General features: G+C 67.6%; 106 protein-coding genes and 1 riboswitch (1 of these 107 only partly in view). Of the genes, 79 read left to right on the forward strand and 27 right to left on the reverse strand.

Annotation, left to right across the window (positions count from 1 at the left end; translation table 11 throughout):
• Positions 1-316: 316 nt before the first annotated feature.
• Complete coding sequence (locus tag T336_RS0114630) at positions 317-1,201, forward strand: CorC family transporter (protein ID WP_026433116.1); 885 nt, start codon at positions 317-319, stop codon at positions 1,199-1,201.
• Between the two features lie 2 nt (positions 1,202-1,203).
• On the forward strand, positions 1,204-2,808 hold the full coding sequence (lnt, locus tag T336_RS0114635) for an apolipoprotein N-acyltransferase (RefSeq protein ID WP_035226137.1): 1,605 nt from the start codon (positions 1,204-1,206) through the stop codon (positions 2,806-2,808).
• 15 nt (positions 2,809-2,823) lie between these two features.
• Here lnt and T336_RS0114640 read toward each other — a convergent pair whose 3' ends face one another.
• Positions 2,824-3,762 (reverse strand): LysR family transcriptional regulator, encoded by a 939-nt coding sequence (locus T336_RS0114640; protein WP_035226168.1) that lies wholly within the window; start codon positions 3,760-3,762, stop codon positions 2,824-2,826.
• A gap of 143 nt (positions 3,763-3,905) precedes the next feature.
• On the opposite strand from T336_RS0114640, the gene T336_RS0114645 reads away from it, so the two are divergent.
• From T336_RS0114645 to fabB, 3 genes are all read left to right on the forward strand, one after another.
• Entirely contained in the window at positions 3,906-5,003 is a 1,098-nt protein-coding gene (locus T336_RS0114645; protein WP_026433119.1) for a type II asparaginase, read from the forward strand.
• Between the two features lie 246 nt (positions 5,004-5,249).
• A complete protein-coding gene (gene fabA, locus T336_RS0114650) occupies positions 5,250-5,792 on the forward strand; it encodes a 3-hydroxyacyl-[acyl-carrier-protein] dehydratase FabA (RefSeq protein ID WP_026433120.1) in 543 nt (180 codons plus the stop codon).
• Positions 5,789-7,015, forward strand: a complete 1,227-nt coding sequence (gene fabB, locus T336_RS0114655; protein ID WP_026433121.1) for a beta-ketoacyl-ACP synthase I — start codon at positions 5,789-5,791, stop codon at positions 7,013-7,015. Before fabA ends, fabB begins: the two co-directional genes overlap by 4 nt.
• Here the strand turns inward: fabB and T336_RS0114660 are convergent.
• Positions 7,009-8,052: a c-type cytochrome gene (locus T336_RS0114660; protein WP_026433122.1), complete on the reverse strand. Its 1,044-nt coding sequence runs from the start codon at positions 8,050-8,052 to the stop codon at positions 7,009-7,011. The two genes, fabB and T336_RS0114660, sit on opposite strands and share 7 nt — an antisense overlap.
• A 353-nt stretch (positions 8,053-8,405) precedes the next feature.
• On the opposite strand from T336_RS0114660, the gene glyQ reads away from it, so the two are divergent.
• The 7 genes from glyQ to T336_RS0114695 all read left to right on the forward strand — a co-directional run bounded on the left by glyQ (position 8,406) and on the right by T336_RS0114695 (position 14,974).
• On the forward strand, positions 8,406-9,350 hold the full coding sequence (glyQ, locus tag T336_RS0114665; RefSeq protein ID WP_011797193.1) for a glycine--tRNA ligase subunit alpha: 945 nt from the start codon (positions 8,406-8,408) through the stop codon (positions 9,348-9,350).
• Between the two features lie 33 nt (positions 9,351-9,383).
• The gene (glyS, locus tag T336_RS0114670) at positions 9,384-11,510 is read left to right on the forward strand and encodes a glycine--tRNA ligase subunit beta (RefSeq protein WP_026433123.1); all 2,127 of its coding nucleotides are present in this window, start codon (positions 9,384-9,386) and stop codon (positions 11,508-11,510) included.
• 21 nt (positions 11,511-11,531) lie between these two features.
• Positions 11,532-12,173 carry a hypothetical protein gene (locus T336_RS0114675; protein WP_026433124.1) on the forward strand — a complete coding sequence of 214 codons (642 nt, stop codon included), beginning with the start codon at positions 11,532-11,534 and terminating at the stop codon, positions 12,171-12,173.
• A gap of 8 nt (positions 12,174-12,181) precedes the next feature.
• Positions 12,182-12,733, forward strand: coding sequence for a D-glycero-alpha-D-manno-heptose-1,7-bisphosphate 7-phosphatase (locus T336_RS0114680; RefSeq protein WP_026433125.1), 552 nt, complete (start codon positions 12,182-12,184; stop codon positions 12,731-12,733).
• Positions 12,734-12,817: 84 nt separating this feature from the next.
• On the forward strand, positions 12,818-13,573 hold the full coding sequence (locus T336_RS0114685; protein ID WP_026433126.1) for a lysophospholipid acyltransferase family protein: 756 nt from the start codon (positions 12,818-12,820) through the stop codon (positions 13,571-13,573).
• A complete protein-coding gene (locus T336_RS0114690) occupies positions 13,573-14,484 on the forward strand; it encodes a M48 family metallopeptidase (protein ID WP_026433127.1) in 912 nt (303 codons plus the stop codon). Before T336_RS0114685 ends, T336_RS0114690 begins: the two co-directional genes overlap by 1 nt.
• Positions 14,485-14,530: 46 nt before the next feature.
• Positions 14,531-14,974, forward strand: a complete 444-nt coding sequence (locus T336_RS0114695) for a rhodanese-like domain-containing protein (protein WP_051647227.1) — start codon at positions 14,531-14,533, stop codon at positions 14,972-14,974.
• 6 nt (positions 14,975-14,980) lie between these two features.
• On the opposite strand, the gene T336_RS0114700 is transcribed toward T336_RS0114695, so the two are convergent.
• Positions 14,981-15,622 carry an FMN-binding negative transcriptional regulator gene (locus T336_RS0114700; protein WP_026433129.1) on the reverse strand — a complete coding sequence of 214 codons (642 nt, stop codon included), beginning with the start codon at positions 15,620-15,622 and terminating at the stop codon, positions 14,981-14,983.
• A 171-nt stretch (positions 15,623-15,793) separates the two neighbouring features.
• Positions 15,794-16,285, reverse strand: a complete 492-nt coding sequence (lysM, locus tag T336_RS0114705) for a peptidoglycan-binding protein LysM (protein ID WP_026433130.1) — start codon at positions 16,283-16,285, stop codon at positions 15,794-15,796.
• 185 nt (positions 16,286-16,470) lie between these two features.
• On the opposite strand from lysM, the gene T336_RS0114710 reads away from it, so the two are divergent.
• Entirely contained in the window at positions 16,471-17,235 is a 765-nt protein-coding gene (locus T336_RS0114710; RefSeq protein WP_019702879.1) for a type III pantothenate kinase, read from the forward strand.
• On the opposite strand, the gene T336_RS0114715 is transcribed toward T336_RS0114710, so the two are convergent.
• Together T336_RS0114715 and T336_RS0114720 are read right to left on the reverse strand one after the other, a co-directional pair.
• Positions 17,232-18,008, reverse strand: a complete 777-nt coding sequence (locus T336_RS0114715) for a hypothetical protein (RefSeq protein WP_026433131.1) — start codon at positions 18,006-18,008, stop codon at positions 17,232-17,234. The genes T336_RS0114710 and T336_RS0114715 overlap by 4 nt on opposite strands.
• Before the next feature lie 36 nt (positions 18,009-18,044).
• Entirely contained in the window at positions 18,045-18,710 is a 666-nt protein-coding gene (locus T336_RS0114720) for a TetR/AcrR family transcriptional regulator (protein WP_019702877.1), read from the reverse strand.
• A gap of 266 nt (positions 18,711-18,976) precedes the next feature.
• Here T336_RS0114720 and rfbB point away from each other — a divergent pair, with 266 nt between their 5' ends.
• From rfbB to rfbC, 4 genes are read left to right on the forward strand one after another with little or no spacing between them, the layout of a single operon-like run.
• The gene (rfbB, locus tag T336_RS0114725) at positions 18,977-20,062 is read left to right on the forward strand and encodes a dTDP-glucose 4,6-dehydratase (protein WP_026433132.1); all 1,086 of its coding nucleotides are present in this window, start codon (positions 18,977-18,979) and stop codon (positions 20,060-20,062) included.
• Complete coding sequence (gene rfbD, locus T336_RS0114730) at positions 20,059-20,949, forward strand: dTDP-4-dehydrorhamnose reductase (RefSeq protein WP_026433133.1); 891 nt, start codon at positions 20,059-20,061, stop codon at positions 20,947-20,949. The genes rfbB and rfbD overlap by 4 nt, the downstream gene beginning before the upstream one ends.
• Before the next feature lie 31 nt (positions 20,950-20,980).
• Complete coding sequence (gene rfbA / locus T336_RS0114735) at positions 20,981-21,856, forward strand: glucose-1-phosphate thymidylyltransferase RfbA (RefSeq protein WP_019702874.1); 876 nt, start codon at positions 20,981-20,983, stop codon at positions 21,854-21,856.
• Positions 21,857-21,906: 50 nt separating this feature from the next.
• Positions 21,907-22,452 carry a dTDP-4-dehydrorhamnose 3,5-epimerase gene (gene rfbC / locus T336_RS0114740; protein WP_019702873.1) on the forward strand — a complete coding sequence of 182 codons (546 nt, stop codon included), beginning with the start codon at positions 21,907-21,909 and terminating at the stop codon, positions 22,450-22,452.
• A gap of 19 nt (positions 22,453-22,471) precedes the next feature.
• Here rfbC and T336_RS0114745 read toward each other — a convergent pair whose 3' ends face one another.
• Positions 22,472-24,382, reverse strand: a complete 1,911-nt coding sequence (locus T336_RS0114745) for a hypothetical protein (RefSeq protein ID WP_244883954.1) — start codon at positions 24,380-24,382, stop codon at positions 22,472-22,474.
• 155 nt (positions 24,383-24,537) lie between these two features.
• On the opposite strand from T336_RS0114745, the gene gspE reads away from it, so the two are divergent.
• The 18 genes from gspE to T336_RS0114835 all read left to right on the forward strand — a co-directional run bounded on the left by gspE (position 24,538) and on the right by T336_RS0114835 (position 42,999).
• Entirely contained in the window at positions 24,538-26,274 is a 1,737-nt protein-coding gene (gene gspE, locus T336_RS0114750) for a type II secretion system ATPase GspE (RefSeq protein WP_026433135.1), read from the forward strand.
• A complete protein-coding gene (locus T336_RS0114755; RefSeq protein ID WP_026433136.1) occupies positions 26,267-27,550 on the forward strand; it encodes a type II secretion system F family protein in 1,284 nt (427 codons plus the stop codon). The genes gspE and T336_RS0114755 overlap by 8 nt, the downstream gene beginning before the upstream one ends.
• 28 nt (positions 27,551-27,578) lie before the next feature.
• Positions 27,579-28,034: a type II secretion system major pseudopilin GspG gene (gene gspG / locus T336_RS0114760; protein WP_013596392.1), complete on the forward strand. Its 456-nt coding sequence runs from the start codon at positions 27,579-27,581 to the stop codon at positions 28,032-28,034.
• A gap of 26 nt (positions 28,035-28,060) precedes the next feature.
• The gene (locus T336_RS0114765) at positions 28,061-28,507 is read left to right on the forward strand and encodes a GspH/FimT family pseudopilin (RefSeq protein WP_026433137.1); all 447 of its coding nucleotides are present in this window, start codon (positions 28,061-28,063) and stop codon (positions 28,505-28,507) included.
• Positions 28,504-28,911: a PulJ/GspJ family protein gene (locus T336_RS0114770; RefSeq protein ID WP_019702868.1), complete on the forward strand. Its 408-nt coding sequence runs from the start codon at positions 28,504-28,506 to the stop codon at positions 28,909-28,911. The genes T336_RS0114765 and T336_RS0114770 overlap by 4 nt, the downstream gene beginning before the upstream one ends.
• Entirely contained in the window at positions 28,911-29,582 is a 672-nt protein-coding gene (locus T336_RS0114775; protein WP_026433138.1) for a prepilin-type N-terminal cleavage/methylation domain-containing protein, read from the forward strand. Before T336_RS0114770 ends, T336_RS0114775 begins: the two co-directional genes overlap by 1 nt.
• 44 nt (positions 29,583-29,626) lie before the next feature.
• On the forward strand, positions 29,627-30,442 hold the full coding sequence (locus T336_RS0114780) for a type II secretion system protein GspK (protein WP_244883955.1): 816 nt from the start codon (positions 29,627-29,629) through the stop codon (positions 30,440-30,442).
• 6 nt (positions 30,443-30,448) lie between these two features.
• Entirely contained in the window at positions 30,449-31,768 is a 1,320-nt protein-coding gene (locus tag T336_RS0114785; protein ID WP_244883956.1) for a PilN domain-containing protein, read from the forward strand.
• Positions 31,765-32,325, forward strand: coding sequence for a type II secretion system protein GspM (gene gspM, locus T336_RS0114790; protein WP_026433141.1), 561 nt, complete (start codon positions 31,765-31,767; stop codon positions 32,323-32,325). Before T336_RS0114785 ends, gspM begins: the two co-directional genes overlap by 4 nt.
• A 29-nt stretch (positions 32,326-32,354) precedes the next feature.
• Positions 32,355-32,933 (forward strand): hypothetical protein, encoded by a 579-nt coding sequence (locus T336_RS0114795; protein ID WP_244883957.1) that lies wholly within the window; start codon positions 32,355-32,357, stop codon positions 32,931-32,933.
• Between the two features lie 44 nt (positions 32,934-32,977).
• On the forward strand, positions 32,978-35,446 hold the full coding sequence (gene gspD / locus T336_RS0114800; protein WP_026433143.1) for a type II secretion system secretin GspD: 2,469 nt from the start codon (positions 32,978-32,980) through the stop codon (positions 35,444-35,446).
• Between the two features lie 24 nt (positions 35,447-35,470).
• Positions 35,471-35,890 carry a hypothetical protein gene (locus T336_RS0114805; protein ID WP_026433144.1) on the forward strand — a complete coding sequence of 140 codons (420 nt, stop codon included), beginning with the start codon at positions 35,471-35,473 and terminating at the stop codon, positions 35,888-35,890.
• A gap of 525 nt (positions 35,891-36,415) precedes the next feature.
• Positions 36,416-38,020: a hypothetical protein gene (locus T336_RS0114810; RefSeq protein WP_026433145.1), complete on the forward strand. Its 1,605-nt coding sequence runs from the start codon at positions 36,416-36,418 to the stop codon at positions 38,018-38,020.
• Between the two features lie 97 nt (positions 38,021-38,117).
• Positions 38,118-39,017 carry a peptidylprolyl isomerase gene (locus T336_RS0114815; protein WP_026433146.1) on the forward strand — a complete coding sequence of 300 codons (900 nt, stop codon included), beginning with the start codon at positions 38,118-38,120 and terminating at the stop codon, positions 39,015-39,017.
• A 92-nt stretch (positions 39,018-39,109) separates the two neighbouring features.
• Positions 39,110-39,910 (forward strand): ABC transporter permease, encoded by an 801-nt coding sequence (locus tag T336_RS0114820; protein ID WP_013596380.1) that lies wholly within the window; start codon positions 39,110-39,112, stop codon positions 39,908-39,910.
• Complete coding sequence (locus T336_RS0114825) at positions 39,907-41,187, forward strand: ABC transporter ATP-binding protein (RefSeq protein ID WP_026433147.1); 1,281 nt, start codon at positions 39,907-39,909, stop codon at positions 41,185-41,187. The genes T336_RS0114820 and T336_RS0114825 overlap by 4 nt, the downstream gene beginning before the upstream one ends.
• Positions 41,188-41,194: 7 nt before the next feature.
• Positions 41,195-42,145 (forward strand): hypothetical protein, encoded by a 951-nt coding sequence (locus T336_RS0114830; RefSeq protein ID WP_026433148.1) that lies wholly within the window; start codon positions 41,195-41,197, stop codon positions 42,143-42,145.
• The gene (locus T336_RS0114835; RefSeq protein ID WP_026433149.1) at positions 42,142-42,999 is read left to right on the forward strand and encodes a class I SAM-dependent methyltransferase; all 858 of its coding nucleotides are present in this window, start codon (positions 42,142-42,144) and stop codon (positions 42,997-42,999) included. The genes T336_RS0114830 and T336_RS0114835 overlap by 4 nt, the downstream gene beginning before the upstream one ends.
• Before the next feature lie 71 nt (positions 43,000-43,070).
• Here the strand turns inward: T336_RS0114835 and T336_RS0114840 are convergent, their stop codons facing one another.
• Positions 43,071-46,934, reverse strand: a complete 3,864-nt coding sequence (locus tag T336_RS0114840) for a methyltransferase domain-containing protein (protein WP_026433150.1) — start codon at positions 46,932-46,934, stop codon at positions 43,071-43,073.
• A gap of 173 nt (positions 46,935-47,107) precedes the next feature.
• Here T336_RS0114840 and T336_RS0114845 point away from each other — a divergent pair, with 173 nt between their 5' ends.
• The 16 genes from T336_RS0114845 (at position 47,108) to T336_RS0114920 (ending at position 63,875) form a co-directional block, all read left to right on the forward strand.
• Positions 47,108-47,821, forward strand: a complete 714-nt coding sequence (locus T336_RS0114845; RefSeq protein WP_019702854.1) for a glycosyltransferase family protein — start codon at positions 47,108-47,110, stop codon at positions 47,819-47,821.
• Entirely contained in the window at positions 47,818-48,921 is a 1,104-nt protein-coding gene (locus tag T336_RS0114850) for an MraY family glycosyltransferase (RefSeq protein WP_019702853.1), read from the forward strand. The genes T336_RS0114845 and T336_RS0114850 overlap by 4 nt, the downstream gene beginning before the upstream one ends.
• 109 nt (positions 48,922-49,030) lie before the next feature.
• A complete protein-coding gene (gene argB, locus T336_RS0114855) occupies positions 49,031-49,921 on the forward strand; it encodes an acetylglutamate kinase (protein ID WP_019702852.1) in 891 nt (296 codons plus the stop codon).
• A gap of 23 nt (positions 49,922-49,944) precedes the next feature.
• Positions 49,945-50,664, forward strand: a complete 720-nt coding sequence (locus T336_RS0114860; protein ID WP_026433152.1) for a response regulator transcription factor — start codon at positions 49,945-49,947, stop codon at positions 50,662-50,664.
• Positions 50,665-50,681: 17 nt separating this feature from the next.
• Complete coding sequence (locus T336_RS0114865; RefSeq protein WP_026433153.1) at positions 50,682-52,109, forward strand: sensor histidine kinase; 1,428 nt, start codon at positions 50,682-50,684, stop codon at positions 52,107-52,109.
• A 55-nt stretch (positions 52,110-52,164) separates the two neighbouring features.
• Positions 52,165-52,836 carry a nucleoid occlusion factor SlmA gene (gene slmA / locus T336_RS0114870; RefSeq protein WP_019702850.1) on the forward strand — a complete coding sequence of 224 codons (672 nt, stop codon included), beginning with the start codon at positions 52,165-52,167 and terminating at the stop codon, positions 52,834-52,836.
• Positions 52,837-53,022: 186 nt separating this feature from the next.
• Positions 53,023-53,622: a TetR/AcrR family transcriptional regulator gene (locus T336_RS0114875; protein WP_404821589.1), complete on the forward strand. Its 600-nt coding sequence runs from the start codon at positions 53,023-53,025 to the stop codon at positions 53,620-53,622.
• A gap of 66 nt (positions 53,623-53,688) precedes the next feature.
• Positions 53,689-55,494 carry an acyl-CoA dehydrogenase C-terminal domain-containing protein gene (locus T336_RS0114880; RefSeq protein ID WP_026433155.1) on the forward strand — a complete coding sequence of 602 codons (1,806 nt, stop codon included), beginning with the start codon at positions 53,689-53,691 and terminating at the stop codon, positions 55,492-55,494.
• A gap of 42 nt (positions 55,495-55,536) precedes the next feature.
• Entirely contained in the window at positions 55,537-55,971 is a 435-nt protein-coding gene (locus tag T336_RS0114885; RefSeq protein ID WP_019702847.1) for a DUF2147 domain-containing protein, read from the forward strand.
• A 21-nt stretch (positions 55,972-55,992) separates the two neighbouring features.
• Positions 55,993-58,416, forward strand: a complete 2,424-nt coding sequence (locus T336_RS0114890) for a 3-hydroxyacyl-CoA dehydrogenase/enoyl-CoA hydratase family protein (protein WP_026433156.1) — start codon at positions 55,993-55,995, stop codon at positions 58,414-58,416.
• A gap of 8 nt (positions 58,417-58,424) precedes the next feature.
• Positions 58,425-58,955 carry a DUF4442 domain-containing protein gene (locus T336_RS0114895; RefSeq protein WP_026433157.1) on the forward strand — a complete coding sequence of 177 codons (531 nt, stop codon included), beginning with the start codon at positions 58,425-58,427 and terminating at the stop codon, positions 58,953-58,955.
• 45 nt (positions 58,956-59,000) lie between these two features.
• The gene (locus T336_RS0114900) at positions 59,001-60,200 is read left to right on the forward strand and encodes an acetyl-CoA C-acyltransferase (RefSeq protein WP_026433158.1); all 1,200 of its coding nucleotides are present in this window, start codon (positions 59,001-59,003) and stop codon (positions 60,198-60,200) included.
• A gap of 148 nt (positions 60,201-60,348) precedes the next feature.
• Complete coding sequence (locus tag T336_RS0114905; RefSeq protein WP_019702843.1) at positions 60,349-61,176, forward strand: acyl-CoA thioesterase; 828 nt, start codon at positions 60,349-60,351, stop codon at positions 61,174-61,176.
• A 16-nt stretch (positions 61,177-61,192) separates the two neighbouring features.
• Positions 61,193-61,966 carry an enoyl-CoA hydratase gene (locus tag T336_RS0114910; protein ID WP_026433159.1) on the forward strand — a complete coding sequence of 258 codons (774 nt, stop codon included), beginning with the start codon at positions 61,193-61,195 and terminating at the stop codon, positions 61,964-61,966.
• A gap of 210 nt (positions 61,967-62,176) precedes the next feature.
• Positions 62,177-63,112 carry a tripartite tricarboxylate transporter substrate-binding protein gene (locus T336_RS0114915; protein ID WP_084151435.1) on the forward strand — a complete coding sequence of 312 codons (936 nt, stop codon included), beginning with the start codon at positions 62,177-62,179 and terminating at the stop codon, positions 63,110-63,112.
• Between the two features lie 202 nt (positions 63,113-63,314).
• Positions 63,315-63,875, forward strand: a complete 561-nt coding sequence (locus T336_RS0114920) for a bactofilin family protein (RefSeq protein WP_019702840.1) — start codon at positions 63,315-63,317, stop codon at positions 63,873-63,875.
• A gap of 96 nt (positions 63,876-63,971) precedes the next feature.
• Here T336_RS0114920 and T336_RS0114925 read toward each other — a convergent pair whose 3' ends face one another.
• Entirely contained in the window at positions 63,972-64,436 is a 465-nt protein-coding gene (locus tag T336_RS0114925; protein WP_019702839.1) for an acyl-CoA thioesterase, read from the reverse strand.
• Between the two features lie 45 nt (positions 64,437-64,481).
• Here T336_RS0114925 and T336_RS0114930 point away from each other — a divergent pair, with 45 nt between their 5' ends.
• Positions 64,482-66,299 carry an ABCB family ABC transporter ATP-binding protein/permease gene (locus T336_RS0114930; protein ID WP_019702838.1) on the forward strand — a complete coding sequence of 606 codons (1,818 nt, stop codon included), beginning with the start codon at positions 64,482-64,484 and terminating at the stop codon, positions 66,297-66,299.
• A gap of 36 nt (positions 66,300-66,335) precedes the next feature.
• Here the strand turns inward: T336_RS0114930 and T336_RS0114935 are convergent, their stop codons facing one another.
• The 3 genes from T336_RS0114935 to T336_RS0114945 are packed head-to-tail and all read right to left on the reverse strand — an operon-like array spanning position 66,336 to position 69,261.
• Entirely contained in the window at positions 66,336-67,364 is a 1,029-nt protein-coding gene (locus T336_RS0114935; RefSeq protein ID WP_026433161.1) for a DctP family TRAP transporter solute-binding subunit, read from the reverse strand.
• A 50-nt stretch (positions 67,365-67,414) separates the two neighbouring features.
• On the reverse strand, positions 67,415-68,713 hold the full coding sequence (locus T336_RS0114940; RefSeq protein ID WP_026433162.1) for a TRAP transporter large permease: 1,299 nt from the start codon (positions 68,711-68,713) through the stop codon (positions 67,415-67,417).
• Entirely contained in the window at positions 68,710-69,261 is a 552-nt protein-coding gene (locus T336_RS0114945) for a TRAP transporter small permease (RefSeq protein ID WP_026433163.1), read from the reverse strand. Before T336_RS0114945 ends, T336_RS0114940 begins: the two co-directional genes overlap by 4 nt.
• 190 nt (positions 69,262-69,451) lie before the next feature.
• On the opposite strand from T336_RS0114945, the gene T336_RS0114950 reads away from it, so the two are divergent.
• The 8 genes from T336_RS0114950 (at position 69,452) to T336_RS0114985 (ending at position 76,579) form a co-directional block, all read left to right on the forward strand.
• Positions 69,452-70,390, forward strand: a complete 939-nt coding sequence (locus T336_RS0114950; RefSeq protein WP_019702834.1) for a LysR substrate-binding domain-containing protein — start codon at positions 69,452-69,454, stop codon at positions 70,388-70,390.
• Between the two features lie 182 nt (positions 70,391-70,572).
• Positions 70,573-71,463, forward strand: coding sequence for an amino acid ABC transporter substrate-binding protein (locus tag T336_RS0114955; RefSeq protein ID WP_019702833.1), 891 nt, complete (start codon positions 70,573-70,575; stop codon positions 71,461-71,463).
• A gap of 120 nt (positions 71,464-71,583) precedes the next feature.
• The gene (locus T336_RS0114960) at positions 71,584-72,486 is read left to right on the forward strand and encodes an amino acid ABC transporter substrate-binding protein (protein ID WP_026433165.1); all 903 of its coding nucleotides are present in this window, start codon (positions 71,584-71,586) and stop codon (positions 72,484-72,486) included.
• 125 nt (positions 72,487-72,611) lie between these two features.
• Positions 72,612-73,343, forward strand: coding sequence for an amino acid ABC transporter permease (locus T336_RS0114965; RefSeq protein ID WP_019702831.1), 732 nt, complete (start codon positions 72,612-72,614; stop codon positions 73,341-73,343).
• Between the two features lies 1 nt (position 73,344).
• Complete coding sequence (locus T336_RS0114970; RefSeq protein WP_013596350.1) at positions 73,345-74,013, forward strand: amino acid ABC transporter permease; 669 nt, start codon at positions 73,345-73,347, stop codon at positions 74,011-74,013.
• A gap of 33 nt (positions 74,014-74,046) precedes the next feature.
• A complete protein-coding gene (locus T336_RS0114975) occupies positions 74,047-74,784 on the forward strand; it encodes an amino acid ABC transporter ATP-binding protein (protein WP_013596349.1) in 738 nt (245 codons plus the stop codon).
• A 239-nt stretch (positions 74,785-75,023) separates the two neighbouring features.
• On the forward strand, positions 75,024-75,461 hold the full coding sequence (locus T336_RS25230; RefSeq protein WP_317135410.1) for a hypothetical protein: 438 nt from the start codon (positions 75,024-75,026) through the stop codon (positions 75,459-75,461).
• A gap of 155 nt (positions 75,462-75,616) precedes the next feature.
• Entirely contained in the window at positions 75,617-76,579 is a 963-nt protein-coding gene (locus T336_RS0114985) for a tripartite tricarboxylate transporter substrate binding protein (protein WP_019702830.1), read from the forward strand.
• Between the two features lie 37 nt (positions 76,580-76,616).
• Here the strand turns inward: T336_RS0114985 and T336_RS0114990 are convergent, their stop codons facing one another.
• From T336_RS0114990 to T336_RS0115015, 6 genes are all read right to left on the reverse strand, one after another.
• Complete coding sequence (locus tag T336_RS0114990) at positions 76,617-77,459, reverse strand: HAD-IIB family hydrolase (protein WP_051647234.1); 843 nt, start codon at positions 77,457-77,459, stop codon at positions 76,617-76,619.
• Positions 77,460-77,506: 47 nt separating this feature from the next.
• A complete protein-coding gene (locus T336_RS0114995; RefSeq protein WP_019702828.1) occupies positions 77,507-78,520 on the reverse strand; it encodes a glycosyltransferase family 2 protein in 1,014 nt (337 codons plus the stop codon).
• Positions 78,517-78,870: a DMT family transporter gene (locus T336_RS0115000; protein ID WP_013596344.1), complete on the reverse strand. Its 354-nt coding sequence runs from the start codon at positions 78,868-78,870 to the stop codon at positions 78,517-78,519. Before T336_RS0115000 ends, T336_RS0114995 begins: the two co-directional genes overlap by 4 nt.
• Positions 78,871-78,922: 52 nt before the next feature.
• Positions 78,923-80,314 carry a hypothetical protein gene (locus T336_RS0115005; protein ID WP_026433167.1) on the reverse strand — a complete coding sequence of 464 codons (1,392 nt, stop codon included), beginning with the start codon at positions 80,312-80,314 and terminating at the stop codon, positions 78,923-78,925.
• 10 nt (positions 80,315-80,324) lie between these two features.
• The gene (locus T336_RS0115010; RefSeq protein WP_026433168.1) at positions 80,325-81,953 is read right to left on the reverse strand and encodes a peptide chain release factor 3; all 1,629 of its coding nucleotides are present in this window, start codon (positions 81,951-81,953) and stop codon (positions 80,325-80,327) included.
• A 173-nt stretch (positions 81,954-82,126) separates the two neighbouring features.
• Complete coding sequence (locus T336_RS0115015; RefSeq protein ID WP_244883958.1) at positions 82,127-83,200, reverse strand: acyltransferase family protein; 1,074 nt, start codon at positions 83,198-83,200, stop codon at positions 82,127-82,129.
• A 57-nt stretch (positions 83,201-83,257) separates the two neighbouring features.
• Positions 83,258-83,353, forward strand: a riboswitch (S-adenosyl-L-homocysteine riboswitch).
• Between the two features lie 68 nt (positions 83,354-83,421).
• On the opposite strand from T336_RS0115015, the gene ahcY reads away from it, so the two are divergent.
• The 5 genes from ahcY to T336_RS27395 all read left to right on the forward strand — a co-directional run bounded on the left by ahcY (position 83,422) and on the right by T336_RS27395 (position 88,417).
• A complete protein-coding gene (gene ahcY / locus T336_RS0115020) occupies positions 83,422-84,852 on the forward strand; it encodes an adenosylhomocysteinase (RefSeq protein WP_026433170.1) in 1,431 nt (476 codons plus the stop codon).
• 350 nt (positions 84,853-85,202) lie between these two features.
• Positions 85,203-86,204 carry a TlyA family RNA methyltransferase gene (locus T336_RS0115025; protein WP_026433171.1) on the forward strand — a complete coding sequence of 334 codons (1,002 nt, stop codon included), beginning with the start codon at positions 85,203-85,205 and terminating at the stop codon, positions 86,202-86,204.
• Positions 86,201-87,049: a methylenetetrahydrofolate reductase [NAD(P)H] gene (metF, locus tag T336_RS0115030; RefSeq protein ID WP_026433172.1), complete on the forward strand. Its 849-nt coding sequence runs from the start codon at positions 86,201-86,203 to the stop codon at positions 87,047-87,049. Before T336_RS0115025 ends, metF begins: the two co-directional genes overlap by 4 nt.
• Before the next feature lie 71 nt (positions 87,050-87,120).
• On the forward strand, positions 87,121-87,750 hold the full coding sequence (locus T336_RS0115035) for a hypothetical protein (RefSeq protein ID WP_026433173.1): 630 nt from the start codon (positions 87,121-87,123) through the stop codon (positions 87,748-87,750).
• On the forward strand, positions 87,728-88,417 hold the full coding sequence (locus tag T336_RS27395) for a septal ring lytic transglycosylase RlpA family protein (protein ID WP_244883960.1): 690 nt from the start codon (positions 87,728-87,730) through the stop codon (positions 88,415-88,417). Before T336_RS0115035 ends, T336_RS27395 begins: the two co-directional genes overlap by 23 nt.
• A gap of 6 nt (positions 88,418-88,423) precedes the next feature.
• Here the strand turns inward: T336_RS27395 and T336_RS0115045 are convergent, their stop codons facing one another.
• A complete protein-coding gene (locus T336_RS0115045; protein ID WP_026433175.1) occupies positions 88,424-89,323 on the reverse strand; it encodes a 23S rRNA (adenine(2030)-N(6))-methyltransferase RlmJ in 900 nt (299 codons plus the stop codon).
• Between the two features lie 188 nt (positions 89,324-89,511).
• Between T336_RS0115045 and T336_RS0115050 the strand changes: the two genes are divergently transcribed.
• From T336_RS0115050 to mdtD, 7 genes are all read left to right on the forward strand, one after another.
• On the forward strand, positions 89,512-91,464 hold the full coding sequence (locus T336_RS0115050; protein WP_026433176.1) for a serine/threonine protein kinase: 1,953 nt from the start codon (positions 89,512-89,514) through the stop codon (positions 91,462-91,464).
• 210 nt (positions 91,465-91,674) lie between these two features.
• Entirely contained in the window at positions 91,675-92,103 is a 429-nt protein-coding gene (rplM, locus tag T336_RS0115055) for a 50S ribosomal protein L13 (RefSeq protein WP_011797080.1), read from the forward strand.
• 9 nt (positions 92,104-92,112) lie between these two features.
• On the forward strand, positions 92,113-92,505 hold the full coding sequence (rpsI, locus tag T336_RS0115060) for a 30S ribosomal protein S9 (protein ID WP_011797079.1): 393 nt from the start codon (positions 92,113-92,115) through the stop codon (positions 92,503-92,505).
• 119 nt (positions 92,506-92,624) lie between these two features.
• The gene (locus tag T336_RS0115065; protein WP_026433177.1) at positions 92,625-93,335 is read left to right on the forward strand and encodes a DUF6776 family protein; all 711 of its coding nucleotides are present in this window, start codon (positions 92,625-92,627) and stop codon (positions 93,333-93,335) included.
• 38 nt (positions 93,336-93,373) lie between these two features.
• Entirely contained in the window at positions 93,374-93,775 is a 402-nt protein-coding gene (locus T336_RS0115070) for a bactofilin family protein (protein ID WP_019702815.1), read from the forward strand.
• Positions 93,776-93,840: 65 nt separating this feature from the next.
• Positions 93,841-94,206: an iron-sulfur cluster insertion protein ErpA gene (gene erpA, locus T336_RS0115075; protein WP_011797076.1), complete on the forward strand. Its 366-nt coding sequence runs from the start codon at positions 93,841-93,843 to the stop codon at positions 94,204-94,206.
• 79 nt (positions 94,207-94,285) lie between these two features.
• Entirely contained in the window at positions 94,286-95,734 is a 1,449-nt protein-coding gene (mdtD, locus tag T336_RS0115080) for a multidrug transporter subunit MdtD (protein WP_035226155.1), read from the forward strand.
• Between the two features lie 21 nt (positions 95,735-95,755).
• Here the strand turns inward: mdtD and T336_RS0115085 are convergent, their stop codons facing one another.
• Positions 95,756-96,883, reverse strand: coding sequence for an anhydro-N-acetylmuramic acid kinase (locus tag T336_RS0115085; protein ID WP_026433179.1), 1,128 nt, complete (start codon positions 96,881-96,883; stop codon positions 95,756-95,758).
• A 199-nt stretch (positions 96,884-97,082) separates the two neighbouring features.
• The gene (locus T336_RS0115090; protein ID WP_026433180.1) at positions 97,083-98,444 is read right to left on the reverse strand and encodes a M23 family metallopeptidase; all 1,362 of its coding nucleotides are present in this window, start codon (positions 98,442-98,444) and stop codon (positions 97,083-97,085) included.
• A gap of 181 nt (positions 98,445-98,625) precedes the next feature.
• Here T336_RS0115090 and tyrS point away from each other — a divergent pair, with 181 nt between their 5' ends.
• On the forward strand, positions 98,626-99,858 hold the full coding sequence (tyrS, locus tag T336_RS0115095) for a tyrosine--tRNA ligase (RefSeq protein WP_019702811.1): 1,233 nt from the start codon (positions 98,626-98,628) through the stop codon (positions 99,856-99,858).
• 34 nt (positions 99,859-99,892) lie between these two features.
• On the opposite strand, the gene T336_RS0115100 is transcribed toward tyrS, so the two are convergent.
• Positions 99,893-100,885, reverse strand: coding sequence for a LysR substrate-binding domain-containing protein (locus T336_RS0115100; protein ID WP_019702810.1), 993 nt, complete (start codon positions 100,883-100,885; stop codon positions 99,893-99,895).
• Positions 100,886-101,026: 141 nt separating this feature from the next.
• Here T336_RS0115100 and T336_RS0115105 point away from each other — a divergent pair, with 141 nt between their 5' ends.
• Together T336_RS0115105 and T336_RS0115110 are read left to right on the forward strand one after the other, a co-directional pair.
• Positions 101,027-101,512, forward strand: a complete 486-nt coding sequence (locus T336_RS0115105; protein ID WP_026433181.1) for a DUF2917 domain-containing protein — start codon at positions 101,027-101,029, stop codon at positions 101,510-101,512.
• 138 nt (positions 101,513-101,650) lie between these two features.
• Entirely contained in the window at positions 101,651-102,022 is a 372-nt protein-coding gene (locus tag T336_RS0115110; RefSeq protein WP_026433182.1) for a DUF2917 domain-containing protein, read from the forward strand.
• A 57-nt stretch (positions 102,023-102,079) separates the two neighbouring features.
• On the opposite strand, the gene T336_RS0115115 is transcribed toward T336_RS0115110, so the two are convergent.
• Positions 102,080-102,493 (reverse strand): BLUF domain-containing protein, encoded by a 414-nt coding sequence (locus T336_RS0115115; RefSeq protein WP_019702807.1) that lies wholly within the window; start codon positions 102,491-102,493, stop codon positions 102,080-102,082.
• A gap of 136 nt (positions 102,494-102,629) precedes the next feature.
• Here T336_RS0115115 and T336_RS0115120 point away from each other — a divergent pair, with 136 nt between their 5' ends.
• The 3 genes from T336_RS0115120 to T336_RS0115130 all read left to right on the forward strand — a co-directional run bounded on the left by T336_RS0115120 (position 102,630) and on the right by T336_RS0115130 (position 105,756).
• A complete protein-coding gene (locus tag T336_RS0115120) occupies positions 102,630-103,400 on the forward strand; it encodes a Crp/Fnr family transcriptional regulator (RefSeq protein WP_019702806.1) in 771 nt (256 codons plus the stop codon).
• Positions 103,401-103,489: 89 nt separating this feature from the next.
• A complete protein-coding gene (glmU, locus tag T336_RS0115125) occupies positions 103,490-104,920 on the forward strand; it encodes a bifunctional UDP-N-acetylglucosamine diphosphorylase/glucosamine-1-phosphate N-acetyltransferase GlmU (protein WP_026433183.1) in 1,431 nt (476 codons plus the stop codon).
• A gap of 14 nt (positions 104,921-104,934) precedes the next feature.
• Positions 104,935-105,756, forward strand: a complete 822-nt coding sequence (locus T336_RS0115130; RefSeq protein ID WP_026433184.1) for a sensor histidine kinase — start codon at positions 104,935-104,937, stop codon at positions 105,754-105,756.
• A gap of 11 nt (positions 105,757-105,767) precedes the next feature.
• Here T336_RS0115130 and T336_RS0115135 read toward each other — a convergent pair whose 3' ends face one another.
• Positions 105,768-106,676: an EamA family transporter gene (locus tag T336_RS0115135; protein WP_244883961.1), complete on the reverse strand. Its 909-nt coding sequence runs from the start codon at positions 106,674-106,676 to the stop codon at positions 105,768-105,770.
• Between the two features lie 19 nt (positions 106,677-106,695).
• Entirely contained in the window at positions 106,696-107,226 is a 531-nt protein-coding gene (locus T336_RS0115140; protein WP_026433186.1) for an Lrp/AsnC family transcriptional regulator, read from the reverse strand.
• A gap of 179 nt (positions 107,227-107,405) precedes the next feature.
• Here T336_RS0115140 and glmS point away from each other — a divergent pair, with 179 nt between their 5' ends.
• Positions 107,406-109,295: a glutamine--fructose-6-phosphate transaminase (isomerizing) gene (gene glmS / locus T336_RS0115145; RefSeq protein ID WP_019702801.1), complete on the forward strand. Its 1,890-nt coding sequence runs from the start codon at positions 107,406-107,408 to the stop codon at positions 109,293-109,295.
• A gap of 111 nt (positions 109,296-109,406) precedes the next feature.
• On the opposite strand, the gene T336_RS0115150 is transcribed toward glmS, so the two are convergent.
• Both T336_RS0115150 and T336_RS0115155 read right to left on the reverse strand, forming a co-directional pair.
• Complete coding sequence (locus T336_RS0115150) at positions 109,407-110,945, reverse strand: PepSY domain-containing protein (RefSeq protein WP_026433187.1); 1,539 nt, start codon at positions 110,943-110,945, stop codon at positions 109,407-109,409.
• A gap of 12 nt (positions 110,946-110,957) precedes the next feature.
• A protein-coding gene (locus T336_RS0115155; RefSeq protein WP_026433188.1) for a TonB-dependent receptor crosses the window boundary here: on the reverse strand, positions 110,958-112,027 show its 3' end. Its footprint extends 1,144 nt past the window's final position; only the last 1,070 of its 2,214 coding nucleotides appear in the window; its start codon lies off the right edge, out of view — the gene reads right to left on this strand; the stop codon is at positions 110,958-110,960.

A 112,027-nucleotide genomic window follows, 5' to 3' on the forward strand; every position in this document is an offset into this window, starting at 1 on the left:
CCACACGCGCCAGCCTCGCCCACACCGACACGTGACCTATCTCGTCCGCCTGCCGTGCCGCCGCCATGCCTCCCATGCTGCTGTTCTCCTGTCGTATTGCCTGTGCACAGGGGCCGCCGGCTGCCGCCGCACATGGCGCCGGCGCCGCCCCGGAAGGCGGCATGATAGGAAGCGGCAGCCCGCAGCGGCCGGGCTGCGCCGGGCGAATTTGTGTCAGGGTGTGAGGGCCGGCCGGCGGCACGCCGGCAGGGGGTGTCGCGTGCATCCGCTATCCTTGCAGGCCTGATAACCACCGCACGTCCTGCACACCGAGACCGTGTCCGACCCCCACCCTGCGCGCCCCTCCGACCGCGAAGACAAGCGCACGCTCCTGCAGCGCCTCCTGGAATTCATCCATCCCGGCCCGGATTCCAAGGATGAATTGATCGCCACCCTGGCCGAGGCGGAGGACAACGACGTCATCAATGCCGATGCGCGCGTGATGCTCGAACGCGTCCTGCGCATGGCCGAGATGACGGCCAGCGACGTGATGGTGCCCGCGCCGCGCATGGACCTGATCGACATCGAACAGCCCTTCGAGGCACTGCTGCACCAGGTGATCGACACCGCTCATTCGCGGTTCCCGGTGTACCAGGGGGAGCGCGACAACATCATCGGCATCCTCATGGCGAAGGACCTGCTCAAGCTGCAGCGGGCGCCCGAGCTGAACCTCCGGGCGCTGCTGCGCTCGGTGGTGTACGTGCCCGAGAGCAAGGGCCTGAACGACCTGCTGCGCGAGTTCCGCGCCAACCGCATCCACATGGCAGTGGTGATCGACGAGTTCGGCCGGGTGGCCGGGCTGGTCACCATCGAGGACGTGCTCGAGCAGATCGTGGGCGAGATCGAGGACGAATTCGACATTCCCGAGGACGAGGGCGACATCTTCGCCCTGGCGGACCGGACCTACCGCGTGAGCGGCGACACTCCCGTGGAGCGCGTGGCCGAGGCGTTCGACCTGCCCGCCCTCGAGGGCTCCGACCGGAACGAGGAGTTCGAGACCATCGGCGGCCTGATCGCGCACGAACTGGGCCATGCGCCGCGCCGCGGCGAATCGCTGGACCTCGGCGGACTGCGCTTCGTGGTGCTGCACACCAAGGGCGGCGCGGTGCGCTGGTTCAAGGTATCGCCCCAGCCCCCGGCCGCCGAACCGGACGCCGGCTGACCATGCTCCTGCAAGCCCATGGCAGCGGGCGCCTGCGCGCGCCCGCGGCTCTCCTGTGGACGGCCTCCGTGCTCGCCGGGCTGGCGCAGGCGGCCTCCATCGCCTGGCCCTGGGGCGGCGAGCCGCTCTGGTGGCTGCAGATCGCCTCGCTGGCGGCTTTCGCGCGCCTCCTGCTGTCGGCACGCGGGGCAGGGCAGGGGGCGGGCCTCGGCGCTGCCTTCGCCACGGCCTGGCTCGCGGGCACCTTCTGGTGGCTGTTCATTTCCATGCACACCTACGGCGGATTGGCCGCGCCGCTGGCGGCGCTGGCGGTGCTGGCGCTGGCGGCCTTCCTGGGCAGCTACTACGCGGCCGCTTCGGCGGTGTTCGTGCACCTGCGCGACCGCCTCCCGCGCCGCAGGGGCTGGCAGGCCGCCGCCTTCGCCGCGCTCTGGCTGCTGGCCGAACTGGCGCGCGGCGTGTGGTGGACCGGCTTCCCCTGGGGCGCCGGCGGCTATGCCCACGTCGAGGGCCCGTTGCGGGTGCTTGCGCGCTGGGTGGGGGTGTACGGCATCGGCGCCGCGGCCGCCCTGCTGGCGATGCTGGCCGTGCAACTGCGGGTGGCGGACCTGCGCCGTCCCCGGTGCTGGGCCGTGGCCGTGGCGCTGGCATGCGCCTGGGCAGGGTTGGCCGCGCAGCGCCATTGCGCGGTGGACCGCTGCGGCACGCCGGTGGCCGCAGCCCCTTCCCTGCTCTCCGTCGCGCTGCTGCAAGGCAATATCCCGCAGGACGAGAAATTCCAGGCCGGCAGCGGCGTGCCCATGGCGCTGCGCTGGTACGGCGACGCGTTGCGCGAAGCGGATGCCGCTCTGGTCGTGGCGCCGGAGACCGCCATCCCGCTGCTGCCCCAGCAGCTGGTGCCGGGCTACCTGGAGTCCATCGCGGAGCGTTTCACCCGCAGCGGGCCGCAGGGCGGCCGGGCCGCGCTGATCGGCATCCCGCTGGGCGATCCGGAGCGGGGCTATACGAATTCCGTCATCGGTTACGCGCCGGGCCAGGCGGCAACCTACCAGTACGACAAGCACCACCTCGTGCCGTTCGGGGAGTTCGTCCCGCCGTTCTTCCGGTGGTTCACCGAACTGATGAACATCCCGCTGGGCGATTTCAACCGGGGCGGCATGGTCCAGGCACCCTTCGCCTGGGCCGGGCAGCGCCTGGCGCCGAACATCTGCTATGAGGATCTGTTCGGCGAGGAACTGGCTGCGCGCTTCGCCGACCGCGCCGCCGCCCCGACGGTGTTTGTCAACGTAAGCAACATCGCATGGTTCGGCGATTCCGTGGCCATCGACCAGCACCTGGCGATCAGTCGCATGCGGGCGCTGGAATTCGAGCGGCCGATGGTGCGCGCCACCAACACTGGTGCCACCGCGCTGATAGACCACCGCGGCGTGGTGGCGGCGCGGCTGCCCTCGGTGCAGCGCGGCATCCTGCGCGGCGAGGTGGAGGGGCGGGACGGGCCGCCCACGCCCTTCGCCTGGTGGGCGGCGCGGGCCGGATTGTGGCCGCTGTGGCTGCTGGGCGCACTGGTGGTGGCCGCGGCCTTCGCGGCGCGCTCCCGCGGACGCTGATACCGCCGCCCCGGGTCAGCTGCCGGATGGCAGCGGCTGCTCCGCCAGGGGCGCGCGTCCCAGCACCGCGTGCAGCAGCCCAGGCAGCCGCGCCAGCATCCGGGCCGCGTGCCGGTCCGGCGGGCGGTGCTCGGCATGGTATGCATGCAGGGGAATGGGCTGGAGGTGGCGCAGTGGTACCGCCACCACCGTGGCCGGGTCCAGGTTGCCGGCCGTGAGGAAATCCACCACCGTCCAGCCCAGTCCGCGCCGCACCAGCTCCACCGCCAGCTGCGAGGTCTGCACCTGGATGCCCAGCTCGGTATGCACACCCAGGTCCCGGGCCAGTTCGGCCATGGGCCCGCGCATGGGATCGTCGCCCAGCAACTGGATCATCGGGGTGTTGGACAGGAAAGAGATCGGGTCGTTGCGGCTCACGCGCACGGCCCGCTGCCATATGTCGCGGCCTACCGCGATCGAGAGCGGGCCGCTGACCAGGATGGCGCTGCACACCTGCGGGTGCGGGTGCGGATAGAAGCCCAGGGCGAAATCCACCGCCCGGGTCAGCAGCGCCTGGGCCATCTGGTCGGGATGCAGGGTGCGCACTTCCACCTTCACGCGGGGGGATTCGCGCACGTGCAGCTCCAACACCGTGGGCAGGAAGGTGTGCGTGATCGAGGGAATCGCACCCAGGCGCACCTGGCCGCCCTCGGGCTGGCGCAGGTTGACGGCGGTACGGCGCAGTTCGTCGAGCTGGCGGTGGATCTGGACCGATGCCGCGAACAAGGCCTGCGCCTCGGGCGTGGGCACCAGGGCCCCGCGGACGCGGTTGAACAGCGGATAGCCGAGCTGCAGCTCGGCATGGGCGATGGTCTTGCTCACGGCCGACGGGGTGATGCTGACGAGCCGGGCTGCGGCGCTCATGTTGCCCGTCTGCATGACGGCCTGGAAGACTTCGAGTTGCCGGAGATTCATGGGCATGGGAGCGGATCGGAGGGGGTATGAATTTCATTCATACCAGGCCTTGGATTATTCCCCACTGCCGTGTTGTGTCCTTCCTACCATACGGCACCCGTACAACGGGCTTGTAACAATTACTCAAAGGAGATGAGCGAGTCATGTTCCCGCAAATGAATATCAAGCGCCTGCTGGCTGGCGCAGCCTTCGCCGCCTGGGGCCTCGTGGCCGGTGCGCAGACGCAGTCCGCAGCGCCCATGCAGCCGGCTGCCAAGCCCAACGTCGTGGTGCTGGCCACCGGCGGCACCATCGCCGGCGCAGGCGCCACGGCCGCCAATAGCGCTTCCTATGCCGCGGCCAAGGTGCCGGTGGACAAGCTGCTGGCAGGCCTGCCTGAGCTGTCGAATGTGGCCGCCGTGAAGGGCGAGCAGGTCTTCCAGATCGCTTCCGAGAGCTTCACCAACGACCAGCTGCTGCAGCTGGGCAAGCGCGTCTCCGCGCTGTCCAAGCAGTCCGACGTGGACGGAATCGTCATCACCCACGGCACCGACACGCTGGAAGAGACCGCCTACTTCCTGAACCTGGTCGTCCACACCAACAAGCCCATCGTCGTCGTCGGCTCCATGCGCCCGGGCACCGCCCTGTCCGCGGACGGCGCGCTGAACCTGCTGGAGGCCGTCACGGTGGCCGCCAGCAAGGAGTCGGCCGGCAAGGGCGTGCTCGTCACCATGAGCGACGAGATCCAGAGCGGCCGCGACGTGACCAAGGGCGTCAACATCAAGACCCAGGCGTTCCGCAGCCAGTGGGGCCCGCTGGGCATGGTGGTGGAAGGCAAGACCTACTGGTTCCGCGCCCCCGTCAAGCGCCACACGATGCAGTCGGAGTTCAACATCGACGACATTACCGCCCTGGCGCCCGTGGACATCGTCTATGGCTATGGCAACGTGCCGCGCTCGACCATCGATGCCGTGGGCAATACGGGCGTGAAGGCCCTGATCCATGCCGGTACGGGCAACGGTTCCGTGGCCGACCGCGTGGTGCCTGCCCTGCAGGAACTGCGCGGCAAGGGCGTGCAGATCGTGCGCTCCTCGCGCGTGGCCGACGGTTTCGTGCTGCGCAACGCCGAGCAGCCCGACGACAAGTACGACTGGGTCGTCGCGCACGACCTGAATCCCCAGAAGGCCCGCATCCTGGCGGCCGTGGCCCTGACCAAGCCCCAGACCAGCCAGGAACTGCAGCGCATCTTCTGGCAATACTGAGCGGCTCGGCCGCACGGTCCGATGGCACGCCTGCCACCCGGGCCGGATCTCCCGAAGGGCCGCCGCGTGCGGCCCTTTTTATTGCGCGTCGTCAAGCGGCTGCGGCATTCCCGCATGGGGTCTGTCGCCCCCGCGCGGTAGGCGCGCCCGCCGCAGACTGGATAATGCGCATCCGCGGCCCTCGGCGATGCCAGGGCCGCGCACACGAAACGCGGCGCTGCGCGCCGACCTGGAGCACGACTGACAATGGCTGAATCCTTTTCCTATGAACAACTGATCGCCTCGGGCGAAGGCAGGCTGTTCACCCCTGACAGCGGACGACTCCCGCTGCCGCCCATGCTGATGTTCGACCGCATCACGCACATCGACGCCGACGGCGGCGCGCACGGGCTGGGGAGGATTCGCGCCGAACTGGACGTGCGGCCGGATCTCTGGTTCTTCGACTGCCACTTCCAGGGCGATCCGGTCATGCCGGGCTGCCTGGGCCTGGACGCGATGTGGCAGCTCATCGGTTTCTACCTGACCTGGCTGCAACTGCCGGGCCGGGGGCGCGCACTGGGTGCCGGCGAGGTCAAGTTCACCGGCGAGGTGGGCCCCAACGTCAAGCTCGTCACCTACGAGATCGACATCAAGCGCGTCATCAAGCGCAAGCTGGTCATGGCGATCGGCGATGCGCGCCTCCTGGCCGACGGCCAGGAAATCTACGTGGCCTCCGACCTGCGCGTGGGCCTGTTCAAGAAGGAAGACGCCGCGGCGGCTGCGCCGACGCGGGAGGAGGCGGGGGCATGAGCATGAGAAAGCGTGTCGTCATCACCGGCGCGGGCATCGTTTCCTGCATCGGCAACGACCTCGCCACCGTGGAGGCCTCGCTGCGCGAGAGCCGCCCGGGCATCCGTGCCATGCCGAAGTTCACCGAGCTGGGCATGCGCAGCCAGGTGGCCGGCGTGCCCGACATCGACCTGGAAGCGCGCATCGACCGCAAGCAACTGCGCTTCATGGGCGATGCTGCGGCCTATGCCCATATCGCCCTGGAGGACGCCATCGCCCAGGCGGGCCTGGCGCCGGACCAGGTCTCGCACCCGCGCACCGGCCTCATCATGGGTTCGGGCGGCGGTTCGCCCGAGAACCAGATCGAGTCCGCGGACATCCTGCGCTCCAAGGGCATCCGCCGCGTGGGGCCCTACCAGGTCACGCGCTGCATGAGCTCGACCGTCTCGGCCTGCCTTTCGACGAATTTCGGCATCAAGGGCATCAACTATTCGATCACCTCCGCCTGCAGCACGTCCGCGCACTGCATCGGCGCGGCGGCCCAGCAGATCGCCTGGGGCATGCAGGACGTGATGTTCGCCGGCGGCGGCGAAGAGGTCACCTGGGGCATGGGACTGCTGTTCGACGCCATGGGCGCGATGTCCAGCAAGTACAACGACACGCCCGAGAAAGCCTCCCGCGCCTACGACGCGAACCGCGACGGCTTCGTGCTGTCGGGCGGCGGCGGCGCCGTGGTGCTCGAAAGCCTGGAGCATGCCCAGGCGCGCGGCGCCACCATCCTCGGCGAGGTGATCGGCTTCGGTGCTACGTCCGACGGTGCAGACATGGTCGCACCTTCGGGCGACGGTGCCATCGCGTGCATGCAGCAGGCCATCGAGGGCCTGGACGTGTCCATCGATTACATCAATACCCACGGCACCTCCACCCCCGTGGGCGACGTGCCGGAACTGCGCGCCATCCGCGCGGTTTTCGGCGATGCGGTGCCGCCGTTTTCCTCCACCAAGTCGCTCACCGGCCACTCGCTGGGAGCCACCGGTGTGCAGGAGGCGATCTACTGCCTGATCATGCTGCAGAAGGGCTTCATCGCCGGCTCCGCCAATGTCGAGACGCCCGACCCCGCCGTGGAAGGCATGCCCCTGGTGACCGCCACGCGCGAGGCGCAACTGCGCACCGCGCTGTCCAACAGCTTCGGCTTCGGCGGCACCAATGCCAGCCTGGTGCTGCGGCGCTGGGATGGTCAGTAGTTCTCGTTGACGTCGCGGAACGGGCCGAACTTCGCCCGGCGGTAGGCCTGGGGCCGGCCGGCGAAATGCTCCGGGATCGCGAAGCCCTGAGGCCGCAGTGCCGGATCCGGATAGAGGCGCAGCCGGTTCGGGTTCTGCAGGCGGGGCGTGGCGTCGTCGTTCAGGAAGGCCGCGATGTCGAGCGCCTGCCCGGGGGTGAGCCGCGGTCGCTCGTAGGAGGTGCCTGAGGGCATGGACGCGCGGATGTAGCGCGCGAGCAGCGGCACCGCGAACATGTGGCCCGCGTTGTCGTAGGTGTCTGTGCCGGCGATCGGCGGAAACAGGTAGCCGCCGCCCTGGGCGAAGTCCGGTCGCCGCTGGCCGGCGGCGTCCACGCCGTGGCAGGCGCTGCACAGCGAGGCGAACAGCCGCGCACCACGCTGTGGGTCGGCCGCCCGCGCGACGGCCGGCATGGGCAGCAGCCCCGTTCGCTCCATGGCGGAATGTGGCACCGTCCCCTGCGCCAGCCATTGCAGGTAGGCCATGATGGACCGCAGTTCGGGCGTGTCCGGCCCGATGGGCACGTTGCCCGGGCCGAACATGCCGATGACGCGCTGCTCCAGCGAGATGATCTTCCCGGACTTGATGTCGAACTTCGGGTAGTCGTTCACCGCATTCACGAGTGGCAGCGCGTAGGGCTTGGTGCCCGGCAGGCCCGACGGGCCGGCCTGGTGGCAATGCACGCAGTTCAGGCTGTTCCAGGACATGCGCTTCGAGGCGTCCGGCGCCAGCCGGCCGACGCGCGAGGACGTGTTGCGCAGGAGATCGATGCCCTCGCGGACCGCGTCGCCCTCCGGCCCCGGGGGAAGCCGGTTGGCGTCCGGCTCGCGCCAGGGCTGCGGCGGCCGGGCGGCATGGCGTGCCAGCATGGCCCGGGCCTGTTCTGTGGAAAGGGTGTCGCCCACGTGGTGCGGAGCGATATCGAAGGCGCCGGCGGCCAATGGAATGGCAGCCAGGGCAAGGGCCAGTGCCTGCAGGCCTGTGCGTTTCACGGTCATCGTCTGGGCTGCCCCGGGTGACCGCACCTCGGGGTGGGAGTCGTTGTGAATGGGTGGAAGGGGCGCGCAGGCACCGCAGCTTGCGCAGGAATCCAGATGGAACCCAGGCAATGGCGTGCATTGAATTCCGTTGCGCGGAATATATCCGCATGGCGTTCAGCTGTAAATGCCAGGCCGCCGGCATCCCGCGGCGCGCACTGCCGTCCATGCTTGCGAATGCGGCGCCATCCGGGATGGGGGCGCGGCAGCCCGGCCCCGTAGAATCCCCGGTTCCGCGCGCTGCGCGACCATCCTCCAAGACCGCGCGCCCGGGCAGACGGCTTGCAGCCGCCCGGCCGCCAGGACACACACGCATGTTGACCTTCCAGCAAATCATCCTGAAGCTGCAGTCGTACTGGGACGCCCAGGGCTGCGCGCTCCTGCAGCCCTACGACATGGAAGTGGGCGCGGGTACCTCGCACACCGCGACCTTCCTGCGCGCTCTGGGGCCGGAGCCCTGGAAGGCCGCCTACGTGCAGCCCAGCCGCCGGCCCAAGGACGGCCGCTACGGAGAGAACCCGAACCGCCTGCAGCACTACTACCAGTACCAGGTGGTGCTCAAGCCCGCGCCGGACAACATCCTGGAGCTGTACCTGGGCTCGCTCGAGGCGCTGGGCTTCGACCTGAAGAAGAACGACATCCGCTTCGTGGAAGACGACTGGGAGAACCCCACGCTCGGCGCCTGGGGCCTGGGCTGGGAGGTATGGCTCAACGGCATGGAAGTGACGCAGTTCACCTACTTCCAGCAGGTCGGCGGCATCGACTGCAAGCCCGCCACGGGCGAGATCACCTACGGCCTGGAGCGCCTGGCCATGTACCTGCAGGGCGTGGACAACGTCTACAACCTCGCCTGGACCGATACCCTCAAGTACGGCGACGTCTATCACCAGAACGAGGTGGAGCAGTCCACCTACAACTTCGAGCATTCCGACGCCGACTTCCTCTTCACCGCATTCGCGGCGCACGAGAAGCAGGCGCAGTACCTCATGGGCCAGCAGCTCGCGCTGCCCGCCTACGAACAGGTGCTCAAGGCCGCGCACAGCTTCAACCTGCTGGACGCGCGCGGCGCCATTTCCGTGACCGAGCGCGCCGCCTACATCGGCCGCATCCGCAACCTCGCGCGCGCCGTGGCCCGCAGCTACCTGGACAGCCGCGCGCGCCTGGGCTTCCCCATGGCGCCCCGTGCCTGGGCCGACGAAGTGCTGGCCGACATCGCCAAGGCCGAGCAGCAGCAATCGCAGAAGAAGGACGCCGCCTGAGGGCGCCGGCACCGCGGACCGAGAGACACCACCATGACCCATCCGAATCTTCTCGTTGAATTGTTCGTCGAAGAGCTGCCTCCGAAGGCCCTGCAGAAGCTCGGCGACGCCTTCGCCGGCGTGCTGCTCGCGCAACTGCAGGCCCAGGGCCTCGCCTCCGCCGCATCGCGCGTGACGGCCTATGCCTCGCCCCGGCGCCTGGCCGCCCACATCACCGAAGTCGCGCCCCAGGCGGGCGACAAGGCCGTCTCGCAGAAGCTCATGCCCGTCACGGTGGGCCTGGATGCGTCCGGCAATGCCACGCCTGCGCTGCTCAAGAAGCTCGCCGCCCTGGGCGCAGACGCTTCCGCCGTGCCCGGCCTGCGCCGCGCGCCCGACGGCAAGGCCGAGGCCCTGTTCCTGGACAGCACCCTGCGCGGCGCGACCCTGTCCGAAGGGCTGCAGAAGGCCCTGCAGGAATCCGTGGCGAAACTGCCCATTCCCAAGGTGATGCGCTACCAGCTCTCCTCGGGCTGCGAACAGCCGGGCTGGACCAGCGTGAGTTTCGTGCGCCCCGCGCACGGCCTCGTGGCGCTGCACGGCACCGAGGTGCTGTTGTCCGTCTCGGTGCTGGGCCTCACGGCCGGCAACGCCACCCACGGCCACCGCTTCGAGGCGGCCGTGGACCCGGTGGTCATCCGCAGCGCCGACAGCTACGCACGGCAACTGGCCGAAGAGGGCGCCGTCATCGCCGCCTTCGCCGATCGCCGTGCCGAGATCGCCCGCCAGCTGCAGGCGGCCGCCGAGCGCGTGGGCGGCGGCGTGCGGCCCATCGAAGACGATGCCTTGCTCGACGAAGTCACGGCGCTGGTCGAACGGCCCAACGTGCTGGTGTGCGAGTTCGAGAAGCAGTTCCTCGACGTGCCGCAGGAATGCCTCATCCTCACGATGAAGGCCAACCAGAAGTACTTCCCGCTGCTCGACGCCGAAGGCCGTCTCACGCACCGTTTCCTGGTGGTGAGCAACATCCGCCCCGATGACGCGAGCGCCGTGGTGGGCGGCAACGAGCGCGTGGTGCGCCCGCGCCTGGCCGATGCCAAGTTCTTCTTCGACCAGGACCGCAAGAAGACGCTCGAATCCCGCGTGGCCTCGCTGGCCAGGGTGGTCTATCACAATCAGCTGGGCACGCAGGGCGAGCGCGTGGAGCGCGTGCGCGCCATCGCCCGGGCCATCGCCCAGCAGATCGGCGACGTGGAGCTGGCCCGCCATGCCGACCAGGCCGCGCAGCTCGCCAAGGCCGACCTCGTCACCGACATGGTGGGCGAGTTCCCCGAACTGCAGGGCACCATGGGCCGCTACTACGCCCAGGCCGACGGCCTGCCCGCCGAAGTGGCCGATGCCATAGAAGACCACTACAAGCCCCGCTTCGCGGGCGACACGCTGCCGCGCGGCGATGCGGGCGTGGTGGTGGCGCTGGCCGACAAGCTCGAGACCCTGGTGGGCATGTTCGGCATCGGCAACCTGCCCACGGGCGACCGCGACCCGTTCGCGCTGCGCCGCCACGCGCTGGGCGTGATCCGCATGCTGGTCGAGAAGGAACTCCCGCTCGACCTGGAAACCCTGCTGCACAGCGCGCTGCCCGCTTTCGGCGAAAAGATCCAGGACCCCACCGGGCCGCTGGCCGATTTCATCTACGACCGCCTCGCCGGCAGCCTGCGCGAGCAGGGCTACAGCGCCCAGGAAGTCGATGCCGTGCTGGCCCTGCGCCCGCAGCGCCTGGCCCTCGTCGGCAAGCAACTGGCCGCCGTGCGCGCCTTCGCCGCGCTGCCCGAGGCCCCGGCGCTCGCCGCGGCCAACAAGCGCGTCACCAACATCCTGAAGAAGGCCGGCGACGTGGATGCGCACGTCAATCCCGACCTGCTGCGGGAGCAGGCCGAGAAGGACCTGTATGCGGCCCTGCAGCGTTTCGTGCCCGAGGCCGATGCGCTCTTCGCCGCGGGCGACTACACGGGCAGCCTGCAGACCCTGGCCGTGCTGCGTGCCCCCGTGGATGCGTTCTTCGACGACGTGATGGTCAATGCCGAGGAACTGGACCTGCGCCTGAACCGCCAGGGCCTGCTGCAGAGCCTGCACGTGGCGATGAACCGCGTGGCCGATCTTTCCCGCCTGGCCGTGGCCTGAACCTGCATGGGCGAGCCGGCCATGCCTGTGCGCGGCGCTGCCGACGGCGCGACCCGCACCGCGTGGTGGCTGTTCGCACCGCCCGCGGCGCTCGTCGGGCTGCGCTGGCTGCTGCAATGGCACGATGACCGCTGGCCCGGGCCGGCCGTCTGGGCGCTGGCACCATTCGACGGCACGCGGGCGCCCGGCGCTGGCCTGGCCTTCCTCTGCATGGGGGCCACGGCCGTGGCCGTCGCCGGGGTGCTGCTGCGCTGGATGGCCCGGCGGTGGGGCCGGCAGGCCGCACGGCACGCCGCCATCGGCGCATGGGTGCTGGCCTGCGCCGGAGGGGCCGTGGCCCTGGTGCTGCGGCACTGGGACGCCCGGCTGCTGCAGCCCCTGCCGGATGCCAGCGTGGTCGTGGCGGGCAGCCGGCCGCAGCCGGCCAGCCTGCGCGGCCCGGGCGGAACGCAGGTCGTGCTGCGCTGGCAGCCGGATACCGCTGGTGCGGCTGGCCCGCTGCTGCGGCAGGCCACCTTGCCCGATGACCCCGCCGCTGCCTGGAAACCGGGGCAGGCGGTACGCCTGCGCTGGGCGCGGGGGCGGTTCGGCGGCCTCTACGCCACCGGCTGGGATGTGCCGCCGACCGGCGGCGCAGTGCCCGGCGCGCCGCATCTTCCATAATCGCGCGCATGAAACTCGCCATTCTCGACCGCGACGGCACGCTCAATGCGTCCGGCGAGGAATTCATTTCCGTGCCAGAAGAATGGGTGCCCGTGCCGGGCGTGCCCGAGGCCGTGGCGCGCCTCACCCACGCGGGATGGCGCCTGGCCGTGGCCACCAACCAGCCCGGGCTGGGGCGCGGCCTCTTCGACGTGCTGGCGCTCAACGCCATCCATGCGCGCATGCACCGGGTGCTGGCCGCCGCCGGCGGCCGCATCGAGGCGGTGTTCTACTGCCCCCATGCGCCCGACGAGGGGTGTGCCTGCCGCAAGCCGGCGCCGGGGCTGATGGAGCAGATCCGCGAGCGGTACGGCGTGGAGGGCGGCGAGATCCTCGTGGTGGGCAACTGCCCGGAGCACCTGTGGGCCGGGGCCGCGATCGGCGCACGGCTCCATGCGGTGGGCGCGCCGCGGGAAGGCAGCCGCCCCTGGCCACCCGGCGTGCAACACCATGCCAGCCTGGCGGATTTCGCGGACCAGCTCCTGGCCGCGGGCGAGCGGCCTCCGCCAGCCGGCGACTGACAAGCCCCCCGCGGCGTTGCGCACCGGACCGTCCCCAGCCGCCTCTCCCTCTGAATTTTTCCTTTCCTTCTTCCCATCCATCGCATGGCCTTCATCCGCTCCGTTCTCCATCTGCTCTGGATGGCCCTCACCGTGGTGCCCTACACCCTCGCCATCCTCGTGGCCCGGCTGTTCGGCGCGCCCACCCGGGTGCGCTATGGCATCGCGCGTGCCTGGCTCAAGCTCACCACCGACGCGGCCCGCGTGATCATGGGCATCCGCACCCGCATCACCGGCATGGAGCACCTGCCGAAGGATCCGGGGCAGGGCGTGGTGCTGCTGGTCAAGCACCAGTCCACCTACGAAACCTTCCTGATGCCGGCGATCATGCCGCGCCCCCTTGCCTACGTGTTCAAGAAGGAACTGCTGCAGATCCCGTTCTTCGGCTGGTCCATCGGCAGCCTGGACATGATCCACATCGACCGCAACCAGCGTGCGCGCGCCTTCGTCAAGGTGCTGCAGCAGGGCCGTGCCCTGCTGGCCCGCGGCACCTGGGTCATCATGTTTCCGGAAGGCACGCGCATCGACCGCGGCCAGAAGGGCGACTACAAGAGCGGCGGCACGCGCCTCGCCATCGAGGCCGGCGTGCCCGTGGTGCCGGTGGCCGTGACCTCGGCCAAGGTCTGGCCCCGCAAGGCCTTCGTCAAGCGGCCCGGCACGGTGGATGTCTCCATCGGCCACCCCATACCCTCCACCGGGCGCAAGCCCGACGAACTGATGGCCGAGGTCGAAGCATGGATCGAAGGCGAGATGCGGCGCCTGGATCCGGACGCCTACGGGGCCTCCGGCACGGACCGGTGATGCAGCGCCTGGTGCAGCTCGCACTGGATTTCTTCGGCGGGGACGGCGGTGCCGCTCCGCCGGCTCCTTCGCGCGGCGTCCTTCCCGATGCCGCGCCGCGGAGCGTAGCCGGTCCGGCCGCGGCAGGCGGAGACGGCAACGTGCTGCGCGGGCCCATGGAGTTCCGCCATCCCCGGGCAAACCGTGAACTGCTGCTGGGCGACGTGCTGGTCGCCTACGCGCTGCAGCGCTCCCGCAGGCGCACCATCGGCTTCACCGTGGGCGCGGACGGGCTCTCCGTGCGGTCGCCCGGATGGGTCTCGCTCGCCAACGTGGATGCGGCCGTGCGGGAGAAGGCCGCCTGGATCCTGCGCAAGCTCGGCGAGGCGCAGGAACGCCAGCGGCGCCAGGCAGATGCGCGCATCGCCTGGGGCGACGGGGCCGTGCTGCCCTACATGGGCGAGCCGATCGCCATCGTGCTGGACCCGGCGCACGGCTTCCGGGAGCAGGGTGGAGCGCTGGTGCCCGGCCCGGACGGTGCCCTGGCCCTCCATGTCGGCCTGCCACGCGCGGCCACCCCGGAGCAGGTGCGCGACGCTGTCCAGGCCTGGCTCATGCGCGACGCGCGCCGCCATTTCACGGCCCGGCTGGACCATTTCGCTCCGCTCCTGGGCGTGCAATGGCGCACGCTGCGGCTGTCGAGCGCCCACACCCGATGGGGCAGCGCGCGCGCCGACGGCTCCATCCGGCTGAACTGGCGCCTGCTGCACTACCGGCCGGCCATCATCGACTATGTGGTCGCCCACGAACTCTCGCACCTGCGCCACATGGACCACAGCCCCCGCTTCTGGGACACGGTGGCGACCGTGGTGCCCGACTACGCGGCGCTGCGAGACCGGCTGCGCGACGATCCCGCGCCGCAATGGGACTGAGGGCGCCGCGTTGCCTCGGCCCGGCCGGCTGGCACAGAATGCGGGCATGACCACTTCCTCTCCTTCCTCTTCTTCCCCCGCCGCCGAGGTCCTCCCTGCCGAAGGCTACGCGGGTGATGTCTCTCCCCAGACCGCATGGCAGTGGGTACAGGGCGGCCGGGCCGTGCTGGTGGACGTGCGCACCGATGCGGAGCGCGACTGGGTGGGATTCGTGCCGGGGGCCGTCGCCATTTCCTGGAAGGTCTATCCCGGCATGGCGCCCAATCCCGACTTCGACGAGGCCCTGCGTGCTGCCGTGCCCCCGGACGGGCAGGCCGTGCTGCTGTGCCGCAGCGGGGTGCGCTCCGTGGCAGCGGCCCGCCGTGCGACCGAGCTGGGGCTCGCGGCCTACAACATCCTGGAAGGCTTCGAAGGCGATGCGGATGCCGAGGGGCACCGCAACCGCACGGGAGGCTGGCGCTTCCGCGGCCTGCCCTGGCGGCAGGGCTGATTCCTCTCAGAGCGGCTTGCGCGCAGGCGATGCCTCCAGCATGGCATCCGCCAGCGCCTCCTGTCCGCTTTCGCGCAGTGACCGCACCGCACCGGCGAAGTCGCGGTCGTCGCGGTTCTGGCTGAGCTTGCGCTTGCCTTCCATGCGGGTGATGGCGATCTCTATCCCCACGATCTGCTGCACCATCGCATCCAGGTAGTCCGCGGGCGCATCACCCATCTTCCAGGGCCGCTCCATGGCGGCTTCGTGCCGGCGCGTGAGCCGTGCGACCACGCCGCGCACGAATGCACCGTCGTCGCGCACGGCCATGCGGCCATGGACATGGACGGCTTCGTAGTTCCACGTGGGCACGTGGCGGTGGTGCTCGGCCGTGCCGGGATACCACTGGGGCGAGATATATCCCTCGGCGCCGCGGAACACCACCAGCACCTCGGTTTCGTCCGCCACCTCCGTCCACACGGGATTGGCGCGCGCCACATGGCCCGCCAGCGTGCCGAGCGGCCCCTTGCCGGCATCCAGCAGGAACGGGAGATGGTTGGCATCCAGGCCCCGTGCCCCCTGGGTGACCAGCATCCCCAGCGGATGGCTTTCGATGAGGCGGTGCTGTTCGGACGTCCGGGATTCGGTGAAGGCGGCGGGCAGGTACATGGTCGGAGCGAGGGCGGTGGGGGGGCTGGCGGTGCCCGCCAGCCTGCCTCAAATGTGCCCCCGTCGGGGGCAATGGTGGGAGCGGCCGACGAGGGCCGTCACCGCCGGGCATTCCGGCCGACAAAGGCCGGTGCGGTACCTGGCGCCCGGCCTGCCGGCCGGGGCCACGTGTCACAGGGGCGGAATGCGCAGCTTCTGGCCCGGATAGATCTTGTCCGGGTGCGTCAGCATGGGCTGGTTGGCTTCGAAGATGCGCGGGTACTTGTTGGCATCGCCGTAGTACTTCTTGGCAATCGCCGACAGTGTGTCGCCTCGCACCACGTCATGGTATTGCGCTTCGGGCTCGGACGCCTGCACGGCCATCTTGTTGTCCACGCTCGTCACGCCGGACACATTGCCGCAGCACAGCGTGACCTTCTCCTTCGCGGCCTGGTTCGGCGCCTCGCCCTGCACGGTCACCTTGCCCTCCGGGCCCGCGAACGTCACCCGCACATCGCGCACGCCGAGGTTCTGGGAAGCGATGTAGGTCTCGATCGCCTTGCCGGCGGTGGCGTTGAGTTCCTCCTGGCTTGGTGCGGCGGGCGCAGCGGCCGGCGCGGCATGCGCATCCTTGCCCCCGAACAGCTTTTCCCCGGCTTCCTTGACGAAGCTGAAAAGTCCCATGGCATTGCTCCTTTTTTCTGGATGAAAGAACGGTCGGCTGGTTGCCGACCCGGAACACTTTAGCGCCTGGGAGCGCACCTGCCCTGTCGGACATCGGCCCGAGCCCGGCCGTGGGTCAGGGTGGGCCGGACCAGGGTGTGCCGCACGGAACAGTCGCCTTTGTAAAACTCGTGATAATCCGCCGCATGACTTTTCTGGCCATCGATGTCGGCAACACCCGCCTGAAATGGGCGATGTACGACGCCCCCGAGCCGGGCGCCGCCGTGCTGGCCCATGGCGCCGAATTCCTCGACCACATCGAGCGCCTCGCGGACAGCGCCTGGGCCGGGTTGCCCGCGCCCACGCGCATGCTCGGCTGCGTCGTGGCCGGCGACGCCGTGCGCCGGCGCGTCATGGAGCAGATGGAGTGGTGGGACGTGCCCGCCCACTGGGTTGTTCCCTCCGCGCAGGAAGCGGGGCTCGTCAACGGCTACGACCATCCCACGCGCCTGGGGTCGGACCGCTGGGTGGCCATGATCGGCGCACGCCACCGGCTGCTGCGGCAGGGCGCCGCACGGCCCCTGGTGGTGGTGATGGTCGGAACGGCGGTGACCGTGGAAGCCATCGATGCCGAAGGCCGCTTCCTGGGAGGCCTCATCCTCCCGGGGCACGGCATCATGCTGCGGGCCCTGGAATCCGGCACCGCGGGGCTGCACGTTCCCACCGGCGAAGTGAAGCTGTTTCCCACCAACACCAGCGATGCGCTCACCAGCGGCGGTACCTACGCCATCGCCGGCGCCGTCGAGCGCATGGTGCAGCACGTCATCCAGCACTGCGGCGAAGAGCCCGCGTGCATGATGACCGGGGGAGCGGGCTGGAAAATGGCGCCCAGCATGACGCGGCCGTTCGATCTGATCGAGAACCTGATTTTCGAGGGGTTGCTCGCCATCGCGGCGGAGCGGTTTCGCTAGCCTTCGGCCAGCTCCAGCCGCGCCAGCTCCACGGCCAGCCGTTCCGCCGCGTCGGCGGCCTCGGTGCCTGCCGCTTCCTCGTAGAGCTTCGTGGCCAGGTCTTCCTGTTTCGCTCCGTCCAGCATCAGGAGCGCATTGGCGTGCTCGATGCGCCCGATCACGGAGTGGGGGTTCAGTGCGAAGGATTCCGCGAAGAGGCGCAGGCTCTCCTCGCGGCGCGCGCCGTGGGTGATGCTGCCCACCATCTCCCCGACCTTGTCGATCACCTCGGCATGGAAAACGGCCAGGGCCAGCCGCGCATCGGCATGGCGTTCGCTCAGTGCGATCGTGCGGTCCAGCGCCGTCCGAACCTGGCGCGTGAGGCCGAGTGCCAGCGCCTTGGCCACGCTGATGCCCTGGCTGTACCGACCGAGGGCGTAGGCGTGCCAGAACCAGGCGTTCGGATTGCCAGGTTCCGCGTCCGCCTGGGCCCGTGCACGCTGCGCTGCCGCACCGAGCAGCTCGAGCCGGCGGCTTTCGCTGGGCTCCAGGTAGATCGCATGGACGATCGTGGCCTTGTTCGCGGCGGTGATACCCGAGCCGCCGGCCGCCAGCCCCGCCCGGGCGGCTTCCTCGAAGTTTCCGCAGTGGAACAGTGTCCAGGCCTCGAGCGCCGCGGGGTCCCGGGGGACGGGCTCCGCATCGCCCCGGTGCAGCCGCTCCCATTCGCGCAGCACGTCGCCGGTCGTGAAAGCGTACTCTCCGGCGTGGGGGAAGGGGGTCCAGGATGGCATGAAGGGTCCTGCGTTCGTGCGGAAAAGGGGGCCGTGTCAGGCGGCGTCGGCCGGCTCGTGGTTGTCGTCCAGGGCCTGCAGGTGCTGGCGCTGGTCGTCGGCGAGGTAGGGCCCCAGCAGTCCGAGTACATGCTGGGCCCCGCGCAGCAGCATGGTCTGCGCATTGGAGGGCTCCAGCGCGTGGCGCGGATCGCGGACGTATTCGAAGCTCAGCCAGTACGTGACGGCGACCATCAGATTGTCGGCCACCGTGTCGAGTTCCCTCGGGCCGAGCCGCAGCGATCCCGCCTGCTCCATGCCCCGCAGCATGGCGCGCACGGCGCCAGCCTTGCGCGCCAGCAGCTCCCGGAAATGCGTCTCCACATGCCGGTTGCGCGACATCAGGTCGTTGAGGTCCCGGTAAAGGAAACGGTACTGCCAGATACGCTCTAGCACCGCATGCAGCAACAGCCGGGCATCCTCCACATCGCGCACCCGGGCGGCCGACTCCAGCAGTTCGGATAACTCCGCTTCATAGCGTGCATAGAGCGCCGTGACCAGTTCGTCCTTGGCCGGATAGTGGTAGTAGAGGTTGCCCGGGCTGATACGCAGCTCCGCCGAAATGGCCGTGGTGGACACATTGGGTTCACCGAAGCGGTTGAACAGCTCCAGCGTTGTCTCCAGGATGCGCTCCGCGGTACGCCGCGGCGCTTTCTTTGCCATCGGTGCCTCCCTTGTGCCTTCGGCGGGGGATAGTTGTTGACGTGCTCTTGCTGGCCGCATGTGCCGGCCCGGCCCATGTTCCCGCTCCTTGCCGGTCCACTCTACCCTGCCGCAGCCTCCGCGTCCTGTTGCAGTGCATCATGCGGGGTCGTGATGAAGCCCGTCCTCCGGTCCCGCTGTGCTCCTCGTGCGCTTGGTTACGGCGGTTTGTAACGCGATGGGATAATCCCGCATTCGGCCGCAAGGCGTCTTTGCTCAAACGATCCATGATTCTGGTCACCGGCGGCGCGGGTTTCATCGGCGCCAACTTCGTCCTCGAATGGCTGGCCTGCGGCGATGAGCCCCTCGTCAACCTTGACAAGCTCACCTACGCAGGCAACCTGCAGAACCTCGCGTCGCTGCAGGGCGATGCGCGCCACCTGTTCGTCCAGGGGGACATCGGCGACCGGGAGCTTCTTTCCCGGCTGCTGGCCGAGCACCGGCCTCGCGCCATCGTGAATTTCGCGGCCGAATCGCATGTGGACCGCTCCATCCATGGCCCGGAAGACTTCATCCAGACCAACGTGGTCGGCACCTTCCGCCTGCTCGAAGCCGTCCGCGAGTACTGGCAGTCCCTGCCCGGGGATGAGCGCGCCGCGTTCCGGTTCCTGCACGTCTCCACGGACGAGGTCTACGGCACCCTGGCGCCCGAGGCACCGGCCTTCGCCGAAACCCATTCCTACGAGCCCAACAGTCCGTACTCCGCCAGCAAGGCCGCCAGCGACCACCTCGTCCGGGCCTGGCACCATACCTACGGCCTGCCGGTGCTGACCACCAACTGCAGCAACAACTACGGCCCCTTCCACTTCCCCGAGAAGCTGATCCCGCTGATGATCGTCAACGCACTGGCCTGCAAGCCGCTGCCCGTGTATGGCGATGGCATGCAGATCCGCGACTGGCTCTATGTGCGCGACCACTGCAGCGCCATCCGCCGCGTGCTGCAGGCCGGCCGGCCCGGCGAGACCTACAACGTGGGCGGCTGGAACGAAAAGCCCAACATCGAGATCGTGAAGACCATCTGCGCCCTGCTCGACGAGCTGCGTCCGCGCGCCGATGGCGAGCGCTATGAAAGCCAGATCGCCTACGTGAAGGACCGCCCGGGCCACGACCGCCGCTATGCCATCGACGCCCGCAAGATCGAGCGCGAACTCGGATGGAAGCCTGCCGAGACCTTCGAGACCGGGATCCGCAAGACCGTGGAGTGGTACCTCGCGCATGGCGAGTGGGTGGATGCCGTGACCAGCGGCGCCTACCGCGAGTGGATCGACCGCCAGTACCGCAAGCCCGCCGTGCAGGACGCCGCCACCGCATGAACATCCTTCTCTTCGGCAAGGGCGGGCAGGTCGGCTGGGAACTGCAGCGCAGCCTGTCCGTCCTGGGCACGGTCACGGCCCTCGATTTCGACAGCAGCTCGCATTGCGGGGATTTCTCCCGGCCCCAGGACATCGCCGGCACCGTGCGCGCCCTGCGGCCCGACGTCATCGTCAATGCCGCGGCCCACACCGCGGTGGACAAGGCCGAAAGCGAGCCGGACCTGGCCCGCACCCTCAACGCGACCACGCCAGGCGTGCTGGCCGAGGAAGCCGCCCGCCTGGGGGCATGGCTGGTGCACTACAGCACCGACTACGTGTTCGACGGCAGCGGTTCCCGTCCATGGACGGAGGACGACGTTCCTGCGCCACTGTCGGTCTATGGCCGCACCAAGCTCGAAGGCGAGCAACGGATCCAGGCGAGCGGTGCGCGGCACCTCATCCTGCGCACGAGCTGGGTCTATGGCGCCCGCGGCGGCAATTTCGCCAAGACCATGCTGCGGCTGGCACAGGAGCGCGAGCGGTTGACTGTCATCGACGACCAGTGGGGCGCCCCCACGGGCGCCGACCTGCTGGCCGACGCCACGGCCCATGCGATCCGCCACCTGCAGCAGCGGCCCTCCGACGCGGGTCTCTACCACCTGGTGGCCACAGGGGAAACCCACTGGCATGCCTATGCCTGCTACGTGCTCGAGCAGGCGCAGCGCATCCAGCCTGCGCTGAAGATCGCCGCGCGCGACGTGGCCGCCGTGCCCACCAGCGCATTTCCCACGCCCGCCGTCCGGCCGCACAACTCGCGGCTCGATACGCGCAGGTTCCAGGCCACCTTCGGCCTGGCCCTGCCGCACTGGCAGGCAGGCATCGCGCGGATGCTCGCGGAAATCCTCTGAGACCCCCAAGAAAAAACTTCCCGTACACACCATGACCGCACGCAAGGGCATCATCCTGGCCGGAGGCTCGGGCACCCGCCTGCATCCCGCCACGCTCGCCATCAGCAAGCAACTGCTTCCGGTGTACGACAAGCCGATGATCTATTACCCGCTGAGCACCCTGATGCTGGCGGGCATCCGCGACATCCTCGTCATCAGCACGCCGCAGGACACTCCACGGTTCGAGCAACTGCTGGGCGATGGAAGCCAGTGGGGCATCCGCCTGAGCTATGCCGTGCAGCCCAGCCCCGACGGCCTGGCGCAGGCCTTCCTGATCGGGGAGAAGTTCCTGGATGGCCAGCCCAGCGCGCTCGTGCTGGGCGACAACATCTTCCACGGCCACGATTTCGAGGATCTGCTGCGCAGCGCCACGGGGCGCGAGGAGGGCGCCAGCGTGTTCGCCTACCACGTGCAGGATCCCGAACGCTACGGCGTGGCCGAGTTCGACGCCACGGGCAAGGTGCTTTCCATCGAGGAAAAGCCCAAGGCCCCGAAGTCCAGCTATGCCGTCACCGGGCTCTACTTCTACGACCGGCACGTGGTTGAGCGCGCCGCCAGCCTGAAGCCCTCCGCGCGCGGCGAACTGGAAATCACCGACCTCAACCGCCTCTACCTCGAGCGCGAAGCCCTGCACGTCGAGATCATGGGCCGCGGATACGCCTGGCTCGATACCGGAACGCACGAAAGCCTGCTCGAGGCCGGGCAGTTCATCGCGACCCTGGAGCATCGGCAGGGGCTCAAGATCGCCTGTCCGGAGGAGATCGCCTGGCGGCATCGCCTCATCGACGACGACCAGCTCGAGCGCCTCGCCAGGCCGCTCGCCAAGAGCGGCTACGGCGCCTACCTCATCAGGCTGCTGGCCGGCTGATCGTCACCCATAACGCTTCCTGACCGCGCCATCGATCCAACGCTTTTCCCATGAACGTCCTTCCCACGCGCATTCCCGACGTCGTCGTCCTCGAGCCCAAGGTGTTCGGCGACGCCCGCGGATTCTTCTTCGAGAGTTTCAACCAGCGCGCCTTCGACGAAGCCACCGGCAGCCGCCACGCCTTCGTGCAGGACAACCACAGCCGCAGTGCGCGCGGCGTCCTGCGCGGCCTGCATTACCAGATCCGCCAGCCCCAGGGCAAACTGGTGCGTGTCGTGCGCGGCACCGTCTTCGACGTCGCAGTGGACCTGCGCAGGAGTTCGCCCACCTTCGGGCAATGGGTCGGCGAGGAACTGAGCGAAGAGAACCAGCGCCAGATGTGGGTGCCCCCGGGCTTCGCCCACGGATTCGTCGTGCTCAGCGAGAGCGCGGACTTCCTCTACAAGACCACCGACTACTACGCGCCCGAACACGAGCGCTGCATCGCCTGGAACGATCCAGAGATTGGCATCGACTGGCGTTTTGCCGGAGAGCCCAGCCTGTCCGCCAAGGACGCCAAAGGCGCGGCCCTGCGCGAGGCGGAAGTCTTTCCCTGAAGCTCCCCCGGCGGCCCGCTCACGGCAGGGCAGCGGGCGCGAGGGCCCCGCGCACGGCCTCGTAAAGCCGGTCCGAGGCAAACTGCCGGTTGTCCGGGTCGAAGGAAAAGATGTTGTGCCCGCGCGGCACCAGTTCGCCATTCCAGCGCGGCTCCAGGAAGAATGACAGGAACTCCGCCCCGTGCGCTGCATGGGCCTGCAGGACGCGCCGCATCTCCGCGGCATCCATGGCCTTGAGCGGATGGAATTCGGTGACGCCGTAATGGGCCGTGCCGCTGGCGGCGAGCCAGTCGAAATACGGCCGGCCGTACGTCGGCTCCCCGTACAGGCTCACCCCCAGGCGGATGCCGGTCCGCGCAGGATGCAGCGAGTCCTGGATCGCGAACTTGTTGGCATCCCAGCCGGGATTGGTGAACGGGATGATCTGGTGGGTATAGCGCGGCACGTCCGACAGGCATGACTGCTTCACGATTCCGTCGAAGTAGCGCAGGTAGTCCACGACCTGGCGGGCGCGGAATGCATGCCAGAGCGGGACCAGCGGGTTGTAGTAGTACGACGATGCCTGCGCGGGGAAGTCGATGCTTGCCTGCACCCGTGCGTCCGGCGGCGGGACCGTGGGCGGCAGGGCGTGCTGCGGCATCGGCTTCGGCGTGGACTGCGAGCGGTCCATGATGGCGATCTCGCGCGTTCCCAGGTGCGTCAGCTGGCCAGGGCGGGCTTCCAGGAAAATGTCCAGCCGGTGCATGCCGGGCGGGATCCGCCGGAAATCCAGGTCCAGGCGCCAGCCGGTGTTCGCGTCGCCGAATTCCGGCTTGGCCGCGAGCACGTCCTGCCGTCCCCAGTGCACGGTGGTCTGTCCCACCAGTTCGCCATTGCGGTACACATGCACGCGTGCGGGATGCTCCGGCGTGCTGCCCGGCACATAGGCCCAGCCGGCCACCGGCAGCGTGCCCTGGGCGAATCCGTCGATGTGTTCGGTGAAGCGGCGCAGGGGCTCCGACCGGATGTCGCGCGACGGGGGAACCACCTCGTCGAACGAGGCGTAGTCGGCGCCGACCACCCGGTTGAATTGCGCGATGCTCCTGAATTCGGCGCGCAGGTAGCGGCGGAAGCCCTCGACGGAAGCCGGGCTGTAATCGGTGATCCGGTAGCTGCCACCGAATCCCATCCCGGCCTGAAAATTCGGAAACAAATGGTGCAGCTCGCCCAGGAGCGTGATGCCGCGGATTTTTGCGCGGTCTTTCTCGGGGAGCCGGCACGCCGCGTCCACCACGGCCCGGACCGCCTCGACCCTGCGCTCGGTCAGCGCATTGCGCGTGGTGGCGAAGGACCAGTTGAAGACCTTCGAATCGTAGTAATCGTCCATGCCCAGCGGTCCGTCGCGCGTCTGACCCATGTTCGAAGGATCGGCCGCCAGGACCGGCTCGATGGGGGCTTCGGAAGAGAAGTGCGTCGAGAACAGGTACAGAATGGCCGGACGGGGGGTGTCCCGGAGGGTCCGCACCAGGCGGTCCACGATCGCCTGGTCGATCTGCCAGCCACCACCCTGCGCTGGCTGGAACAGCTTGAGCAGGGGTACCGGCAGCGTATAGCCCAGGTCCACGGGAACGGCCGCTTGCGGCGCGGACTGCAATGTCCGCAAAGTGGATTCCACCAGCGCAGCCGCCGAACCCTCCGCGCTGCGGCACTGGCGCTGCATGTCGGCGAACCGGCCGGACAGGGGCGGGGAGCCCCAGATGCATGGCTCCAGCACGCCGATCATCGGTGCCAGCAGCATGCGCGCCGCATGCGGCGATGGTGCCTCGGGTTGCATGCGGTGCAGGAGGCGGACCCCCGCTGCCCCGGCCAGGAGCACGGCGGCGGCGGATGCGGCCATCGCGGCGCGCGGCAGGATCGATCGGGACGGTCGGGGCGGGTGCTGGGGCTGCATGCGTTCGGGGTGTGGGCGCGTGGTCTGCGACTGTAAGCCACCGCGGCGGGGCCGCGCGGCATGCCCGAGGCGGCCGGCTACACTTGAGGGCTTAGATCCCGGTTGCCCTGCCTTGCCGGGATCTGCCCCGCATCCAGGGCGTCTTCCTCACGTTCATGACCACCACCATCCTTCCCGACCGTACAGAGCCGACCGTCGATGCCGTCGCCGTGCAGCGCCCCCTGCTGGGCGAGTTGCTGGTGCAGTCGGGCAAGCTGAGTGCGCGGGATCTCGAACGCGCCCTTTCGGCGCAACAGGAAATGGGTGGGCTGCTGGGCCGCGTGCTCGTGCGGCTCGGCCTGGTGTCCGAAATCGACGTGATCCAGGCGCTGTCGCGCCAGCTGGACATTCCACTCATCGCCGCCAGCGACTTCCCGTCCATGATGCCGGAAGTGGGAGGCCTGCTGCCGGAGTTCCTGCACGCCAACAGCGTGTATCCGCTGTCGGCCGAAGATGGTCGCCTGCACGTGGCCATGGCCGTGCCGCAGGATGCCTTCGTCGTGAAGGCGCTGCACCTGGCGACCGGCCTGGCCGTGGTGCCGCGCCTGGCGCTCGAAAGCGATATCGAGAAGGCGCTGGCCGAACCGGTGGAGCAGGCGGACGAAGAGGTGGGCGACGACGGGTTCGGCGATGGCGCCGATGGCGGCGATTTCGTCGAGCACCTCAAGGATCTCGCCAGCGAGGCTCCCGTCATCCGCCTGGTCAATGCCATCATCGGCCGCGTCATCGACCTGCGCGCTTCGGACATCCACCTGGAGCCCTTCGACGACGGCCTGCACGTGCGCTACCGGGTGGATGGCGTCATCCAGCTGGGCGAACTGGTGCCCCCGCGCCTGAGCGCCGCCGTCAGTTCGCGCGTCAAGCTGCTGGCCCACCTCGACATCGCCGAGCGGCGCCTGCCCCAGGACGGTCGCATCAAGACGCGCGTCAAGGGCCGGGAGCTCGACCTGCGTGTTTCCACCGTGCCCACCGTGCACGGGGAAAGCGTGGTCATGCGGGTGCTGGACCGTGCAAGCGTGCGCCTGCAACTGGAGACCATGGGGTTCGAGAAGGACACGCTCGAGCGCTTCAACATGCTGCTGGCCAAGCCGCACGGCATCCTGCTGGTGACCGGCCCCACGGGCTCCGGCAAGACCACCACGCTGTATGCGGCCCTGTCCAAGATCGATGCGGAATCCAACAAGATCATCACCGTGGAAGACCCGGTGGAATACCAGCTGGAAGGCATCAACCAGATCCAGGTCCATCCGCAGATCAACCTGACCTTCGCCAACGCGCTGCGTTCCATCCTGCGCCAGGATCCGGACATCATCATGATCGGCGAAATGCGGGACGGCGAGACTGCGCAGATCGCCGTGCAGTCCGCCCTCACGGGCCACCTGGTGCTCTCCACCCTGCATACGAACACGGCAGCGGGCGCGGTCATCCGGATGAAGGACATGGGCGTGGAGGGGTACCTGATCACCTCCTCCGTCAATGGGGTGCTGGCCCAGCGGCTGGTGCGCTCGCTCTGCAGCCACTGCAAGGAGCCCTATGAGCCCGGCGACGAGGTGCGGCGCAGCACCGGCCTGGGGCGTTTCAGCAGCTTCGGCCAGGCGATCTACCGCGCCGTCGGCTGCGAGCACTGCCGCGGCTCGGGCTACCGCGGGCGTACGGGCATCCACGAACTCTTCGTGCTCGACGAGCCCATGCGCCGCGCGATCATCGACGGCAAGGACGCCAACGCCCTCAACGCGCTCGCGGCGCAGGGCGGCATGCTCAACCTCTACGAGGACGGCCTGCGCAAGGTCGCTGCCGGCGTGACCTCGCTGGACGAGCTGAGCCGCGTGACGCAGGACCAGGGCGATGCCTGATTACGCCTGGCGCGCCGTCGCCGCATCCGGCAAGGTCGTCGAGGGCCGGCAGACCGCGCCGAGCGAGGCGCAGGTGCTCAAGCAATTGCGCGAGCAGGGTCTCACGCCCCTGGGCATCAGCGATGCAGCGGGGGCGCCTCCGGTCGCTGCGGCCTCCGCGCGCGGCGCGGGCAAAGGCGTTGCCGCAACCGCTGCTGCCGCGGGCGTGGTCCCTGCGCCCCGCGGGCGCGGCAGCAAGGGCCCCGTCAAGCAGGCGGACGTGCTCGCGCTCACGTCGGAACTCTCCATCATGCTGCGCGCCGGCCTGGCGCTCGACAACGCCCTGCGCGTGCTCATCGACATGAGCCACAAGCCCAGCATGGCCGTCCTGCTGCAGGGCGTGCTCGATGCGGTCAAGGGCGGCACGCCCCTCAGCCGCGCACTCGCGCAGCACCGGGACCTGTTCGGCGACTTCTACATCAACATGATCCGCTCGGGCGAGGCGAGCGGCCAGATGTCCGCCGTGCTCGAGCGGCTCGTCGCCCACATGGAGCGCCAGCGCGCCCTGCGGGACAGCGTCATCTCGGCCACCATCTACCCGGCCATCCTGCTGGGCGTGGCCGTGCTGTCGCTGATCGCCATGCTGGGCTTCGTCGTGCCGCAGTTCGAGAAGCTCTTCACCGACATGGGCGACGCGCTTCCCTTGCCGACCCAGCTGGTGATGGCCCTGGGCCATGCCTTCACCCGCTACGGCCTCCTGATCGGCATCGCGGCGCTGGGGCTCGGGCTGCTCGTGCGCCGCTGGGTCACTTCCCCGGCCGGCCGGATGTGGTGGCAGTCTCGCCTGCTGAAGATGCCCCTCATGGGCCCGCTCGCCCTCAAATACCAGCTGACGCTGTTCTCCCGCTCCCTGGGCACGCTGCTCGGCAACGGGGTGCCGATGCTCACGGCCCTGCACATCGCCACCGAGACGGTGAACAACGCCGTGCTCCAGCAGGCGCTCTCCAAGGTGGCGCCCATCGTGAAGGAGGGAGGCAAGGTGGTGCAGGCCATCACCGCCACCGGCATCTTCGAGCCCATCGCGATCAATTTGATACGGGTGGGGGAAGAGACGGGACGCATCGGCCAGATGATGCTCGAGCTGTCCAACATATTGAACCGCGAGGTCGAAACCGGTATCAAACGCCTTCTCACCCTGGTCGAGCCCGTGCTCATCCTCGTCCTGGGCGTGCTGATCGCCGCCATCATCGTGTCCATCCTTCTCGGGATCCTGTCCATCAATGACCTCGCCGTATAATTTTCGTTTGTCCAAGGAGTCCTCTTCCATGGCGCACATCCTTGACCGCCGCTCCTGTGGCTCGCCCATGCAACGCAAATCCTCCCGCGGCTTCACCCTGATCGAACTGCTGGTCGTGCTGGCCATCCTGACGCTGCTCGCCGGCCTGGTCGGCCCGCGCGTGCTGGGCCAGCTCGGCGGCGCCAAGGCCAAGACGGCCGCCGTGCAGATCGCCGACCTGGACAAGTCGCTGGAACTCTTCAAGCTCGACGTCGGCCGCTATCCCACCACGGAAGAAGGCCTGAATGCCCTGGTCACGCGTCCTGGTTCCGTGAACGGGTGGGCCGGCCCCTACCTCAAGGGCGGCGTACCCACGGACCCGTGGGGCCACCCGTACCGCTACGCCAGTCCCGGTCCCAACGGCGGCATCGAGATCCTCTCGCTGGGCGCGGACGGCGCCCCGGGCGGAGAAGGCGAAGCGGCCGACATCCGCAACAAGCCCTGACGTTTCCGGCTTCCTGCCGTTTGGCCATGCGGCGCGAGCGCGGCTTCACGCTGGTTGAGTTGCTGGTCGTGTTCGCCATCATGGCGCTCGTGGTGGGCCTCACGCCGCTCGCCTTCGAGCGCCTGCGCGAAGCCTCAGCCTACCGTGACGCGGTCCGCACCATGTCCAGCCAGATGCGTTCCGCCCGCTTCCAAGCCATGGCCGAGGGCCGCGAGGTGCGCTTTTCGGTCGATCTCCGCAACCGCCTCTACGGGGTGGGCGCCGCCATGAAGCCGTTGCCCGAGCCTCTGCAACTGCGGGCCATCGTGGCCAACTCCGAACTGGATCCGCAAAGCCGGGCATCCATCCGCTTCCTGCCCAGCGGAGGCGCCACGGGCGGCAGCATCGAGATCCTCCGGGCGCCTGGTGTGGGCACGCGCCTGCGGGTGGACTGGCTTTCCGGCCGGGTGACGCAAGAGGCGCTGACCCGATGACCGGGCCCAGGCGTCGTGGCCAGCAGGGGCTCACCCTGCTGGAATTGCTGGTGGCGTTCGCCATCATGGCGCTTGCCATGGGCATGCTCTATCGCGCCATGGGCGGCTCGGCCCGCAGCGTCGCGGACGTGGACCGCTACCAGCGTGCCGTGGTCCTGGCCCAGTCGCTCCTGGCCCTGCGCGATGCCGTGCCGGAGCAGGGCTGGAACCAGTCCGGCGAATCGGCCGGATACCAGTGGCGCATCGCCAGCGCTCCCTATCCCACCGACGTCAAGGGGCCGACCATCCCTCCTTTGCACGAGGTGAGCATCCTCATCTCCTGGTCGGACGGCACCCGCACCCGTACGTTTGAACTCAGCACCCTGCGTCCGCAGCGCAGGCTGCCGGAACCGGGGCGTGGCTGATGGAACGGATCTACCGAAGCCGCGAGCGGGGCCGGGGGTTCACCCTCGTGGAACTGCTCGTCGTGATCTCCCTGCTGTCGCTGGTCATGCTGGCCATGGCCTCCGCCCTGCGCACCACGGCGCAGACGGAAGAGCGCGTGGATGCCCGCCTGCGCAAGGTGGACGACCTGCGGACCACCGATGGTTTCCTGCGGTCGGTGCTCGGGCGGGTGTCCCTGCGCAAACGACCAGGGATCACCAACTTCAATGAAAGCCCCTACTATTTCTTCGGCGGGCCGCAGGAAATGGCGTGGGTCGGTGTCATGCCCGCCCGCTACGGCGTGGGAGGGCGTTTCTTCTTGCGATTGGGGTTGGAGGATGGACCTGCCGGCCAATCGCTGGTGCTCCGATACCTTCCCTTCGTGGATTCGCCCGCCTTGCCCGATTGGGGGCAGGCCGAGAGCTATGTGCTGGTGCCTGCCATCTCCGGATTCGAACTCCGCTATGAGGATGCGTCGCCGGAGCCGCCGCAGTGGGGAGCTCCCTGGACGATCGCCGACCGCCTTCCCCAGCGTGTGTCGGTACTTATCCGCACCGCCACCGACGCATGGCCTGAAATCGTGGTACCCATGCGGACGCTGCCCAGCAGCGATCCTTCCATTGGTGGCGCCACGTTCGGGGGGAGCCGATGAGCCCGCCGCTGCATTGCCGTCGTTCCCGTCGATCTTCCGGAGGCATGGCGCTCATCGCTGTGCTGTGGATCGTGGCGTCGCTCAGCATTATTGTTACTGGAGTTACGCGGACCATTCGCGAAGAGGCCCGCATGATGGCGCTGGCTCGGCAGAACGTCCAGGCGCAGGCCTTGGGCGATGCGGCCATCCAGTTGGCCCTGCAGGCCATCGTCGCCAACAATGTGCCCATCAATCGCATGCTGCAGTCGGAAGTCCGGTACGGAGGCGTCGCCATGCAGGTGCGAGCCATGCCGCTGAACGGACTCATCGACATCAACAGTGCTCCGGTGCCTCTGCTGGCCAGGATGTACGCCATCGCGGGCAGGGTACCTGCCGGGCAGGCGGATGCCCTGGCGCAGGCCACCGTGCAGGTCCGCGAGCAGCGCGCCCCGTCGGGGCTGCAGGAGCGTTTCGAGGCCGAGGAAGACCTGCTTAAGGTCCCCGGGATCGACTATGGCCTCTATGCTAGACTTTTTCCCCTCGTCACTGCTGACCTGCGAGGCCGAGGGCTGGTGAACCCCTTGGCTGCTCCCGTCGAAGTCCTGACGGTGCTGGCTGGCGGAAATGCAGCCGCGGCCAATGCCATTGCCGCCAAGCGCGACGCGGGCGAACCGGGCGTGGACACGAGTGCGCTCGACGGCGCTTTTCTCGATAGTTCCTCGGTTCGGCGAATCCGCATGGAGGCCCGGGTTCCCATGCCGGACGGCACTTGGCTGCGCGTATCGCGCAGCGTCGATCTGACTGCACGCGCCCGTGATGGAGCTCCGTGGTATTCCTTCCGCACCGGCTCCAGCGTGGAGCCGGTAGTACGCAATCCCTGAAAAGCGATGCCCTCTTTTTCTTCTGAAGCCCGTTTTCTGGGAGTCGATCTGCGCGTGCTGTGGCGTGACATTCGCCAGCCCTGGTCACACATGCACGACTGGCCCGTTTTCGCATGGCTCACCCCCGAGGCGCCGGTGCGTGTCATCCATCCCGATGGCCGGCAATCCGTCTGGACGGCGCAGGGAAGCCAAGGCGATCGCCCAGGTGCCGCCAGGCCGCCCTTCACGGCACTGGAGTTGCCTGAGGATCTGGTGCTGCGCCGCTCGCTGGCCCTGCCGCCGATGACGGCCATCGACGCGGCCCATGCATCTTCGCTGGAAGCCCGCTCCATCAGTCCTTTCCCGGCAGGCGATCTGGCCTGGGGCCATCGCATCCACTGGCTACCTGCCGGAAACGTGCGTGTGGACCTGGTGCTCGTGTCTCGCAGGCAGATTGCGCAGTACATGGCGGACCGGACCGATGCGCTGGCCGGCGCGGAGCCGGAGGTCTGGGTGCGTGCCGGGGATGGCGAGCCCATCGTGCTGGAGGGCTACGGCGAGGGGTTGCGCAAGGCCCACGCGATGCGTTGGCGGCGCACCGGCCTTGCGCTGCTGGGCACGATCGGATTGCTGCTGCTGCTCATCGCCGTCACGCCCAGCCTGCAACTGAGGGAGCGTGCACTCGAGGCTGCCCAATCGTATGGTGAAGTCGCGCAGCGGGTGGCGCCTGTCGTTCAGCAGCGTGAAGCGCTCATGCAGTCCGCCGAGAAGCTGAACCAGTTGTCCGAACTGGTTTCCAGCCGGATCGAACCCTTGAAGGTGCTCGATCGGTTGACCCAGCTCCTGCCGGACGATACTGCTCTCCAGAGCTTCCGGCTGCAGGGCGCCAAAGTCACGATCGTCGGCATGACGGCCAATGCTTCTGCCCTCATGCAGATTCTGGGCAATGAGGCAGGTTTCAAGGAAGTCCGTGCGCCGTCCGCGGCGACCCGGATGGGCAACTCGGGCAAGGAGTCCTTCGCGATCGAATTCATGCTCGATCCGCAGGTGTTCGGCGCGCCGACCAGCACACCCGCCAGAGCCGCGGCGCCTTCCCCGGTGACTGCCCTGCCAGCAGCGGTGCCAGCGTCCGCTCCCGGTTCTGCCGCTTCGATGCCTTTGCAGGCCACCCCGGCGGCCAGTGTCTCCGGCACCGCGCCGGCGGCAGCTCCGCCGATGGGTGCGCCAGCGCCCCAGGCCAGTTTTGGCGGCGTGGCGACCTTCGGCGGTACCGTGCCCCGTCCGGCAGCGGCGCCTGCGCCGAGCGCCTCTTCTCCTACCGCTGCAGTGACGCGCAACAAACCATGAAACGCATGCCTTCCCGAGAGCGGCTGATGCTGGCCGCCACCCTGCTGCTTGCCCTCTTACCCCTGGTATTGATCGGCTGGTATGTCGCGCAGCGCCACATGGATGCGCAGGAGCGGCTGGATGCGCTGGAGCCTCGCCACGCACGCCTGCTGGGCCTGGAGGCCCAGAGGTCCGAAATTGCCGCCGCTCTCCAGAAGGCGGGCGAGGCGCGTGCGCAATACATCTATCCCGCGGGCCAGGACGCGAGCCTGACCGGCAATGCAGCCCAGCAGAAGGTGCGGGACATCTTCGGGGCCGCAGGGCTCCAGGTAAGCAGCAGCCAGGTCCTTCCAGCGAAGGAAGACAAAGGCTTCGATCGCATTCCCTTGAACGTGCGAGCCGAGGGAGACCTGCTTGCCGTTCAGAGTGCCCTGGCGGTGCTCAACAGCCAGTTGCCCCTGGTTCTCATCGACGACCTCGAAGTCCAGGTGAATGCGGGGTTCGGCAATGTGGATCCGAAGAACGCGCCACGGTTGTCCGTTGCGTTCGGCCTGAGCGTACTGAGGGAGCGGTCATGAAGCGCTACTCCCTGCACCTGCTGCTCTGCGTGAATGCGATCCTGGCGCTGGTGCTCCTGTGGATGTGGATCTCTGCGGACGGAACGTTGCGCAATGTCCGCTGGCAGCCCCCGGAACCGCGCAAATCGGATGTTAGTGGCCTGCTGCCCGTGCTGCCTGCCGTCGGCACGGCCGATACCCGCGCCTTCATTGCCATGCTGGAACGGCCGCTCTTTTCTGCCACCCGTCGTCCACCACCGCCGCCACCTCCTCCGTCGGCCAGCGAGCCTCCTCAAGACAACCTTTCCTCGGCACGCCTGTCTGGCGTTTATTCCGGGGGCGGGGAGGGTGGTGTCATCATCCTGGTGGCGGGCAAGCAGCGGCGCCTGCGCATGAACGACAACATCGACGGCTGGGTGCTGAAATCCATCCAAGATCGTGTGGTTTCCTTCAGCCGTGGCGGCGAGACGCGCACGCTGCTGTTGCCCAGGGCTGCCGTGACGGTGTATTCCGGTGCGCCGCTTCCTTCCCCGGCCTCCAACGCCGGCCAACCGCCAGCGATACCGCCTTCGGCGGGCGCGGTCAGCCCGCCCCGCCGCGCCGTCTTCGGCGGAATGCGGACCCCTTGAATTCCAGCGCAGGTGCGCTTTCCCATCTTCTGGGTACGTAAGTCATGATTTCTTATCGATATGCTCTGACCTCCATCGCCATGGCCGTATGCCAGCTGGCGGCTGCACAGACCTCCGTGCCCGGTGGCGCGCCTGCCACCAACGTCGTGACCGATTCGGCCGGTGTGCCGGCGACCGTCGGATCGGGTGTCTCCGCCGATGGTGCAGCCTCCGGCAAGCCGGGCGGTGCCTCTGCCACAAGCGAGGACCAGGGCAGCCAGCCCCGCATCATGAAGGGCACCGACAAGGTGCTGGCCGATCCCAAGCCCGTTCCTGCCTTGACCGGGGCGCCCATGACCTTCAGCTTCGAGGAAGCCCCGGTGGCGGAGGTGGTCCGCACGATGCTGGGTGACATCGCGAAGGCGAATTACGTCCTGCATCCACCGCTGAACGGCACGGTCACGCTGTCCACCCGCAATCCCATTCCTCCCGACCAGGCCATGTTCCTGCTGGAAAGCGCATTGCAGGCCAACGGCCTGGCGATGATCAGGGACGCCCGTGGTACCTACCACGTCGGCCGGCCGGATGCGCTGCGCGCCATTGGCGGAACGCTGCGCCAGTTCCGTAGCGGCGAGCCCCTGCCGCCCGGCAATGGCGCCGTCATCATCCCGCTGCAGTACATCGGCGCGGCCGAGATGGCCGCCATCCTGCGGCCTATGGTGACGCCCGATGCGATCATCCGGGTGGACAACCTGCGCAACCTGCTGGTGATGTCGGGGACTCGGACCCAGGCGGAAGCCTGGCTGGACCTGGTGAATACTTTCGACGTGGACCTGCTCAAGGGCATGTCCGTGGGAGTCTTCCCGCTCAAGTACGCCTCGGTGAAGGAGGTCGAGGCCGCTCTGCGCGTAGTGAGTGGCGGTGCAGGCAGCGCGCCCGGCGCCGTGCCGGGCACACCCGCGGGTGCTGCAGCGGCTGCGGCTGCAGGCTCGAACCAGGCCAATGCCGCGCCCGTGACGCTCGGCGAGGGCAATCCATTGTTCGGCGCGCTGCGCATCATGCCGATCGAGCGCATCAACAGCATCCTCGTGGTCACGCCCCGCGCAGCCTACCTGGAAGAGGCTCGCCGCTGGATCGAGAAGCTCGACCAGCCCAGCGACAACGGTGCGGAGCCGCAGCTGTTCATCTACCACGTGCAGAACGGCAATGCGAAGCACCTGGCAGGCGTGCTGAGCGGCATCTTCGGAGGCCAGTCTGTAGGCAGCGTAGCGAACAGCGGGGTGGCGCCCGGTCTCGGGGGAGCGTCGTCCAGTTCGTCGGCCTTCGGCAACTCGTCCTTCAACAATGGCTTCGGCTCGTCAGGGTTCGGCAACTCGTCCCTTGGCGGCGGTTTTGGAAGCAGTGGCGGCTTCGGCAGCAGCGGCGGCTTTGGCGGCAGCGGTGGTTTCGGCGGTGGCTTCAGCAGCGGTAGCGGCTTCGGGTCGTTCCAGGGCAATCGCGGAAACCAGAACCAGATGGGCGCCCAGCAGGGCGCAGTCAGCGCCAACCTCGGCGGGGTCCGCCTGATGGCCGACGAGCTCAACAATTCGGTCCTGGTCTGGGGAACGAAGTCCAACTACATGAAGATCGAAGCCACCCTGAAGCGGCTCGACCTGCCTCCGACGCAAGTGCTGATCGAGGCATCCATCGTGGAGGTCACCCTGGATGACACGCTCCAGTACGGCTTGCAATGGGCATTCAACAATAGCGGGCCGTCGGGTTACAACGGTACCGGGCAGTTGCTGTCCAACGACAATAACAGCGGCATCATCGGGAACATTCCCACCGCAGCGACATCGGGTTTCTCTTATGCCCTTGCCAACTCGGTCGGAACAGTCCGTGTGGTTCTCAATGCCCTGGCCACCAAGCGGCTGCTCAAGGTGATCTCTAGTCCCTCGCTGATGGTGCTGGACAACCACACGGCCATGATGAGCGTCGGCAACCAGCAGCCTGTGCAGACGGCATCCACGAGGTTTGACAACGTGTCTTCCGTCACGAGCACGATCCAGTACAGGGACACCGGCGTGAGTTTGGCGGTAACGCCTTCCGTGAACGCTGGCAACTTGGTGACCATGCAGATCGACCAAGCGGTGACCGATGCGGTGGCGGACAGTTCGGGCAGCGTTTCTTTGCAGCCAGTGTTCCAGCAGCGCCAGATCACCAGCAAGGTTGCGGTGCGCTCGGGCGAGGCCATCGTGCTGGGTGGGCTCATCCGCGATACCAGTAATACAACGAAATCCGGCATTCCACTGCTTCAGGACATTCCCGTTGTCGGAAGCCTCTTCAGCAACAACGGCAAGACGGGCAATCGAACGGAACTGCTGGTGGTGATCACGCCCAAAGTGGTGCGGACCGACATCGACATCCGCGAGGTCAGCGATGAACTGCGCGACCGCCTGAAGGGATTGCAGATCATCGAGTTGAAGGAGAACGGACGCACCCCTGCTGTGCCGTCGGGTACGTCGACAACGATCCAGCCACTCCCTCCTCAATGACGTATTCGCTTATCATTTTTTCCTATGAACTTTAAAACTCTCATTCTCAAGTCGGGTTCGGCATGCATGGTCGCGGGTGCGATGGTCTTGGGGGGGTGTGCTGCCCTGGCGCCTGCCAGCCCCGAGCAGACGGTGAAGGAGCGGGCTGAAGCGTATTGGAAGGCTCGCATGGCAGGGCAGTACGAGAAAAGCTATGCCCTGACACCTCCTTCCTACCGAAAGGTCTTCACGAAGGAGCAATTCGCGCAGCAATTCGGCACTGCCGCGTCCGTCACCGCAGCCGAGGTGACGAAGGTGGAGTGCCAGCCGGAAAAGTGTGTCGCGAAGCTCAAGTTGACCGCCAAGCCCATGATCATCGGCGTCAAGCTCAACAGCATCGATACCTACATCGATGAAACCTGGGTGAAGGAAGATGGGCAGTGGTGGAGGTTCCAGGACCTTTGACGCGACAGGACCCCTGGATGCTCCTTGTCTGATACTTGCATTGTTCTCATCTAAGAGCTGAGCATCCAGGCAGCAGCGCCCGGCCGCGATTGCGCGCCGGGCGCTGCTGTTTCCGGCCAACTGCTTCAGCCAGCGTGGGAGCCCGGTTGCTCCTCGCTCGTCTGGTCGCTCCCAGGCGAAATGTGTGTGAATTTGGGTTTTTTTGCTTGGGGATGCTGACTTCTTTTGGTATTGTTCGCCCCCAAGGTTTGTAGAGTCGAAGAGGCAGACCCGTTGAGCTTCCGTCAGGACGCTCTGCAGGCTCTTCCACGTCTGCAAGCCCTACCCCAAAGAATGGTCGGGCTCACCCCCGCCGTGCTCGGGTGGCCTCATGCGGGGCCTTTCCAGACACTGTTGCATTTCATCAACAGGCGAAGGTTTGGCAGAGGTTCCGCAGTACAGGCCGTGAATGCGCTGTGCTACTATTCTTTGGCGTAATCAATCGTGGTAGTTGCGCTTACCAACTTTTTAACTGGAGTTCTCGATATGAAGAAAAATGTTCTGGCCCTGAGCATTGCTGCCATGATTGGTGGCCTGGGCTTCGCTGGCGCCGCATCCGCTGATGTGGTCGTCGGCGCCGCTCCGCTGACGGCGACGACCGCTACGACGCTGTCGTTCTCCGAAGGTGGCGTGGGCCATGCACTGCTGGTGCCTTACTTCAACGCGCAAAACGGCAACATGACCGTTCTGCACGTGGTGAACACCGACACCTCCCGCGGCAAGGCCGTGAAGGTCCGTTTCCGTGGCGCCCTGAACTCCGACGACATTCTGGACTTCCAAGTCTTCATGTCGCCTGGCGACGTGTGGACCGCTGCCGTGACGGCTGGTGCTGATGGCGTGGCTCAACTGCAGACGGCTGACGGCACCTGCACGCTGCCCGCTCTGGCGAAGAACGTGCCGCAAAGCTTCGTGAAGGACCGCCTGAACCAAGGCATCGTGTCCACCGACCAAGCTAACCAAACCCGTGAAGGCTACGTTGAAATCTTCAACATGGCCGACATCCCGGCGACGATTCCTGGCACGGCTACGACCAACCCCCTGTACACGGCCATCAAGCACGTGAACGGCGTGGCTCCTTGCACCCAGGCTACCCTGGCCGCGACGCTGAACAACTTCACGACGCCCCAACAAGTGGCTACCGCTGGTTTCGACACGCCTTCCACGGGCCTGGTTGGCGACTGGTACATCATCAACGTGGCACAAACCACGACGTTCGCTGGCGCCGCTACGGCCATCCGTGCTGAAGACAACAACGGTCTGCCCGCTATCGGCAACTTCGTGCACTTCCCGCAAATGGCGTCCACCGCCAACACGCCGGATGCATACACGGCTGACCCGCTGTTCCGCAGCACCAATGTGTACAACGCCGCTGGTGTGGCTGTGACGGCTCCGAAGATCGCTGCTGCGAACTATGACCTGCCCGACATGTCCACGCCTTACACCGCCAACGCTGGCGTGGCCGTGTCGCCGCTGGTGCAAGCAACGAACCTGACGAACGCCCTGGCTGTGACCTCCATCAGCAACCAGTACGCTACGGACGCTTCCATCTCGGCCAAGACCGACTGGCTGTTCTCCATGCCCACCCGCCGCTACAACGTGGCTGCGAACTACGCTGCGGCTAACCAAAGCCCGGCAGACACCGCCAACATCCGTCTGTTCACCGACCTGAACAACAGCGGCGGCGTGGCTGACGAGCGCTTCAACCCCAGCAACACCTCGCTGCAAGCAACGGGCGGCGCCATCTGCGTGAACTCCACCGGCCAAGCGTTCTTCGACCGCGAAGAGCAAACGCAAACCGCCGGCGCCGTGTTCTCGCCTGGTTCCGTGACGCAAACCCGCTTCTGCGGCGAAACCAGCGTGCTGAGCTTCGCTACGGGTTCCGTTCTGGGCGCTTCGGTTGCAGCTCAACAGCTGACGACCGGTGCCTACACCAACGGCTGGAGCCGTGTGGATGTGTCGAACAACGGCCGCGGTCTGCCGATCCTGGGCGCTTCGTTCATCAAGCTGGCCAACCCGCTGGCATCGGCTGGCACGTCCGGTACCTACGGTATCACGTGGCCCCACCGCTTCACGCGTCCTTCCGTGCAGTAATTCACTGTTGCTACGGCACTTTTCACAGCAATGTGATCCAAAAAAGGCGGGGGTCTCCCCCGCCTTTTTTTATTTTTCACTGATGGTTGACTCATACATGAAACGTTCCGCTTTCCGCCTTTGCGCCGGTGCCATGCTCTCCGCACTGATGTTGTCTGCCCATGCACAGGAAACCGTGCTGATCCAGGGGCCGCATATCGCGATCGACAGCAGCGATATGCGGGCCGATGCACTGCGCATGCCTCCGGAAATGCGCGATACGGTGCTGTCCCGTCCACAGACAGTGACCCAGATCGCGTCCAACCTGTATGCGCGCCGCGCCATGGCGCAACGGGCTGAAGCTGCAGGGTTGGAGAAGGAACCGGAAGTAGCTGCCGCGCTTCGCGTGGCCCGGGACAAGGTGCTGTCAGATGCTTATCTGACCAAGGTGGACAAGGACAACATGCTTTCGGACTCGGCTGCCGAAGGTCTGGCTCGCAACATATACAAGGCCAAGCCGGAACGCTTCAAGGTGCCTGAGCAGGTTCAGGTGCGGCACATTCTGATTGCAGGCACGGGGGCGGATTCCCGGGCGCAGATCGAGAAGATCGAGCAGGAACTCAAGGGCGGCGCAGACTTCGCGCAACTGGCCAAGGAGCGCTCTGCGGACAAGGGCAGTGCTGCCAAGGGCGGTGATCTGGGCTTCTTTGAAGCTGGAAAGATGGTTCCCGAGTTCGACAAGGCGGCATTCGCCTTGACCAAGCCGGGAGAGTTGAGTGGCATTGTTCAGAGCAAGTTCGGCTACCACATCCTTCAACTGGAAGGCCGCCATGCCCCGAGAACGCGCAGTTTCGACGAGGTGCGCAGCGAACTGATGCAGGAAGTCCGCGCGAACGTGCAGCAGGAGGCGCGCGTTGCCGACGCACAGGCAATGCAGAAAGAAGCAAAAATCAACAAGGAAGCCATCGAAGCTTTTGCAGCTGGCTACAACCCGCAGCCGGTGAAGACGGCGCCGTAACGCGTAAGCTCTGCGGGTGTGATCGAGGCGCAGGCTTTCAACGCCTGCGCCGTTGCCTGGCGGGCAGCGCCCCGCCTTTGATGGTTTTCTTCATGCAGACTTTGCGGAACGAGTGGCGTGCCGTCTGGAGCGCCCGCTCCCTGGTATGGGTGTTGACCCGGCGCGAGGTGGCGGCACGCCACGCCGGCACGGCCGTCGGCATCCTGTGGCCTTACTTGCAGCCCTTGCTGACCGTCGCGGCCTATTATCTCGTCTTCGATGTCGTGTTCTCGATGCGGCTCGGCAATGGAGCCCCCACGCATGCCGTGGGCACGTTCCTGGTCGTGGGCGCGCTGCCGTGGATGGCGTTCTGCGATGCCGTGTCCCGGGGCATGAACAGCTTGATCGAGGCGGGGGGAACCCTGCAGAAGAATCCGTTGCCGCCCGTGCTCTTCACGACGCGGGCCGTCCTGGCCAGCGGCGTTATCTTCGGGCCGCTGCTTTTGCTGGTGGCCTTGGTCTATACCCCCCTGCACGGAGTGCGACCGGCCCTGCTGGCGATGGTGCCGCTGCTGGCACTGCAATTGCTCCTCTGCCTGCTCATCGGGTACCTGCTTGCGATTCTTGCCGCAGCCCTGCGCGACACGGTGCAGATCGTGGGTTTTCTTCTTTCCGTGGGGATCTACCTCACGCCGATCCTTTTTCCCCTGACCATGTTCCCGGAGAACTGGCGATGGGTGTTGTGGCTCAATCCCATGACGGCTCTGGTCATCGGGTACCAGCAGGTGCTGCTGCTGGGGGACTGGCCTCCTTCCAGCGTATGGCTGGCCGGTGGGGCGTGGCTGCTGGTCGTCGCCATGGCGTTGAATGTCGTTGTCCGGCGCAGCCGTGACCAATTGGTGGACTGGCTATGAGCGCCCTGCAGCCCTTGTCCGAGACGGTCCTCCAGGTGAAGAACCTGGGCAAGGAGTACCGCATCTACGCGTCTCCTCGCCAGCGGCTCAGGTCGCTCATCACCGGCCGCTCCCACCATCGCAGCCACTGGGCCCTGAAGGACGTGTCTTTCGAATTGCGCCGTGGCCAGTGTATCGGCGTGATCGGAGACAACGGTGCCGGCAAGAGTTCGTTGCTGAAGTTGCTGGCCGGAACGCTTCAGCCGTCGACCGGTTCGATCGAGCGGGTGGGACGAGTGACGGCCATTCTGGAGCTTGGAGCCGGCTTCCATCCGGACTTCAGCGGGCGGGACAACCTGTACTTCGGCGGCAGCCTGATCGGTATCGACCGGGAGACGATGCAGCGCCTGGAGCCTGAGATCGTCGAGTTCAGCGAACTCGGGCATGCGCTGGACCGGCCCGTGAAGACTTATTCCTCCGGCATGGCGGTGCGCCTGGCTTTCGCCCTGGTCACCGCGGTGCAGCCCGACGTGCTCATCATCGATGAGGCACTGGCGGTGGGGGACCAGCATTTCCAGAAAAAGTGCGTGGACCGGATCATGGCTTTCCGGGATGCGGGCTGCACCATCCTGTTCTGTTCCCATAGCCCCTATCACATACGCCATCTGTGCGATGTGGCCTTGTGGCTGAAGGATGGGTGCGTGGAGCAGTTCGGGCCGACGGAGCCTGTGCTGGCGGCCTACGATCTGCATACCCGTTTGCGCGACGGCGTATCCCAGGGGGAGGCTCCTCACGTTGCCGGCGCAATGCCTCCGGCAGACCTGGTTGCAGGGGGGGGCGCTGCCGTGGAAGGCCCTGACCGGAATCGTGTCGCTGCGGGGGATGCCGGCAGTGCCTGCATTGTTTCCGTGGACGTCCAGGACCTTGCCGAGCCGGAGGGGGACCGTCCCGGCACGCTGCAGAGCAAGGATCTGGTGGTCTCCATCGTAGTGCGTGGCCGCGGGGATGAGCGTCCGAACATCGGATTCATGATCGAGCAATCACGCGGGGTGGGCATCACTTCGCTCGGGACCCATGAAGAAGGAGCGGAGCCGGTACGGCTCGATGACGGCTCGTGGCGCTCGGTCCTGACATTCCCCGAGCTGCCTCTGCACACGGGCGATTACGTGATCAGCGTCTATCTCTTCGACGAGACGGGGCTGGTCGTTTATGACGAATGGTTTCAGTTCCTGCATTTCCATTTTTCCTTTCCGAAGCCCATGCCAGGCCTGGTCCGCCTGCCGCATCGCTGGGAATGAGCCGGTGATGACGCGTTGGGGCCGTGCCTGGTCGCGGTGTAAGAGGGAAAGCCGGGATCTGCTGGAAGTGGTGGTGCTGCCCGGCCTGGCGGCCGTGCTGCCATGGACCGTGTGCTTTCGCCTGTTTCGCCGCATGGCGCACTGGCGATGGCTCTACCGTGATGCCTGCGAGGCCGCGCTGGCACAGGCCAGTTCGCGTGGGTGGGTACACGGCCTTGCCGAAGAATGGCTTGCGGAACGCAGGCTGGTGACCTTGCTGGACCATGCGGACCATTATCTTTTTCGGACACGGTCTGCGGCCTGGATGCGGCGCCATGTCGAAGTGGACGGTGCATGGGGCGGGGCCGGGAAGGCGGGGCTCTTGTTCACTTTCCACTGGGGTGCCGGCATGTGGGCGCTCTGCCACGCATCCACGGCAGGAATGCGGGGCAACATGGTGCTGGCAGCACCCGGCGGGCGGGATTTCGTCGGGCGATGGGTGTTCGGGCGGTACGTGCGTGCCCGCATGCGTTCGGTCGAGATGGCGCTGCATCGCCCGGTGGTCTTCGTGCCCGGGGGCATGGAGGGCGTGCGGCAGGCGCTTCGGCGTGACGAGCAGGTGGTGGTGGTCATCGATGTGCCGGAAGACCAGGTCAACGTCACGCGCACCGCGACCATCCTGGGGCAACCCGTCAGCGTGCCTGCCGTTCTGCCGCAGATGGCGGTGGACCATTCATTGCCGGCCACGGTGTTCTACATGGGTATCGATTTGCAATCGGGCCGCAGGACACTGCGGATCGCGCCGCTCGGCACGTTCAGTGATCCACAGGAGTTGACCGACAGGGTGTTTGGTCATTTTGACGGGCTGCTCAGGCAGCGGCCTGCTGCATGGCATTTATGGACGGAGGCGCCGCGTTTTTTCCGTGCGCGCGTCGATGTCAGGCGCAATCCAATGGAGGAGAAGGCGGTGAACCCATGAACTGGATGAGTCGGTGGCAGGAACGCCTTTGGGGAGTGGCTGCCTGGGATGAGGGGCGGATTTCGGACGAATGGTTCCGCGCGCACTTCGGCTATGCAGCCGACGTCGTCAACGACTGGGTCGGCGGAGCGCTGGATCTGCGCACGTCCCGGCTGCTGAATTTCGGATGCGGAGACGGCATCACGGATCTGGCGCTGGTGCTCAAGCATGGCGCCACGGGCATCCATGGGGTGGATATCCGCCAGGAATACCGGAAGCTGCCGCGTATCGCTCGCGAGCAACTGGGGATGTCGCGCATCCCCTCTGCGTTGACGTTCGAAACCATCCAGCCCGGCGCACCGCTGGCGGGCCGGCAGGCCTCCGTGGACGGGATCATGAGCTGGTCCACCTTCGAGCATGTCGATCGCGGCCAGCTGCTGCCGATCCTGAAGGACCTGCATGCCTGCCTTCGGCCAGGGGGATTCTTCTTCATCCAGATCGAGCCGCTGTTCTATTCACCGTATGGATCGCATCTGCGCCGCTATGACGAGGTGCCGTGGCACCACCTGCTGGTGAGCGAAGAGGAACTGTGGGAGATCATTCGCATGCACGAAGGGCCCATCGATGCCGCGGAGACCGATTTCGGTTTTGCGGATTTCGGTCCGGAGGGCTACAAGCGCTTCGTCTTCAATGAATACCGGGCCTTGAACCGTCTTACTGCGGACGAATTGGTCGGCCTGACGGCGGAGGCCGGTTTCCACGTGGTGCGGCAGGAACGCCGGAGCCTGCAGATGGAGATTCCGGAGGAGTTGCGCGGCAAATATCCGCCGGAGTGGCTGCTCAACAACGAGATCTTCCTGCTGTTGGGGCGCTGAGACCTGCTGGCCCGTAGAAGCGGGTCGCCAGGCGCCGGGCGGGCCTGGCTCGCGCTGGCCTGCCGTTCAGCTCATGCCTGCAGCCAGTTTTTCACGCGGCGCTGCCAATGGGACGGGATGCGCCGCGCCACGCCGCGCAGGACCGGCAGCGAGCGAAGGTACACCACTGCCGAGAGCAGGCCCGATTTCGCTGCCGCGGCCGGGGTCGCCTGGGGCTGGAGGCGCTGCAGTTCCTCCAGGGAAAGCGGTTGCGATGGTTCCATGGGCATGACGCCCGACAGGTAATCGGATTCATAGCGGAAGCCTGCCGGCGCCGCCTGGCCGTCCATGCCGTCGGGCAGGGGCACGGGCTGCGGCATGGCAGGCGCTTCGCCGGTCGCGAAGTGCGTGCTGCGGATCTCGTCGAACCAGGCCAGCCATTGGGGCGCCGTGGCATCCCAGGGGCGCACCCAGCTCCAGGGCCGGCCGACGACCCGCTCGTGGAATGCGCCGATGTCCGGAACGGCCACCGGCAGTCCCGCGAGGAGTGCGGCGCTGAGCGTGTAGCTGTAGGTCTCGGGCCACTGGGCCGGGAACCACACGATGTCCGGTTGCAGCCACTGCAGCAGTTGCGGCAGGTCCTTTTCGGCGTATTCGCCATGCACGGTGAGGTGCGCGCGGGGCTGGGTCTGCAGGCTGCGGTAGCCGTAGCCGATGAGATGGAAATCCACGGGCGCATTGCGGCGAGCGGCTTCGATGGCGACGGCCTCCAGGAGGTCCGCACCCTTGATGGCACTGAGCGCGCCGATGACCGCCACCTTCAGCCTGCGGCCTTCCGGCAGCGGGTGGGGCGCAGGCACCGGCAGCGCGGATGCCTCCGGCATGTCGGTGTGCGGCACGGCGAGTACCCGCGCATTGGGCGCGAACGCCGCGATGCGGCGTGCCGTGTCCTGGCTCGGGGCGAGCACGTGGCGGGCGCTATCCAGCAGGCGGGTATTGGACTGGCGCCATTGGGCCACAGTGCCTCCGGTCGGTGCCTGCATGTCTGCCGGGCAGCACTGGCACTGGCCCGGCCCGGTCTCTCCCACATACCGGTGGCCGTTGCCGGTCATGGAAATGTGTGTGCAGTAGCTGTAGTAGTCGTGCGCCGTGAAGTCGTAGGCCACGCCCAGCAGGTGGGGCAGATTGCGCACTTCCTGTCCATGGCCCAGCAGGTGGTGGAAGTGCACATGGCTCACGCCCAGGCGGCGCAGCACGTCGAGCAGTTCGTCGTACTGGTCGTTCAGCCGGAATGCCAACTCGAATCCTTCCTCCTCCCCTGCCATGCGCAGCTTGACGCTGTGGCCATGTGCCGGCGTCAGCGTGAGGAACTGCGCCCGTCCGTCCAGGTGGCGTGCCAGCTCGCGGACATGGCGCACCGTACCGCCCGCGCGGTCGTGCAGCACGGCCAGCACCAGCGGTTGGCCGGCCTCCGTGATGCGTGCCGCATCGAGCGCCAGCCGGTAAGGAGCCGCGGGATCGGTGCGCACGAAGGCATGCACGTCGCGGTCGTAGTTCGGATGCAGGCGGCGCAGGATTTCCATGGCGGCCAGTTCGCGGGGACTCTTGCTGTCGCCGAAGCTCACGCCGCCGGTGTGCAGCACGAAGGTGTCCAGCAGGTGCAGGTTGCGCCAGCCGGCAGCCTGGGCGCGTTGGCAGAAATCGTTCTCTTCGCCGTAGCCCTTGCCGAAGTGCTCCGTGTCGAAAAGGCCGACTTGCTGGAGGCAGTCCCGCCGGATGTACATGCAGAATCCCACGCCCGTCGGCACATCCACCACGGCGCCTGGATTCGTCCTGGCGCACAGGGCGTCCAGGCGCGCCGTGTCATAGCCCGGGGGAAGGTCGTTGTCCTTGCAGAAGCGTGGGTAGCTGCAGATCGTCGCGTTGTTGGAGAACGGCGTGACGGACGCGACCTTCGCGTCGCCGTAGGCAGCCTGGCGGATGCGGTCGAGCCAGTCGTTGGCGACCTCCGTGTCGCTGTTGAGCAGCAGAACGTCGTTGCTGCCGCTCAGCGCCATGCCGCGGTTGACTGTGCCCACGAAACCGAGGTTTTCCTCGTTCTCGAGCAGCAGGATGCGGTCGTCCCCGGCCGCACGTTCGCGCAGCCAGGCCGTGACTTCGGGCTCGGGGCTGCAGTCGTTGATGACGACGAGGCGATAGGGCGTGCGGCAGGTGCTGGCGAGGACCGACTCCACGCACAGCCGCGTGTCGGCCAATCCGCGGTAGACCGGCACGATGACGTCGACGGGGTGGCTGGAGGGCGTGAGGGGAACGGCTATGTGGCGTACCGGTTCCGCGGCGCGCGGCGCGCGGCCCAGGATTTTGTCGAGGCGCATCTTGGCGTGGACGATGGGGCGCGTGGCGCGGAACACGGTGGAGTTTTCGATGGAATGCAGGTGGCTGGAGAGCGAATTGAAGTCCCGCCGCGCGCATCCCAGTTCGTGCTGCAGCCGCGTGATGTCGCGCAGGGACTGGGAAGCCTGCTGCTGCAGTTCGTTGCGTTGCTGCAATACTTTGGTGTTCGCCTGCTGGAGGGCGCTGCGTTCCGATTCCAGCGTCTGGTTCCAGCCCTCCATTGCCTGGCGCTCTGCCGCCCAGGCGTTGCGCGCGGCTTCCAGTTCGGCATTCATCCTGATTTGCGTGGCATGGTGCTCGTCCCGCAACTGGGCGATCTGGTCCTGCAATGGCCGGACCGCACCCGAAAGCGCCAGATAGTCGGCAGACATGGGCCAGCCGAGCTCCACTTCCAGGCAGGCGTTGCCCGGGAGCGCGCTCGCGGCGGCCAGCGCTTCCGGCGGAACCGGCAACTGCATCCATGGGTCGTCCCCGGTGAGCAGCACCAGGCTGGCTGCCGCTGCGGCAGGCAGGGCCTGGAGGTTCCATGCCATCTGTTGCTGCGGCTGTTTCTCCATCACGGCACGCGAGGAGGCGTCGGCCTGCCATGTCCATGCGGGGCTGCCATCCGGTGCGCGCAGGGTGATCCCGTGCAAATGCAGGAAGCCGGGCCGGTCAGCCGGGTCGAGACGCAACTGGGTGATGGGCTCGCTGGAGGACGGAAGGTCGAAGCGCAGGGTCTGGTGGTGCTCGCCGATCGTTCCACGCGCGGTGAGCTTCTGATCCTCGGCGAATCCGTGCCGGGTGCCCCAATAGAGCTGGGCAGTGAACAGCGCCCGGGCCGGCTCCATGTCGTGGTCTGTACCTGCCGCATCGTTGGCCACCGCCTCTGCTGCTGGCAGGGCCCTCGCGATGAACTGGTAAGCCATGGCGTCCGGCGTGGCGAGCAGGTGCCGGGCCACTGCGGGTGGCAGCTTGTCGAAGGCGGCGTCGAACTCGGATTCCGGTATTTCCCGACGGATGGTGTCGATGTCTTCCAGGGCCCAGGCCTGTTCCCCCAGGAACCTCGCGAGCGATATCCGGGTGAAGAAACGCAGGTGGGTGCGGTCCAGCAGGCCTTCTTCCCGGTAGCGGAACTCGCCCTGCAGCAACTCTGCCACGAGGCCGCAGTAGCCGGCATTGGGCACGGAAATCAGCACGCGCCCCGCAGGCGCCAGGAGGTGTCGGCATTGCTGCAGCACCTGCTCCGGACGCCGCAGGTGTTCCAGGACGTCGGCACAGACGATATAGTCGTAGCGCTGGCCGGTAAAAACGGTAACGAGGTCGCATGTTTCGAGATCATCGACCACGACGCGGCGGTAGTGCGGACGTGCGTGGCCGGCTTCGGCCTCGCTCCAGGTCATGCCGTCGCTCACGGCATTGCGGGTTTGCGCAAGGTACTGGCCCAATGCGCCGCTGCCGCACCCCAGGTCCAGCACCGTTGCGCCGGGGTGGATCTGCTCTGCCAGCACCGAAAGGGAGGTGCGCTCGTCGGGGCGGATGCTGCGGAGATAGACGTGCAAATCCTCGATTGTTTGGGTCATCCCGGGATTATGACGGCCCCCTGATGGGCTGCCGCCCCGGGCCGCGTGAGTGGTCTCCTACAGGGATGTCGGCCCGGGGAGACGACAATACGCAGTTCATGACAACACTATCCCCTTCTGGCGGCCTGGCTGTATCGGTCGTCAGCCATGGCCACGGCCCCCTTTTGCACGCCATGCTGCACGGCATGGCCCGCTGGTGCGCAGGGAGCGTGACGCGGGTCGTGTTGACTCTCAACATACCGGAGCCGTCCCCGCCCACCCCGCCGGGACGTACGGACTGGCCGTTCGCGCTGGATATCCGCCGCAACGCCCGGCCCCTGGGTTTCGGCGCCAATCACAACATGGCATTGAGCGGCGCCGTGGAGCCGTTCGTGGGCGTGATCAATCCCGATGTCGCCTTTCTCGACGCGAATCCGTTCGAGCGGTTGCTCCAGGCTGCATCCGAGCCGGGCGTCGGTTGTGCCTATCCCGAGCAGGTGGACCTTTGCGGAAAGCTGCAGGACTCCGAACGGGAGTTGCCGACGCCGGGCGCCCTCTGGCGCCGGCGCATCCTCCGGCAGCCCGATCGCCGGACGGATTGGGTGAACGCCGCGTTCCTCGTGTTTCCGTCTGCCGCATGGACGGGGGTGGGCGGATTCGACGAACGCTATTTCATGTACTGCGAAGACGTGGACCTCTGCCTGCGCCTGCGCCTGAAGGGCTGGCGGCTGGCCAGGGTGCCGGTGCGCGTGGGCCATGTCGGCCAACGCGCCAGCCGGCGCCGCATGGCCCATCTGGGATGGCATGTCCGCAGCCTTCTGCGGCTGTGGACATCGCCTGTGTATCGCCAGGCGCGATCTTTGTTGCGTGCGGATACCGCCGAAGCGCGTAGGATCGGCGCCCCATGATCTGGTTGTCTCTGGTCAGCTTCCTGGCGACGGCCCTGGCTGCCGCCTGTATCGTCCGTTGGGGGCGAGACCACGCCGCGAACTACGGCGAAGCCATGCCGCAGCGCTTCCACCTGGGTGACGTGCCCCGCCTGGGCGGCGCGGCGCTGCTGGTCGGGATGGCCATCAGCTGGTCGCTGGGGGCCTTGCAGTCGATCCTGTGGGGTGATCCGGGCTCTCTGCGCCTCGGCTCCTGGGTCGGCTGGTGGATGGCCAGCCTGCTGCCGGCGGCCATCGGCGGCATGGCGGAGGACATGACGCAGCGCCTGCCCGTGCGCTACAGGCTGCTGCTCACCGCGCTCTCCGGCGGGATCGCATTGATGGTGCTCAACATGAACGTGCCCCGGCTGGGACTGCCCTGGCTGGATGCGCACCTGGTGGAGATGCCCTGGCTGGGCATGTGCATAGTGGTGCTGGCGGTCGCGGGCCTGCCGCATGCCTTCAACATCATCGACGGCTACAACGGCCTGGCCGGCATGGTGGCGCTGATCATCTGCCTGGCGCTCGCGCACGTGAGCCTGCAGGTGGGCGACCGCGCCCTGGCTTCCCTGCTGATCTGCACCGCGGCGGCCACCGTGGGCTTCCTGGTCTGGAATTACCCGCGGGGCATGCTGTTCGCCGGGGACAGCGGCGCCTACATCTGGGGGGTGATGATCGCGCTCAGCAGCATCGCGCTGGTGCAGCGCAACCGCGACGTGTCCCCCTGGTTCCCCATGCTGCTGCTGATGTATCCCGTGTGGGAGACGCTGTTTTCCAGCTACCGCAAGCTGGCGCGGGGCGTTTCGCCGGGGGTGGCCGATGCATTGCATTTCCACCAGCTCATCTACCGGCGCATCGTGCGCGGCGTGTTCCACGACGACGAGTCGCGGCGGGTGCTCATGCGCAACAATCGCACGTCGCCCTACCTCTGGGGCTTCACGATGCTCACCGTGGTGCCGGCCGTTCTGTTCTGGAGCAATACGCCGGTCCTGATCGTGTTCTGCGGGCTGTTCGGGCTGACCTACGTGACGGCCTACCTGGCCATCGTGCGGTTCAAGGTGCCCGTCTGGCTGAGGCACTGAAGCGCCTGCACCGGCGCATGGTCCCTTGTGCGCCGCAAGGCGCGGCGGAGCGGGCACAATGCGCACTTCTCCACTGGCTGCTGCCCTGTTTTCACACGTCGAGCATTCCATGACCGATCTGCAATCCATCGCCCCCCGGGACAAGGCCGAGATCCTGGCTCAGGCTCTGCCCTACATCCGCAAGTTCCACGGCAAGACCATCGTCATCAAGTACGGCGGCAATGCCATGACCGATCCGGCGCTGCAGGCCGACTTCGCGGAAGACGTGGTCCTGCTCAAGCTCGTCGGCATGAACCCGGTGGTGGTGCATGGCGGCGGTCCCCAGATCGAGACGGCGCTCAAGCGCCTGGGCAAGCAGGGGCAGTTCATCCAGGGCATGCGGGTGACCGATGCCGAGACCATGGAGGTGGTCGAATGGGTGCTGGCCGGGGAAGTGCAGCAGGACATCGTGGGCCTGATCAACCAGGCCGGAGGCAAGGCCGTGGGCCTGACGGGCCGTGACGGCGGCCTGATCCGGGCCCGCAAGCTGAAGATGCTGGACAAGGACGATCCCGGCAAGGAGCACGACATCGGGCAGGTGGGAGACATTGTGTCCATCGATCCCAGCGTGGTCAAGGCCCTCCAGGACGATGCCTTCATCCCGGTGATCAGCCCGCTCGGTTTCGGCGAGGAAAACGAGAGCTACAACATCAACGCCGACGTGGTCGCGAGCAAGCTGGCAACGGTGCTCAAGGCCGAGAAGCTCATGATGCTCACCAACATTCCCGGTGTGCTGAACAAGGCTGGCGAGCTCATCACCGAGCTCACGGCCCGCGAGATCGACGAACTCGTGGTGGACGGCACGATTTCCGGAGGCATGCTGCCCAAGATCGCGGGCGCCATCGATGCGGCCAAGAGCGGCGTCAATGCGGTGCACATCGTGGATGGGCGCGTTCCCCACGCGATGCTGCTGGAGATCCTGACCGAGCAGGCCTACGGCACCATGATCCGCAGCCATTGAGCGCTGCGGGCGGCCTGCTTCCCATGCGCCTGCTGCTCGTCGAGGACGACGTGATGCTGGCCAGCGGCATCAAGCTGGGCCTGACCGATGCGGGCTACGCGGTGGACTGGGTGGGTAGCGGGGAACGGGCGGAAGAGGTGTTGCGCGGTGAGGCGTTCGATGCCGCCATCATCGATATCGGTCTGCCAGGCATGGATGGGCTGGAGCTGACGCGCCGCCTGCGCGAGGCGGAGATGGCCAATCCCTCCATGCCGGTGCTCATCCTCACCGCACGCGACGCTCTCCATGACCGGGTCCAGGGCCTGGACCTCGGGGCGGACGATTACATGGTCAAGCCCTATGAACTGCCCGAACTGCTCGCACGCCTGCGCGCGCTGCTGCGCCGCTCGCATGCGGCCACCACCGCGGTGCTGAGCTTCGGGCCGCTGGAGCTGGACACGGCAGGCCGGCACGCGAGCCTGCGTTTTCCGGCCGCCGATGGCGGATTGGCCGTGCGCCAGTCCATCGAGCTCGGACCGCGGGAGTGGACGGTGCTGGAGTACCTGCTGATCCACGCGCCCAAGCCGGCCAGCAAGGAAAAGCTGGTCCAGGCGCTGACTGGGTGGGACAAGGAGATCACCCCCAATGCCGTGGAGGTGTATGTGTCCCGGCTGCGGGGCAAGCTGGAGCCCGGCGGCGTGGCGCTGCGGTCCATCCGGGGCTTCGGCTACCGGCTGGAGTTGCTGGCGCCGGGGCAGGGTTGACGGCCGCGTCCGCCACGATGACGTCGGTCCTGCGCAACCGCCTGCTTTTCTTTCTGGTGCTGCCGCTGTGCTTGCTCGCGTTGGCGGGCGCATGGCTCGACTACCGTTCCGCGGACGCTGCCGCCAGCCGGCACGACCAGCGCCTCGTGCGGTTGCTGCCGGCGCTCGCCGATTCGCTGGCCGGGCCGTCCCGGCGGGAGGGGGAGCCGCCCGTGCTGCTGCTGGCGCCTCCGGTCGAGGAGTTCCTCCGCCAGAACGCCGGCTATGCAGGCTACAGTGTGCAGGACCTGTCGGGGCGCATCCTGCTCGGCGACCACTGGGTGTACAGCGCCGTGCCGCTCACGCATGAGCCGGAGTTCCACAGCGTTGAGCACGACAGCGTGGTCTATCGCGTCGCCGTGCAGCGGACCCGTACCGGGGCGGGGGAACTGGTGGTCTCGCTGGCCGACGGGTCCGACCCGCGCCAGCAGTGGGGGCAGCAGATGCTGCTGCGGGTTCTGCTGCCCAATCTCGTGCTGGTTGCGGCGGCAGGGCTGGCGATCCATTGGGCGGTCCGCCAGGCATTCAAGCCGCTGGTGGATCTGGCCGAGGCCGTCGAGCACCGTTCGCCGCGCGACCTGAGTCCCATACCGGAGGAGGCCTCGCCCGCCGAGGTGCGCCCGCTGGTGCGATCGCTCAATCGCCTTTTCGTCCTGGTCAACGCGCAGACCGAGGGTCAGCGCCGTTTCGTCGCGGATGCAGCCCACCAGTTGCGTACACCGCTGGCGGGCCTGCAGTCGCAGGTGGAGGCCTGGGCGCTGGCTGCCCGGGGGGCGGACCATGGCCGGGCGGGGGGCGATGGACCTGTCCATGGAGGCATTGTTCTGGCCGTGCAGGACATCGAGGCGCTGCGCCGGGCGGCGCGCCGCACTTCCAAGCTCGTGCACCAGCTGCTGGCCCTGTCCCGGGCCGATGCGGGCAGCGTGGATGCCCAGCCCAAGCAGCGGGTGGACCTCAAGGCGCTGTGCGAAAGCCTGCTGGAGGATTTCCTGGATGTGGCCACCGCCCGCGGGCTGGACCTGGGGCTGGAGGTGGAGACGGCCCAGGCATCCGGCCATGGGTGGCTGCTGCGCGAGCTGCTTTCCAATCTCGTGGACAACGCCATCCGGTACACGCCGGAGGGTGGCACCGTCACCTTGCGCTGCGGGATGCGGCCTGGCGGCTGTGCTGTCCTGGAGGTGGAGGACGACGGACCGGGCATCGCGGAATCCGAGCGCAGCAAGGTGCTGCAGCGGTTCTATCGGGTGCCGGGCGCCGCGGGGGAGGGCACCGGCCTGGGACTGGCGATCGCCGATGAGATTGCCCGCGGGCACGGAGGCATGCTGCAGTTGCGGGCGGGCCGCCTGGGGCGCGGGCTGCGGGCCGGCGTGGCCATTCCGGCAGAGGCGGAGCCGGGCACGGGCTAGCGGTCATCGTGCGGCAGGGGCGGTATGCGAGAATCAATTGCATACATTTGCGGCCATGGCTGAATCCTTTCCCCTCACATCCAACGACGGCGCAGAGTCCGGGGTTGCGCCACCGCGGTCCACTGCCCGCCGGCGGCCCAAGCCGGGCGAGCGGCGGGAGCAGATCCTGCAAACCCTGGCGGCCATGCTGGAGCAGCCTGGCGGCGAGCGGATCACGACGGCCGCCCTGGCTGCGCGGCTGGAGGTGAGCGAGGCGGCCCTGTACCGGCACTTCGCCAGCAAGGCGCAGATGTTCGAAGGCCTCATCGATTTCATCGAGCAATCGATTTTCGCGCTCGTCGCCCAGATCGTGGATCGCGACATGCCGGAGGCATCCCGGGCGGACGGAACGCGCCGCGCTGCCCGCGTGGTGGCCATGGTCCTGCAGTTCGGCGAGCGCAACCCCGGCATGGTGCGCGTGATGGTGGGGGATGCCCTCGTCTTCGAGAACGAGCGGCTGCAGCAGCGCATGGGCCAGTTCTTCGACCGGATCGAATCGACGCTGCGCCAGTGCCTGCGGGGCGCCGCTGAAGCGGCCGGATCCGCCACCCCGACGGTCGATGCGCAGGTCCGCGCCGCGGCGCTGTGCGACCTTGTACGCGGCAGGCTGCAGCGCTATGCGCGCAGCGGGCTGCGCCGCCCGCCGACCGAGCACCTCGACGCGACACTCGCGTTGCTGCTGCACTGAGCGTCCGGCCCGCAGGCGCGGGCCTCGGTGTTTACCCTTAATTGCTGGCGGCCCTCGGGCCGGGGCTGGCTGCCGCCATCCTTTTGCTGCAAAATAGCACGATCGTTCGTTTTATTTCGTGCTGCCGTGCCGTCCACCGTCTCCCCCAAAACCCAGCGCCCTGCCGCCACGCGGGAGGGCCGCGCGTTGCAGAAAGGCCAGCAGACCAAGGCGGCCATCGTCGATGCGGCGCTGGGGCTGGCCACGCACATCGGGCTGGAGGGCTTGTCCATCGGCGCCCTCGCCGACGTGACGGGCATGAGCAAATCGGGGGTCTTCGCGCACTTTGGCTCGCGCGAGGAACTGCAGATATCCGTCGTGCGCGAGTACCACGTGCGGTTCGAGCACGAAGTGTTCTATCCCGCCATGTCGGCGCCCCGCGGGCTGCCCCGCCTGCGCGCCTTGTTCGACAACTGGATGAAGCGCACCTCCATCGAGATCGACTCGGGCTGCATTTACATCAGCGGAGCCGTCGAGTTCGACGACCGGAAGGGGCCGGTGCGCGATGCGCTCGCGAATTCGGTCCTCACCTGGCTCGCCGCCATGAAGCGGGCGATCGACCAGTGCAAGGAACTGGGCGAGGTGGATGCAGACGTGGAGTCCGAGCAGATGCTGTTCGAGATCCACGGGCTCATCCTCGCGCTGCACTACGAGGCGCGCTTCCTGCAGACGCCCGGCTCCCTGGGCCGGGCCACGGCCGGCTTCGACAACATCCTTGCCCGCTATGCCGCCAGGCCAGCGGGTTGAACGTTTTTCCGTCTTTTTCCGCCTACGCAATCCACCCATCCAACGCACCGAACAAGGAGCCCATCCATGCCGACCTATACGCCCCCCCTGCGCGACATGCAGTTCGTCCTCCACGAGGTTTTCCGGGTCACGGAGGAGTTCAAGGCGATCCCGCGCCATGCGGAGGTGGATGCCGATACTGTGAACGCCGTGCTGGAAGAGGCCGGCAAGTTCGCCGCGGGCGTGGCCTTCCCGCTCAACATGAGCGGAGACGAGGAGGGCTGCACGCTGGACAAGGCCACGCACGAAGTGACCACGCCCAAGGGCTTCAAGGATGCCTACGCGCAGTATGTGGAAGGCGGATGGGCGGCCCTGTCGTGCGATCCGGAGTATGGCGGCCAGGGCCTGCCGTTCGTGGTGAACCAGTGCCTCTATGAAATGCTCAACAGCGCCAACCAGGCCTGGACCATGTACCCGGGGCTGTCGCACGGCGCCTACGAGGCCCTGCATGCGCACGGGACCGAAGAGCAGAAGAAGCTCTACCTGCCCAAGCTCACCAGCGGCGAGTGGACCGGCACGATGTGCCTGACCGAGCCCCACTGCGGTACCGACCTGGGCCTGCTGCGCACCCGGGCCGAGCCCGTGGCCGGCGCGCCCGAGGGCACGTACAAGCTCACCGGCAACAAGATCTTCATCAGCGCGGGCGAGCATGATTTCACCGAGAACATCGTTCACCTGGTGCTGGCCCGCCTGCCGGACGCACCGAAGGGCAGCAAGGGCATCAGCCTGTTCGTGGTGCCCAAGTACAGCGTGAACGCCGACGGCTCGGTCGGCGAGCGCAACCCGATCTATTGCACGGGCCTGGAGCACAAGATGGGCATCCATGGCAATGCCACCGCCCAGATCTCCATCGATGGCGCCATCGGTACCCTGGTGGGCCAGCCGCACAAGGGCCTGCAGGCCATGTTCGTGATGATGAACGCCGCCCGCCTGGGCGTGGGCAACCAGTCGCTGGGCCTGACCGAAGTGGCATTCCAGAACGCGCTGGCCTATGCCAAGGACCGCATCCAGATGCGCAGCCTGTCGGGCACCAAGGCCAAGGACAAGGAGGCCGACCCGATCATCGTGCACCCCGATGTGCGCAAGATGCTGCTCACGGCCAAGGCCTACGCCGAAGGCGCCCGCGCGCTGCAGATCTACTGCACGCTGCTGCTGGACAAGGCGCACAGCCATCCCGACGAGAAGGTGCGCAAGGACAGCGACGAGCTCGTCGCGCTGCTCACGCCCATCGTGAAGGCCTTCATCACCGACAACGGCCACATCGCCACGAACGCGTGCATGCAGGTCTTCGGCGGCCATGGCTTCATCAAGGAATGGGGCATGGAGCAGTTCGTGCGCGACAACCGCATCAACATGATCTACGAAGGCACGAACACCGTGCAGTCGCTGGACCTGCTGGGCCGCAAGATCCTGGGCAACAACGGCGCCACGCTCAAGAAGTTCGGCAAGCTCGTGGGCAAATTGGTCGAGGAAGAGGGCGTGAACGAGAAGATGGCCGAGTTCATCAACCCCATCGCCTACCTCGGCGACCAGATGACCAAGTTCACCACCGAGATCGGCTTCAAGGGCTTCCAGAACCCCGACGAGGTGGGCGCCGCGGCCGTGGACTACCTGCGCGTGGCGGGACACCTGGTGTTCGGCTACATGTTCGCCCGCATGGCGCAGGTGGCACTGCGGGAGATCGCTGCTGGCAATACCGACCCGTTCTACCAGGCCAAGCTGCAGACGGCACGTTTCTACTTCGCCAAGCTGTTCCCCGAGACGGCGACCCTGATGCGCACCGCGCGCACCGGTGCCAAGCCGCTGATGGACACGGACGCCGCTCTGGCCTGACCCCCGTCGCCACGGCCTTCACCAGACCACAGGGATGCCGCTATGAGAACCGCTTTGTTGGCTATTGCCTTGGCCGCCGCCGCGCTGCCGTCCTGGGCCCAGATGTCTCCGGTGGGGACGTGGCGCAGTATCGATGACAAGACTGGCGAGGCGAAGGCCGAGATCCGCATCACCGAGGCGGATGGTGCGCTGTCGGGCCGCATCGAGAAGTCGCTGAAGAAAGACACCAAGCCCGACGCCACCTGCCTCGAGTGCACCGACGACCGCAAGGGGCAGCCCATCGCCGGCCTGGAGATCATCCGCGGCGGCAAGAAGGCCGAAGGCAAGGACCTGTGGGAAGGCGGCAAGATCCTCGACCCTGAGAACGGCAAGGAATACCGCGCCAGCTTCACGCCCATCGACGGCGGCGCGAAGCTGGAGGTGCGCGGCTACCTGGGTCCGTTCTGGCGCACCCAAGTCTGGCAGCGCGTGCAGTAACCCATTCGACAAGAAACCACCATGTCCCGATTCCAAGTGAAGAAAGTCGCCGTGCTCGGCGCGGGCGTGATGGGCGCGCAGATCGCCGCCCACCTCGCCAACGTGAAGGTGCCCGTGGTGCTGTTCGACCTGCCTGCCAAGGAAGGCCCGAAGAACGGCATCGTCACCAAGGCCGTCGAGGGGCTGAAGAAACTCAAGCCCTCGCCGCTGGGCGTGGCGGACGATGCCGCGCTGATCGGCCAGGCCAACTACGAAGAGCATCTCGATCAGTTGCGCGGTTGCGACCTCATCATCGAGGCGATCGCCGAGCGCATGGACTGGAAGCTCGACCTCTACAGGAAGATCGCACCTTTCGTCGCTCCCAACGCCATCGTAGCGTCGAACACGTCCGGCCTGTCGATCACCAAGCTCTCCGAGGCACTGCCCGATGCGATCAAGCCGCGCTTCTGCGGCATCCACTTCTTCAACCCGCCGCGCTATATGACGCTGGTGGAGCTGATCGACACGCCCACCACCAGGCCCGAAGTGCTGGACCAGCTCGAGGCCTTCGTCACGAGCGGCCTGGGCAAGGGCGTCGTGCGGGCGCACGACACGCCCAACTTCATCGCCAACCGCGTCGGCATCGCCGGCATGCTGGCGACGATGAAGGAGGTGGAGAACTTCGGCCTCACTTACGACGTGGTGGACGACCTCACGGGCAAGAAGCTGGGGCGCGCCTCCAGCGGCACATTCCGCACTGCCGACGTGGTGGGGCTGGACACGATGGCGCATGTCATCAAGACGCTGCAGGACAACCTGACCGAAGAAACCGATCCGTTCTACGGCAGCTTCGGCACGCCCGAGGTGCTGAACAAACTCATCGAGATGAAGCACCTGGGCCAGAAGTCCAAGGCCGGCTTCTACAAGAAGGTGGGCCGGGACATCCTGCGCTTCGACCTGGCTGAAGGCGACTACGTGCCCGGTGGCCAGAAGGCCGACGAGGTGTACGGCCGCATGCTCAAGAAGCCCGCCGCCGAGCGCCTGAAGCTGCTGCGCAATGCCGAGGGCGCGCAGGGGCGTTTCCTCTGGGCCATCCTGCGCAACAGCTTCCACTACGCTGCCGTGCATCTGGCCACCATCGCGGACAACGCGCGCGACGTGGACCAGGCCATGCGCTGGGGCTTCGGCATGAAGCAGGGCCCGTTCGAGCTGTGGCAGGAGGCCGGCTGGCTCGAGGTGGCGAAGATGATCCAGGAGGACATCGACGCGGGCAAGGCGCTCAGCAAGGCACCGCTGCCCGAGTGGGTCTTCAAGGGCCCGGTGGCCGAGGCCGGCGGCGTGCACACCGCCGAAGGCTCGTGGAGCGCATCGAAGCAGAAGTTTGTGCCGCGCCGCCAGTTGCCGGTGTATGAGCGCCAGCACTTCCCTGAGAAACTGCTGGGCGAGAGCCACCTGCCTGACTGGCGCACGGCCGGCACCACGGTGTCCGAATCCGATGCGCTGCGCACCTGGACGCTCGACAAGGACGGAGGCCCCTCCGGTAGCCGGATCCTGATCGCCAGCATCAAGAGCAAGATGCACGCGATCAGCCCCGACGTGATGGAAGGGCTGATGGAGGCCATCGACACCGCCGAGCGCGACTACGACGGCCTGGTGATCTGGTCCGGCGACGCGCCCTTCAGCGTGGGTGCCGACCTGCAGGCCACCATGCCGGCGTTCGTCGTGGCCGGCATCTCGGCGATTGAAGGCGTGGAGCAGGAGCTGCAGAACCTGATGCTGCGACTGCGCTACGCCCAGGTGCCGGTGGTGTCCGCCATCCACGGCATGGCGCTGGGCGGCGGCTGCGAACTGGCCGTCTATTCGTCGCGCCGCGTCGCCCACATGGAAAGCTACATCGGCCTCGTCGAAGTGGGCGTGGGCCTGGTGCCCGGCGCGGGCGGCCTGACCTACATCGCGCGCCGCGCGGCCGAGAACGCCGCGGCCTCCACGGGCAAGGACCTGCTGCCCTTCCTGACCGAAGGCTTCACCGCAGCCGCGATGGCCAAGGTGGGCACGAGCGCGCTCGAATCGAGGAAGCTCGGCTACCTGCTGGAGAGCGACATCGTCGTGCCGCACAAGGACGAGGTGCTGTTCGTGGCGCTGAACGAGGCGAAGGCCATGGCCGCCAGCGGCTGGCGCGCGCCGAACAAGCGGCTGTTCCCTGTGGCCGGCCGCAGCGGCATCGCCACCATCCGCGGCTCGCTGGTGAATATGCGCGATGGCGGCTTCATCAGCGACCATGACCAGCACATTGCCACGCTGATCGCTGAAATCGTCTGTGGCGGCGACGTCGACGCCGGCACGCTGGTGAGCGAGGAATACCTGATGGCGCTCGAGCGCAAGGCATTCTGCGCGCTCATCCAGCATCCGAAGACGCAGGAGCGCATCCTGGGCATGCTGAGCACCGGCAAGCCGGTGCGCAATTGACCGCCCGCATGGCCACCGCCTCTGCCGCTTCTGCGGACTCTCGTGCGCCCAACCGCCTGCAGCTGCAGCTGGAGCAGGTGGACGAGTTCCCGGCGTTCCTGCGCCCCTGGGTGCGCAACCTGGTGTTGCGCCGCGCCGTGCCGTTCACGAAAACGGCACGCGTGGAGTTCATCGAGATGTCGCCCCACCGCGTGGAAGTGCGCCTGCGCAACGAACCCCGCGTGCGCAACCACATCGGCGGCATCCATGCCTCGGCCATGAACCTGCTGGCCGAGACGGCCACCGGCATGGCCGTCGGGCTGAACGTGCGCGACGACTGCATTCCGCTCGCCAAGGACATGAAGATGGCCTTCCGGCAGCGCGCCAACGGCGCACTGCACGCGGTGGCGGTGCTCACCGACGCGCAGCGGCAGGCGATGCAGGACGCCGACAAGGGCGAGCTGCAGGTGACGGTCACGGTGACGGACGAGTCCGGCGCCGAGCCGGTGCAATGCGAATTCACGTGGGCCTGGATTCCCTCCAGCCGCCCCGCCAGGTAAACGATTGACTGACCGATCGACGGATCGATTGAAGGAGCTTTCTCCATGGCAAAACAAATGCAGGACGCCTACATCGTCGCCGCCACGCGCACGCCCATCGGCAAGTCGCACCGCGGCTACTTCCGCAACACCCGGCCCGACGACCTGCTGGCCACGACACTGAAGGCAGCGCTGGCCCAGGTGCCGGGGCTGGACCCGGCCGCCATCGAGGACATCATCTGCGGCTGCGCAATTCCCGAAGGCGCGCAGGGCCTGAACGTGGCGCGCATCGGCGCGGTGCTGGCAGGCCTGCCCACTAGCGTGGGTGGCATCACCGTCAACCGCTTCTGCGCCTCGGGCCTCTCGGCCGTGCAGATGGCGGCCGACCGCATCCGCGTGGGCGAGGCCGAGGTGATGATCGCCGCCGGTGTCGAGAGCATGAGCATGGTGCCGATGATGGGCAACACGCCATCCCTTTCGCCCAGCATCTTCGCCAAGGACGGCGACGTGGGCATCGCCTACGGCATGGGCCTGACGGCCGAGAAGGTCGCCCAGCAGTGGAAGGTGTCGCGCGAGGACCAGGACGCCTTCGCGCTGCAGTCGCACCAGCGCGCGCTGGCCGCGCAGCAGGCGGGTGAGTTCACGGATGAGATCACGCCGATCGAGGTGACGGACCGCACCGCGGACCTGGAATCGGGCGAGAGCATCGCGAAGACCCGCACGGTGACGCTGGACGAGGGCGCACGGCCCGATACCAGCCTGGAGGGCCTGGCCAAGCTCAAGACGGTGTTCGCCGCGCGCGGCTCGGTCACGGCTGGCAACAGCTCCCAGACCAGCGATGGCGCGGGTGCGCTGATCCTTGCGAGCGAATCGGCGGTGAAGCGCTTCGGCCTCACCCCGCTGGCGCGCTTCGTCAGCTTCGCCAGCAAGGGCGTGCCGCCGAGCATCATGGGCATCGGCCCGATCGAGGCGATTCCCGCCGCGTTGCGCTACGCTGGCCTGAATCACCAGGACATCGACTGGTTCGAGTTGAACGAGGCCTTCGCTGCGCAATCGCTGGCCGTGCTGCGCCAACTGGGGCTGGACCCGGCCAAGGTGAATCCCATGGGTGGCGCCATCGCGCTGGGCCACCCGCTGGGCGCCACGGGCGCCATCCGCTCGGCTACGGTCGTGCACGCGCTGCGCCGCAAGAACCTGAAGTACGGCATGGTCACGATGTGCGTGGGCATGGGGCAGGGCGCGGCAGGCATCTTCGAAAGGGTGTGAGTACATCCCCCTGAGCGGCTATCGCGACGCCGGTGGCCTGGCAGAGCCAGATCCACGGCGTCTGCTGGCGAATACTGTGGGCGTTCTGCCTTTGTTCAGTCACCGGTACGACGGCCATACGCTCGCAACCACGGCACACTCGCTTCCCATGACCGATTCCCTGCACCCACTGGACGACGCGCTGGCGCTCACGGAGGCCGGGCCCGGCCGCTACACGGCGCGCACGTCGCCTGCCTACTGGAACATGGTCGGGCCGTTCGGCGGCATCACGGCGGCCGTGTTGCTGCAGGCCGTGATGCAGCATCCGCAGCGCCTGGGCGATCCGCTGTCGCTCACCGTGAACTACGCGGGCGCCATTGCCGAGGGTGAGTTCACGGTGCAGGCCGAGCCCGTGCGCACCAACCGCTCCACGCAGCACTGGACGCTGTCGGTGCTGCAGCCTGGGGCCGACGGCGAGCCGGTGGTGACCACCACCGCCACGGTCGTCACCGCGGTGCGGCGCGAGACCTGGAGCCTGCCCGATGCCCCCATGCCCGAGGTGACGGGCCCCGAGGGCCTGGAGCGCATCCTGCGCGGCATGCCCGTGAAGTGGCTCGACCGTTACGACCTGCGGCCGGTGACCGGCGCGCTGCCGTCCCGCTGGGACGGCGGCGGCGACAGTAGCCTCAGCCAGCTGTGGATGCGCGACGAGCCTTCCCGGCCGCTCGATTTCTGTGCGCTCGCAGCCCTCTCCGATGTATTCTTCCCCCGCGTCTGGCTGCGCCGTGCACGCCAGGTGCCGGCCGGGACCGTGTCGCTCACCGTGTACTTCCACGCGGGCCGCGAACAACTGGCGGACACGGGAAGCGGCTACCTGCTCGGGCAGGCACGCGCCCAGGAGTTCCGCAACGGCTTTTTCGACCAGACGGTGCAGCTCTGGAACCAGGGCGGCACCATGCTCGCGAGCAGCCACCAGATCGTCTATTACAAAGAATGAAGCGCAGGAGCCTCCGATGAGCGAACCCCAGGACATCCTCACGCACACCGAAGCCGGTGTGACGACCATCACCTTCAACCGCGTGGAGAAGAAGAACTCCATCACGCGGGTCATGTACGCCGCGCTGGCGGATGCCTTCGATGCCGCAGCCGAGGATGCGGCCGTGCGCGTGGTGGTGCTGCAGGGCGATGTGGCCATCTTCAGTGCAGGCAACGACATCGGAGACTTCCTCAACAACCCTCCTTCCACGCAGGAGTCCCCGGTGTTCCGGTTCCTGCGGGCGATCGCCACCTTCCCCAAGCCGGTGGTGGCGGCCGTGTGCGGCCCGGCGGTGGGCATCGGCACCACCATGCTGCTGCATTGCGACCTGGTCTATGCGGGCGACAACGCGGCGTTTTCCATGCCGTTCGTGAACCTGGGCCTGTGTCCCGAGGCCGGCTCCAGCCTGCTGGTGCCGCGCATGATGGGATACCACCGTGCCGCCGAAGCGCTGTTGCTGGGCGAGCCTTTCATGGCCGAAGCCGCTCTCGAGGTGGGCCTCGTGAACCGCGTCGTGCCCCCGACGGAATGCAACATGGTGGCCCAGACGCAGGCGCGCAAGCTTGCAGCCAAGCCGCTGTCGTCCCTGATCGAGACCAAGCGCCTCATGAAGAAGGACCAGACGGCGCCCTTGCTCGAGCGGATTGCCGAGGAAGGAACCGTTTTCGGCCGCATGCTGCAGGAGCCGGCGGCCCGCGAAGCCTTCACCGCGTTCATGCAGAAGCGCCGGCCCGACTTCAGCGCCAGCTGACCGCGGCGGGCCGCCCGCTCCGGCGGAGGCTGGTGTATTCCCGGGGCAACGGTACCTGCCGGAGTCGGCTGGTCGGCGCTACATTCGGCAACATCTCCTTAGACGGATGCTGCCGGCATGACTCGTACGTTTCGTACCTCTTCCGCTGACTTCCTGGCCGTTCATCGCCGGACATGGCTTCGCTGGGGCCTTCTGGCGGGAGTCGCGGCGGTGCCGTGGGCGCCCGCATGGGCCCAGATTATTCCGGGTGGGCCCCTGGAAGGAGGGGCGCTGAGGCTGGTGGTGCCGTATCCACCCGGTGGCTCTTCCGACCGCGCGGCCCGGCTGCTGGCTGAAGCCCTCGCGCCCCGCCTCGGCGTGCCGGTGGCCGTGGACAACCGCGCTGGCGCCGGAGGCCGGCTCGCATTGCAGCAGCTGCACCGCGAGAATACCGGCCAGAACGTGGTGGTGCTCGCCAATCCGGCGACCATGCTGGTTGCTCCGCTGGTCTTCAAGGACAACGGCTACGATCCTGCCAAGGATTATGTGGCGCTCGCGCAGATCACCCGCTATGCGTTCGGCGTGGCCGTGGGAACGAGCGTTCCGGTGCGCGATTTCTCCCACCTGCATGCCTGGATGCTGGCCCACCGCGACAAGCTGTCCGCCGGTATTCCGGCCACCGGCAGCCTGCCCCATTTCTTCGCGCTCATGCTGGCCGAGCAACTCGGCCTGACGCTGCCGGTGGTGAGCTACGGAGGCTCCGGCCCGCTGCTCGACGACCTCATGGGGGGGCATGTTCCGATGGCCATCGATACGATGGACGCGCTGGAGCCGCTGCACCAGGCGGGCAAGCTGCGCATTCTGGCGATGTCCGACGACCAGCGCTCGCCGACGCTGCCCACCGTGCCCACCTTCAAGGAGGCCGGCCTCGCGTTGTCCGCCCAGGGCTGGAACGCGCTCTATGCGCCCGCATGGCTGCCGGCGCCGCGCGCACGGCGGATCGCCGACGCGGTTTCCCAGGCCATGGGGGACAAGGCCGTACAGGCGCGGTTCATCGGTGCGGACATGGTGCCCGTGGCCCTGTCCCGCGAGCAGACGTTGCAGATGCTCGCGGTCTACAGGGCACAGTGGGTGCCCGTGGTGCGCCGGTCGGGCTTCCAGCGCTGAGCCAGGCGGCGCGGGCATGCTGGCTGCAGGCCGACGTGCGGGAGCGCTCCCCGCCTACGCATCGGCGCGGTGCTGTATGACGCTGCAAGCCCTGCAAGTGCATGCAACGATCGAAGGGTTTGGTTACCGTTCTTGCGTAACGCGTGGATTTTTGGCGGGGGAGGCCTCCTAGCATCGGACGGACTTTTTCCAAGGAGATCTGATGGCCGTGCAAAACCCCTTCTTCGGCAAGCGTGAACCCGAGTCCTTCCAGCCCCGCCCACCCTCTTCGGTGCTCGGCGGTTCCGGTGGCGCGGTGAACAGTGCCGCATCCACCGCCACCACCACCCAGCCCGCGGCCCAGAAGCCCGCGGCCAGCGTGCCCTCGGAAGGTGCGGGCAGCAAGCTCACCGTCGGCCCGAACATCAAGCTCAAGGGCGTGGAGATCACCGACTGCGACACGCTCGTCGTCGAGGGAACGGTGGAGGCCACTATGGATTCCCGGGTGATCCAGATCGCGGAGCAGGGTGCCTTCCGGGGTTCGGCCGAGATCGATATTGCCGAAATCCACGGGGAGTTCGACGGCACGCTCACCGTCCGGCAGAAGCTCGTCATCTATAGCACCGGCAAGGTCAACGGCAAGATCCGCTACGGCAAGGTGGTGATCGAGGAGGGTGGCCAGCTGGCAGGCGAGATCGAAGCCGGCACGGTGGGCTCGGTGCGGTCCCAGAACCACGCCGCTGCGAATGTTTCCCGCGGCGAGGCACAGCAGCTGGCAGCCTGATCCTTCTCGCGGCGTCCCCCGGCCAGGGGCTGCCTCAGCCCGCATGGGGCACCGCCGCTGCGGGGCACGGCCCGCAGCATGGCGAGCCCCGGCAGTTCAGCGGGCCCCTGTCGGGGTATCCGCTGCGGGGATGGCATTCCCTGCCTCCTCTCCCGCAGGCCGCGGCACGGGCCGCGGCTTGCCCGACGCGTCGATGGCGACGTAGGTGAGCCGCGCTTCCGTCACCTTCACATAGCGGCCCTGCGCCGCGAAGCGTTCCGCATACACCTCCACCTCCACGGTCACCGACGTGCGGCCGATCCGCGTGATGGAGGAGAAGAACGAGAGGATGTCTCCCACCCGCACGGGTTGCTTGAAGACGAACTCGTTGACCGCCACGGTCGCCATGCGCCCCTGCACGTGGCGCGCGGGCAGCACGGAGCCCGCCAGGTCCACCTGTGCCATCACCCAGCCGCCGAAGATATCCCCGTTGGCATTGCAATCCGCGGGCATGGGGATCACTTTCAGCACCAGCTCCTTGTCGGTGGGCAGGGCGCTTTGCGGGGGCAGGGTGGAGGTCATGGGCACAATCCGGGTAAGAACAAACAACGACCGGGATTGTCCCCCATGCGCCCCCACGGCGACCCATCCACTGCCTCCCCCCCATCTGCGGCCGTGCCCGCCGCCCGCAGCGACCGCGCCACGATCGCCCGCCTGATCCCCTACCTGCTGCACTACCGCTGGCGGGTGATGGCCGCGCTCGTTTTCGTCATCGGCGCCAAGCTCGCGAACGTCGGCGTACCGCTACTGCTCAAGCGCATCGTGGACGCCATGGCTCCCGTGCCGGATTCCGCCACCGCGCTGGTGGTGGTTCCCGCGGGGCTGCTGGCGGCCTACGGGCTGCTGCGGCTGAGCACCTCGGTCTTCACCGAGCTGCGTGAACTCGTCTTTGCCAAGGCCACGCAGGGCGCCGCGCGCCGCATCGCGCTGCAGACCTTCGAGCACCTGCACGCGCTCAGCCTGCGCTTTCACCTGGAGCGGCAGACCGGGGGGATGACGCGCGACATCGAGCGCGGGGTGCGCGGCATCGAATCGCTGATCTCCTTCACGCTCTTCAATATCGGGGCCACGCTGATCGAGGTGTTCCTGGTCCTGGCGGTGCTCGGAGGAAAGTTCGACCCGGCCTTTGCCTGGATCACGCTGGCCGCCCTGGCCTGCTACATCCTGTTCACCGTGATGCTCACCGAGTGGCGCACGCGCTTTCGCCGCGAAGCGAATGCCTTCGATTCCGCGGCCCACACTAAGGCCGTGGATTCGCTGCTGAACTACGAGACCGTCAAGTACTTCAACAACGAGCCTTTCGAGGTGCGCCGCTACGACGAGAGCCTGGAGCAGCTGCGGCGCGCGCGCCTGAAGAGCCAGACGTCGCTGTCGCTGCTCAACGCGGGACAGCAGCTCATCATCGCCACGGCCCTGGTCGCCATGCTGTGGCGCGCGGCGCAGGGCGTGGCAGACGGCCGCATGACGCTGGGAGACCTGGTGATGGTGAATGCCTTCATGATCCAGCTCTACATTCCCCTCAACTTCCTGGGCGTGATCTATCGCGAGATCAAGCAGAGCCTGACCGATCTGGACAAGATGTTCACGCTCATGGACCGTGAGCAGGAAGTGCGGGACATGCCGCAGGCGCTACCGCTGTCGCTGGGTGGCTCTGCGCCGTCGGTGCGGTTCGAAGGCGTGCATTTTGCCTATGAGCCGGCGCGCACCATCCTCCATGGTGTCGACCTCGAGATCCCTCCCGGCCGTACGGTGGCGGTGGTCGGGCCCTCGGGCTCGGGCAAGTCCACGCTCGCGCGGCTGCTGTTCCGCTTCTACGACGTGCAGGCCGGGCGCATCACGATCGACGGGCAGGACATCCGGGAGGTCACCCAGGACAGCCTGCGCCGCGCCGTGGGGGCCGTGCCGCAGGACACGGTGCTGTTCAACGAGACCATCGCCTACAACATCGCCTACGGCAGGCCGGGGGCCTCGCAGGCGGAGATCGAGGCCGCGGCGCGCGCCGCACGCATCCACGATTTCATCGCGGGGCTGCCGGCGGGCTACGGCACGCAGGTGGGTGAGCGGGGGCTGAAGCTGTCCGGGGGCGAAAAGCAGCGCGTGGCCATTGCCCGCACGCTGCTCAAGAACCCGCCCATTCTCGTGTTCGACGAGGCCACCTCCGCGCTGGATACGGCCAACGAGCGGGCGATACAGTCCGAACTGCGCAGCGCCGCCCAGGGCAAGACGGTGCTGCTCGTCGCCCACCGCCTCTCGACCGTGGTGGACGCGCACGAGATCCTGGTCATGGATGCAGGCCGGATCGTCGAGCGCGGCACGCATGCGCAGTTGCTGGCGCTCGGGGGGCGTTACGCTGACATGTGGCGCCAGCAGTCGCGTGAAGAGTGACGTTTTCCGGGAAGCGCCGGGGCGCCCGGAAATGCGCTACTTCTTCGCCACCGCCTTTTCTGCCGCGTTCACGAGGTCCGCGCCGATCTGCCCCTTCCACTTCTCGAAGACCGGGCGGGTGGCCTGCACGAAGGCCTGCCGCTCCTCGGGGGTGAGCTGCGTGACGGTCACGCCGTGGCCGGCGATCTCCTTGAGCAGGGGCTTGTCTGCCTCGACCATGCCCTTGCGCGCGATGGCGATCTGTTCCTTCCCGGCGTCGATGGCGGCCTGGCGAACGATCTCGCGGTCCGCGGGCGTCCAGGAGTTCCAGATGTCCTTGTTCACCACGAAGATGAGCGGATCGTTCATGTAGCCCCACATGGTGACGTACTTCTGCGCCACGGTGTAGAGCTTGGCCGCCATGTACACCGACACGGGATTCTCCTGCCCGTCCACGGCACCGCTCGCCATGGCGGGCTGCGCGTCGGCCCAGCTCATCTGGGTGGGATTGGCGCCCAGCGCGGTGAAGGTGTCGAGAAACAGCGGGGATCCGACCACGCGGATCTTCAGTCCCTTGAGGTCGGCGGGGGTCTTGATGGGACGCTTGGAGTTGGAGATCTCGCGGTAGCCGTTCTCGCCCCAGGCGAGCGGCACCACGCCGGCCTTGTCGAGCGTCTGGAACAGGCTCTTGCCGACCTCTCCCTGCGTGACCGCGTCCACCGAGGCGTAGTCGGGGAAGAGGAAGGGCAGGGAGAAGAGGTTGAGCGCCTTGACCTGCGGCGACCAGTTGATGGTGGAGCCCACGGCCATGTCGATCACGCCCTGGCGCAGCGCGCTGAACTCGCGGGTCTGGTCGCCCTGGATGAGCGAGACGCCCGGATAGAGCTTGATGTTGATGCGGCCCTGCGTGCGCTCGCGCACCTTGTTCGCCCAGATCTCGCCACCCTTGCCCCATGGGAAGGCGGTGCCCAGTACCAGCGACATGCGGTATTCGCTCTTGTAGTTCTGCGCGGCGGCCGGTGCCGCGCTGAACGCGAGGGCGGCTGCGGCGGCCACGGCAGTGGCGAGGAAGGTGCGCAGTTGCATGGATCGTCTCCTGTGGGTCGTTGGTTTCAAAAGAGGTAAAAGTGCGCGCCTCAATAGCCCAGGCGCGCCGGCAGCCAGAGGGCCAGCTGCGGGAAGGCGATGACGGCCACCATCACGAGGAACATGGCCAGCAGCATGGGGCCCACCCAGCGGACGGTGGACTCCATGCGCACGCCCGCGATGCGGCACGACACCATGAGATTCACGGCCAGCGGTGGCGTGAACTGGCCGAGCGCCACCTTGAGGGTGAGGATCACGCCGAACCACACCGGATCCCACTGGTAGTGCTGCATGATGGGCAGCAGCAGCGGCACGAAGATCAGGAAGATCGAGATGCCGTCCAGGAACATGCCGACGGTGATCAGCAGCAGGATCAGCAGCGCGAGCACGCCGTATTCGCCCAGCCCCGAGTGCACGATGGCGTTGGCGATCGGGTCGATCACGCCGAGCGTGGAAAGCGAGAACGCGAAGATGCCCGCAAGCGACACCACCAGCAGGATCACGGCAGAGAGCTCGCCTGCCTCGCGCAGGATGGGGTACAGGTCCCGGAGCCGTATGGTGCGGTGGATGCACATGCCCACGAAGAGCCCGTAGAACACGGCCACCACGGCGGCTTCGGTAGGCGTGAACCAGCCCGCGCGCATGCCGCCCAGGATCAGCACTGGCGCGGCCAGGCCCCAGGAGGCCTCGCGCAGGCTCTTCCAGAAGGGCGGGCGGGGCATCGAGGCTTCCAGCGCGCCCATCTTGTGGCGGCGCGCCAGCCACACGGCCGGCACGATCAACGCGATGCCGGCCAGCACGCCGGGCACCATTCCGGCCGCGAACAGTGCGGGCACCGAGGCGCCCGGCACCAGCACCGAATAGATGATGAAGGCGACCGACGGCGGGATCAGGATGTCGGTGGCCGCGGCCGCGCCGACCACGCTGGCCGAGAACGAGCCGGGGTAGCCTGCGCGCGACATGGCAGCGATCATGACCCCGCCCACGGCGGCCGCGTTGGCGGGCCCGGAGCCGGAAATCCCGCCCAGGAACATCGCCACGGCGATGGCCACCAGCGGCAGCATGCCCGGGCCGCGTCCGACGATGGCCACCGCGAAATTCACGAGCCGCAGCGCCACCCCGGAGCGGTCGAAGATCGAGCCGACCAGCACGAACATGGGAATCGCGAGCAGCGGGTACTTGCCGAGCCCTGCATAGAAGTTCTGCGGCACCGCCAGCAGCCCGAACCAGGGCGTCCCGGCATTCGCGATCGCGATGGCGGCCGTGCCGGCCAGTCCGAGCGCGGCACCGATCGGCACGCCGACGGCCATCATGCCCAGGAAGACCGCGAAAAGAAGCGCCGCGATCATGGCCGGTCACCCGTTGCGCCGGCTGCCGCGCCCTGGCGGCGGAAGAGGCCGATGGCGCGCAGCGTGATCAGTGCCGACAGCAGAGGCAGCCAGATGGAGTACCACCACTGCGGCACCCCGATGCCCGGCGATGTCTCGCCGAATCGCCAGTCGTCCCATGTCACCCGGGCGCTGAGCACGGCGATGACCGCGAACAGGACGGCGACCGAGAGGGCCCCGAAACGGGCGAGGCGCCGCCGGCGCGCCGCGGAGCCACGGTCGGCGAAATACTCGATGCGGATGTGCAGGTCCCGCGCCACCGCGGCCGAGCCCGCCACCAGCGCCAGCACGATCATCAGGAAGACGGAAATCTCCTCGGTCCATGCGAAGGAGGAATTGGTGAAATAGCGTACGAGCACGTTGGCGAACGTGATGAGCGCGAGCAGGGCCATGATGGCCACGGTCAGGCAGTCTTCGAAGCGCAGGGAGCGCTCGGTGGCGGCGGGCGTGGACGCAGGAGATGCGGCGGAAGCGTCTGCTTCTGCGCCGGGGGGCAGGGAGGCGGGCATGGGAGTCGGCGGACGGACGGGGGACGGCTGCGGTCCGGTGTCCGCGGCGTGGTGGGCCCCGGGCTGGACGGTCTTTGGCGCCGGGTGGGCGCAGGGGAGCATTGTGCAACCGGATGTGTGCGAAGCCGGTGCAGGATTTCCCGAAGTGGGCTCGACCGTGAGGGCGCCGCGGAGCCGATAATGGCGTCCCATGGAAACCAAGTGGCTCGAGGACTTTGTCAGCCTCGCGGAGACACGCAGCTTCAGCCGGTCGGCGCAGCTGCGGCACGTAACCCAGCCCGCATTCTCGCGGCGCATCCAGGCCCTGGAGGCCTGGGCAGGAACCGATCTGGTGGATCGCAGTTCCTACCCCACCCGGCTCACTCCGGCGGGCAAGACCCTGTACGAGGAAGCGCTGGACATGCTGCAGTCGCTGCAGAACACCCGCGCCATGCTGAGGGCGCACACCAGCGCCGACAAGGACATGGTCGAGTTCGCGGTGCCCCACACCCTGGCCTTCACCTTCTTCCCGGCCTGGCTCTCCGGGCTGCGCGACCGGTTCGGGCCGGTGAAGAGCCGGCTGATCGCCTTGAACGTGCACGACGCGGTGCTGCGCCTGGTGGAAGGGGGCTGCGACCTGCTGATCGCCTACCACCATCCCTCGCAGCCGCTGCAGCTGGATTCCGACCGGTACGAGATGCTCACGCTGGGGCAGGAGATCCTCTCGCCGTATGCCCGGGCGGACGCCGAGGGCCGGCCGCTCTACGCGCTGCCCGGCGAGCCGGGCCATCCGCTGCCCTACCTGGGCTATGCGCCCGGGGCCTACCTGGGCCGGGTGACGGAGCTCATACTCAAGCAATCCGGCATTCCCATCCACCTGGACCGCGTGTACGAGACCGACATGGCCGAAGGCCTGAAGGCCATGGCGCTGGAAGGGCACGGCGTGGCCTTCCTGCCGCACAGCGCGGTCAAGAAGGAACTGCGCTCGCGCCGGCTGGCGAGCGCGGTGCGCGAGGGCGTGCCGGACATGCAGATGTCGATGGAAGTGCGGGCCTACCGGCAGAAGTCCTCGGGCAAGGAGCGAGCCAAGGGAACGGTGGAGTCCCTCTGGGCCTATCTGCAGGCCCATGGCACCGACAAGCCGCTGTAGCATGCGGCGACTTGGTTATGTCTTGATTGCATGATGTAATCCCGCAATCGGCATTGGAAAGCGGTGGGGACAGGACTTACAGTCCCGACCGGCTCCAGGCTGCAGTTACTGAACTGCAGTCAAAAGAGATGCCCGGCTGGCGCGGTTTTTGCGTCGGTTCGTATTCCATGCCGAGACAAACCATGAATCCTGTTCGCCCGTGGCGCACCCTCCTGGGGGTGGCCTCACTCTGCTGTGCCGTGACCTCCCATGCGGGAGTCCTGGAGCGCATCGCTTCGGGTGGCAAGCTGGTGGTGGCCTACCGCGACGCGGCTTCTCCCTTCGCCTTCAAGGATGCTGCAGGGCGCCCCACGGGATATGCCGTGGAACTGTGCCAGCGCATTGCGGATGCCGTGCGCCGCAAGACCGGCCGCAAGGACATGGAGATCGCTTACGTCCCGGTCGACCTCGGTAACCGGATGGAAGCCATCACGCAGGGGCGGGCCGACCTCGAGTGCGGCTCCACCACGAACAACGCCGAGCGCCGGCAGATCGTCGCGTTCACCATTCCCCACTTCATCACGGGCACCCGCCTGCTGGTCAAGGCATCGAGCCCGCTCGACCGCATCGAGGACATGGGCGGCCACAAGCTGGTCTCGACCCGCGGCACGACCGCGCTGCGGGCCGTGCAGCAACTCAACCGCGAGCGTGCCCTGCAGATCAACGTGATCGAGGCGCCGGACGACCAGCGGGCCGTGGACATGGTGGAAAAGGGCGAGGCCGACGCCTTCGCGATGGACGACGTCCTGCTCTACGCGTTCGCCGCGGGCCGCCCGGACCCGAAGTCGCTGAAGGTGGTCGGCAAGTTCGTAACTGCCGAAGCGCTGGCGATCATGCTGCCCAAGGGCGATCCGGAGTTCAAGAAGGTGGTGGACGACGAGATGCGCCGGCTCATCACCAGCCGCGAGATCCATCCCATCTACGACAAGTGGTTCCTCCAGCCCGTCCCTCCCACGAACCGGGCACTGAACTTGCCTGTCAGCTACCTGCTGCGTGAGTTCTGGAAATACCCTTCGGACCAGGTTCCGTTCTGACGCGTGCCCTACAGGCACGCGTGTTTCCCCCATTCGGGATATTCCCTGCAACGGCGAATGCCTTGCATGCGTCTATCTAGAATGCCTCTTCCCTTGTATCCATAAGCTAAGGAGATCGTGATGAAGAAACAATTGTTGGCAGTTGCAGTGATGGCGCTCGCCGCGGGCGGCGCGTTCGCCCAGTCGAACGACACGCTGGCCAAGATCAAGGCCTCCGGCACCATCACCGAAGGCGTGCGCGAGTCTTCCGGTCTCTCCTACACCCTGGGCGACGGCAAGTACACCGGCTTCCATTACGACGTGTGCGCACGCGTGATCTCCGATGTGCAGAAGCAGCTCGGCCTGGCCAAGCTGGAAACCAAATACCAGCCCGTGACCTCGCAGAACCGCATCCCGCTGGTGCAGAACGGCACGGTGGACATCGAGTGCGGCTCGACCACCAACAACCAGGCGCGCCAGAAGGACGTGGCCTTCGCCGTCACCACCTACGTCGAAGAAGTGCGCATCGCCGTCAAGGCCAACTCGGGCATTTCCGGCATCAAGGACCTGAACGGCAAGACCATCGCCACCACGACCGGCACCACCTCGGTGCAGACCCTGCGCAAGAACAAGCGCGCCGACGGCCTGACGTTCAAGGAAGTGTTCGGCAAGGACCACTCCGACAGCTTCCTGCTGCTGGAGTCGGGCCGTGCTGACGCCTTCATCATGGACGGCTCCATCCTGGCCTCCAACATCGCCAAGTCCAAGGCCCCCAACGACTTCAAGATCGTCGGCGAAACGCTGAGCGTGGAACCCATCGCGATCATGATCCGCAAGGACGATCCCGCCTTCAAGAAGGCCGTGGACGACAGCCTGAAGGGCATGATGAAGTCGGGCGAGATGGCCAAGCTCTACGACAAGTGGTTCATGCAGCCCATCCCGCCGAACAACGTGAAGATCGGCCTGCCGGCGAGCGACGCCACCAAGGCCGCATGGGCGAACCCCAACGACAAGCCCATGGAAGAGTACACGCTGAAGGATTGATGCGTACGGACGTGTCCGGCCCCGCAAACGCCCACCTTGCCGGTGGGCGTTTGTTTGTCGCCCCGCAAGGGTGGGCGGACCGTCCCAGGATTTCAGGACGTAAGACGATTTGAGAAGGAATTCCCATGGGATCGAATTGGGATTGGCAGGTATTCCTGCAGGACCCGGGGGGCGAATACCCGACCTACCTCCAGTGGATGCTCTCGGCCTGGGGCTGGACCGTGTCGGTGGCCCTGCTGGCGCTGGTGATCGCGCTGGTCGCGGGGTCGGTCATCGGGACGATCCGCACGCTGCCGGACAACAAGTTTCTGGTCGGCTTCGGCAATGCATGGGTGGAGCTGTTCCGCAACATCCCGCTGCTGGTGCAGATCTTCCTGTGGTACCACGTGGTGCCCGCCATCTTTCCGGTGATGAAGAGCGTTTCCGGCTTCATCCTCGTGGTGCTGGCGCTGGGGTTCTTCACATCCGCACGGATCGCCGAGCAGGTGCGCTCGGGCATCCAGGCCCTGCCGCGCGGCCAGCGCTACGCGGGCATGGCGCTGGGCTTCACCACGGTGCAGTACTACCGCTACGTGCTGCTGCCCATGGCATTCCGCATCATCATTCCGCCGCTCACCAGCGAGACGATGAACATCTTCAAGAACTCGTCGGTGGCCTTCGCGGTGTCGGTGACCGAACTGACCATGTTCGCCATGCAGGCGCAGGAGGAAACCTCGCGCGGCATCGAAATCTACCTGGCGGTGACGGGCCTGTACGTGATCTCGGCTTTCGCCATCAACCGCATCATGGCCTTCATCGAAAAGCGTGCGCGTGTCCCGGGCTTCATCGTCGCGGGCGGGACGGGGGGAGGCCACTGACATGATGAATCTCGACTTTTCCTTCTACAGCTGGGACATCATCAGCAAGTTCGTCCTCAAGGGCTTCTATTTCAGCATCGTGCTGACCGTGGTGGCCACGATCGGCGGCGTGCTGTTCGGGACGCTGCTGGCGCTGATGCGGCTGTCGGGCAAGAAATGGCTCGACGTGCCGGCCACCATCTACGTCAACGGCATGCGCAGCATCCCGCTGGTGATGGTGATCCTGTGGTTCTTCCTGCTGGTGCCGTTCCTCGTGGGCCGGCCCATCGGGGCCGAGATGTCGGCCGTGATCACGTTCATCGCCTTCGAGGCCGCGTACTTCAGCGAGATCATGCGGGCCGGCATCCAGTCCATCCCCCGCGGCCAGGTGTTCGCGGGTCAGGCGCTGGGCATGACCTACGGGCAGAACATGAAGCTCGTGATCCTGCCGCAGGCGTTCCGCAACATGCTGCCGGTGCTGCTGACCCAGACCATCATCCTGTTCCAGGATACGTCGCTCGTGTATGCCATCGGCGCCTATGACATGCTCAAGGGCTTCGAGACCGCGGGCAAGAACTACGGTCGCCCGATCGAGGCCTACCTGCTGGCCGCGGTCGTGTACTTCATCATGTGCTTCGCGCTCTCGTCGGCGGTGAAGCGCCTGCACCGCAAGATCGCCATCATCCGCTGACCCCATGCGGCAAGTGAGTGAGGAATAAAGCAAATGATTGAACTCAAGAACGTTTCCAAGTGGTACGGCAGCTTCCAGGTGCTGAACGACTGCTCCACTACCATCCGCAAGGGCGAGGTGGTGGTCGTGTGCGGCCCGTCGGGCTCGGGCAAATCCACGCTGATCAAGACCATCAACGCACTGGAGCCCATCCAGAAGGGCGAGATCTACGTCAACGGCGTGGCCATCCACGACCCGAAGACCAACCTGCCCAAGCTGCGCAGCCAGGTCGGCATGGTGTTCCAGCACTTCGAGTTGTTCCCGCACCTGTCGGTGACGGAGAACCTCACGATCGCGCAGATCAAGGTGCTCGGCCGCCGCGCCGACGAGGCGAAGCAGCGAGGCCTCAAGATGCTGGACCGCGTGGGCCTGTCGGCGCACAAGGACAAGTTCCCGGGCCAGCTGTCCGGCGGCCAGCAGCAGCGCGTGGCGATCGCGCGCGCGCTGTCGATGGACCCCATCGTGATGCTCTTCGACGAGCCCACCTCGGCCCTCGACCCGGAAATGGTCGGCGAGGTGCTGGACGTGATGGTGAGCCTGGCCAACGAAGGCATGACCATGATGTGCGTGACCCATGAAATGGGCTTCGCGCGCAAGGTCGGCCACCGCGTGATCTTCATGGACGTGGGCGGCAAGATCCTGGAGGACTGCACGAAGGAGGATTTCTTCGGCAATCCCGACGCGCGGCAGCCCCGCACGAAGGACTTCCTCAACAAGATCCTTCAGCATTGATGCGTGCGCGGCGAAGGCCGCGCTGCGCACAGCGTGCGGGGAGGTATTCCTGCCCGCGGCCCAAGGCGCCCTCCGGGCGCCTTTTTGCTTTGGTGGGGCCTGCGGGGGTGATCGCCCGGGCCCGGGCGCGGCGAACTGCCCTGCTTGCCCGCTGACGCCGGCCACGGGATGATGGTGCTCCTGGAGTGCCTCCTGCCGATCCCCATCCCGTTCCTGCCCACGACCCCCGGCCCCCGGCCATGACGCCCCGAGATCCATCGTCCTCCGATGCCCCCGCCCCTCCTGTCGGCGGGGCTGCCGATGGCGTCGCAGCCACCGGTCAGGTGGTGTTCTGGCACCGCGACGCTCCACCCCAGCCGGCCTTCGGCGCGCCCTGCAATGGCTGCGGGTTGTGCTGCCTCGCGGAGCCGTGCCCGCTGGGCATGGTGGTTTCACGCCGCCGCAGCGGGCCTTGCGCGGCATTGCGCTGGATCCCGGCCGATATTCCGGGCAGCCCCGGCCGCTATGTCTGCGGCATGGTGGCGGACCCGGCCGCCGTCACCGGCTGGCGCCGTGCCTGGGCGCTGCGCTGGATGGCCCGGCTGGCGCGGCGGTGGATCGCGGCCGGGCAGGGATGCGACGCTTTGCCGCTGGACGTGGCCCCCGTGCCGGCATATCGGCCGGAACGCGACCTTTGACCCGGCCTGGGCGTGCTCCGGGGCATCGAGGGCAGGCCGCCGCATGACGCGCGGGTGACAGTGCGTCAGGGTTTGCGGTGTTGGCGCGGCGGGCGGGGCGCGCTGCAATGTCCTGATCCATCTTTCTTTCCGTTTTTCTTGAGGAGTTTCCGTACATGCAGCGACGTCGTTGGATCCAGTGGGGTGCCGCAGCCGCCCTCGCGCCCGCCCTGTCGGCACGGGCCCAGGGCTTTCCCGCACGCCCCGTCAAGCTGGTCGTCGCCTTCCCCGCGGGCGGCCCCACCGACATCACGATGCGTGTGCTTGCGGAGAACGCGTCCAAGGTGCTGGGCCAGCCGGTCATCATCGACAACAAGCCCGGTGCGGGGGGCACGCTGCCCGCCCAGATGCTGCAGTCCTCGCCGGCCGATGGCTACACGGTCGCGCAGATCCCGCTCGGGGTCTTCCGCATGCCCTACACCACCAAGATCAACTGGGACCCCGTCAAGGACATCAGCTATGTGATCAACGTGACGGGCTATGCGTTCGGCGTGGTCGTACCGGCCGATTCCCCCTTCAAGACCTGGGCGGATTTCGTGGCCTATGCCAAGGCGAATCCCGGCAAGCTCAGCTACGGCTCCACCGGTGCGCTGACGAGCCCGCACCTGACCATGGAGCGGGTGGCACAGCAACTGGGCCTGCAACTGCTGCACGTGCCCTACAAGGGCAGCGCGGACCTCATGCAGGGCATCCTGGGCGGGCAGCTCATGGCCGCGGCGGACTCCACGGGCTTCGCGCCGCAGGTGGAGGCCGGCAAGCTGCGGGTGCTGAACACCTGGGGTGCGGAGCGGCTGGCCAAGTTCCCGGATGCGCCCACGCTGAAGGAACTGGGCATCGACATCGTGCAGAACTCCCCCTTCGGCATCGGCGCTCCGAAGGGAACACCCGCGGACGTGGTCCGCCGGCTGCACGATGCCTTCAAGGTTGCCATGGACCAGGAGAACTACCGCAGCGCGCTGGCACGCTACGACATGGTGCCCATCTACATGGACACGGCGGCGTACCGCCAGTTCGCGCAGGATACCTACTCGCGGGAGAAGGCCATCATCGAGCGGCTGGGGCTGGCCAAGCCTGCATGATCCGCCGCGACCCCGGTCCGGGCCGGTCGGCAAGTGCTCAGGCGGGCGAGCGGCCGGGTTGCAGGATCGCTCGCGCCACTTCGGCGAAGCCGGCGCCGCGCTCCGCACGCGTGACGTACCGCGGCCGGTGCGCCAGCTGGGGCACGAACCGGGCGATGTTGGCCACGCCCACGCTGTGCGGGAAGGCCTCGAACATCTTCTGGTCGTTGGTGGAGTCGCCCACGTATACCCAGCGGGCGATTTCCTCGTCCAGCGGGCGGCCGAAGAGCTCACGCACGATCCAGCGTGCGCCCGCGAGCTTGTCGTGGTCGCCGTACCAGCCGTTGATGTGGATGCTGCTCACCGTGGCATGCATGCCTTCGGCGCGCATGCGCTGCACGACGGCGTCGATGGCGGCCTGGGGCAGGTGGGTGAATTCGCTATGGTCGATGGCGATGTCGCACTCCCGCCCCGCGGAGTCCGTGGCGCGATGGGCGCCGGGCACTTCGCCCTCGATCCGCTCCAGCACCTGCTGCATGCGCGCGTATTGCACAGCGCGCGTGGCCGCATCCTGCTGGTAGAGCTTGCGCAGCACCGGCGCACCCGGATCGCCTGCCGGCACCATCGCCACCGCTCCGTTCTCTGCCACGATCGCATGGACCGGCCAGGAAAGGGCGAAGGGCTCGCTCCAGCCTGCAGGGCGACCGGTGACCGGAATGACCGCGAGCCCGGCATCCCGCAGTGCCTGCAGCGCATCCAGCGCGTCGGCGGTGATGGCGCCGTCGGTGGTCAGTGTGTCGTCGATGTCGGTGAAGACGCCGAGCAGGTCGCCGGGGGGCTGCCAGAGGGACAGGGGCAGAAGGTCTGCAGCAGCAGGGGCGGGCACGTCGAAGGAGGACATCTGCAGGGCACCCTCCGCGGGCGCCGGGCCCACGGAAGACACGCGTATCACGGAGCCTCCGGGCGGCGGGCCATGCCCGGATCGAACTCGTCGGACAGTTGTGGGCTCAGTGGTTCCGTCGGCACGCTGCTCACGTCGTGGTGCAGGAAGGCCACCAGGAACTGGATGCCCACCATGACGGGAAGCGCGGCCAGCATGACGGTGCCGCTGGTGGCCGGCTGGTCTCCCATGGCACTGTGGATCCATTGCCGCGCGCCGAAGATGCTGCCCCAGGCCAGCAGCAGCAGGCCGAAGATGCTGTAGATCGATCCCGCGTTGAAGTCGCGCACGAAATAGCTGTAGCCATAGCGGCGCAGGAAGCGGGAGGCGTGCTTCTTCAGGAATTCCGGCAGCACCTTGCCGATCTTCAGGTTGGATTCCTCGTCTGCATACACGGAGTCCATCGGCACGTCGCGCACGACGGCACGCAGGGTGTTGAGGCGGAACAGCATGTCCGTCTCGAAGAAGTAGCGCCGCTCGAGCTTGTCGAGCGGCAATTCGCGGAGCACGCTGGTGTGCACGGCGGTGTACCCGTTGGTCGGGTCCATGAGGGTCCAGTACCCGCAGCTCAGCTTGGTCATGAACGACAGCACGGCGTTGCCGAAGAGTCGCACCGGAGGCATGCCGCGCACCGATTCCGGCCGGAAGAAGCGGTTGCCCTTGGTGTAGTCGGCACGGCCCGCCAGGATCGGGCGCACGAAGTGCGGCAACAGTGCAGGATCCATCTGCCCATCGCCGTCGATCTTCACCACGATGTCCATGCCGTCGGCGATCGCCTGGTGGTAGGCCGTCACGACCGCTCCGCCGACGCCGCGGTTCTCCGGATTGAAGAGCACCCGTACGCGGGGGTCGGTGCAGTTCGCCTCGATGAATGCGCCGCTGCCGTCAGGACATGCATCGTCCACTGCATAGATGCGCTCCACGGATGCCGGTATCGCGCTGATCACCCCCAGCACATGCTGGGTGACCTTGTAGCAGGGAATCGCCACTGCGATGGACATCGTGCTGCGGGTCGGCATCATGCCCCGGCCCTCCCGGCCACGGCGATGCCCACGAGAATCAGCGCGCCGCCGATGAAGGTCTGCAGGTGCAGCGGCTCGCCCAGGAAAAGCCAGCCCATGGTCGGAACGATGAGGAAGGCAAGGCCCATGAAGGGATAGGCCAGATGCAAAGGCGCGCTGCGCAGCACCCAGATCCAGAGCAGCGTCGTGAGGCCGTACAGCGCCAGGGCCACGATGAGCCAGCCGTTGAACAGCCAATCCGTGATCGCGGGTTGCGGCGGCAGCAGCATAGCGGCCTTCTTGAACAGAAGTTGTCCGACGGAGATGCCGAGGACGCACAGAAGCGTCAGGGAGGTCAGTAACAGCGACATAGAAAGGTGGAGTGGAAGGAAGAAGCCCGCACGAGGCGGTCGTTCGGGCGCTTCAATGCGCTGCGCGGCCCCTGCCGCGGTGGGCCAGCAATATGGGCAGGAGCGGCATGGCGATCATGAAGAACGGGAGCAGGTACCGGTATTCGCCCGCAATGGAGAAGATGAAAATGGCCCCCAGTTGCACGACCATGGGGGTCGCTGCCAGGAGCAGGGCGGCATCCCGCTGCCTCGCCCCTTTGAGGAATGCGCAGAACACCAGGAAAATGCCCAGGAAGGGCGTCCAGAGGAGCCAGCGATATTCGAAGCTGAACTCGAAGATCCTGTCTGCGATCTTCTCTGCGCCGGTCCACTGGAAGAGCCGGTAGGTCGATTGGGTGTTCAACTGGCGCAGGATGACTTCTGCATATTTCGGCCCCGGGAAGCCGCCCATGGCGAAGGCGGAAACGAAGAAGATGTTCACCCGGCTGCCCAGGAACTTCGGCATGTTGTGCCACAGGTTGTATTTGAAGAACTGCTTCACGACCGCTTTGCTGTCCGCTTTCGTCAGGCTCGAGACCCTGGGGCCTTTGGGAAAGAATTGGAGCGGATCCCAGTAGTCCGGGTCGTAGTGGCTCAGATAGACGTCCAGGGAGTTGTACTTCTTCAGCAGTTCGACCGTTTCCGGCATGACCCTCGGCTGCGCAGTCCAGAGGTTCATCGGGCGGGGCTGCAGGAAGTTGACGGTCTCGTAGATGGCCAGCGGGTAGAGCACGCCATGGCCTTTGCTCTTGTGCGCCTGCGATGCTGCCACCAGCAATCCGCACCACACGATCAGTATGGCGCCGAGCCAGCGGCGGCCGGCCTTGTCCACCATCAAGGCCAGCAGGGCCACCGGCAGCAGGAAGATGATGCCGTTCGGCCTGGCGAATGCAGCGAACGGCAGGGTCAGCGCGATCATCGCCACGGAAGCGCGGCTCAGGCCGCGGCGCCGGGCGCTCAGCCATATTTCAAAGATCAGTCCTGCCACGGCGACGGAGTAGATGCCGTCCGGGTACAGCGTTTCGATGAAATAGACGGTGTGCGGGGCCAGCGCGATGAACAAGAGCAGGAAGATCGTCGTCTTCCGGAAGCCCTGCGTCCAGGACCACGCGAGAATGCGCGAGAAGACCACCGCGCAGATCATCATGAGCACCGCGATCGGCACTTCCACCCTGTGGGCGGGCTCATAGAAGATCTTGACGAAGTAGTACCAGAAGACGGGTTTGCCGGACCGGTTCGTGACCGGATCCTGGACTTCCAGCAAGACTCCCAGGCTGTCTTCCCCCAGGACCCCGGGCCAGAACACCAGCAGCCACAGGACATACACGGACGTCAATATGGCCAGGCAGACCACGAACGCGCTCCAGTCTGAGTTCGAGCGCCGGTCGGACGTCGAGCCGTCGGTCGCGCCCCTGGCGAGCGGCATGGTGTATGTGTTAGGCATTGGTCTGCAGTGCAAGTCCCGCGTGTTCACGCAGCGGATGGAAATGGATCTTCGGGAACCGTTCCTGTGCCAGCCGGACGTCGTAGGGACTGGTGCACAGGTAGGCCAGCGTGTCGGCCGCATCGTGGGCCATGCGCATCGGGTAGGCGTCCGTGAAGGCCCGCAATTCCGCCGGCGTGTCCGCAGTGATCCAGCGCGCGCCCGTGTACTGGCAGTTTTCCAGGCGCACGTCGCAGTCGTACTCGGTCTTGAGGCGGTGCTGCACCACCTCGAACTGCAACTGGCCGACGGCGCCCAGCAGCATGTTGCCCCCGGCATCGGGCTTGAAGACCTGGATGGCACCTTCCTCGCCCAGCTGGGCCAGGCCCTGCTGCAGCTGCTTGGTGCGCAGCGGGTTCTTCAGCACCACCGTCATGAACATCTCGGGCGCGAAGAAGGGCAGGCCGGTGAACTGCAGGCTGGCGCCATCGGTGATGGTGTCGCCCAGCTGCACGCCGCCGTGCGTCGTGAAGCCGATGATGTCGCCTGCATAGGCCTCTTCCACGGCCTCGCGCCGCTGGCTCATGAAGGTCACCACGCTGGTCGGGCGCAATTCCTTGGCGGTGCGCTGCACCTTGAGCTTCATGCCCGGGGTGTACCTGCCGGACGCCACGCGCACGAAGGCGATGCGGTCGCGGTGGTTGGCGTCCATGTTGGCCTGCACCTTGAACACCACGCCGGAAAAGCTCTGCTCCTCGGGCATCACCGTTTTCTCGACGGGTTGCCTGTTGACCACGAGGTTGCTGGTGCGCGGACGCGGGGCGGGCGCGAGGTCCACGAGGGCATCGAGCACTTCCATCACGCCGAAATTGTTCACGCCGGAGCCGAAGAACACGGGCGTCTGCTTGCCGGCGAGGAAGGCCTCGTGGTCCCAGGCCGGGGACGCGCCCACGGCCAGCTCCATGCTTTCGATCGCCTCGTCGAAAGTGGAGCCGAAGCGCGCGCGCAGGGTGTCCGCGTCGCTGAGCGGAATGGTCTCGAAATCCTGCGGCCGGCGCTCGCTGCCGGACTCGAACACCGTCATGGCCTGCGTGCGCAGGTTGATGATGCCGCCGAAGCTCTTGCCCTGTCCCACCGGCCAGGTCATGGGGACGCATGGCATGCCGAGTTCGCGTTCGACCTCGTCGAGGATGTCCAGGGGCTCGCGCACCTCGCGGTCCATCTTGTTGACGAAGGTGATGATGGGCGTGTCGCGCTGCCGGCAGACCTCGATCAGCCGCCGTGTCTGCGATTCCACGCCGTTCGCCGCGTCGATCACCATGAGCGCGGAATCCACGGCGGTGAGCACGCGGTAGGTGTCTTCCGAGAAGTCCTTGTGGCCAGGCGTGTCCAGCAGGTTCACCACATGGTCGCGGTAGGCCATCTGCATGACCGACGAGGCCACCGAGATGCCGCGCTGCTTCTCGATTTCCATCCAGTCCGACGTGGCGTGGCGGCTCGCCTTGCGGCCTTTCACGGCACCCGCGATCTGGATCGCGCCCGAGAAAAGCAGCAGCTTTTCCGTGAGCGTGGTCTTGCCCGCGTCAGGGTGGGAAATGATGGCGAACGTGCGGCGGCGCCGAGTTTCGGAAGCGTAGGACACAGTGTTTCTGGTGAAGGCGCGGCGCGGCGTAGGGTCGAAGTACGGGCGCTGCGGCTGTGCGCCAATGCACCGCCGCAAGGGGAAAGCAGCCGGGGGAAGTGGCGATATTCTAGCGGTGGCCCTGGGCCGGGTCGCGCCCGCCATGCCGGGCTGCCGCCGCGCCGCCGGCCCCTTCAGGCGGGATCCGGGAGCCGTGCTCCCATCCGTGGAGAAAATCGCTTGAAGCGCAGGGCGGGCGATTCCACCCAATGCCATGAAGCGTATCCGGCCACGACCGCCAGGGCGATCGACAGCAGCAGGCTGGGAATGAAAGGCATGTCCGGGAAGACGGCATACACCGATTGCTGCACCGGGCATCCGTAAAGATAGATGCCATATGACGGATCGCCGCCGCGCTGCAGGAAAGCCAGGGAGGGTACGTTCAACGAGCCCAGGAAAATCAGCAGCGGCGGCAGCAGCAGCAGGCCGGCCGAATGCTCCAGGTGCAGGCCGAAGAAGAGCAGCGCGGCCAGGGGCCCAAGCACGAGGAGGAGCCGCCCGGCGCAGGCATGGAATTCCTGGCGGAAAACGGCGATGAGCGCGCCGTAGGTGAAATAGGCCGGATATTCGAACCAGTGCCGCATCTCGCCGGTCAGGTCCGCGTTGCGGGCCGTGAGAAAGAAGGCGATGTAGGCCAGGCCCGCAACGCATGCGATCGCACGCGACCTGAATACACCCAGCAACCCCGCGCCTGCCAGCACGAGGTAGCACAGGCTTTCCATCGGGATGGTCCACAAGGGGCCGTTCATCAGATGCTTGAGCGGATTGTTTTCAAAGACGCCGGGCAGGTTGGGGTAGTCCTTGATCAGCAGCAGGTTGCGGAAATAGCCGAGCGTTTCGGGATGGACGAGGAAATCCGCAACAGGCAGCGAGGTGAAGGCGACACCGAAGAGGAACACGTTGCTGAGCACCGCGACCAGCACCCCGGGCCAGATCCGCAGGAATCGCTTGAAGAGAAACGGCGCGACCTGCGGTTGCCGCAGCCAGCTCTGGGTGACCAGGTAGCCGCTGATCGTGAAGAAGGTCATCACCGCCACCCCTCCCACCATGTTGGAGTGCAGCCAGGACGGGGGGGCCGTGCGCGTGATGTGGAAGTGATGGCTGAAGATCACGGCGCTCGCCGCGGCGATGCGCAGCAGATCGAACAGGTTGCTCCTGTGCGGTGTGGACATGGGCGCTGGTTCCTTTGTCGGCCCTTTCCGGGGCATATCGTTGGCGATGGGCGAGCGGCGAGCCGCTCGGGCCCGATCTCCTTATAATCACGGTCTTCCGAGGAGCGTTGCAGCGTCCTTCATCCCGGTGCCCGGGTACTGCAGGGACGCGAGGCTCGGATCATCATTTTGCAACGACGCTCGCCCACGCTTTTGTGCGGTGAGTGATCCATTCCCCCTGCATTGCGTGGTTCCACCTTCTTCACCGGAGAAAAACCATGAGCGCAGTTCTCAAGCCCCAGGCCGACCTGGCCATCGCCGACATTTCCCTGGCCGACTGGGGCCGCAAGGAAATCAAGATCGCCGAGACCGAGATGCCCGGCCTGATGGCCATCCGCGAGGAATTCGCGGCGGCGCAGCCCCTGAAGGGCGCACGCATCACCGGCTCGCTGCACATGACCATCCAGACGGCCGTGCTGATCGAGACGCTGAAGGCCCTGGGCGCCGACGTGCGCTGGGCCTCCTGCAACATCTTCTCCACGCAGGACCACGCCGCTGCCGCCATCGCCGCGGGCGGCACGCCGGTGTTCGCCATCAAGGGCGAATCGCTGGAAGACTACTGGGACTACACCCACCGCATCTTCGACTTCGGCGCCAAGGGCACCCCGGGCGAAGGCCCGAACATGATCCTGGACGACGGCGGCGACGCCACGCTGCTGATGCACCTGGGCCAGCGCGCCGAGAAGGACGCATCGCTGGTCGCCGGCAACGGCGCCAGCGAGGAAGAGCGTATCCTGTTCGCGGCCATCCGCAAGAAGCTGGCGGAAGACCCGACCTGGTACACCCGCAAGTCGGCCGAGATCATCGGCGTGACGGAGGAAACGACGACCGGCGTGCACCGCCTGAACGAGATGTCCGCCAAGGGCACGCTGCTGTTCCGCGCGATCAACGTGAACGACTCGGTCACCAAGTCGAAGTTCGACAACCTCTACGGCTGCCGCGAATCGCTGGTGGACGGCATCAAGCGCGCCACCGACGTGATGATCGCCGGCAAGGTGGCCCTGGTGGCCGGCTACGGCGACGTGGGCAAGGGCTGCGCCCAGGCCCTGGCCGCCCTGCGCGCCCAGGTGTGGGTGACCGAGATCGATCCGATCAACGCCCTGCAGGCCGCGATGGAAGGCTACAAGGTCGTGACCATGGAATACGCCGCCGACAAGGCCGACATTTTCGTGACCACCACCGGCAACAAGGACGTGATCCGCCACGAGCACATGGTGGCCATGAAGAACGAGTCCATCGTCTGCAACATCGGCCACTTCGACAATGAAATCGACGTCGCCTCGATCGAGAAGTACCAGTGGGAGGAAGTGAAGCCCCAGGTGGACCACGTGATCTTCCCGGATGGCAAGCGCATCACCCTGCTGGCCAAGGGCCGCCTGGTGAACCTGGGCTGCGCCACGGGCCACCCCAGCTTCGTGATGTCGTCCTCCTTCGCCAACCAGACCATCGCGCAGATCGAACTGTTCACCAAGCCCGACGCCTACCAGGCGGGCAAGGTGTACGTGCTGCCCAAGGTGCTGGACGAGAAGGTCGCGCGCCTGCACCTGAAGAAGGTCGGCGCCCAGCTCACCGAGCTGACCGACGCGCAGGCTGCCTACATCGGCGTGAAGAAGGAAGGCCCGTACAAGGCCGATACGTATCGGTATTGACATCCCCCTGAGGCGCTGCGCGCCTTCCCCCTTCTCTCGCCCCGCTGCGCGTGGCGGGACGGGGGACGACGCCAGTGGCCCGGCGGAGCCGGTTCCACGGCGTCTGCTGGCCTGGGGGCGGGCGAGTGCCCTGGCGAATGGCAGGTGCCGAGGACTGTTCGGGCTGTCCGTGACGGACTGCCGGTTGAGCGCGGCAAGTAGCGTTCGTCCGGCGAATTTTGTCGCGGATATCCCGGGCGGTATGACGTGCCGTGCGGCGATGTCGCTGGCACGGTTCTCTCAGCTGCCTGTAATGGATTGAATGTGGCGGGCCGCGTGTGCGGCCCGCCCTGTTGGAGAGGAAGGCGCTGATGCGCGCGGATGTGTTTTTGGTGGAGCACGGCCATGCGGCCACGCGGTCGCAGGCCCAGCGGTTGATCGCGGCCGGCGTGCAGTGGCGGCTGGCGGCGAGCCTGCCGTGGACGAAGGTCGCGAAGAACGGTGACGACATTCCGGCGATCGCCGAGGTCGAGTTGCTGGATGGCGCGGAGGCGCGGTATCTGTCGCGTGGCGGCCTGAAGCTGGAGGGTGCGCTGCGCACCACCGGCCTGCAGGTGGCCGGGCTGCGCTGCCTCGATGTGGGGCAGAGCACGGGCGGCTTCACCGACTGCCTGCTGCAGCATGGTGCGGCGCAGGTGATCGGCGTGGACGTGGGCCATGGCCAGTTGCACGAGCGGTTGCGGGACGACCCGCGCGTGGTGGGCGTGGAGGGGCTGAATGCCCGTTCCGTGACCGCCGAGTCGCTGCGGGATGCGTGCGAGGAAGCCCTGTCCGAGCGCGTGGAGCGCGATCCGGAAGACAACGAAACCCAGCCCGAGGCGCCTTATGCCTGGATGCGCAACGGCGGCCAGGTGGACGACGGGTACGACGACAGCGACGATGCCAAGGAGCACGAGGTGGAGGCCTTCAAGGCCGAGCGCGAAGCCAGGGCGCGCGCGCGTGCCGAGGGTGCGCTGCCCACCGAGCTGCGCCGCCTTGCGGGGCGCGAGGACGTGGACATCACGCCTGAATTCGACCTCGTCACCGGCGATGTGTCCTTCATCTCGCTCACGCTGATCCTGCCGGCGGTGGTGCCGCTGCTGAAGGCGGGCGGCGAGTTGCTGATGCTGGTCAAGCCGCAGTTCGAGCTGCAGCCGGGGCAGGTGGGCAAGGGCGGCATCGTGCGCGACCCGGCCCTGTATGCCCAGGTGGAGCAGCGCCTGCGCGACTGCTGCGCCGCGCTGGGCCTGGACGTGGCCGGCTGGCACGACAGCCCGATCGACGGCGGTGACGGCAACCGCGAATTCTTCATCCACGCAAGGAGGAAGGCATGAGCCTTTCCACGCACAAGGCGGCCCTTCCGGTCAGCTTCGAGTTCTTCCCTCCCAAGACGCCCGAGGGCGCGGACAAGCTGCGCGCCGTGCGCCAGCAACTCTATGCCCGCCGTCCCGAGTTCTGCTCCGTCACCTACGGCGCGGGAGGATCCACCCAGGAAGGCACCTTCGGCACCGTGCGCGAGATCCTGTCCGAAGGCGTGCAGGCGGCCTCGCATTTCTCGTGCATCGGAGCCACCCGCGAGGGCGTGCGCGCGCAACTCGCGCAGCTCAAGGCCATGGGCGTGTCCCGGCTGGTGGCGCTGCGCGGTGACCTGCCCAGCGGCTACGGCGCCGGCGGGGAGTTCCATTACGCCAGCGACCTCGTGGCCTTCATCCGCGCCGAGGCGGGCGATGATTTCCACATCGAGGTGGCTGCCTATCCGGAAGTCCACCCGCAGGCCCGCTCCCCCGAGGCCGACCTGCAGGCCTTCGCCACCAAGGTGCGCGCCGGGGCGCATTCGGCCATCACGCAGTACTTCTTCAATGCCGACGCCTACTGGCGCTTCGTGGACGACGTGCGCGCCCTGGGGCTCGACGTGCCGGTGGTGCCGGGCATCATGCCCATCATGGGTTCGACCCAGCTCATGCGCTTTTCCGATGCGTGCGGCGCGGAAATCCCGCGCTGGATCCGGCTGCGGCTGCAGGGCTTCGGCGATGACTCGGCCAGCATCCGCGCCTTCGGGCTCGACGTGGTGACCTCGCTGTGCGAGCGCCTGCGCGCGAGCGGGGTGCCCTCGCTGCACTTCTACACCATGAACCAGAGCGCCGCGACGCTGGAGATCTGCCGGCGGCTGGGCCTTTGATCCCCCCGAAAGGGGGCGGTCGCGGGCTCGGCCGTGTTGGGTAATATGGCGCCTCCCCGCGCGACCCCGACATGACGCCCGCTCTCGCTTCCCCCCTGATGGCAGCCCTGCTGTGGGCCCTGCTGCCCCTTTCTGCCTCGGCCCAGTTGCGCTACAGCTGCCGCGACAGCATGGGCAATGTCTTCTCCCTGTCGCGGCCCTGCCCGGCGGGTACGGTGACCACCGCCGCCGCGGCCGGTCCGCTGGAGCCCGCCGTGGCCCCCGGGCCATCGCGGTACGAGCCGCCGTCCCCGCCGCCGCTGCGCACCTTCCCGGAGGCGAACGAGTACCGGAAGTACATGAGTGCGCAGTGCCGTACGCTCCAGGACGCGGTCCGCTCGGGGCCTGCGCGCGGCCTGCAGTCCGATGTGCTGCACGGCCTGCGCCGAGAATACGAAAGAGACTGCAGGGAAGAGGAGCAGGAGGCATCCGCGCGGTTCTACCGCGAGCAGCGTGAGGTCCGCCAGCAGCGCCGCGAGGAACTCCGGCAGGCCGAAGCGGCCGAACTGGCGTCCCGCGCGGAAACCACCCGGCGGGCCGAGCAGTGCGCCGAGTCGCGCCGCATCCTGGCGGCGAAGCGGGCGCGTACCGATCTCACCGATGGCGAACAGAAGGACTTGAAGCGTTTTGAAGAGGTTTTTGCATCGCGCTGCCAGCGCTGACTGGTGCCGCCCCGGAAGCCGGCTGGCCGTATTCGGGCTGTGCGCCCTGGTGGCCGCCTGTGCGGTCGCGCCCGCTCCGGGCGACTCCTCCGCGCCTGCCGCGCCCGTGCCCGCTCCGGCTCCTGCCGCGCAAGACAAGGGCACGGCGGAGCGGCCTGCCAGGCCGGCGAAGCGCCCTTCCCGGAGCCCGGCTCCGGCGCCCGCGCCTGCCCCGGACGTCGTTGCCCCGGAGCGCGTGCCAGCCGACCGGCCCCGTGAACCGCAGGTGCCGGAGGACGAGCGCTCTTCGGGAACGGGGCTCGACCTGAACGGCGAACTGGCCGGCTTCGGCGAGGAGGGCATGGCCTCGTGGTACGGCGCCCGTTTCCACAGCCGCCGCACCGCCAGCGGCGAGCGGTTCGACATGAACGATTTCACGGCGGCGCACCGCACGCTGCCCTTCGGCACGCGCGTCTGCGTGCGCAGCCTTGTCACGGGGCGCTCGGTGCAGGTGCGCATCAACGACCGGGGGCCCCACTCGCCCGGCCGCATCGTGGACCTGAGCCGGGCGGCCGCGCAATCCCTGGGCCTGTTGGGCCTGGGCATCAAGCCGGTGGCGATCAGCCTGGCGCCCGCGGACCCGGATGCACCCTGTCCCGGCTCTCGGGACGATTCGGTCGCGCCGTGACCGGCCTCAGCCGCCCGATTCGAGGCTGTGGGCGGCGTGCTGCGCGTCCTGGGCCAGCAGTTGCGCCATCTGGGGCAGGGCGGGCTGCAGCGCCGCCTTGAGCGTGTAGGGCGGGTTCACGACGAACATGCCGCTCGCCGGCAGGCCGGGGCGCCGCTGCGTTCCGTCCGCTTCCGAGGTCATCTTGCTGGATTTCACCGTCAGGGTGGCATGCAGCCAGGGCTTGCCGGCGCGGGTGGCGAGCGTCTTCATCCGCCGCGGCAGGTCGTGGGCCTCGGGCCGTGGAATGATGGGGTACCAGATGGCATAGGTGCCCGTGGCGAAGCGCTTGAGCGCTTCGGCCAGCATGTCCACCACCTTGCCATAGTCGCTCTTGATTTCATAGCTGGGATCGCAGAGCACGAAACCCCGCCGGGAAGGCGGGGGCAGGAACTTGCGGATGCCCTCGAAGCCGTCTTCGTGCAGCACCGCCACCTGTCGCCCGGCGTCGAGCTGCGCGACGTTGCCCGCGAGGGAGCGCATGTCCGTGGGATGCAGCTCGAACAGCTTCAGCCGGTCCTGCGGGCGCAGCAGCCGGTGGGCGATGAAGGGCGAGCCCGGATAGACTTTCGCCGCCGCGCCGGTATTGAACTCCTGCACCATGTCCACGTAGGCCTGCAGCGCCGGGGCGAGTTCGGTGCCCTGGGGCAGCGCCGCGGGCAGGAGGCGGAGAATGCCGTCGGCCGCCTCGCCGCTCGTGGCCGCGTAATCGCCGTCCAGCCGGAAGAGGCCCGCGCCGGCATGGGTATCCAGCACGGCGAGCGCGGCGTCCTTCTGGGTGAGGTGTTGCAGGGTGGCGATCAAAACCGTGTGCTTGAGCACGTCGGCATGGTTGCCTGCATGGAAGGCGTGGCGATAGCTGAACATAGGCCCCGATGGTAACCAGCCCCGCCTGTGTCCGCCGAGGGGCGGGCCCTGGCGGCGAGGCAGTTTCAGGGCCCGTGCAAGCGCTTTGTTGCCCGTCCGCGGTCCGGTTGCTGCATGATGGCGGCCATCGGCCGCTCCGGCAGACACCGCCGAGCCGTGCCGGCCCCCTGGATTTTTGCTTTTTCCCTATGTCCGCTCCCACCCTCGTCACCGAACCCCAGAGCGAAGCCCACCACGTGGACGCCTTGCCCGCGGGATCCCGCCTTGGAGAATTCGAGGTGGTCTCGCTGCTCGGCGTCGGGGGCTTCGGCATGGTCTACAAGGCGTTCGACCATTCGCTGCTCCGGTTCGTGGCCATCAAGGAGTACATGCCCACGGCGCTGGCCGCCCGTGCGCAGGGGCAGTCGCTCTGGGTGCGTTCCTCCTCGCACGAACAGTCGTTCCAGGCGGGGCTCGCCTCCTTCGTGGCCGAGGCCCGGCTGCTCGCGCAGTTCGACCATCCCTCGCTGGTGAAGGTCTTCCGCTTCTGGGAGGCCAACCAGACTGCCTACATGGTGATGCCGCTGTACGAGGGAATGACGCTCAAGCAGGCGCGCGCCCACATGCGCACGCCGCCGCCCGAGGCCTGGCTGCGCAAGGTGCTCTGGTCCGTGCTGGGGGCGCTGCGGGTGCTCCACGAGGGCCAGACCCTGCACCGCGACATCTCGCCCGACAACATCTTCCTGCAGGACTCGGGGCTGCCGGTGCTGCTGGACCTCGGCGCGGCCCGGCATGCCATCACCGACCATTCCCACCGGCTTACGGCGGTGCTCAAGGTCAACTACGCGCCGATCGAGCAGTACAACGACGAGGGCAACGACCTGCGCCAGGGGCCCTGGAGCGACCTGTATTCCGTGGGAGCCGTCGTGCACGGCTGCCTGTGCAACGACACGCCGCTGCCTGCGACCCTGCGCGCGATCCGCGACCGGATGGTGCCGTTCTCCCGTGTCGCGAAGACCGTGAAGCGCCAGTTCGGCGTCGAGTATTCGCCGCCGTTCGTCGCCGCGGTCTCGCAGGCGCTCGCGCTGCAGCCGCAGGACCGGCCGCAGAGCATCGATGATTTCCTGCGCACCCTCGAGATGGCGGCTCCCCCGGAAGGCATGGAGCAATTCGACTTCCGCGCCGAACTCGGCGACATCTGGGTCGAGCCGGCCGATCGCCGTGCAGCAGGGGTGGCCGTGCCGATGATCGACATCACCTCCGTGCCGGCACCGATGTCGGGCCTGCCGGTGCCCGAACCCATGGCCGCGCCCGTGCTCGTTCCCGAGCCAGCCGCCGTCACCACGGTGCTGCGCCGCAGTCCAGACCCGGCTGCCGGGCCGGAGCGCTTGCCCCGTGCGCCGACCGCGGCCGCCGCGGGGGGCGACACGGTCTTCCTCGACAGCACTGCCGATGCCGGTGACTCCTGGTTCGGGCCCGCGGGCGCACACGGGCCGGGCGGCGCGGCGATGCCCGGGCCGGCAGGCGCGGCCGTGGCTGCGCCTGCGGCGGGCCGGAAGCCACGCATGTGGGCCCTGGCGGCAGTCGCCCTGGTGGCGCTGGGTGCGTCGGCGGCCGGCGGTGCGTGGTGGGCCGCTCGTTCGGCCGACGGCAAGCCGGCGGCCGTGGCCACCGTGGCGGCTTCGACCACCGTGCCGAGGACGCCCGAAGAGGAAATCATCACGGAAACGGTGGAGCCTCCGCCCGCGGCGGTCGCTGCGGCCCCGGCGGCGTCCTCCGCCCCGGCATCGCCGGAGCCCGCGCCGTATGCGGCGGCCCAGGCCGGACCCCGGTCGGCGGTGGCCTCGGTTCCCGGCGCGCCAATGGCTGCCGCGTCTTCCGCGCGCAACCGGCCGCCCGCCCGCAAGGCGGCGGAGGCCGCCGTGGTGGCCGCCCCCGCCGCGCCCGCGGCGTCCCTGGCGGCGGTGCCCGCGGCGCCTCCGAAGCCCGCGCCGCGCGTGATCGGCCCGGACGAGGCGTGCGCGGACGCAGGCTTCCTGGCGCGGCCGATGTGCATCCACCAGGAATGCCAGCGTCCCGCGGTGGCGAACCACCCGCTGTGCGTGGAGAACCGCCGCCGCCTGGAGGCGGAGGAGCGCCGCCGGCTGATGCAGCCCCAGTGAGCCGCGCGGTGCCCCGGGCCGCCTGCGATGCCGCACCGGGCCCAGAGGGGGATTTGCGGTGCTGCCCGGGTATTTCGTATAATGGCGGGCTTCGCAGCGAATTCCCAGGTCCCGCGGCGGAGCGCAAGACACCACCTAAGAGGCTTCCGTACAGAGAAGCACCGACCGTGGAAAAGGACCGCCAAACCCTCTTTTTGTGAAGAGAAACTCATGTCCACTTTCAGCGCAAAGCCCGCTGAGGTCGTGCACGAGTGGTTTGTGATTGACGCGACCGACAAGGTCCTCGGACGAGTAGCCAGCGAAGTTGCTCTCCGTCTGCGCGGCAAACACAAGGCCATTTACACGCCTCACGTCGATACCGGCGATTTCATCGTCATCATCAACGCCTCCAAGCTCAAGGTCACCGGCACCAAGTCCCTGGACAAGGTGTACTACCGCCACTCCGGCTATCCCGGTGGCATCACGGCGACGAACTTCCGCGACCTGCAGGCCAAGCACCCCGGCCGCGCACTCGAGAAGGCCGTCAAGGGCATGCTGCCCAAGGGCCCCCTGGGCTACGCCATGATCAAGAAGCTCAAGGTCTACGGCGGCGCGGAACATCCGCACACCGCTCAGCAGCCCAAGGCGCTGGAAATCTAAGGAGCCGACATGATTGGTGAATGGAACAATGGCACCGGCCGTCGCAAGTCCAGCGTCGCCCGCGTGTTTCTGAAGAAGGGTTCCGGCAAGATCACTGTGAATGGCAAAGACATTCAGCAGTACTTCGGCCGCGAAACCTCCATCATGATCGCCAAGCAGCCGCTCGTGCTGACCAACCATGTCGAGACCTTCGACATCCAGGTCAACGTGCACGGCGGCGGTGAGTCCGGCCAGGCCGGCGCCACCCGCCACGGCATCACCCGCGCCCTGATCGACTACGATGCAACGCTGAAGTCCGCACTGAGCCAGGCTGGCTTCGTGACCCGCGATGCCCGTGAGGTCGAGCGCAAGAAGGTCGGTCTGCATTCCGCACGCCGCGCCAAGCAGTTCTCGAAGCGCTGATCTTCGGTGCGCTGCACCTGGCCGCGAGGTTCTCCGGTGGAGCGCTTCCGGCCACGAAAAACCGCCATCATTGGCGGTTTTTTGCTTTGGGCGAACGCTTTTTGAAGGAGGGTTGACGCATGCGACTCAAGCTGCTGCGGCGCAGGCTGACTGTGAGCGCTCCGCGCGTGGCGATCCGCAACGCCATGCCCTGGCCCCTGCGCTGGATCCTGCTGGCCGTGTTCTTCGGCCTGTGCGCGGCCATCGCCCTGTGGGCCTTCGAGTTCGGCAAGAGCATCGCCGGCCTGGATTCCCGCTCCAGGGACGAACTGGTGCGGCTGCGCGAGGAAGTGTCGCGGCTGCGGGAGGAGACGCGTGCGCGCGACGAGGCCACCAGTGCCGAGGGTTCCCTGCTCACCGCAGAGCGCGCGGCGCTGGAGCGCGTGATGGCGCGCATGCGGCAGCTGGAAGCCGACAACCGCACGCTGCGCGACGACCTCGGGTTCTTCGAGAAGCTCATTCCCGCAGGCAGGGCCGATGGCGTGAGCATCCGGGGCCTGCAGGCCGAGGCCATGGGCGCGGGCCAGCTGCGCTGGCAGGTGCTGGTGATCCAGCCGGTGCGCAATGCGCCCCCCTTCAAGGGGCGCCTGGAACTGCTGGTGGAGGGGATGCGGGACGGCAGGCCCTGGACGCAGCCGCTGCCCGGTGGTTCCCAGGCGCTGCAGTTCGAGCATTACCGCCGCGTGGAGGGGGTGTCGGAAATTCCATCCGGCGCCGTGGTAAAAACCGTGACCGCGCGGGTCCTGGAGGGCAGTGCGGTCCGGGCCGCCCACCAGTTCTCGATGCAGTAACCGCCGGCGCGCGGCCGTCCCGCCAAGGAGGTTTCACCATGTTTTCCCGCAAGAAGCAGCCCCCCATCAAGAGCCTCATCGCGCACGGAACCCGCATCAACGGCGAGGTCGTGTTCGCCGAGGGCCTGCGCATCGACGGCGAGGTGGCCGGCGACGTGCGCGCGCAGGATGGCGAGCACGCCACCATCCTGGTGGTGTCGGAATCGGCCCGCGTGGAAGGGGCCGTCCATGCCGCCCACGTGATCATCAACGGCACGGTGGTCGGGCCGGTGCATGCGGCCGAGCTGCTCGAGCTGCAGCCCAAGGCGCGCATCACCGGCAACGTGCACTACAAGGCGCTGGAAATGCACCAGGGGGCCACCATCTCCGGGCAGATGAGCCCGACCACGGTGCTCATCGAGGAAAAGCCCACACTCAAATTGGCGTCAAAAGTGGGCTGAACGTCGCGAAAACGCCATTGCAGTACCATCGGAGACCATTCCTCCCCTCAGCCGGAGACACCCCCATGAGCGCAGTAGCCGAGAACATCCAGACCGAAATGCCCGCCCCCATCGTCTTCACCGACAGTGCAGCCGCCAAGGTGGCCGACCTGATCGCCGAAGAGGGCAACCCCGACCTGAAGCTGCGCGTATTCGTGCAGGGTGGCGGCTGCTCGGGCTTCCAGTACGGCTTCACGTTCGACGAGATCACGAACGAGGACGACACCACGATGACGAAGAATGGGGTCTCGCTGCTGATCGATGCCATGAGCTACCAGTACCTCGTGGGCGCCGAGATCGACTACAAGGAAGACCTGCAGGGCGCCCAGTTCGTGATCAAGAACCCGAACGCCACCACCACCTGCGGATGCGGATCGAGCTTCTCGGTCTGACCCCATCCCGGTGACAGCAAGCCGCCCCAGGGCGGCTTTTTTGTTCCTGCCTGTTCTCTCCCGCCAGACGCCTGCCCCCATGTCCCCCAGCGCCGCATCCGAACCGCCCCTGCCGCCAGGCCCCTCGCCAGACCGCCGCATCCTGCTGTGGATCGTGGCAGTGGGTTTCTTCATGCAGACGCTCGACGCGACCATCGTCAACACGGCCCTGCCGGCGATGGCGGCGAGCCTGGGCGAGAGCCCATTGCGGATGCAGTCGGTGATCGTCGCGTATTCGCTGACCATGGCCATGCTGATCCCGGCATCGGGCTGGCTCGCGGACCGGTTCGGCACCCGTACGGTGTTCCTGTTCGCCATTGCCGTCTTCTCGCTCGGCTCGCTGGCCTGTGCGGCATCGCGCCACCTGGGGGAACTGGTGGCGTCGCGCGTGCTGCAGGGGCTGGGCGGCGCGCTGCTGCTGCCCGTGGGGCGCCTGGCGGTGCTGCGCACATTCCCCCGGGGTGAATTCCTCGAGGCGATGAGCTTCGTCGCCATTCCCGGGCTCATCGGGCCGCTGCTGGGGCCTACGCTGGGCGGCTGGCTGGTGCAGAGCGCGTCGTGGCATTGGGTGTTCCTCATCAACCTGCCGGTGGGCTTGATCGGCCTGCTGGCGGCAGCCCGGTTCATGCCCGTGCTGCGGGCGGAGCGGCCCGATCCCTTCGACATGGCGGGCTATGTGCTGCTGGCCTTCGGCATGGTGTCCATCTCGCTGTCCATCGAGGCCGCAGGCGTGGTCGGGCGCGGCGGGGCGGCGGCGCTGGGCGTGGGCGGCCTGGTGGCGCTGGTCGTGTACTGGCTGCATGCCGCGCGGCACGAGCGGCCGCTCTATTCGCCGCACCTGTTCCGTGTACGGACGTTGTCGGTCGGGCTGCTGGGCAACCTGTTCTGCCGGCTCGGCAGCGGTGCCATGCCCTTCCTGATTCCGGTGTCGTTGCAACTGCTGCTGGGATACTCGCCCATGCATGCCGGCATGATGATGCTGCCCGCGGCCCTCGCGGGCATGGCCATCAAGCGGGTGGCGACGCCCTTGATCCGCCGGTGCGGCTACCGGAACACCCTGGTCGCCAATACCGCGCTGCTGGGGGTGCTGATGGCCAGTTTTGCGCTGCGCGAGCCCGGCTGGCCGCTGGCGTGGCAGGTGCTGCAGCTGGCGGCCTTCGGTGCCGTCAACTCGCTGCAGTTCTCGGCGATGAACACCATCACCCTCAAGGACCTGGACGGCGCCAGCGCGAGCAGTGGCAATGGCTTGCTGTCGATGGTGCAGATGCTGGCGATGAGCCTGGGCGTGGCGGTGGCGGGGGCCGTTCTTTCGGAATGGAGCCAGGCATACGGCGGCGCCGAGGTGCCCGGCGCGGTGCTGCACGCCTTCCAGTCCACTTTCCTGACGGTGGGCTTCATCACCATCGTTTCGGCGGCCGTGTTCTGGCAGCTGCCGCGGGAGGCGCGCACACCGCCCCGCGAGGGGCCCGAGGTGTCGGGGCAGGGTTGAAGGCAGTAGCCTGGCCGGGCCTCAGGCGGGGTAGAGGGCTCCGAGCACGCGCGGGCCGGCGGCCCCCGTCACCTGGGGCAGGTTGCCAGGCAGGTGGCGCAGGGCGCGGTGGGCCAGCCAGGCGAACGCGGCGGCTTCGACCTGCTGCGGCGGCAGGCCGAAGGCGTCCGTCGTCTGGACTTCGACCCCGGGCAGCAGGGCGGCCAGCCGGCGCATCAGCAGGCCGTTGCGGGCGCCGCCGCCGCACACGGCGAGCTGCCTTCCGCCCTGGCCGTGGCTTTCCATGGCCATCGCGCAGGCGCGGGCCGTCAGTTCGGTCAGCGTGGCCTGCACATCCCGGGGCGGCAGCGCGGGCAGTTCCTGGAGATGGGCCTGCAGCCAGGCCGCGTTGAACAGGTCGCGCCCCGTGCTCTTGGGCGGCGGCTGGTGCAGGTACGGTTCCGACAGCAGGCGTTCCAGCAATGCGGGCTGTACGCTGCCCTGTGCGCCCCAGGCGCCGTCGGCATCGTAGGGCTGGCCGGTGTGGAGGCCGCACCAGTGGTCCATCAGCGCGTTGCCCGGTCCGCAGTCGAAACCCAGGACCCCGCCCTGCGCGCCGAGGACGCTGAGGTTGGCGATGCCGCCGATGTTCAGCACGCACACCGTGGTGCCCGGCCGGCCGAACACGGCCTGGTGGAAGGCCGGCACCAGCGGCGCGCCCTGGCCGCCCGCGGCCACGTCGCGGCTGCGGAAGTCGGCTACCACGGCGATACCGGTGCGCTCGGCCAGCAGGGCCGGGCTGTTGAGCTGCAGGGTGTAGCCGGTGCCGTCGAAGAAGCCCGGGCGGTGCCGCACGGTCTGGCCGTGTGCGCCGATGGCCTGCACATCGGCCGGATCGAGTCGTGCGGCCTGGAGCAGCCGCTGGACCACCTCGGCATAGATGGCCGTCAGCGCATTGGCCGCCAGCGCAGCACGGTGCAGCTCGTCCGCCCCGCTGGTGTTGAGCGCCAGCAACTCGGCCTTGAGCGCATCGGGCAGCGGCGCGGACGCAAAACCCGCGACCCGCAGCGGCGTTCCCTCCTCGAATTCGACCAGCGCCCCATCCACCCCATCGAGCGAAGTGCCCGACATGAGCCCGATATAGCGTTCAGTCGTCGTGGGAGATGTCATGGGGCCGGCCGGGATGGAAGGAGAAAACAGCATAAAACATGCCGCGGCTTCTAAAACCTGACGCGGCTTTCACGCCGGCGCGGCCTGAGACCAGCAGGCGCCACGGAACCGGCTTTGCCGGGCCGTCGGCGTCGTCCCCCTTCCCGGCGAAGCCGAGAGAAGGGGGAAGCGGCGCAGCCGCTCAGGGGGATGTACCCCCTTATTGCGCGCCGGCCTGCTGCACCTGCGCAGCCGAGGCCAGTTGCACGCGCATGTTCGAGGCCAGGCGGTTGAACGCGGCGCGAGAGGCGGCCGATACCGGCTGGGCCGCCGCGCTTTGCTGCGCGAGCACCATCGGATCCTGGTGCTGGCCGTTCACGCGCGATTCGAAGTGGAGGTGGGGCCCGGTCGCCCAGCCCGTCGCGCCGACGGCACCGATGGTCTGGCCCTGCTCCACGGCCTGGCCCTTGCGCACGTCGATGCGGCTCAGGTGCGCATACACCGTCACGTGCTGGTTGTTGTGCTTGATGTAGATGACGTTGCCATAGCCGTTCTGCACGCCGGCGAAGTCCACCGTGCCGTCCCCGACGGTGCGCACGGCCGTGCCGGTGGGCGCGGCGAAATCCGTGCCGAGGTGGGCGCGCCACTTCTGCAGGATGGGATGGAAGCGCATCTTGAAGCCGCTGGTCACGCGCGAGAACTCCACCGGCGAGGCGAGGTAGGCGCGGCGCATGCTCTCGCCTTCCAGCGTGTAGTACGAGCCCTTGGATGCCCCCGGCTCCTGGAACCAGACGGCGTCGTAGGTCTTGCCGTTATTGTGGAACTCGGCGCTGAGCACGCGGCCGCTGCGCAGCGGTTCGCCGTCGGCCTCGAGCGTCTCGTACACCACCGAGAAGCGGTCTTCCTTGCGCAGCGCCCGGTGGAAGTCGATGTTGCTGGAGAAGACTTCCGCCAGCTGGATGGCCACGCCGTCCGGGATGTTGGCAGCATCGGTGGCCGCGAAGAGCGAACTGCGGATGATGCCGCCGGCCAGGCGGTTGCCCACGGTGAGGGGCGCCGTCTCGATGCGCGAGGCGAACGTGCTGCCCTGGCGCTCGACCACGAGGCGGCGGAAGTTGCCGCTGTCGTCCTGCACCCAGCGCGCCGTGAGTTTCACGAGCCGGTGGTCCTCGGTGGTTTCTGCGGAGACCGAGCGGCCGCCGCGGCCCAGCAGAGTCTGGCGCACCTGGCCGTCGCTGCGCAGGAAGGCTGCGGCCTCGGGGTCGGCCACGCCCAGGCGCTGCAGGATGGCCTCGGCCGTGTCGCTGCTGCGGGTCTGGTCGGTGCGGTAGAGGGAGTAGCTGGGAATGTCCACCAGCGCGGACAGCGGGCGGTCGCCCGCGAGGGACTCGACCGGATACTCGACGGTGGTGCGGGGCAGGTCGCCCGGATCGGGTGCGAACGACGCCACGGCGAAGGCGCCACCTCCGCCGGTGAGCAGGACGGCCGCGACCGCGGCGGTGATGCGTTTGGGATGGGTCTGGGCAAAGCGCGAGAGCCGATCCAGCAATGCAAGGCCGGCGGAGGTCAAGCCGTTGTTCAAGAGTCTGTTCCCCAGGGTGAAGCGCATGCGGGCCCATGAGGGCGGCATGCGAGGAATGTCCGTGGTTGCAGCGGCAGGCACCGGGCCGTAAGGCGAAACGGCGGGCGCACTAGAATTCGCCGCTGCAAAGGTGGCAGGAAGTATAGCCACCGACCTACCCGCCGAACCCGATAAAACCCTTATGAATCAATCCGCTGTTACAACATTCCCGGTCACCGATGGTGTAGGACGGGCGCTGGAGGTGTCGTTGCGCGGGACCGACGAACTGCTGCCCCGTGAGGAATGGACGCGCAAGCTCGCGCGCTCGGAGGCGACGGGTGTCCCGCTGCGCATCAAGCTGGGACTGGACCCCACCGCGCCGGACATCCACATCGGCCACACGGTGGTGCTCAACAAGATGCGCCAGCTGCAGGACCTGGGCCACCAGGTGATCTTCCTGATCGGAGACTTCACCACGCTGATCGGCGACCCCTCGGGCCGCAACACCACGCGCCCGCCGCTCACGCCCGAGCAGATCAAGATCAACGCCGAGACCTACTACACCCAGGCCGCCAAGGTGCTGGACCCGGCGCGCACCGAGATCCGCTACAACAGCGAATGGTGCGCGCCACTGGGCGCCGCGGGCATGATCCAGCTGGCCGCCAAGTACACCGTGGCCCGCATGATGGAGCGCAACGATTTCCACCAGCGATTCACGGACGGCAGCTCGATCAGCCTGCACGAGTTCCTCTACCCGCTGCTGCAGGGCTACGACTCGGTCGCCTTGAAGAGCGACCTGGAGCTGGGCGGCACCGACCAGAAGTTCAACCTGCTGATGGGCCGCCACCTGCAGCAGGAGTACGGGCAGGAGCCGCAGTGCATCCTGACGATGCCGCTGCTGGTGGGCCTGGACGGCGTGGACAAGATGTCCAAGTCCAAGAACAACTACATCGGCATCACCGAAGACGCCAACACCATGTTCGCCAAGGTGCTGTCGATCTCCGACACGCTGATGTGGGACTGGTACACCCTGCTGTCGTTCAAGAGCCTGGCCGAGATCGCCGCGCTCAAGGCCGAGGTGGAAGGCGGCCGCAATCCCAAGGACGCCAAGGTGGCGCTCGCCAAGGAGATCACCGCACGCTTCCACAGCGCCGCCGCCGCCGACGCGGCCGAAGCGGACTTCATGAACCGCAGCAAGGGCGGCGTGCCCGACGAGATTCCCGAGGTGTCGCTCTCCGGCGCGCCGCTGGGCATCGGCGCATTGCTCAAGCAGGCCAACCTCGCGCCGTCCACGAGCGAGGCCAACCGCCTGATCGACGGTGGCGGCGTGCGCGTGGAAGGCGGCGTGGTGAGCGACCGCGGCCTGAAGCTGGAGGCCGGCACGTACGTGGTGCAGGTGGGCAAGCGCAAGTTCGCCCGCGTCACGCTGGGTTGACGCCGCCAGCCCCGGCCCTGGGGGCGGTGGCGATTCAGCCCAGGTCGTCGTTCAGGTCCGGATCGGGGACTTCGCCCACGGCTTCGCGGGTGAGCTGCGCCTCGCGCAGCAGCCAGGAGCAGAACGCCTTGATCTCGGGGCGCTGCCCGCTGCGCGGCCCCACCAGCATCCAGTACACCAGCGGCGAATCGAGCCGGTAGCCGGGCAGCACCTCGACGAGGTCACCGGACGCGAGGCTGTCCGCGATGAGCGGCATCCGCGCGAGCGCGAGGCCCTGGCCGGTGAGCGCGGCCTGCACGATCTGGTGGGCGTAGTTGAAGTAGAGCCAGCGCTTGGGCTGCAGCTTGGACTGGCCGTTCTGCTCGAACCAGCGCCGCCACGTCAGCCATTCCAGGTACGCCGTGCGGTGGGCGTCGCCGGCTTCGATCAGCGTGAACTGGGCGACGTCCGCGGGCTTGCGGATGGGCGGGCCGCTCTTGAGCAGCCACGGGCTGGCCACCACGGCGAGCTGCTCCCCGAACAGCCGCTGCGCGCCCTGCAGCTGCGAGCCCGGCACGGCGTAGCGCAAGGCCAGATCGACGTCCGCGGTTTCCAGGTCCACGGACACGTCGCTCGCATCGATGCGGATGTCGATGTCGGGGTTGTCGCGCTGGAATTCCTCCATGCGAGGAATCAGCCACATGGATGCGAAGCTGGCCCAGGTCGTGATCGCCACGCTCTTGCGCCCGGCCGTCTGCCGCACGAGCCGCACGCTGGCATCGAGCCGCTCCAGCGCAGGCGCCACGGCGCGCTGCAGCTGCGCCCCCGCGCTGGTGAGTTCCACCGCGCGCGTGTGCCGCAGGAAGAGCGGCACGCCCACTTCGTCTTCCAGCGCCTGGATCTGGCGGCTCACCGCCGATTGCGTGAGGGACAGCTCTTCGGCGGCGGCGCGGAAATTCAGGTGGCGGGCCACGGCGAGGAAGGCGCGCCAGTGGCCGACTGCCACGGGCCGCGTGCGCAGGTGTGCGACAGGGGCGGGAATGGTCATGGTGCTCTGAATGCAGGGGCGTCGGCTTGGATTGATGAGCCGGTTGCATGAAATTATGGCCGCGTTTTCATTGGACCGGAGTGGCCGCTGCAAAAGAAACTCCTTGCCAGGCAACAGCTTGAAGGCAATGGAGAACGGGCCATGGATGTATCCAACTTTCCAGATTCGCAACAATGGTGCGCTCCGGCGGGAGCGTGGAGCCTGGCCTGCGGCCAGGCCACGGGGTTGCGGCCGCGGCGCAACGGGACGCTGGAAATCGTGCAGGGCGGCGTCTGGCTGACGGTATCGGGCCGCGCGGCCAGCGAAGAGGACGTTTTCCTGAGCAGGGGCGACACGCTCCGGATCGCCGCAGGGCAGCACGCCGTGCTGGAACCCTGGCCGGCTTCGGCCCGGACGGGCGGCGTGTCGTTTCTGTGGACGGAGGAGGGCTCGCAGGGCGTGCCGGTGGCATCTGCCTGGAACGCCGTGGCCCGGGCCCTGGGTGACATGCTCCGTGCCCAGGCAGACCTGGGTCGCGCCCTGATGGCGCTGGGCCGGGCCGTGGGGAATGCGGCCATCGGGCGCCGGCCGGAGGGGCATGGCAGCGCGCAGATCCCCTCCGCCGTGGCGCTGCGGGGTCGCCATTGATGCGCCTCACGCATTGAAACGGTCGTGTTTGTGCATTGATGCGAAAGACGCATGGTTTCCCGCGTCGCATTTCATTGGACGACCCCAGGGGTTGAGAGGAAGAATAGGGAAAAGATCAGGGTTTACCAGGAGAAAGCAATGTCTGCTTCACATGTTCTGAATTTTCAACAATCCGCCGTCCGTGACCGTTCTTCGGGCCTGGATGTCTATCGACTGGCCTCGGGCCAGGCCCACAGCCTGCGGCCGCGCGTGCCGATGGCGCTGCGCATCGCATCGGGCCGTGCCTGGGTGACCATCGACGACGGCCTGCCGGGCGAGTCCGACCCGGCCGCGGGCGACATCGTCCTGCATGCCGGCCAGACGCTCTGGATCGCCGCCGGCCAGCATGCCGTCATCGAGCCGCTGGGCAAGGACGTGGTGCAGTACCGCTTCGACATCTCGCGCATAGTGAAAAGCGAAGCGTCCGGCCAGGGCGTGGTGTCCGCCCGTACCCCGGCCTGCTGCGCCTGAGCACGGCCTGCGGAGGCAGGCCCGGCGACCCTGCCGGGCCCGGGCGCCCGTCGGCGCTCACAGTTCCAGGTCGATGGCCAGCGCCTCGAAGGCCGCCATGGCCTCGTTGCCCGCCAGCGACTCCATGCGGGGCAGCGCATCCTCGTCTTCCAGCGTGCTGAAGGCGAGGCTGAACCGCTGGAACCGGCGCTTCATCAGGGGGGCCTGGTGCAGCACTTCCATCGCGGTATGGCGCGCATCGGCGCGGATGCGCTCCAGCAGGACGGCCAGGATGGCCGGGGGGCCTTCCAGCTGCTGGCAGAAACGCTGGCCGTCGAACACCAGCAGGCCGGTGATGCCGTCCCGGACGTTGGACAACCGGGCCTTTGCGGCAATGGTGGCCACGATGCCTACGGGCTGGCCGGGGGCCAGCGTGCTGACATAGAGCACTTCCTGGAGCGGTGCCGTCAGCGGAGGAGGGAAAAGCGTCATGGACTTTCCACTCTAGAGAACACGCCGCTAGGCCGCAATGTCAAAAGACATAGCCTGCAGGCACGCTGATTGCCTAGAATCGCCGCCGCGTTCTTGTTCCGCACCCTTTTCCATTTCCTCCGCAGGCGCTGGCAGTATGAGTACCGATGTCGTTTCCGCTGGGCCTTTACCGGAGGTCCCGCGCCATTGCGGCGCCTGCCGGCTGCGCCAGCGCACCCAGGCTTTCACCCCGGCGACGGGCGAGGAGCTGTCCTTCATCCAGTCGTACCGCTGCGGTGTCGAACTGGTCAAGGCGGGCGGCACCCTGATCCGGGAGCACCAGTCCGGCGGCCGGCTCTATACGCTCTATAGCGGGTGGGCGTTTCGTTACAAGACTCTTTCGGACGGGCGCCGGCAGATCCTGAACTTCCTGCTTCCCGGTGACCTGGTCGGGCTGCAGCAGGAGTTCTCCGATGCCGCCCTGCATGGCGTGGAAGCCGTGACGGACTGCGCTTTCTGCGCCTTCGATGCCGATGGCCTGTGGACGATGTTCCGCGAGCATGCGCGCCTGGCCTACGGGGTCACGTGGCTGGCGGCGCGGGGCGAGGGCATGGTGGACGACAACCTGCTCACGGCCGGCCGGCGCTCCGCGATCGAGCGGGTGGCGGTGCTGCTGGTGCACCTGTACCGCCGCCTGGACCGCCTGGGCCTGGCGGAGGGCGGGGCGGTGGATTTCCCGATCAACCAGCAGCACATCGCCGATGCGCTGGGGCTGTCGCTGGTGCACACCAACAAGACGCTGCGGCGCCTTGCCGACATGGGCATGCACGAAATCTCGGGCGGCCGCCTGCGGCTGCTCAATCCGCGGGCGCTGGCGCGCATCGCGGAATACTACGACGCCATTCCCCGGCCCGTGCCCCTGCTGTGACCGCCCGCGGGCGGCTGGCGGGCCGCCGCGGGGCTGTGGGCGGCGGGGCGGATAATCGGCCATCCCCATCCCATCTCCATCCATATTCCATGAGTGCACTGGACGTCATCATCATGGCCGCGGGCAAAGGCACGCGCATGAAAAGCCGCATTCCCAAGGTCCTGCAGCGCCTCGCGGGGCGCCCCCTGCTGGGGCACGTGCTCGACCAGGCGCGCGGCCTGCAGGCGCGGCGCGCCGTCGTCGTGACGGGCCATGGCGCGGCCGAGGTGGAGCCTTTCATCGCCCGCGCGGCGGACGGGCTGGATGTGCGCTGCGTGCGGCAGGAGCCGCAGCTGGGCACCGGCCACGCCGTGCAGCAGGCGGTGCCGGCGCTGCAGGGCGACGGGACGGTGGTCGTGCTGTCCGGCGACGTGCCGCTCACCCGCGCGGACACCCTGCGCGCACTGGTGGCGGCAGGCGGGAGCGGGCAACTGGCCCTGCTCACCGTGACCCTGCCGGACCCGTCGGGCTACGGGCGCATCGTGCGTGGCGATGACGGCGCGGTGCGCGGCATCGTCGAGCACAAGGACGCCACCGAGGCGCAGCGCGCCATCGACGAGGTGTACAGCGGCATCATGGCCGTGCCCGCGGGGCTGCTGGCCGGCTGGCTGGCGCGGCTGACCAACGACAACGCCCAGGGCGAGTACTACCTGACCGACATCGTGGCCATGGCCGTGGCCGACGGCGTGCCCGTGGTGGCGCATCGCATCGCCGACGCGCTGCAGGTGGCCGGCGTGAACAGCCCGCTGCAGCTGGCCGAACTGGAGCGCGCCCACCAACTGGCCCAGGCGCGTGTGCTGATGGAGCAGGGCGTGCGCCTGGCGGATCCTGCACGCTTCGACCTGCGCGACGACCCGCGCACCGGGGCGCGCGGTGAACTGGCCTGCGGGCAGGACGTGGAAATCGATGTGAACTGCATCTTTTCCGGCCGCGTGGAACTGGGCGAGGGCGTGCGCATCGGCGCGCACTGCTGCATCGCCAATGCGCGCATCGCCGCGGGCGCGGTGATCCATCCCTATACCCACATCGACGGCGAGCAGCCCGCGGGCGTGCAGGTGGGCGAGGGCGCGCTGGTCGGGCCGTTCGCGCGGCTGCGGCCCGGCGCGCAGCTGGGGCGCGAAGTGCACATCGGCAACTTCGTGGAAGTGAAGAATTCGAGCCTGGCCGACGGCGCCAAGGCCAACCATCTCGCCTACCTGGGCGACGCCACGGTGGGCGAGCGCGTGAACTATGGCGCCGGCAGCATCACCGCCAACTACGACGGCGCGAACAAGCACCGCACGGTAATCGAGGCCGATGCGCACATCGGCAGCAATTGCGTGCTGGTGGCCCCCGTGACCATCGGGGCGGGCGGCACCGTGGGCGGCGGCTCGACCATCACCAGGAGCACGCCGCCGGGCGTGCTCAGCGTCTCGCGCGGACGGCAGGTGAGCATCGAGCAATGGAAGCGGCCCGTGAAGGGCCCGCGGGCCCCGGGTTGACGGACGGCGCCGCTATGGGCGAAGCCGGTTCCACCGACCCCGGCGCAGAGCGCGATCGGCTGCTGGCCGAGCTGCAGGCGCTGCGGCAGGAGCAGGAGGCCTTCCTGCGTGCGGTGTCGCACGACCTGCGTGCGCCGTTGCGCCACATACTGGCCTACGGGCGGCTGGTGCGCGAACTGGTGGAAGAAAGCAATGCCGATCCGGAGGCGCTGCAGTTCCTGGACACCATGGCCCGCTCCGGCCAGCAACTGGGCGAGATGATCGACGGCCTGATCCAGCTGGGGCGGGCGGGGCTTGCCCCCGTGCAGCCGCAGGCCGTCGTGGTCGGCGAGGCCCTGCGCGCCGCGGCCGAGGCGGCCCTGGCAGCGGCGGCGCCCCGGGAGGCTGCGGGGCCCGGTGGTTCTTCCCCATGGCCGGCCACCGTGCAGTGGCAGTGGCCGGACTGTGGCGGCATGGCGGTGCGGGCCGATGCGGCGCTGCTGCACGAGGTGCTGCTGGCGGTGCTGGACAACGCGCTCAAGTTCTCGCGGCCCGTGGCGCAGCCCTGCATCGTGCTGCAGGCGCGGCCGCTGCCGGACGGCCGTGTGGAAATCGGCGTGCGCGACAACGGTGTCGGCTTCGTGCCGGCGCGCGCACAGCAGCTGTTCGGCGTATTCCAGCGGCTGCATCCGGTGAGCCAGTTCCCGGGCCTGGGCCTCGGGCTGGCACGGGCGAAGCGCTTCGTGGAGCGCATGGGCGGCGAGATCGGCATCGATGCCGTGCCTGCACCGCCGGGCGGTTCCGCCGAGGGGCAGGGATGCCGCGTGCGCATCGTGTTGCCCGCGGCCGGGGCCTGAAGCGCCGCGGTTCAGCCCTTGCGCCCGAGCGCCACGATCGCGGCCAGGACCACGGCGCCGCCGGCCAATTGCAGGGGCTGCAGCGTCTGGTCCAGGATCCACCACCCGAGCAGCAGCGTGGCCACGGGCTCGGCGTTCATCACGGGGGCGTTGCGCGCCATGTCCAGGCGGGGCAGGCTGACGAACATGGCCGTGAAGGCCGTGCCGTAGAGTACGACCAGCGCCGCGAGGCCCCACCAGCCCGGAGTTGCTTCAGGCCAGCGCATGCCGCCCGGCACCAGGCCGCTGGCACCGGCCGCCACCATCAGCGCGAACACGCTGCCCACGGTCATCAGGCTGCGCCACATGCCGGGCATTGCTTTGAGGCGGTGGTCGGTGATCCACAGCGCGAGCGCGAACACGCAGGCGGCCGTGAACGCGAAGGCGATGCCGGCGATCCATGCGCCGCCGTCGTCCCGGCCCAGTTCCGCCATGCGCGCGGGCACATCGAGCGCCAGCAGCAGCCCGCCCAGGGCCACGGCCATGACCACCGCCGCGCGGCGCGTGGGGCGCGGCCCGCCCAGGCCCCAGGTGAGCAGCGCGAGCAGCACGGGGCACACGTTCGATACCAGCAGGGCCAGCGCCACGGGGATGCGCGCGACGGCGGAGTACAGGCACAGGCTCTGCGTGGCCACCAGCGCGCCCAGCAGCAGCTGCCAGCGCAGCATGCCGGGCGGCATCGAGAGCGCGGGGCGCCGCCACGCCACGAGCGCGGTCAGCACCAGCGCGGTGGCGCCGCTGCGGCACAGCACCGCCAGCAGCAGCCCGGTGCCATGGTCGAAGGCCAGGCGTGCCGCCACGTGGTTGGCGGCGAAGGTGCAACTGATCAAGGCGATCAGCCCGATCGCGAGGCGGCGAGGCAGCGGGGCGGGGGAGATCATTGCAGGCTCCTGCATGGCATCAGCCCGGCCTGCGCTGCATGGACGCAGGCGTGCCTTCGGCGCCGTCCTTGCGGCAGGGCAGGCGCGGCTCGAACTTGCTGCGCTTGATGCTGAAGAAGGCCTTCACGTTGCGCACGTTGCCGTCGCTGGTGAAGAGCCGCTGCGCGAGCGCCAGGTAGCCCGGCATGTCGGGCGCATGCACCACCAGGATGAAATCCGGCCCGGGCGAGACCCGGTAGCACTGCTGCACGGCCGCGTCTGCGGTGGCGCGGGCTTCGAAGGCTTCCATGCGCTCTGCGTCCTGCCGGTCCAGCACCACCTCCACGATGGCCGTGAGGCCGTGCCCCAGGTGGCGGGCCAGTACGTCCGGCTGCACCAGGGCCACCTCGCGCTCGATCAGCCCGGCCTCGTGCAGCCGCTTCACGCGGCGCAGGCAGGTGGGAGGGGACACATGCACCATCGCCGCCAATGCCTGGTTGCTCAGCGAGGCATCGCGCTGCAGGGCGTCGAGCAACTGCAGGTCGGTGTCGTCGGGGAATTTTTCTTCCATGGATTCTGATTTTATGAAAGAAAATTCAGAATTGCATTTGGTGGGAAATTTTCGTTCATTCGTATAGCTAAAAATGACGAGAAATTTCTTTGTGCCCTGCCTAATATCGCGGCAGTTCCGGCCTGCAGGCTGGGGCGTCTGTCCATCGTTTCGCCTTTCGTTCCTCAGGAGTTCAGGCCATGTGCGGTATCGTCGGCGCGGTTTCCACGCGCAACATCGTTCCCATCCTCGTCCAGGGCCTGCAGCGCCTGGAGTACCGGGGCTATGACTCGTGCGGCGTCGCCATCCACGACGCGAGCCTGGACGCCACCCGCACGGGCGGCCTGCGGCGCGCCCGCAGCACGGCGCGCGTGGCGGAGCTGCTGGAGCAGGTGCGCACCGAGCATGTGGAAGGCGCCACCGGCATCGCCCACACGCGCTGGGCCACGCACGGCGCGCCGGCGGTGCACAACGCGCATCCGCATTTCAGCCACGGCTCCGGTCCGGACGAGCCGCTGCGCCTGGGCCGCGTGGCGCTGGTGCACAACGGCATCATCGAGAACCACGAGGCGCTGCGCGCATCTCTGCAGGCCCGCGGCTACGTGTTCACCAGCCAGACGGATACCGAGGTGATCGCCCACCTCGTGGACAGCCACTACAGCGGCGACCTGTTCCAGGCCGTGCGCGCCGCCGTGGCCGAACTGCATGGCGCCTACGCCATCGCCGTGATCCACAAGGACGAGCCCCACCGCGTGGTGGGCGCGCGCGCCGGCTCCCCGCTGATCCTGGGCGTGGGGGAGGGCGAGCACTTCCTGGCGAGCGATGCCATGGCCCTGGCCGGCGTCACCGACCAGATCGTGTATCTGGAAGAGGGCGACCTCGTCGATCTGCAGCTGGGCCGCTACTGGATCGCCGGCAAGGACGGCCAGCCCCTGGACACCGCGAGCCGCCCCGTGCGCACCGTGCTGGCCCACAGCGGCGCGGCCGAACTGGGCCCGTACCGCCACTACATGCAAAAGGAAATCTTCGAGCAGCCGCGCGCCATCGGCGACACGCTGGAAGGCGTGCGCGGCGTGGCGCCCGAGCTGTTCGACGGTGCCGACGGCACCGCCGCCTGGCGCGTGTTCAAGGAAGTGGATTCCGTCCTGATCCTGGCCTGCGGCACCAGCTACTACAGCGGCTGCACGGCCAAGTACTGGCTCGAATCCATCGCCGGCATTCCCACGCAGGTGGAGGTGGCGAGCGAATACCGCTACCGCACCAGCGTGCCCAACCCGCGCGCGCTGGTGGTGACGATCAGCCAGTCCGGCGAGACCGCCGACACCCTGGCCGCGCTGCGCCATGCGCAGGGCCTGGGCATGCAGCACACGCTGACCATCTGCAACGTCTCCACCAGTGCCATGGTGCGCGAATGCAAGCTGGCCTACATCACCCGCGCGGGCGTGGAAATCGGCGTGGCCTCCACCAAGGCCTTCACCACCCAGCTCGCGGGGCTGTTCCTGCTCACGCTGGCGCTGGCGCAGGCGCGCGGCCGCCTGAACGAAGAGCAGGAAGCCCGCCACCTGCAGGCCATGCGCCACCTGCCCGTGGCGCTGCAGGGCGTGCTCGCGCTCGAGCCGCAGATCATCAGCTGGGCCGAGGACTTCGCGAAGATGGAGAACGCCCTGTTCCTGGGCCGCGGCGTGCACTACCCCATCGCCCTGGAAGGCGCGCTCAAGCTCAAGGAGATCAGCTACATCCACGCCGAGGCCTATCCGGCCGGCGAGCTCAAGCACGGCCCCCTGGCCCTGGTGACGAGCAGCATGCCCGTGGTGACCGTTGCGCCCAACGACGAACTGCTGGAAAAGCTCAAGAGCAACCTGCAGGAAGTGCGCGCCCGCGGCGGCGTGCTCTACGTGCTGGCCGACGCCAAGACCAACATCGATACCTCCGAAGGCATGCACGTGATCCGCATGCCGGAGAACTACGGCGCGCTCAGCCCGATCCTGCACGTGGTGCCGCTGCAGCTGCTGGCCTACCACACGGCCTGTGCGCGCGGGACGGACGTGGACAAGCCGCGGAATCTGGCGAAGAGCGTGACGGTGGAGTGAGGGAGAACGCGCCACGCGCTGGGCTCCCGCGAGGCCCGCGGCCGGCCATCCGGGCGGGCCGGGTGGGCCAACGCTCGTTTCGCCGTACCGTGAGGCTACGGCGCGCCATGATCACCGCCGGGCCGCGGGCCGACCCAGCTTCCGGCCCAGCCGCTTCCATCCGATGGCGACACCCGTCAGGCTGAGCGCGGCCCCTCCCGCGCTGAACAGCACCATCAGCATGTCCCACAGGGGGCGGCGATCCAGCAGGGGGAGCCAGTCCCAGCTGTGCAACATGGCGAACAGCCAACGCCCCGTCCGGCGCGTGCGGTCGCTTCGGCTGATCACCGCCCCGGTGACCGGATCCAGGTGCACCCAGGTCTGGTGGGGATCGTCGAAAAGGATGCGCACCACCGGCAAGGGCTTGTCGCCGCCGCCCGTCATGGTGTGAGGTGATCGCTGGTAATAGTAGAGGTCGTATGCGTCCAGCGTCTCCACTGCCTTGACCGGTGCCGGCACGAGCAAGCCAGCGGCAGCAAGGGTTTCAGACCGGTCGAGTACACGGACTGCCGCCGTGGCCGCATCGAGCACGACAGGTCTTCCAGCGGGGCTGCTGGCAAGCACCAGGTCTTGTCCGGTAGTGCGGGTCCAGCGCAATTCGCGGATCGAGGGCCCGGCGGTCGCCAGCAGTGCGCCGGGAGATGCCGCCGTGGCCGCCACCTGCAACGGCCCGCCGTCCATGGCCTGGGTGCGCAGGGGCGGCGCCGCGCTATCGAGCACCTTCCAGGGATTCATGGACATCAGGCCGCTGAACACCCATGTGAGCGTGATCACGCCGAAGAGCAGGCCCGCGACATGGTGCCAGCGCATCAGCGCACCCTGGTACGGCGAACGCGACCCGCTCCTGTATCTCCGCGTGAACCGCCACCGCAGGACTCCGATAACCATGCCGGTGAGGGCCACGGCGATACCTGCGATGGACAGCCCGTTCACGATGTCGGCCCACCACCTGTCGAACGCATTGCCCCGGAAGGCATAGAGCCAATGGATCCAGGCGCCCGCGTAGTTCCAGCTGCGTTCGGTACGGGTCGCATCGCGCACCACTTCGCCCGTCCTGCCCGAGATGTAGAGCCGCGTGCCCTGCAGGTCGTGCAGTTGCACCAGGTGCAAAGGCCTGTGGGCATCCAGTCCACGGGAATGCGTCATTGCGTCCTCATCGATGGATCCTTCATATTCCATGGGCACCGACGGCACGCCGGCGTAGGCCGCTGCACTCGCCAGGGCCTCGGCCCGGCCCGCTTCCCGCAGCACCGCGCCCGTGAAGGCATCGATGGCGACCGTTCCCGCGCCCGGCGGACGGCGCTTGCCCGCAGGAGCGGCGCCGTCCAAAGGGACCGCAAGGTATACCGGCTGGCCGCCACGCGACGCCAGCAGGCGCAGGTCCTGCAGCGGGCCGGAAACCCCCGCGCGGTCCAGCGCTTCCCGTGGGCCCAGGTATCGCGCCGGGGCCTCCAGCACGGGAAGGTGTGCGAGCCGTTCCGAGGATGTGAGCTTGGGATAGCCCACGTACATCATCACGACGCCGGAAACGAACCACATGGCGAAGAACGCGCACACCACGATGCCAAGCCAGCGATGGGCCAGGAACACCCAGCGTTTGATGCCGTGCATGGTGCTTCCGGGTCAGAATGCGGCGCGCAACGTAATGTCCGCCGTGCGTGGCGCACCCAGGTAGACCTGGGTGGTGCCGGCATTGGCCGCGTAGATCCTGTCCGTCGCGTTGCGGATGCGGCCCACGACGGACACAGTCTTGGTGACTCGGTAGCTCAGGCCCAGGTCGATCAGCGTGTAGCGGGGCCAAGCCAGGGTGTTGGCCGCGTCGGCATAGACCCGGCCCACGTGGCGCACGCCCACGATCCCTGACCACTGCGGGGAGAAGCGGTAGGTGTTCCAGAGGTTCGCCACCTGGGACGGCGTGTTGGTGGGGGTCTTGCCGGCGAGGGAGACGCCGCCCTGCGTGTAGCGGTCGTACCTGGCATCCACGGAGGTGACATTGCCCTGCACCGACCAGCGTGGCGTCACCTGCAGGCCGACGGCCAGTTCCACTCCCCTGGAGGACTGCTCGCCCACCAGCACCGTCAGCGCGGAATTGGCGGGGTCTTGCGAGGCGATGTTGTTGCGCGTGATGCGGTATACCGCCAGTGTGGCGGAGCCCTTTCCGTCCCAGAAGTCCATCTTGCTGCCGACCTCGAACTGGCGTCCCGTGGTGAGGCTGCTGTTGTTCGCCACGTCGGCGAAGGATGCCGTCGACAGGACGCCGGAGGGTGGGTCGGCCGCTGTCGCGTACTGGGCATAGAGGTTGGCGTCGGGGGCGAAGTCCCATACCAGGCCGATGCGCCCGGTCGTCGGCTGGTAGCTTCGGCTGAAGCGCGCAGGGGCCGACGCCGTCACTGCGCGGCGATTGGTCAGGTCGAGGTCGATGCGCTCGTGCCGCAGTGCCGTCACCAGGCTGACCGTGGGCACCAGGACCGTCCGGTTCTCCAGGTAGGCCGCGACCGTGGTGACCTGGTTGTCACGGTCCGGATTGAACGCGGGGGAAGTCCCTGCGATGGAGAAGAAGTTCTCGGTCGTGAATCGGTAGGGATCGACCGTGCTGACCGTCCCTGCGATGCTGTTGGGAAAGCGGGTCTGGCGGTTGCGGCTGACGTCGATGCCGCCGACCCAGTCGCTCTTCCTGCCGGCCCATTGCCCCT

The sequence above is a fragment of the Paracidovorax oryzae ATCC 19882 genome, assembly GCF_000687165.1.
Taxonomy (GTDB): Bacteria; Pseudomonadota; Gammaproteobacteria; order Burkholderiales; family Burkholderiaceae_C; genus Paracidovorax; species Paracidovorax oryzae.

Excerpts from the sequence above, each read along its gene's own strand:
- erpA (WP_011797076.1), top strand. The coding sequence starts at position 93,841 with ATGAGCGCAGTAGCCGAGAACATCCAGACCGAAATGCCCGCCCCCATC.
- T336_RS0114895 (WP_026433157.1), top strand. The coding sequence starts at position 58,425 with ATGGCCACCGCCTCTGCCGCTTCTGCGGACTCTCGTGCGCCCAACCGC.
- rfbB (WP_026433132.1), top strand. The coding sequence starts at position 18,977 with ATGATTCTGGTCACCGGCGGCGCGGGTTTCATCGGCGCCAACTTCGTC.
- T336_RS0115135 (WP_244883961.1), bottom strand. The coding sequence starts at position 106,676 with ATGATCTCCCCCGCCCCGCTGCCTCGCCGCCTCGCGATCGGGCTGATC.
- T336_RS0114780 (WP_244883955.1), top strand. The coding sequence starts at position 29,627 with ATGGCGCTCATCGCTGTGCTGTGGATCGTGGCGTCGCTCAGCATTATT.
- T336_RS0114685 (WP_026433126.1), top strand. The coding sequence starts at position 12,818 with ATGGCCTTCATCCGCTCCGTTCTCCATCTGCTCTGGATGGCCCTCACC.
- ahcY (WP_026433170.1), top strand. The coding sequence starts at position 83,422 with ATGAGCGCAGTTCTCAAGCCCCAGGCCGACCTGGCCATCGCCGACATT.
- T336_RS0114680 (WP_026433125.1), top strand. The coding sequence starts at position 12,182 with ATGAAACTCGCCATTCTCGACCGCGACGGCACGCTCAATGCGTCCGGC.
- T336_RS0114890 (WP_026433156.1), top strand. The coding sequence starts at position 55,993 with ATGTCCCGATTCCAAGTGAAGAAAGTCGCCGTGCTCGGCGCGGGCGTG.
- T336_RS0114640 (WP_035226168.1), bottom strand. The coding sequence starts at position 3,762 with ATGAATCTCCGGCAACTCGAAGTCTTCCAGGCCGTCATGCAGACGGGC.
- T336_RS0115130 (WP_026433184.1), top strand. The coding sequence starts at position 104,935 with ATGGGCGAAGCCGGTTCCACCGACCCCGGCGCAGAGCGCGATCGGCTG.
- T336_RS0114965 (WP_019702831.1), top strand. The coding sequence starts at position 72,612 with ATGGGATCGAATTGGGATTGGCAGGTATTCCTGCAGGACCCGGGGGGC.
- T336_RS0114940 (WP_026433162.1), bottom strand. The coding sequence starts at position 68,713 with ATGATCGCGGCGCTTCTTTTCGCGGTCTTCCTGGGCATGATGGCCGTC.
- T336_RS0114930 (WP_019702838.1), top strand. The coding sequence starts at position 64,482 with ATGCGCCCCCACGGCGACCCATCCACTGCCTCCCCCCCATCTGCGGCC.
- T336_RS0115085 (WP_026433179.1), bottom strand. The coding sequence starts at position 96,883 with ATGACATCTCCCACGACGACTGAACGCTATATCGGGCTCATGTCGGGC.
- T336_RS0115120 (WP_019702806.1), top strand. The coding sequence starts at position 102,630 with ATGAGTACCGATGTCGTTTCCGCTGGGCCTTTACCGGAGGTCCCGCGC.
- T336_RS0115150 (WP_026433187.1), bottom strand. The coding sequence starts at position 110,945 with ATGCACGGCATCAAACGCTGGGTGTTCCTGGCCCATCGCTGGCTTGGC.
- T336_RS0114960 (WP_026433165.1), top strand. The coding sequence starts at position 71,584 with ATGAAGAAACAATTGTTGGCAGTTGCAGTGATGGCGCTCGCCGCGGGC.
- T336_RS0114765 (WP_026433137.1), top strand. The coding sequence starts at position 28,061 with ATGCGGCGCGAGCGCGGCTTCACGCTGGTTGAGTTGCTGGTCGTGTTC.
- T336_RS0114905 (WP_019702843.1), top strand. The coding sequence starts at position 60,349 with ATGACCGATTCCCTGCACCCACTGGACGACGCGCTGGCGCTCACGGAG.
- lysM (WP_026433130.1), bottom strand. The coding sequence starts at position 16,285 with ATGGGACTTTTCAGCTTCGTCAAGGAAGCCGGGGAAAAGCTGTTCGGG.
- T336_RS0114885 (WP_019702847.1), top strand. The coding sequence starts at position 55,537 with ATGAGAACCGCTTTGTTGGCTATTGCCTTGGCCGCCGCCGCGCTGCCG.
- T336_RS0115035 (WP_026433173.1), top strand. The coding sequence starts at position 87,121 with ATGACGCCCGCTCTCGCTTCCCCCCTGATGGCAGCCCTGCTGTGGGCC.
- T336_RS0114840 (WP_026433150.1), bottom strand. The coding sequence starts at position 46,934 with ATGACCCAAACAATCGAGGATTTGCACGTCTATCTCCGCAGCATCCGC.
- T336_RS0114935 (WP_026433161.1), bottom strand. The coding sequence starts at position 67,364 with ATGCAACTGCGCACCTTCCTCGCCACTGCCGTGGCCGCCGCAGCCGCC.
- T336_RS0114820 (WP_013596380.1), top strand. The coding sequence starts at position 39,110 with ATGCAGACTTTGCGGAACGAGTGGCGTGCCGTCTGGAGCGCCCGCTCC.
- T336_RS0114815 (WP_026433146.1), top strand. The coding sequence starts at position 38,118 with ATGAAACGTTCCGCTTTCCGCCTTTGCGCCGGTGCCATGCTCTCCGCA.
- T336_RS0114785 (WP_244883956.1), top strand. The coding sequence starts at position 30,449 with ATGCCCTCTTTTTCTTCTGAAGCCCGTTTTCTGGGAGTCGATCTGCGC.
- T336_RS0114695 (WP_051647227.1), top strand. The coding sequence starts at position 14,531 with ATGACCACTTCCTCTCCTTCCTCTTCTTCCCCCGCCGCCGAGGTCCTC.
- rpsI (WP_011797079.1), top strand. The coding sequence starts at position 92,113 with ATGATTGGTGAATGGAACAATGGCACCGGCCGTCGCAAGTCCAGCGTC.
- T336_RS0114775 (WP_026433138.1), top strand. The coding sequence starts at position 28,911 with ATGGAACGGATCTACCGAAGCCGCGAGCGGGGCCGGGGGTTCACCCTC.
- lnt (WP_035226137.1), top strand. The coding sequence starts at position 1,204 with ATGCTCCTGCAAGCCCATGGCAGCGGGCGCCTGCGCGCGCCCGCGGCT.
- T336_RS0114970 (WP_013596350.1), top strand. The coding sequence starts at position 73,345 with ATGATGAATCTCGACTTTTCCTTCTACAGCTGGGACATCATCAGCAAG.
- T336_RS0114845 (WP_019702854.1), top strand. The coding sequence starts at position 47,108 with ATGCTGCACGGCATGGCCCGCTGGTGCGCAGGGAGCGTGACGCGGGTC.
- T336_RS0114860 (WP_026433152.1), top strand. The coding sequence starts at position 49,945 with ATGCGCCTGCTGCTCGTCGAGGACGACGTGATGCTGGCCAGCGGCATC.
- T336_RS0114850 (WP_019702853.1), top strand. The coding sequence starts at position 47,818 with ATGATCTGGTTGTCTCTGGTCAGCTTCCTGGCGACGGCCCTGGCTGCC.
- T336_RS0115100 (WP_019702810.1), bottom strand. The coding sequence starts at position 100,885 with ATGACCATTCCCGCCCCTGTCGCACACCTGCGCACGCGGCCCGTGGCA.
- gspM (WP_026433141.1), top strand. The coding sequence starts at position 31,765 with ATGAAACGCATGCCTTCCCGAGAGCGGCTGATGCTGGCCGCCACCCTG.
- rfbC (WP_019702873.1), top strand. The coding sequence starts at position 21,907 with ATGAACGTCCTTCCCACGCGCATTCCCGACGTCGTCGTCCTCGAGCCC.
- gspG (WP_013596392.1), top strand. The coding sequence starts at position 27,579 with ATGGCGCACATCCTTGACCGCCGCTCCTGTGGCTCGCCCATGCAACGC.
- T336_RS0114645 (WP_026433119.1), top strand. The coding sequence starts at position 3,906 with ATGTTCCCGCAAATGAATATCAAGCGCCTGCTGGCTGGCGCAGCCTTC.
- T336_RS0114805 (WP_026433144.1), top strand. The coding sequence starts at position 35,471 with ATGAACTTTAAAACTCTCATTCTCAAGTCGGGTTCGGCATGCATGGTC.
- slmA (WP_019702850.1), top strand. The coding sequence starts at position 52,165 with ATGGCTGAATCCTTTCCCCTCACATCCAACGACGGCGCAGAGTCCGGG.
- glmU (WP_026433183.1), top strand. The coding sequence starts at position 103,490 with ATGAGTGCACTGGACGTCATCATCATGGCCGCGGGCAAAGGCACGCGC.
- argB (WP_019702852.1), top strand. The coding sequence starts at position 49,031 with ATGACCGATCTGCAATCCATCGCCCCCCGGGACAAGGCCGAGATCCTG.
- T336_RS0114770 (WP_019702868.1), top strand. The coding sequence starts at position 28,504 with ATGACCGGGCCCAGGCGTCGTGGCCAGCAGGGGCTCACCCTGCTGGAA.
- T336_RS0114830 (WP_026433148.1), top strand. The coding sequence starts at position 41,195 with ATGACGCGTTGGGGCCGTGCCTGGTCGCGGTGTAAGAGGGAAAGCCGG.
- fabA (WP_026433120.1), top strand. The coding sequence starts at position 5,250 with ATGGCTGAATCCTTTTCCTATGAACAACTGATCGCCTCGGGCGAAGGC.
- T336_RS0114985 (WP_019702830.1), top strand. The coding sequence starts at position 75,617 with ATGCAGCGACGTCGTTGGATCCAGTGGGGTGCCGCAGCCGCCCTCGCG.
- T336_RS0114865 (WP_026433153.1), top strand. The coding sequence starts at position 50,682 with ATGACGTCGGTCCTGCGCAACCGCCTGCTTTTCTTTCTGGTGCTGCCG.
- T336_RS0114690 (WP_026433127.1), top strand. The coding sequence starts at position 13,573 with ATGCAGCGCCTGGTGCAGCTCGCACTGGATTTCTTCGGCGGGGACGGC.
- T336_RS0114920 (WP_019702840.1), top strand. The coding sequence starts at position 63,315 with ATGGCCGTGCAAAACCCCTTCTTCGGCAAGCGTGAACCCGAGTCCTTC.
- glyQ (WP_011797193.1), top strand. The coding sequence starts at position 8,406 with ATGTTGACCTTCCAGCAAATCATCCTGAAGCTGCAGTCGTACTGGGAC.
- T336_RS0115015 (WP_244883958.1), bottom strand. The coding sequence starts at position 83,200 with ATGCCCCGGAAAGGGCCGACAAAGGAACCAGCGCCCATGTCCACACCG.
- T336_RS0114720 (WP_019702877.1), bottom strand. The coding sequence starts at position 18,710 with ATGGCAAAGAAAGCGCCGCGGCGTACCGCGGAGCGCATCCTGGAGACA.
- gspE (WP_026433135.1), top strand. The coding sequence starts at position 24,538 with ATGACCACCACCATCCTTCCCGACCGTACAGAGCCGACCGTCGATGCC.
- glyS (WP_026433123.1), top strand. The coding sequence starts at position 9,384 with ATGACCCATCCGAATCTTCTCGTTGAATTGTTCGTCGAAGAGCTGCCT.
- T336_RS0115140 (WP_026433186.1), bottom strand. The coding sequence starts at position 107,226 with ATGGAAGAAAAATTCCCCGACGACACCGACCTGCAGTTGCTCGACGCC.
- T336_RS0114910 (WP_026433159.1), top strand. The coding sequence starts at position 61,193 with ATGAGCGAACCCCAGGACATCCTCACGCACACCGAAGCCGGTGTGACG.
- T336_RS0114900 (WP_026433158.1), top strand. The coding sequence starts at position 59,001 with ATGGCAAAACAAATGCAGGACGCCTACATCGTCGCCGCCACGCGCACG.
- T336_RS0115105 (WP_026433181.1), top strand. The coding sequence starts at position 101,027 with ATGGATGTATCCAACTTTCCAGATTCGCAACAATGGTGCGCTCCGGCG.
- T336_RS0115050 (WP_026433176.1), top strand. The coding sequence starts at position 89,512 with ATGTCCGCTCCCACCCTCGTCACCGAACCCCAGAGCGAAGCCCACCAC.
- T336_RS0115000 (WP_013596344.1), bottom strand. The coding sequence starts at position 78,870 with ATGTCGCTGTTACTGACCTCCCTGACGCTTCTGTGCGTCCTCGGCATC.
- T336_RS0115070 (WP_019702815.1), top strand. The coding sequence starts at position 93,374 with ATGTTTTCCCGCAAGAAGCAGCCCCCCATCAAGAGCCTCATCGCGCAC.
- glmS (WP_019702801.1), top strand. The coding sequence starts at position 107,406 with ATGTGCGGTATCGTCGGCGCGGTTTCCACGCGCAACATCGTTCCCATC.
- T336_RS25230 (WP_317135410.1), top strand. The coding sequence starts at position 75,024 with ATGACGCCCCGAGATCCATCGTCCTCCGATGCCCCCGCCCCTCCTGTC.
- metF (WP_026433172.1), top strand. The coding sequence starts at position 86,201 with ATGAGCCTTTCCACGCACAAGGCGGCCCTTCCGGTCAGCTTCGAGTTC.
- T336_RS0114880 (WP_026433155.1), top strand. The coding sequence starts at position 53,689 with ATGCCGACCTATACGCCCCCCCTGCGCGACATGCAGTTCGTCCTCCAC.
- T336_RS0114700 (WP_026433129.1), bottom strand. The coding sequence starts at position 15,622 with ATGTACCTGCCCGCCGCCTTCACCGAATCCCGGACGTCCGAACAGCAC.
- T336_RS0114835 (WP_026433149.1), top strand. The coding sequence starts at position 42,142 with ATGAACTGGATGAGTCGGTGGCAGGAACGCCTTTGGGGAGTGGCTGCC.
- mdtD (WP_035226155.1), top strand. The coding sequence starts at position 94,286 with ATGTCCCCCAGCGCCGCATCCGAACCGCCCCTGCCGCCAGGCCCCTCG.
- T336_RS0115110 (WP_026433182.1), top strand. The coding sequence starts at position 101,651 with ATGTCTGCTTCACATGTTCTGAATTTTCAACAATCCGCCGTCCGTGAC.
- T336_RS0114710 (WP_019702879.1), top strand. The coding sequence starts at position 16,471 with ATGACTTTTCTGGCCATCGATGTCGGCAACACCCGCCTGAAATGGGCG.
- T336_RS0115115 (WP_019702807.1), bottom strand. The coding sequence starts at position 102,493 with ATGACGCTTTTCCCTCCTCCGCTGACGGCACCGCTCCAGGAAGTGCTC.
- T336_RS0114955 (WP_019702833.1), top strand. The coding sequence starts at position 70,573 with ATGAATCCTGTTCGCCCGTGGCGCACCCTCCTGGGGGTGGCCTCACTC.
- T336_RS0115065 (WP_026433177.1), top strand. The coding sequence starts at position 92,625 with ATGCGACTCAAGCTGCTGCGGCGCAGGCTGACTGTGAGCGCTCCGCGC.
- T336_RS0114755 (WP_026433136.1), top strand. The coding sequence starts at position 26,267 with ATGCCTGATTACGCCTGGCGCGCCGTCGCCGCATCCGGCAAGGTCGTC.
- T336_RS0114745 (WP_244883954.1), bottom strand. The coding sequence starts at position 24,382 with ATGCAGCCCCAGCACCCGCCCCGACCGTCCCGATCGATCCTGCCGCGC.
- T336_RS0115005 (WP_026433167.1), bottom strand. The coding sequence starts at position 80,314 with ATGCCGCTCGCCAGGGGCGCGACCGACGGCTCGACGTCCGACCGGCGC.
- T336_RS0115045 (WP_026433175.1), bottom strand. The coding sequence starts at position 89,323 with ATGTTCAGCTATCGCCACGCCTTCCATGCAGGCAACCATGCCGACGTG.
- T336_RS0114810 (WP_026433145.1), top strand. The coding sequence starts at position 36,416 with ATGAAGAAAAATGTTCTGGCCCTGAGCATTGCTGCCATGATTGGTGGC.
- rfbA (WP_019702874.1), top strand. The coding sequence starts at position 20,981 with ATGACCGCACGCAAGGGCATCATCCTGGCCGGAGGCTCGGGCACCCGC.
- T336_RS0114945 (WP_026433163.1), bottom strand. The coding sequence starts at position 69,261 with ATGCCCGCCTCCCTGCCCCCCGGCGCAGAAGCAGACGCTTCCGCCGCA.
- T336_RS0115025 (WP_026433171.1), top strand. The coding sequence starts at position 85,203 with ATGCGCGCGGATGTGTTTTTGGTGGAGCACGGCCATGCGGCCACGCGG.
- T336_RS0114950 (WP_019702834.1), top strand. The coding sequence starts at position 69,452 with ATGGAAACCAAGTGGCTCGAGGACTTTGTCAGCCTCGCGGAGACACGC.
- T336_RS0114825 (WP_026433147.1), top strand. The coding sequence starts at position 39,907 with ATGAGCGCCCTGCAGCCCTTGTCCGAGACGGTCCTCCAGGTGAAGAAC.
- T336_RS0114925 (WP_019702839.1), bottom strand. The coding sequence starts at position 64,436 with ATGACCTCCACCCTGCCCCCGCAAAGCGCCCTGCCCACCGACAAGGAG.
- T336_RS0114660 (WP_026433122.1), bottom strand. The coding sequence starts at position 8,052 with ATGACCGTGAAACGCACAGGCCTGCAGGCACTGGCCCTTGCCCTGGCT.
- rplM (WP_011797080.1), top strand. The coding sequence starts at position 91,675 with ATGTCCACTTTCAGCGCAAAGCCCGCTGAGGTCGTGCACGAGTGGTTT.
- T336_RS0114995 (WP_019702828.1), bottom strand. The coding sequence starts at position 78,520 with ATGATGCCGACCCGCAGCACGATGTCCATCGCAGTGGCGATTCCCTGC.
- T336_RS0114975 (WP_013596349.1), top strand. The coding sequence starts at position 74,047 with ATGATTGAACTCAAGAACGTTTCCAAGTGGTACGGCAGCTTCCAGGTG.
- T336_RS0114715 (WP_026433131.1), bottom strand. The coding sequence starts at position 18,008 with ATGCCATCCTGGACCCCCTTCCCCCACGCCGGAGAGTACGCTTTCACG.
- fabB (WP_026433121.1), top strand. The coding sequence starts at position 5,789 with ATGAGCATGAGAAAGCGTGTCGTCATCACCGGCGCGGGCATCGTTTCC.
- rfbD (WP_026433133.1), top strand. The coding sequence starts at position 20,059 with ATGAACATCCTTCTCTTCGGCAAGGGCGGGCAGGTCGGCTGGGAACTG.
- T336_RS0114675 (WP_026433124.1), top strand. The coding sequence starts at position 11,532 with ATGCCTGTGCGCGGCGCTGCCGACGGCGCGACCCGCACCGCGTGGTGG.
- tyrS (WP_019702811.1), top strand. The coding sequence starts at position 98,626 with ATGAATCAATCCGCTGTTACAACATTCCCGGTCACCGATGGTGTAGGA.
- gspD (WP_026433143.1), top strand. The coding sequence starts at position 32,978 with ATGATTTCTTATCGATATGCTCTGACCTCCATCGCCATGGCCGTATGC.
- T336_RS0114990 (WP_051647234.1), bottom strand. The coding sequence starts at position 77,459 with ATGTCCTCCTTCGACGTGCCCGCCCCTGCTGCTGCAGACCTTCTGCCC.